The organism is Rhodoferax sp. (genome assembly GCF_013297935.1).
Lineage (GTDB): Bacteria > Pseudomonadota > Gammaproteobacteria > Burkholderiales > Burkholderiaceae_C > Allorhodoferax.
Genome location: NZ_JAAFIX010000003.1, coordinates 1 through 113,950 on the forward strand (window position 1 = coordinate 1; position 113,950 = coordinate 113,950).

Consider the following 113,950-nt stretch of genomic DNA (forward strand, 5'->3'; position numbering starts at 1 on the left):
GCGCAACACCACCAAGCAGGCCATGAAGGTGCTGGTGACTCCGCGGGCCACGCTATTAAATTTAGAGCAACAAACCATTGATATACCTGCGGGAGATGCCCGTGAGGTTGCATGGAATGTGACTGCCCCCGCACAGCTCGCCTTGAGCCGCAACGAGGCCATCCTGTGGGAGATTGAGGCCAAGGACACCATCAGCGGCGCCAAAGACGCGCTGAAGGCCCGCCAACGCATCATCCCCGCCGTGCCGCTCACGGTGCAGCAGGCCACGCTGGTACAGATTGACGGTCCGCTCACCATGGACGTGAATGCGCCTGCCGATGCCCTGCCCGGCCGTGGTGGCCTGAAGATGGCGCTGCAACCCAAGCTGGCCGAAGGACTGCCGGGCGTGAAGGACTGGTTTGCCCTCTACCCCTTTGCATGCCTGGAGCAAAAGACCAGCAAGAGCGTGGGCCTGCGCGATGGCAAGCTGTGGCAAAGCGTGGCCGCGCAAATACCGAGCTACCTGGACAGCGAAGGCTTGGCCAACTACTTCCCGCCGCGCGATGGGGAGGCCAATCGCGGCAGTGACACGCTGACCGCCTACCTGCTGGCCGCCACGCACGAGGCTTCCACCATCAACCCCGCGTTCGCACTGAGCGACGAGATTCGCGCGCCCATGGAGCGCGGACTGATCGCTTTCGTGGAGGGCCGCATCCAGCGCGAGTTCTGGAGCCCCCGAAAAGACCTGGACATGCGCAAGCTGGCCGCCATCGAAGCGCTGTCGCGCTACGGCAAGGCGCAGGGCCGCATGGTCAACAGCATCACTATCGCACCCAACCAGTGGCCTACGCATGCAGTGATTGACTGGCTCAACATCTTGAAGCGCGTGACCGATGTACCCGAGCGCGAAAAGCGCATGGCTGAGGCCAACCAGATCCTGCGCAGCCGCATCAGCTACCAAGGCACCAAGATGATCTTCAGCAGTGAAAAAGACGATTATTGGTGGTGGCTGATGCAAAACGGCGATGTAAACACCGCACGCCTGATCTTGAGTGTGCTGGACGACCCAGCTTGGAAAGACGACATGGGCCGTCTGGCCAACGGCTTCATCAGCCGCCAGCAAAACGGCGCCTGGCACACCACCACCGCCAACTTGTGGGGCGGCTTGGCCTTGGAGAAATTCAGCGCCAAGTTTGAAGCGGTACCGGTGGCAGGCACCACCAAGGCTTCGATGAGCACGGGCTCTGCGGCAGTGGACTGGAGCAAGGTGGAGCGCTTCAAGACCACCGATGCATCCGGCGCTGCGCACCAGACCACGTACTTCGGCGCACCTGCCGCACCGGGCAACCTGAAGAACAACACCATGTTCCTGCCCTGGAGCACAACAGCCGCCAAAGACACCCTGAACGTAACCCACCAGGGCGCAGGCAAACCCTGGCTCACGTTGCAGTCGGTGGCTGCCGTACAACTAAAGGCACCGTTCTTTGCGGGCTACCAAATCAAGAAAACCATCACCCCAGTGGAGCAGGCCAACAAGAGCCTGCCGGCCGGCAGCTACACACGGGGTGATGTGCTGCGCATCAGCATCGAGGTCAACGCCAGCGCCGACATGACCTGGGTCGCCATCACCGACCCCGTGCCCGGCGGTGCCACCATTCTTGGTAGTGGTTTAGGCCGTGATTCTGAGATCGCCACACAAGGGGAGAGGCGCGAGGGCGACGGTTGGCCGGCATTTGAGGAACGCAGTTTCGAATCCTTCCGCAGCTACTACGAGTACCTGCCCAAAGGCGTGGTGAAGATGGAATACACCATCCGCCTGAACAACGTGGGCGAGTTCTCGTTGCCACCCTCACGCGTGGAGGCGATGTATGCGCCGGAGATGTTTGGGGAGACGCCGAATGTGCTGGTGAAAGTGGTGGTGGCAAAGTGATGCGGCCGAACCTTGGCAAGGAACAAGCTACTTCAGCAATGCAGCGGAAGAAGACATTCAAAAAACACCCGATTGGGTGATGTTCAAGCTGGTTTTGATGCGTAAAAATCGTGAAATCAGTAGCGTGAAGTTGCAGTTAGGAACAGGGATTCAATCGCAGCTGAATCGCTCGGTAGGTTTGGTGGAAAGCGTCAGAATCTCCGCCATGAAGGTCTGTAGGCCTGCCGAATACAAGGCCTGTTAGTCGCTAAGCTAAGCGGCGTTTTAGGTTGTTCTACTTTTCGCAAACCCAAGGACAAAAAATATGATTTATGGTGTGTTCAGTCTCATTTTTCTTGTGTTGTTCCTTGCGGTCTCTGCAATTCCGTTTTATGCCGCAAGTCGCATTGGGAGAGTCTTTGATGAAAAGGTAAAGCCCATTGGTTTACGCTTCCTTTTTCCTGGGCTCATGCTGTGCGCTGTAGTAGCTTGGGCGATAGCGTCCAAAGTAGCATTTGAACGGGCTTGTCATGATCTGCCCTCACCAGCATTCTTCCAATCGCTAAACACTAAGCCCAGTGGCTTCACTTCATACGTGGATAAAACAGCCACATCGTATGGAGGAAAAAGTTGGGATCGCGCAATTGAAACTGGTGATTTTCAGTTTGTTAAATCCCAGTACGGGTCAATTTGCGCAGGAGTAACAAGGTCTGAAAGCCCGAAAATAATCGAGGTAAAACACTGTCAGAAAGTTCCTGAAACAAACTCCAGAGTAGAAGTTCACATGCTTCCATTGAAACCAGTGAGTTACTGGTGGTCCCCACCAATCTTTGAGGCAGAGATCCAAGTTCAGGAAGGTCCATCAGCGACAGTTATTGCTACTGCAAAAGATCTCATTATTGGTGGAGGGCTTGTTGGTCGATACCTCCGTTTTTTCGGGGGCGATCAAGATTACGAGTACCTTAGCTGTGGCTATGCATCTATGGATATTGGACCTTGGCGTCCGTCGCTAACAAGCAGGCCTCGATTCTCGGAGTATGAAGATGCCGATTTGGCCTTTGTCGTTCGCGCGCTGACACCAAAGTAGTCGGAGTTGCTCGAATGCCGAATACCTTGACGTTAGTACATAGGCAATGCAGCTAACAGTTTTGGAGCGCAATAGGCATTCGCAGCCAGTTCTAATCTCGCATCAGGCAGGATGGCTGTATCTGAGCGTATCCATTGACCGCTACCAGCCTGAAGCGGAAATCCTGCCACTCCTCGTTAACAGCTTCTAAGAGAGTGCGAACACCTCAGTAAACCTCAGGTGGTGCAAACACTCCCGCACGATCACCATCGCCGCATAAAACTCCGGCTCCGTAGGCAAAGCCTCCTGCCCGCTGGGCCGCCCTTGGCTCACCATGGCGATGCGGTTGAAGATGTCTTCCACCTCGTCCAGATTCCACCGCACCACTGCATCCGCTTCAGCGCCCACGGCTTGCAGAATCAACGCAGCGCCCGGCCCGCGCAACTGCAATTGATCTGCGCGCATCAGCTTGGCAGCGAGCGGCATCACCACGTCTTCGGTCTGCTCGATGGCATGTTCAATGTCCAGCGGGGTGGGCGGTGTGTGCCGCATCCATTGGCGGGCCAGAGATGCGGTGCCCAGTTGCAACTCTTGCTGCAAAACGATGTGGCCGTCTTCCACGCACAGCACCGTGCTGGTCTCCGCGCCGAGTTGAAGTGTGGTTTGAACTGTCATTGAACATCCTTGCTTCTCAGACCTTCCAGCATGGCTACCAGGCATTCCCGGGTGTCGGCCAGCGCGTCTTGCACACCCGCTTCATCGTCAGGCAATGAATCCATCCCGCCATAGAGCGCGCCCAACACAATGCGCGCCAAGCGCTCTGCATCGTGCCCCTGAAAAATGCCGTGTGCCTGAATGGCGGCAATGCTTCCGCGCATGGCGCCCAGGCCCTGCCGTTGGCGAATGTCGCCCCACACCTGCGCGCCCAGCACCGCAGGCGCGTCCACCAGCATCAGGCGGCGCATGGGTGCGTTGGTGCCCGCTTGCAGCACGGTGTCGATGGAGGCCAAGAAGGCTTCCCACGCATCGCCACCATTCGCGATCACGGATAGGCTTGCTGCTATGGCTGCTTGCACCAACTGCGCGTCCACCTGCTCCACCACAGCGGCAAACAGGCTTTTTTTGTCACCGTAGTGGTGGTACAGCGCGCCCACGGTCACGCCGGCGTCGGCGCAGATGCTGCCGACCGGTGCTTTCTCAAAGCCCTGTTCGCTGAACCAACGCAGCGCGGCCATTTGCAGCGCGGCCTGGGTGGCACTGGCGTTCTCTTTGCGGCCATCGCGTTTGGTGAAGGTTTCAGTCATAGGTAACGTGTGCGACAAGGACTCGCTTTACAAACATAACATGATTATGTATTCTCCGAACTACTTTATCAAACGGAAAGTTCCCATGCCTATCGTCGCCCAAATCCTCATCGCACTGGTCTGCCTGATCCACGTGTACATCTTTCTGCTGGAAACCGTGCTCTACAAGAGCCGGGGCGTGAAGGTGTTTGGCATTCCGCCTTCTGAGGTGGAGTCGCGCAAGGCGGCCATGTCCAACCAGGGTTGCTACAACGGGTTTTTGGCCGCAGCCCTGCTGCTGGGCTTGGTCTACCCCGACCTGGCCATTGCCAAGGCGTTTGCCACGTTTGGCCTTGCTTGTGTGGCCGTGGCGGGCGTGTGGGGTGCGGTCACGGTGATGAAACGCATTCTGTACATCCAGACCGTGCCCGCCGTTTTGGGCTTGGCAGCGCTGTACCTGCTCTGAAGAAGGCCTTAGCGTTAAGCCAGTCCCAAATCTTTCAAGCGCGCTTCCAGCTCGGCCACCGAGCTCCAAGGCAGGATAGGTGAGTTTTTACGCTCATCCGGCGGGTTCTGTTCCAGCTGATCGGACCAGCCGCCGCAACCTGTCAAAGGTAGCAAAGGCCGCTTGTGCAGCCAGGCCAGGCACACTTCAGAAATCGTACCGGCCCGCCCGCCAATAACCAGGCAGGCATCACCCGCCAAGGCCATCAACAAATTGCGCGCATCTCCTACCCCGGAGGGCACGACTACGGTGGCAGGCCAATCGGGAGGCGGCATTTCCCCCTCGGGAATGATGCTCAGCACCACACCACCAGCCGCCACGGCGCGCTCTGCCGCCACACGGGTAGCCGGGCTGCCGCAACCGCTCACGACGGTGACACCCAAGCGCGCCAGCAATTCACCGGCTTGCCCAGCCAAGTCATAGGCAGCCGAGCCGGGCTCTGCGCTTCCCAAAATACAGACTTGTTTGCGGCGGTGTGTGGTTTGCATAGGGTGTCTCCTGAACGCTGGCGTTGCTGTGGTGGAAGGGCTCAAACCAGCGTGCCGAGCGCTGCCGGCGAGAAGCTCGATAGCTCCGCCTCGCGGCCATCGCGCACTTTCAGGGCCCAATCCGGGTCGCTGATGAGTGCACGGCCCACGGCCACCAAGTCAAAGTCGCCCCGATCAAAGCGGCGCATCAACTCGTCCAGCGACGCGGGTTGAGAACTCTCCCCCCCGAACGAGGCGATGAACTCGCCACTCAGCCCCACCGAGCCGACGGTGATGGTGGGGCGACCGGTGAGCTTTTTGGCCCAACCGGCAAAGTTCAGATCAGTCCCTTCAAACTCCGGCTCCCAGAAACGGCGTTGCGAGCAGTGGAAGATGTCCGCGCCCGCGTCCGCCAATGGCTGCAGCCATGCGGCCATCTCGTCGGGCGTCTGGGCAATGCGGGCGGCGTAGTCCTGCTGTTTCCATTGCGAGAGGCGGATGATCACCGGGTAGTCCGGTCCCACCTCGGCGCGCACGGCTTTCAAAATCTCGGCGGCAAAGCGGCCACGGGCGACCAGGTCGCCGCCGTATTTGTCGGTGCGCGCGTTGGTGCCTTCCCAGAAAAACTGGTCGATCAAATAGCCGTGGGCACCGTGCAGCTCAATAGTGTCAAACCCCAGGCGCTTGGCCGCACCGGCGGCCTTGGCGAAGGCGGCAATGGTGTCGGCAATGGCCTCGTCCGTCATGGGTTCGCCAAAGGCTTTGCCGGGGCGGGACAGGCCAGAGGGCGAATCCACGGGTGGTGGGGCTGTCCAGGTGGTGCGCGGGTTGCGCGCGGCGCCCACGTGCCAGAGCTGCGGCGCCATCACGCCACCGGCCTGGTGCACGGAGTTGATGACATCTTGCCAAGCGCCCAAAGCGGCATCGCCCCAGAAGTGAGGCACATCGGGGTCATTGGACGCCGAGGGGCGCTGCACCACCGTGCCTTCAGAAACAATCAGCCCCACCGCAGCCGCCGCACGCTTGCGGTAATACTCGGTCACGGCCGGGGTGGGCACGCCACCGGGCGAAAACGAGCGCGTCATGGGTGCCATGACAATGCGGTTGGCGAGCTTCAAGCCTTTGAAGGTGAAGGGCTGGAACAAGGGTGCGGCGTTAGACATACGGGCAAAGGTGGGTGGGTTGCAGATCAACACAGTTTACGCAGACCAACCGTGGCACTCTGTGCCCAAGGTCACCAAGGCTACATAGGTGGTGAAAAGGAAATTCGCATGAGTGATGTGATCCTCTATCAAACGGAAGACGGGCTGACCCGCGTGCAACTGCGGGTGCTTGATGGCAGCGTGTGGCTGTCGCAGCTGGAGATTGCGGAGCTGTTTGCCACCAGCAAACAAAACGTCAGCCTGCACATTAAAAACATCTTGAACGAGCTGGAGCTGGAGCCTGAAGCAACTGTCAAGGAATCCTTGACAGTTCAAACCGAGGGCACGCGCCGGATTCAGCGCAAAACCCAGCTCTACAACTTACCGATGATTCTGTCCGTGGGCTACCGCGTGCGTGGCCACCGTGGCACCCAGTTCCGCCAGTGGGCCACCGCCCGCTTGAGCGACTACCTGGTTAAAGGCTTTGCCATGGACGACGAGCGGCTCAAAAACCCGCCCGGCCCCGGCCACATCGATTACTTTGACGAGCTGCTCGCCCGCATCCGCGACATCCGCAGCTCGGAGCGGCGCTTTTACCAAAAGGTGCTCGACATCTACGCCACCAGCGTGGACTACGCCCCCGATACCGCGCTGGCCCAGCAGTTCTTTGCCACAGTGCAAAACAAAATGCACTGGGCCACCCACGGCCACACCGCGGCCGAAATCATCCACCAGCGGGCCAACGCCGGCCAGCCACAAATGGGCCTGCAAACCACCCGTCCCGGCGGCATGGTGCGCAAAGAAGATGTCTCGGTCGCCAAAAACTACCTGTCTGCCGACGAGCTGCAGGTGCTTAACCGTATCGTCAACCTCTACATCGAATACGCCGAACTGCAAGCCCTGGACCGCAAACCCATGCGCATGCAAGACTGGATCACCAAGCTCGACGACTTTTTGAAAATCTCGGGCCGTGAGTTACTGGACCACGCAGGCCAAATCTCTGCCCCCAGCGCAAAAGCCAAAGCCGAGCTGGAATACGCCCGCTACCGGCAACAACAAGACGCACTGCCGCGCGCGGTCGATGCGGACTTTGAGCGGGTGGCGAAAGCGTTGAAGGCGTTGCCGCCGGTGAAGCGGAACAGGAAGCCGAGTTGAAGCGCCTGATTGCTACGCTTTTGATAGCTGCTTGCGCACACCCCACATGGGCTGCAAGCACTTTTAGCCAAGTAAAGGCTGATTTCCGCCCCTCCGATACCCTGCTGCTGGACCGCCAAGGCGAAGTGCTGCACCGCCTGCGTACCGATGCCACCGTGCGCCGCGGCCAGTGGGTGGCGCTGGCCGATGTATCGCCCGCCCTGCGCACGGCGCTGGTGCTGAGCGAGGACAAGCGCTTTTACGAGCACAGCGGGGTGGACTGGCGAGCCGTATCGGCCGCGGCCTGGGCCAACCTGTGGAACACAAAAACCCGGGGCGCCTCCACCCTGACCATGCAACTCGCCGGCTTGCTGGACGAGGACCTGAAGCGCAGCAACTCCGGCCGCAGCGTGGTGCAAAAGCTGGGCCAAACCGTGGCCGCCCAAAGCCTGGAACGCAGCTGGCGCAAAGACCAGATTCTGGAGGCCTACCTCAACCTGGTGCCCTTCCGGGGCGAGCTGGTGGGTATTGATGCACTCAGCCGCACCCTGTTTGGCAAGGCGGCGCATGGTCTGGATAACCGCGAGGCCGCGCTGGCTGCCGCCCTGATCCGCGCGCCCAACGCCAAAGAGGCGCAGGTAGCCCAGCGCGCTTGCAGTGTGTTCAACACCTTGGAGCCCACACGTGCCCAGGCAGCCCCGGGCGCCAGCACCGGTTGCGAAGCCATGGAGATGTTGGCTGCATCGGCGCTGAGGCGCCGCGACTTTGCCGCCAGCGAGGGCATGGCCCCGCATGTAGCCCGCCAGCTGGCCCGCACCCGCGAGGCCGAAAACACGGCCCCTCACTCCGCGCCCGCCACCATCCGCAGCTCCTTGAGTGCGCCCCTGCAACGCTTTGCGCAACAGGCCCTGCAAACCCAGCTGCGTGAGTTGAGCGGCCGGCATGTCGAAGACGCCGCCTTGCTGGTGCTGGACAACGCCAGTGGTGAGGTACTGGCCTGGGTCAACAGCAGCGGCCCCTTGAGCGCCGCGCCTGAGGTGGACTTTGTGACCTCGCTGCGCCAGCCCGGCTCCACGCTCAAGCCGTTTTTGTACGGGCAGGCGCTCTCCGAGCGGCGCATCACTGCCGCGTCTCTGCTCGAAGACTCTTCCACCCAGATCCAGACCACCGGCGGCCTCTACATCCCGCAGAACTACGACCGCCAGTTCAAGGGTTGGGTGTCGGCCCGCACCGCACTGGGCGCCTCGCTGAACGTGCCGGCAGTGCGCACGCTGGTCATGGTGTCGCCCGACGCTTTTCAGAAACAGCTGGCCCGCGTCGGCATGCCGCTCCCAGAGAGTGGCAACTTTTATGGCTACAGCCTGGCCCTGGGCAGTGCCGAGACCACGCTGCTCAACCTGACCAACAGCTTTCGCACCCTGGCCAACGGCGGCCGCGCCAGCCCCACCCGCCTCACCGTGGGCCGCACGCCTCCGCCCTTCAGCCCGGCGCTGGATGCACGGGCCGCCTTCATCGTGGGCGACATCCTCAGCGACCCCATGGCGCGTGCCCGCACCTTCGGCACCGACAGCGTGCTGGCCACCCGCTTCTGGGCGGCAGTCAAAACCGGCACCAGCAAAGACATGCGCGACAACTGGGCTGTGGGCTACAGCCGGCACTACACCGTGGGCGTGTGGGTGGGCAACGCCAGCGGCGCGCCTATGTGGGATGTGAGCGGCACCACCGGCGCTGCCCCGGTGTGGGCCGCGGTCATGAACCAGCTCCACCGCCAGCGAAGCAGCCGCGCGCCCCAGGCCCCGGCAGGTCTGCTGCAAAAAACGGTGACTGTAGAGGGCGAAGCGCCGCGCAGCGATTGGTTCATCAGCGGCACCGAGCAGGCCAACTTTGCTATGGAAAAAGGAGCTATCCGCGCAAAACCCACAAGGGCTAGAGGCCGATTTGATGCCAAAACCAGTGGCAGCAGCCCCTCCGGCACGGCCCGCATTACCGCGCCGACCAACGGCACCATTCTGGCGCTGGACCCCGACATTCCGCCCCAGGCCCAGCGCCTGAGCCTAGAGGCCGAGGGCAGCAACTTGCGCTGGTGGATCGACGGCAAACCCTTTGCACGGGGTAACACTGCGCTTTGGCTGCCCTGGCCCGGGCGGCACCGCATCCATATCACCGACGCACGGGGTCAGTTGCTTGACGAAGTGCGCCTGGAGGTGCGGGGCGCCGGGGTCAAGGCTTCTGCGAGTCCGGCGCCCCGGCGTTGAGTTGTCGCAACAGGGCATAGGCCACGCCCGCCAGAGCGCCAACCCCCAGCAGCAACACCGCCCACAGCATGGCGCTGCGCAAGGAAACACCAGCCGGCAACAAGGAGGCGGCCCAGAGCTGGGGAGCGCCGGGCAAATCGGCCCGCAATTGGCGCACTGCCGTCAGCGGCAAGGCTTGCAGCGGCGTGGCAGATGCGCTGGCCAGCGTGGCCGCGTCCACCGCCACCGGAGCGGTTCCCGACCGGCCGGCCGCCACCACAAACGGGCCGGAACCCGAGGCCACAAACGCCAGCTGCACCGGCGCCAGCTCCACACTCACCTGCAACTCGGCGGCCGGCAAAGGCAGGCCGCTCCCCGGCTCCAGGCGCAATTGCCCTAGGGACATGGACGCAATCTCCTGCGCAGGATTGCTGCGCCCGCCGGCTACCGAGTCCAAGCGGTAGACCACGCTGCTGGCCAGCAGGCGCCAGGGTTGCGCCGGGTCGGCACGGCCGGACATGCGCACCGGGAGCAAGGCATTGTCTTGCCGGGCCTGCACGTGCACGGCATGAACCGGGGTGGCAAAGGGCAGCGCCCAGACGTGGCCGACCGCGCCATCCGGCGTGCTGGTGCCCAGGTCCACCCGCACCCGGTCTGCGGCAGCCCGGGCCGGGGCCACCTGCCCCGTTACGCTGCGCAGGCGCACACCCGTTTGCGTGCCCCAACCCAGGCGCAGGTAGCGCCCCCGAAAGCTCTGGGGCTGCGCCAGCTCCAAAGCCGTCTGAATGGGCGCATCGGCCCCTTCAAACCGGAACACCGGGCCGCGCACCGGCACGGGCACCCAGTCCCGCAGGTTGTCGCTGCTGGCCAGCTCCAGGTGCACCAGGGTGTTGCGCGGCCACTCGCCTTGCAGCTGCAAGGCCGACAGGGTTTGGCTCTCGGTACGCAGGTCCAGCAGCACGGCGGGCCAGGCAGACGCTGCGGCGGTGGGGGTGCTGCCCTTGGGCTGGACCCAGACCACGGTGCTATCCGCGCCCTGCCCCACCTGCACTTCCACCCGGGCGGCCGCTGAAGCGGCTTGGGGGGGCGCAGTGCTGACCAGCCCCAGCGCGGGGTAGGCGCGGGTTTGCACCGGCGGTGCGGTCTGCACCAGGTCCGCTGCCGCCAACACCGCGAACGGCACCACGGTGCCGGCACTGTTGAACACGCGCACATCATCCGCCCGGGCAGACTGCAAGCGACTGAGGGCATCCGGGGGCAGCGCAACACGCACCAGGCTGGCCCCGTCTGCCGGGGTCACCGCACCCCGCCAGGCGAACTCCGAGGCCACCGGCTCGGCCGCCGCAGCCCACGAGGGCGCCAGCAGCACACCGGCCAGCGCCAGCAGGACGGGTGCCCGGAACCACGGTCGCGGCAGGCGTGGGGCGCTCATGCCGGGTCCTCCAGCGACACATCCAGAGGCGGCGGCGGTATGGGGGCAAAGTAGCCCACCACCAGCATCAACACCCCCACGGCAATAAACGCCACGATCCGCTCCGAGCCACCGCTGTTGCCCAAGTCCACCAAGAACAGCTTGGCAACCGTCAACGCCAGCAAACCTGCGCCCACCACCCAGACCTGCCGCTGGTAGCGCCGGTGGGCCCACAGCATGAGGCCCAGGGCCAACACGGTCCACAATATGGAGTAGCCCGCTTGCACCAGGAAAGAGTCCATCAGCACACCCGCATCCCAGGGCACACCGGCCCAGTGGTGTGCCACCCGCAGCCACACGGTGTTGAGTGCCACAAAGGCCAAAGCGGCCAAGGCCAAGGTCCAGCGGCGGCTGTGCACCCAGGCCGGCAACGCCAGCTCGCTGTCGCGCACCCGGCGCAGCCACAAGGTGCACGCCAGCAAAGCGAGGGCCACGGTCAGATCGGTCGGGTTGAGCAGCGGAACGTAAGGCAGGGGCCGGGCATTCCCGTCCGACGCCAGGGCCACCAGCAAGCCCCCGGCGGCCACACCCAGGGCCAGGGGCCAGGCAGCGCGCCACAAGTAGGCACCCGCAAAACGGTCCAGCGGCCAGCGTTGACGCGCTGCGCTCTCAGGGTCAAACCAGGCCGCGCGGCTGGCCAGCAGCAGCACCGCAATACCGGCGACCAAAAAGATCACTGCCGCCCACGCTGTGCCCTGCAGTTGGGCGCTGCGCACCGCCCACACCAGCAGGTTGCCGCCCAGCAGAACCAGCAGCCAGACACCCCCGCTGTGCACCTGGCTCCACCAGCGCTGAGGGGCTCCGGCATCGAGGCCCCGCAGAGTCACGAAGTGCAATAACAGGGCCAGCGGCCAGACCACCCAGCCGCCTTGCTGGAACACATGGTCCAGGGACACCAGGCCGTCAAAAGCGACCAGCAGCATCACCGGCAGAGACAACCAGGCCGGCGTTGCGGCAATGGCCCATGGCTGCGCGCGGGATGGCAACGCCAACCGGTGCGCCCACCAGGCGCTCAGCAGCCAGCCCAGCATTTCCAGCTGCGACTGCAGCATAGGCGGCAGCACGGGCGTCCAGAGTCCCTGCGCGTCGGGCACAGCGCGCTCAATCTCATGCAAGAGGGCAAACTGCCACCACAAAAAGCCCACCCAGAACAGCATCGGGGATAAGCGGCCCTCCAGCAAGGTCAGCATGTGGGACCACTTGGAGCTGCTCAGGTCGTGGCTGCTGCGGGTCCAATGCGCGATAGCAAGTGCCGAGACGGCCAGCCATGCAGCCCCCATAAACGCCGGGTTGGCCAACGGCCAGGCCGCACCCGCTGCTCCGGGCAGGCTGGCAAGGTAGCTCAGGGCCGCCAGCCCCTGCAACACCAGCCCCGCCAAACGGGGCAACCAGCGCTGCTGCCGGCGACCCAACCAGAAGACGGCAGCCCCCTCGACCGCCCAAACGGCGCTCGTCCAGCGGCCATCCAGCGCAAGAGGCACCGCCAGCGTGGCAAACCCGAGGCCCAGTGCCAGAAAACACTCTGCCAGCCAGCGGCCAACGCCGGGCGCAGCGTCCGCAGCAGAGCTCTCATTACTCGCATCCCGGCGCAGCGCCCACCAGCCCAAGCCCAGGTACAGCGCGCCCAGTGCCAGCGCCGAAAAGGCCGCCGCGTATTCCACCTCGCGCACCAGCGCCGCTTGCAAACCGAAGGCCACCAGGGGCAGGCCGAATATCAAGGTGCCGTCTACCGCCTGCTGCGGCTTCAGCCCGTGGCGGGTGGCGTAAAACAAGCTGGCCAGCAAGTACAGGGCAAAAAACGCCACCAGAAACGGCTCGGTGCTGGCCAGCCACGCAGGCTCATACTTGAGCGCCCCCCACAGCGTGGCGATGCCGAAGGTGGCAAAAAAACCCAAGAGGTTCAGCGCACGCCAGGCCCGCAGCCACGCCACTACGGCAATGCCGGTGCCCAGCAACAGGTAATAAGCAAACAAGCCCACATGACTACCTTGCCCGGTAGACACCAACAAGGGCGCTGCAAACGCGCCGGCAAAACCTATCCAGGCCATGGGCAGTGCGTTTTGCATCAGCGCAATGGCAGTCGACAAGGCACACACCAGCGCCAGCACGCCGAACGCAGCACCCGCGGGCAGCAACTGGTAGAGGCGGAATGCGGCAAACACCGTCAAATACAAAACCGCCACCCCGGCGCCCTGAAGGGTCAGTGCATAGGCTTGCTGCCCGGCCTGCCGGTCTTTGAGTCGCCAGCCGAACACCAGCATGGCAATACCGGCTGCCGCAACGGCGGCAAGCCGGAGCTCGGGCGGCAACAAAGCGTTGTCGGCCGCAAACTTGGCCAGAAATGCCAAGCCCACAAACAGCACCAACACACCGGCCCGCACGATGGTGTTGCCCCCCAGCAGCCAGGCTTTGACCGCTGCCACGCCGTCGCGGGCCCAGCCGGGCAGCACCCAGGCAGCGGGGGCTTGTATCTCCACAGTCTCCAGGGTCGCTGGCACAGGCTGCTCCGCATGAACGGGCGTCGCTTCGGCGGTTTGCACGGGCGCATCCACCGGCATGATCTGGGTGGGCAGCTCAGGCGGATGGGTGTGCTGTGCCTCGCCCGCCGAGGGAGTGACCGCCAAGCCGGCAGATTTTTGGATTTCCGTTCGGATGCTGCGGCGCAGGGTGTAGCCTGCGAGTGCCCCCAACACAGCGCCTATCCACAAGGCCTCGCCCTCGTCGTAACGCGACGTGGCAAACCCGATGATGGCTCCCCAGATTGCACCCCATAACACCATGCTGCATCTCCCTCGTTGATTTTCTCGGGGCAGTCTAGCCGACCGCAACGCAATAATTTCACACCGCCCGAGCTTGATTTCACAACCATTCAGCGGATGCCGCACTACCATGCCGCAACGATGAAGGAGACTTTGCATGCCCGTGATCACCAATATTGAAGACCTGCGCGTCCTGGCCGAAAAGCGGGTTCCCCGCATGTTTTACGACTACGCCGACTCCGGCTCCTGGACCGAAGGCACGTACCGTGCCAATGAACAAGACTTTCACAAAATCAAGCTGCGCCAGCGGGTTGCGGTGAACATGGAGAACCGCAGCACCGCCACCACCATGGTGGGCACCGCCGCCAAAATGCCGGTGGCCATTGCCCCCGTGGGCTTGACCGGCATGCAGCATGCCGATGGCGAGATCCACGCGGCGCGGGCGGCCGAAAAGTTCGGCATTCCGTTCACGCTGTCGACCATGAGCATTTGCTCGATTGAAGACATTGCCGAGAACACCAGCGCCCCCTTCTGGTTTCAGCTCTACATGATGCGGGACCGCAGAGCCATGTCCAAAATGATTGAGCGCGCGCGGGCCGCCCGTTGCAGCGCGCTGGTGCTGACGCTCGATTTGCAAGTCATCGGCCAGCGCCATAAAGACCTGAAAAACGGCCTGAGCGCCCCACCCCGCCCCACCATCGGCAACATCATCAACCTGGCCACCAAGCCGCGCTGGTGCTTAGGCATGCTGGGAACCAGGCGCCACACCTTCCGCAATCTGGTGGGGCATGTGGAGTCGGTGAGCGACATGAAGTCGCTGGCCGCTTGGACCAATGAGCAATTCGACCCCCGCCTGTCGTGGGACGACGTGAAATGGGTCAAAGACCAGTGGGGCGGCAAGCTCATCCTCAAGGGTATTCAAGATGTAGAAGACGCGGTGTTGGCCGCCCAGAGCGGTGCGGATGCCATTGTGGTCAGCAACCACGGCGGCCGCCAGCTCGACGGCGCACCCAGCAGCATCAGCGCGCTGCCCCCCATCGTGGCAGCGGTGGGCGACAAGCTCGAAGTCTGGATGGATGGCGGCATCCGCAGCGGCCAGGACGTGCTCAAGGCCTGGGCCCTGGGTGCCAAGGGCACCATGATCGGCCGGGCCATGGTCTATGGCCTGGGCGCCATGGGCGAGGCAGGGGTGACCAAGGCCCTGCAAATCATCCACAAAGAGCTGGACGTGACCATGGCTTTTTGCGGCCACACCAACATTCAGAACGTGGACCGCGGCATTCTCGTGCCCAGCACCTACTAAACCGGAGCCGATTGCCTTAAAGGTAGCCGGCGGTGGTCATGATCTCATTGACCCGCCGCACGATGTCGCCCAAGGCCACATCGGCCGGTTTCGCACCGGTCATGCCCTGGTGCACCGCCGCACCGAGCGGCCCGGTGTTGATCTCATCCCAAGGGGGGATGATGGGGCGCCAATCCGGAGCCGCGTAGCGCAGCTGTTCTTTCAGCGTAATGAACTCGGGGAAGCTGCGCACCAGCGACTTGTCTTCCAGGGTCGACACCCGCCCCGGCCCGCCGCCCAATCGGGCCAGCGCCTTGTCCTGCTCCTTGGCGGTCAGCCACTGCATGAGCAAAAACGCAGCCTCCGCTTGGGCTGAAGTGCGCGGAATCGCGAGGCCCAGACCGCCGGATTGTGAGGCGTAGTGAGCGCCCTTGGGGTGCAGCACGTAGCTGACCTTGCCATCAATTTTGGACAAGGGCGAGTTGCGCACCGCGCCGAATACTGCCGTCGAGTCAAGGTACATGGCGCTTTCGCCTTGCAGAAAACTCGCCAGCATGTCGTTGTAGGTGAAGTTGGTTACGCCCTGGGGGCCGGTGTCCGCAATGTGCTTGAGTAGCTCCAGTGCTCGCACACCCGGCGCTTTGTGAAAAAGCGGCACCCACCAGTCGTCAAACACCCGACCGCCCAAGGCGTTGAGGTGCAGCAACCAAGCGTGCACACAGTTGTGACCGGCTTGCCCGCGCGAGGTGAGTGCCGCCATGCCAGTCTTCTTGCGCAAAGGGTCCAGCAACGCCTCCAGCTCGTGGTAGGTGCGCGGAGGCGTCAGTCCCTGTTTTTCAAACACATCGCGGCGGTAAGCTAAAACGGAAGTTTCTGCGCCGTAGGGCAAGCCCACCAAACGGGCACCCGGGCCCGGCAGGTAGCCCTTGGGCCCACCGACCAAGCCAATGTTTTGCACATAGCGCGGCACCAGGTCACCAAAGTCGTAGTCCGGGTCGGCCAGGCGCGCATCGTTGAAAAAGGGTGCCAGGGGCGCGATCAGGTCTTTTTTTACGAACTCGCCCTTCCAGGTCACGATATAGGTGACGAGATCAAAACCGCTCTGGGGTTTGGCCATTTCGGCCATTTGCACATTTTTCATGCGCAAAATGTTTTCGCGGGCCACCTCGACCTTGATGCCGGTCGCCGCTGTGAATTGGGGCAACAAACGCAACATGGCGTCGTAGTGCGGGTGGTCGGGAATGCAAAAGGCAATCGTTTGTCCGCGGAACCGGGCAAACCGGTCCACGGCGGAATTCGCCGCAAGCGGGAACGCGCTACCGTAAACGGCCAGCGCACTGCCCGCCAACACCCGGCGGCGGCTCACAGCTCTGAAATTCACCAATGGACCTTTTACCGACGTCTGCTGCGCTGTTATTTATAGTTGTAGCGCATTGCATGCTCCCTGTGCGCGAATCATAGTTCAGCAACAGCGCTTGAACCATACCGTGTGGCCCTATTCGCCCTGACACTCTGAATAGATGTCATCACACGCGGACAAATTTCACCCTCTTCTCGCCTGCTTGCTATCCTCTGCGGCGCATGCCTGTACCCCACTCCGCCCCTCCAGATAACGTCACATCGCCGATACGCCGTATCGCGCATCTGGACATGGATGCGTTTTATGCCTCGGTGGAGCTGCTGCGCTACCCGCAGCTCAAGGGGCTGCCGGTGGTCATTGGCGGCGGGCGGCGCCACGCGGACGACGCGCTCCTGGTCCAACACTCCGACACGCCGCTGCACAAAATTCCGGTCGCCGATTTCCCGCTACTGGAAGGCTACACCGGGCGCGGCGTCATCACCACCGCCACGTATGCCGCCCGGCAGTTCGGCGTAGGCTCGGCCATGGGGCTCATGAAAGCGGCCAAGTTGTGCCCGCAGGCCATTTTGTTGCCGGTGGACTTTGCGCAGTACCGGCACTACTCGCAGCGCTTCAAGGCCATCATTACCGACATAGCGCCGGTTATGGAGAACCGGGGCGTGGACGAGGTGTACATCGACTTCACCCACGTGCCCGGCGGCCAGCGCCAGGGCGGCCGCACGCTGGCAAGGCTCATACAAAAAGCCATTTTTGACGACACCGGCCTCACCTGCTCGGTGGGCGTGGCGCCCAACAAGCTGCTGGCCAAAATGGCCAGCGAGTTCCACAAGCCCAACGGCATTGCCATCGTCCATGAGAGCGATCTGGAGCCCATGATCTGGCCGCTGGCCTGCCGCAAGATCAACGGCATCGGCCCCAAGGCCGACGAAAAGCTCAAGCTCCACGGCATAGAGACCATCGGCCAGCTCGCCGCCAAGGAGCTGCAGTGGCTGATGGATACCTTCGGCCCCCGCACCGGTGCCTGGCTGTTTGCAGCCGCTCACGGGCAGGACGACCGGCCGGTGGAAACCGAGAGCGAGCCGGTGAGCATGAGCCGCGAAACCACCTTTGAGCGCGACCTGCACGCTGTGCGCGACAAGGCCGAGCTGGGCGCCCTGTTCACCCGCCTGTGCGAGCAAGTGGCCGCCGACCTGCAGCGCAAGGGCTATGTGGGTAAAACCATTGGCATCAAGCTGCGCTATGACGACTTCAAGAGCGTCACCCGCGACATCACCATCCCGCAGCACACGGCCGATGCGACCGAAATACGCCGTATCGCCGGGCAGTGCCTCAAGCGCGCGCCCCTGCACAAGCGCTTGCGGCTGCTGGGGGTGCGGGTTGGTGCTCTAGCCCCCGAGGATCAGGCGGATAGCGCTATTCAAAAAGTAGCAAAAATGCCGAGAACAAGGGAATTGTTCTAGCTTGATTTCCGGTTGGCCCCGGATGCCAAAAGCATTAAAAACGATTTTTCACTGAATATTCAACTTATTCGCTGTAAGCAAACTATAGCGAATCGGTACCTAGAATTGATGTGCATCAAGCGATATCAATTGGTCTCTGAAGCGGGCGTAGTTCCGCATTGACTAAGCACCCCTGACAGGTGCCAAATGAACTGGTGTCGAGATAAAGCTAAAGCCAACCGATATACCCAGGAGGAATGATCCATGCGCGTGAATTTACCGGTGACACAGCGGGAGTTCGATTACCCATCTGACCGAATGCTGGTGTCCATGACCGACACCAAAGGGGTGATTACCCACTGCAACCACGCTTTTGTGGAAACCAGCGGCTTCACGTACGAGGAACTCATCGGCCAGAACCACAACCTGGTGCGCCACCCCGATATGCCCCCCGCCGCGTACCGCGATATGTGGAACACCATTGGCCACGGGCTACCCTGGACCGCACTCGTTAAGAACCGCCGCAAAGATGGCGACCACTACTGGGTGCAGGCCAATGTGACCCCCATTCTGGAGCGGGGCAAGCCCAAGGGGTATATGTCGGTGCGGGTGAAGCCCAGCCGCCAGGACATACAGGCCGCCGAGGCTCTGTACGCCCAAATGCGGGAGGAAGACAAATCCGGCAAGGCCACCATTTACCTGCGCAACGGGCGGGTGCGTTACCACGGCATCAGGGGTTGGGCGGGCGCACTGAGCCGGTTATCTCTCACGGCCCGGCTCGGACTCGCCTTGGCCGGCATGGTGACTGTTGGCATGCTCCCCGGTTTACTGGGAATGGAGGGCCAGGGTCTTCTTCGGGCCGAATTGGCAGCACTCACCGCCGGTGGTGTAGGCGTTATGGTCTGGTTCCAAACGCGATTTGTTGCAGCGATGAAAGCTGCCGAAGACTTTGCCAACGACCTGTCCGGCTGCAACCTGACCACCAATGTGTCGGGGGCCTACCCGCCGCCTTTAGGCGACATGATCCGGGCGCTGCGCCAGATTCAAATCAACCTGCGGGCTGTGGTGGGCGATGTGCGGGAAGAAATCGACTCCTTCAGCCGGTCTGCCGCTGAAATCGCCTCGGGCAGCATGGACTTGTCCTCGCGCACTGAGTCGCAGGCCAGCAGCCTGGAAGAAACCGCCGCTTCGATGGAAGAACTCTCAAGCACCGTGAAGCAAACTGCGGAAACTGCCGCCCGGGTTGCAGAGCAGAGTGCGCGCAGTTCACAAGTAGCGGCAGAAGGTGGAGATGCGGTGCATCAGGTCATCAAGGTCATGGACCGAATCGACCAGTCGTCGAGCAAGATGCGCGACATCATCAGCGTGATTGAGGGCATCGCCTTCCAGACCAACATTCTGGCACTGAACGCGGCGGTAGAGGCTGCCCGGGCCGGAGAACAAGGCCGCGGCTTCGCAGTGGTGGCCTCAGAGGTGCGGGCTCTGGCGCAACGCAGCGCCACGGCCGCCAAAGAAATCCGCGAACTCATTGCGCAGTCTTCCGAACAAATTTCCGAGGGCTCAGCCCAGATGAAAAACGCTGGCCGCACCATCGACGCGGTGGTAGGCAACGTCCAGGAAGTTGGCAACCTGATCCAAATGATCACCAGCGCCACCAAGGAGCAAGCCATTGGTATTTCTCAGGTCAACGAAGCGGTCACGCAGCTCGACACCGTGACCCAGCAAAACGCCGCGCTGGTGGAGGAGTCTGCGGCCTCTTCCGACGGACTCAACAACAGCGCCTCGTCGGTCGCCCGCGCAGTCCAGGTATTCCAGCTACCATGAGCCCCTGACCTCAACGCCCCGCAGGGCTCACCGCTACATGGATCACAAAAACCTGCTTCCGCTGGGTACCGGGCAGTTAATCCAACTGCTGGATGCGGTGCCTGTGCCCTTGTTCATCAAGGATTCCTCGGGGCGAGTAATTTATGTCAACCATGTGTGGCGCCAAACCATGCTGCCGGCCTTGGGCGGGGCACCGGGAACCCCGCTGGGGGAAGTGCTCAGTGATGAGCAATTGGCAGCTTTTCACCTCCGGGACTTGGAAGCCTTTCAACAGGGTGAAGCCTTAACCCATGAAGACAGTGTGCAAGGGATGGGACAGCGGCAGATTCGCCACACTCTCACCACCTTGGTTCCCTTGTTCGATGATGCAGGCCAGGCGGCCTTTATTGTGGGTTCCAGCCAGGACGTGACCGAACAGCGCCAACTGCAACAGCAAAACGCCGCCGAGCGCAGTTTGCTGGAAATGCTGGCCTCCAGCGTGCCGTTGCCGGACCTGATGGCAGAGTTCATCCTGAACTACGAGCGCATTTTCCCCGGCGTCATGGGCTCTGTGTTGCTCCTGGACGACGCCGGGCTGCACCTCCAGCATGGTGCCGCGCCGAGCTTGCCACAAGCCTATTGCGAGGCTATCAATGGTGTAGCCATCGGCCCGCAAGTGGGGTCTTGCGGCACGGCGGCGTTTACCGGCCAAGAGATTCTGGTGTCCGATATTGCGACCGACCCGCTGTGGGAAGACTACAAAGACCTGGCACTGGGCCACGGCTTGCGGGCCTGCTGGTCCATGCCGATCCGCTCCACCAAGGGCCGGGTGCTGGGTACCTTTGCCAACTACTACGGCCGCCCCATGACCCCGACCGATGCGGAGCTGCAGGCCGCGCGTCGCAGCGCCTACCTGTTGAGCCTGGCTATTGAGAATGATCACAACGCCCGCCAGATCCAGCTCGACCGCCAAGCTATCGAAGAAGCCGGGTTGTACCGCCAAGCCATTCTCGACAGCATGGTGGACGGGCTAGTAACCCTGAACTGCAGCGGCCGTATCCACACATACAACAATGCGGCCTGCCGCATGATGGGGCGCGACGCCAACGCAGAGCGCCCGCATACCCTGAGTGGTTTGCTGGGGACCACCCTGCCCATGGACGACGACGGCCGGCTGCTGCTGCTCGAAACCGTGGACGCGATTGAGGGCACCAGCACCGAGGTCCAGGGGCGCCACCAAAACGGCGCGGTGCGGCCCATCAGCGTGTCGGTCTCGCGCATTCCCCACACGGACCCGCAGACCTTTGTGGTGACGCTGCGCGACATCACCCGCCAGCGCCAGGATGAAGAAGAAATCCGCAGGCTCGCGTTTTACGACCCGCTGACCAACTTGCCCAACCGGCGCCTGTTGATGGACCGGGTGCGCCAGGCCATGGTGAACAGTGCCCGGCTGGGCCAGCATGGCGCGCTGATGTTTCTGGACCTGGACCACTTTAAGCTGCTCAACGACACCCTGGGCCATGATGTGGGCGACGAGCTGCTCCAGCAAGTGGCCTACCGCCTGCGCCATTGCGTGCGGGAAGGCGACAGCGTGGCCCGCCTGGGCGGCGACGAGTTTGTGGTGTTGCTCGAAGGGCTCAGTGGCAGCACGACCGACGCAGCTACCCAGGCCGAAGCGGTGGCCCACAAAATTCTCGATGCCCTAGCCCTGCCCTACAACTTGCGCGGCCACACCTACAACAGCACGCCGAGTATCGGGATTGTGGTGTTCCTCGAAGACCACGAGACCATGGACGACTTGCTCAAAAAAGCCGACGTCGCCATGTACCAGGCCAAATCCGCAGGCCGCAACACAGCCCGCTTTTACGACCCGGTGATGCAGGCCGAGGTCACCACCCACGCGGAGCTGGCCAAAGAAATAAAGCTAGGTCTGCAGCGCCATGAGTTCGTATTGCACTACCAGGTGCAAATGGACAAGCAGGGGCGCTGCACCGGCGCTGAAGCTTTGGTCCGCTGGAACCACCCGGTGCGCGGCCTGGTGTCGCCGGCGCACTTTATTCCGCTGGCCGAAGAAACCGGCATGATTTTGCCGCTGGGGACCTGGGTTTTAGAGTCCGCCTGCCAGCAACTCATGGAATGGCGCCGCAACCCGCTGACCGCCCATTGGACGCTGGCGGTGAACGTGAGTGCCTCCCAACTGGCGCAGCCGGAGTTTGTGCGCAGCGTGTGCGAGGCCCTGGAGCGCAGCGGAGCGCCCGCCGACAAACTCAAGCTGGAGCTCACCGAAAGCATGTTGGTGGACGATGTGGAGAGCATCATTCTCAAAATGCTCGACATCAAGGCGCTGGGCGTGAGCTTTTCGCTGGATGACTTCGGCACCGGCTACTCCTCTCTCTCGTACCTCAAGCGGCTGCCACTCTCGCAGCTCAAAATCGACCAGTCTTTTGTGCGGGACGTGTTGACCGACCCGAGCGATGCCGTGATTGCCCGCACCGTGGTGGCGCTGGGCCACAGCTTGGGCCTGACCGTGATTGCCGAAGGGGTGGAAACCGTCGAACAGCGCGACGCGTTGGCCGCCATGCAGTGCGACGCCTTCCAGGGCTACTACTTCGGCCGGCCGGTTCCGGCCGACTCGCTCACCCTGTCTTCGGGCAGCTGAACTACGGTTCTGCGTGGCAAACGTGTGAAAACGGTGGGCGCAGACGTTACGATGTGTTACCCGAACACGTTGGAGCACCCCTTGAATTTGCGCCCTTGCTTTCGCCGAGCCTTGGCTTTTGCTTTCGCAGGGTTGGCATTTCTGGCCTGCGCCACGGCCCAGACCGTGCCCGCCGCGGCCCCCATGGCCAAACTGCGGGTGGTGGGCGGCTTGGCCGCGCTCAATCAGTACGTGAGGCATGAAGAGCCCTTCTGGACCCGGGAGCTGACCCGCCTGACCGGCGGCAAATACAGTGCCGAAATTGCCCCGTTTGACCAATCAGGGGTACCCGGCGAAGAAATGCTACGCCTCATGTCACTCGGTGTGACGCCTTTAGGCACCGCGTTAATGAGTCAGTCTGCCGCGCAGTACCCGGGCCTGGGTGCCTTGGACCTCGCCGGCCTGAACCCCAACATCAGCACGCTTAAAAAGCATCTCGATGCTTTCCGACCCTACATGCAGAAAATGCTCCGCGCCCAACACGGGGTGGAGTTGCTGGCGGTGTACACCTACCCCGCGCAGGTTTTGTATTGCAAACGGCCTTTCCGCGGGCTCCAGGAGCTCAAAGGGCGGCGGGTGCGCGTGTCGTCAACCTCTCAGGCGGATTTGATGGGCGCACTGGGCGCGGTCCCGGTGCTGGTGGGCTTCAGTCAGCTCATGCTCAACATGCAGTCCGGTAACACCGAGTGCGCTATTACCGGCACTATGTCAGGCAACACCATCGGGCTGCACGAGGTCACCAGCCATATCCACACCCTCCCGATCACCTGGGGCCTGGCCCTGTTCGGGGCGAACGTGGGTGCCTGGAACGCCCTGCCCGGGGACCTGCGCGCCGTGCTCAGCCGGGAACTCCCCAAGCTGGAGGCCGCTATCTGGGCAGAAAGCGAACGCGAAACCGCCGAAGGCCTGGCCTGCAACCGGGGCGACGCCAGCTGCAAAACCGGCCGCCCGGGGCAAATGAAAGAGGTCACCGCCAGTGCTGCAGACACGCAGCTGGTGAATGACATTCTGCGCAACACGGTTCTCCCGCGCTGGAAGCAACGCTGCCACCAGCAGTGCCAGTCGGTCTGGGACCACACCATCGGGCCCCTGCACGAAGCCTCCGCCCCGCCACCTGCACGTTGATGATTCGTTACAAGTTCAAAGTTCAACATGCGGTGGCCGCCATCACTGCGGCGCTGGTGCTCTCGGTGCTGGCCGCCAGTGTGGTGCTGGTGCGGGACCTGCACCGCAACGCCATCGCCGACGGCCAGGCCCAGGCCAGCCGCTTTGTCTCCGGCGCCCAAGCCGCGGCGAACCGCAGCTTGCTGGGGGTGGATGTTTTGCTGGCCAGCCTCAGCAGCCTGCTCAACCTCGAAAACATGCAGGCGGACTGGCTCGAAGGCCCGCTGGCCGGCAAACTCATTCAGGGTGCCACCCGCCAAAACCTGCTGGTCCGCAGCGTCTGGCTGATCGATGCCCAGAGCACGGTGCTGGCGAGCTCTGCCGCGCGAAGCAGCGAGGGAACCCTGGACTTGCCCAAGGGCTTTGCCACCGAGGCCATCAGCCACCCGATTTCCACCCTCGTAATCAGCCAGCCCTTTATGAGCCCCAACAGCGCCGAAATGGTGCTGCTGTTTGCGCGGCATTTGCCCTTGGCAGACGGCACCAAGCTGCTGGCAGTGGCCGAAGTGCCGGTGAACCCGCTGACCACCATTCTGGTTCAGGGTGCGGACATCAATGCGCTGGAGGCCACCATTGAGCGCAGCAATGGCCAGCTCCTGGCCAGCGTGCCGCCCCAAGACACCTTGACAGGTAGCGTGTTGAGCCCGGCCATGACTCCGCAGTCCTTCGGCGTGGTGCAGACCATGCCCTCGCGCATTCAGCAGCGGCCGGCACTGGTGGCTTCGCGCCCCATGCTCTACAACGAACTACTCATCACCGCCAGTATTCCCATGGACACGGTGCTGGCAGAGTGGCAGTTTCAGGCGCAGCTGGTCGGCATGGTGGGCCTGGTGTTCAGCCTGTTTCTGGGGGCGGCCGGTTATGCTGCCTTGCGCTATTTGCAAAGCATGGGTCGGGCACAGCGCTCTATCAGCCATGCCAAGGCCACCACCGACCAGGCGCTGGAGTCTATGGAAAGCGGCTTTCTGCTGCTCGATGCCCAGCGGCGTGTGGTGACCTGGAACCGCCGCTACCTGGAGTTTTACCCCTGGCAGACCGCAGAAATCCGCGTGGGGCGCTCCTTCGAAGAAATGCTGATGGTGACCGCTACTGAGACGCTGGGCGATGTGCCGCAACAAGCCCGCGAGCAGTGGGTGAGCAACCGCATGGCGATCTTGAAACTCGGCATGCACAGCCATGAGCGCGAGTTTCCCAACGGTCGCATCATCGAAATCACCGAGCGGGCTACGCCCGATGGCGGTGTCGTGATCGTCTACCAGGACGTGACCCGCCTGCGGCGCGCCAGCGCCGAAATTGCGCAACTGGCCTACTTTGACCCGCTGACCAGCCTGCCCAACCGCCGGCTGCTCACCGACCGCCTGCAGCAGGCCCTGATTGCCAGCCTGCGCAGCGGGCGGCGCGGGGCTTTGCTGTTCATGGACCTCGACCATTTCAAAACCCTCAACGACACGCTGGGCCACGACGTGGGGGACCTGCTGCTGCAGCAAGTGGCGGTGCGGGTGAAAAATTGTGTGCGGGAGGCCGACACCGTGGCCCGCCTTGGCGGGGACGAATTCGTGATCATGCTGCTGGACCTCAGCCCGGACGAGGCCGAAGCTGCCCGCCAGGCGCAGTTGGTGGGCGACAACATCTTGCGGGCCATGGCGGAGCCCTTCACGCTCCACGAAAAAAGCCACCGGAGCTCGTGCAGCCTGGGCGCGACCTTGTTCGGGGAAGACACCCAGGATGCCGCCGAGCTGCTCAAGCAGGCAGATATTGCGATGTACCAGGTCAAGAGCAGCGGACGCAATGCATTCTGCTTTTTCGACCCCGGCATGTTGGCGGTGATTGAGGCCCGCGCAGCGTTGGAAATTGACCTGCGGCTGGCCCTGCAGGAGGCGCAGTTTGAGCTGTTCTACCAAGTGCAGGCCAGCAGCAGCGGCACCCCGGTGGGGGCAGAGGCCTTGATCCGCTGGCACCACCCCACCGAAGGGCTGGTGTTGCCGGCACGGTTTATCGGGGTGGCCGAAGAGACGGGGCTGATTCTGCCCATGGGCCTGTGGGTCATGGAGCAGGCCTGCACCCAGCTGGCGGCGTGGCAATCACAACCGGAGTTCCGCCATTTCCAGCTCTCGGTCAATGTCAGTGCGCGCCAGTTCCGGCAGCCTGATTTTGTGAACCAGGTGGCCCGCACCCTGCGCGCCACCGGTGCCCACGCTGAACTGCTGAAACTCGAACTCACCGAGAGCCTGGTGCTCGACAACGTGGAAGACACCATTGAGAAAATGCACGCGCTCAAATCTCTGGGCGTGCGCTTCTCGATGGACGACTTCGGCACCGGGCACTCCTCGCTGTCGTACCTGACGCGCCTGCCCCTGAATCAGCTCAAAATTGACCAGTCCTTTGTGCACAACATCGGCCTGCAGGCGACGGACTCCATCATCATCCAGACCATCATCGGCATGGGGCGTAACCTCGGGCTGGAGGTTTTGGCTGAAGGGGTGGAGACCGAGGCGCAGCACAGCTTCCTATCGGCCCACGGTTGCGATTTGCACCAAGGCTACTTACTTGGCAGGCCTCAGCCGGTCGGTGCCTTTATGGCCTCACTCACTTCAGAGGAAATAGCTGCCTAGCCCTTGTAAAGATTGCGCGAGCAGCTATATTTTTTATAGCAGAATTACTGCCGCGCCGTGCGGATGTTGCCGGGCAAGGCTTGCGGATGGCTGGTGCGCAAGGGGTTGATGTCGAGCCCGCCGCGGCGGGTGTAGCGGGCGTAGACCGTGAGCTTGACCGGTTTGCACCGGGTCCAGATGTCCATAAAGATGCGCTCCACGCATTGCTCATGGAACTCGTTGTGATTGCGAAAACTCACCAGGTACTGCAGCAAGCCTTCTTGCTGAATGGCCAGCCCGGTGTAGCTGATTTGCACACTCCCCCAGTCCGGCTGGCCGGTGACCAGGCAGTTGCTTTTGAGCAGGTTGCTCACCAGCACTTCGGTCACGATGCCCTCTTCGGCCGGCGCGGTACTGAGCAGCTCGGGGGCCGGTTGGTAGTGGGTGCAGTCCACATCGAGGCGGTCCAGGCTCAGGCCATCGAGTTCATGCACCGGCTCACGGTCAAACAGGTCGACACCCAGCACGCGCACGCCTACCGACTGCACCGGGCCACCGCGCCACGCCGCTTCTGCAATGTCGGCGCGCAAGCGCGCCAGCACCTCGGAGGCATCTGCAAAGCGGGTGTTGTTAAAGCTGTTGAGGTAGAGCTTGAAGGACTTGCTCTCGATGATGTTGGGTGTCTCGGCGGGAATGGTGAAGTGGGCCAACGCCACCTGCGGCTTGCCGCGCAGGTTGAGCCAGCTCACTTCAAACGCGGTCCACAAATCAGCGCCAAAAAACGGTGCCGCGCCGGTGATGCCGATCTCGCTGCGCTTACCGGCACGGGGTATCGGAAACAGCAGGGACGCGTCGTACTGGTCGATATAGGCCGACGATTTGCCGAGTTGGCTTTGCTCTGGGGTGTTCATTCAATGCTTTCTGTCAATGTGGGCCAAGAGCGCGGCCAGAATGCGGCGCACGGGCTCGGCCGGCAAATCGTGGCCCATGCCGTCGATGCGAAGGAGCGTAGCACCGGGAATGCGGCGCGCCGTGTCTTCGCCACAGGCCAGGGGCACCAGGGGGTCTGCACTGCCGTGCACCACCAGGGTGGGCGCGGTAATGCGCCCCAACAAGGCGGCGCGGTCCTTGTCAGACACCACCGCCACCATCTGGCGCAGGGTGCCCACGGGGTACAGCGCACGCTCCACCCCGCGGGTGATGCGGGCACGCAAGTCGGCCTCAGGAATAGGAAACGCGGGGCTGCCGATCGCACGAAACAGCGCCACCGAGTGGTCCACCATTGCGGCTTTGCTCGTGCCCATGGGTCGGCTCATCATGGCGCGCAACACCTCCGGGGCCGGGCCCGGCAGGCCTTTGGCACCACTGCTGCTCATGATGCTGGTCAGGCTCAGCACCCGCTGCGGCACCGCCAGCGCTACGCGCTGCGCAATCATGCCGCCCATGCTCACGCCCGCCACGTGGGCCTGGCGCACGCCCAGCGCATCGAGCACGCCGATGGCATCTGCCGCCATATCGCTCAGCGAGTAAGGGGCTGCGGGCGTGAAGCCCAGCTTGTACTGCAGGCTGGCCCACATCAGGTTGGGCTTGCCCATAGCGTCCATGCGGGTGCTCAGGCCCACATCGCGGTTGTCAAAACAGATCACGCGGTAGCCGGCGGCCTCCAGCCCCGCCACCATCTCCGGCGGCCAGGCGATCAGCTGCAGGCCCAGCCCCATGATGAGCAGCACCGTGGGCTTATCCGCAAAAGACGCATCCCGCGCGGCACTGTCTTCGACTTCGATCTCAATACCATTTGCTCTTATTTTCATAGCTACCTGCGCATTATTTACGGGGGCTTAAGCCTGTTTTCTTCTAAAAATCAAGCGTTCTGGCGTGGATTCTTCAGCGGCAAATGCATACCCATCCACATCAAAACCCTTGAGTTGTTCGGGCGTGCTCAGGCGGTGGGTGATGGCATAGCGGGCCATCAAACCCCGCGCTTTTTTGGCGAAGAAGCTGATGATTTTGTACTTGCCGTCTTTGTATTCCTGGAACACGCACTCCACCACCCGGCCCTTCAGGGCCTTGAGGTCCACCGCCTTGAAGTATTCGTTAGACGCCAGATTCACCACCACCGGAGTGGTGTCGGCTTTCAGGCGGGTGTTCAGGTAGTCCGAGAGCTGGCTGCCCCAGTAGTGGTAGAGGTTGTTGCCATGCGGGCCCTTCAGGCTGGTGCCCATTTCCAGGCGGTAGGGCTGCATCAGGTCCAAGGGGCGCAACACGCCATAGAGGCCGCTCAAGATGCACACATGGCTCTGCGCCCAGTCCAGATCTTCGGTGCCCAGCGTTTTGGCATCCAGCCCGTCGTACACATCGCCATTGAAAGCCAGCACGGCCTGGCGTGCATTTTTCTCGCTGGCCTTGGGGGACCAGGCGGCATAGCGCGCCACATTCAGGGCCGAGAGTTTGTCGCTCAGGTCCATCAGGCTGGCAATGTCTTGGGGCGAGTAGTCCCGCAGCAAGGCAATGAGCTCCTTGGACTGCTTCACGAACAAAGGGGCCGTGTGGGGCTGACCGTTCAGGGGGGTTTCGTAATCCAGCGATTTGGCGGGGGACAGTACAAACAACATGGCAATTCGGGGGCCGCACGCGGCGGCTGGCAATTCGTGAAAAAAACGCTGCAATCGGGGCGCCGGGCCGCCGCACCGGGCGGGCTGCGCACAGCGGGAGGCCAGTTTATCCCGAAGGCGTGTGCGCCAACCTTGGCCCACGCCAAGCCCCGCAGCCGCGTCACGGTTTCTTCATATGGGCGACTTAGTCTCGGTGCCATCTTTAACCGGGAACTTTCACCACCATGCCCTGCTTGCCCCTCACCCGCCTGGCCACCGCGCTCACACTGGCACTCAGCGTGATCGGCGCCTCCGCCCAAACCGAAGTGACCGCCGTGCTGGCCGGCCACGCCGCGCTGCCCGCCTCCACCACCGTCGAAGCCCCCAAGGCGGCCGGCCCGTTTTTTGAGACTGCCGGCAAGTTCAACGCGGCCAACCGCCAGCGCACCGAAGTGCTGGGCAGCATTGACGGCATCAGCTTCGTGGGCGACCCCAAGTACCCGCGCAAATCGGGCGGCGCACTGCCCATCAAAGGCCAGTCGGTGCAGGGATTCTCGGGCATCGTTTCCTTGGGGAACGCAGAGTTTCTGGCGCTCACCGACAACGGCTTCGGCAGCAAGCTCAACTCGCAAGACGCACTCTTGATGGTGCACCGGGTGAAGGCCGATTGGGCCAAGGGCACTGTCACCCGCCTCAAAACCACCTTTTTGCAGGACCCGGACCGCAAAGTGCCCTTTGCCATTCAGAACGAAGCCACCACCGAGCGCTTTTTGACCGGCATTGACTTCGACCCCGAGTCCATTCAAATCGTGGGCGACGAGTGGTGGATCGGCGACGAGTTCGGCCCTTATGTGCTGCGCGTAACTCCCCAGGGCAAAGTGCTGGGCGTGGTTGAAACCGTGGTGGGCGGCAAGGCCTACCGCAGCCCTGACCACTACATGAACGGCCGCCTGCCCAACTACCCGGGCGATGCTACTTTCGAGGCCCGCCGTAGCGGTGGCTTTGAGCCCATGGCCAAGTCGCTGGACGGCAAGACCCTGTACCCCATGCTGGAGTGGCCCCTGTGGGACGCCACCACCAAGACCCAGGAAATGCACAAGGGCAAGCCTTACACCCGCATTTTGGAGCTGGATGCCGCCAGCAAAACCTACAGCACCCGCCAGTGGAAATACGCGTTTGAAGAGGCGGGCAACGTGGCCGCCGACTTCCAGATGCTGAGCGCCACCACCGGCCTCGTGATCGAACGCGACGACAGCACCGAAGGCTCGGGCAAGGTCTGCAAAGACGAGCCCCGCACCGACTGCTTTACCCGCCCGGCCAAGTTCAAACGCGTCTACAAGATCGACTTCGCCCAGACCGATGCGGATGGCTTTGTGAAAAAGGTGGCCTATATTGACCTCACCAAAATCGCCAACCCGCAGCGCCTGGCCAAGGTAGGGCCTAACGAAGAAACCTTTGTGCTGCCCCACCTCGGACCTGAAGGCCTGACCGTGGTGGACGCCCACCACATCGTGCTGGTGAACGACAACAACTTCCCCTACTCCAGCGGCCGCACCCTGGGCCAGCCGGACGACAACGAGCTGACCCTGCTCAACATCCGCGCGCTGGTGGACGCGCCCTAAAACAGGGGCTTCGAAGCCTGCCGGGGCCGGTGCCGCCATGCACAATGGCGGCACCATGACGCAGCCCGCCGCAACCCCGATTTCTCTTGATTTTCAGCACCGCCCGCGCAACGGCTGGGCCTTGGCCCGCAGCCTGTTGGCGGGCCGCCCCGCGCAAGCGCCCGATGGTGCGCTAACCATCACATTCAGCGCCTCTTGGCAGGGCGCGCAAGCCCCGGCGGCCAAGCTGCAGGCCTACCGCCAGCGCTGCGGGCTACCGGCCAACCACACCCTGCCGCCCCTGTTTTTGCACGCCATGGCCATGCCGCTGCACATGGCAGTCATGAGCCACGCGCGCTTCCCCCTGCGCCTGCTGGGTCTGGTCCACCTGAGCAACCACATGCAATGCCTGCGCCCCATCGGCGACGGCGAGGTGCTCGACATGGACTGCCGAATGGACGGCCTGCTGGCCACCGACCGCGGACAGGAGTTCACCCTGCACACCCGTCTGCTGGCTGGCGGTGAAACGGTGTGGACAGAGCGCAGTACCTTTCTGGCCCCAAGCCCCCACCGGGGCCCTAAACCGGCGCCCGCCGCCCAACCCGACTGGGGGCCACCCTTGGCGCAGTGGGCTGTGGCCGGCAATGCGGGGCGGCAGTTTGCCAGCCCCTCCGGCGACTGGAACCCCATCCACATCAGCGCACTCAGCGCACGCTTGTTTGGCTACCCGCGGGCCATCGGGCACGGCATGTTCAGCGCAGCGCGTTGCGTGGCCCTGCTGCAGCGGGACCGGCCCGCCTGCGAGGCCATTGAGATTGACGTGCGCTTCAAGCGCCCCCTGTTGATTCCCGGCGAAGTGGCCTTACATAGCCGGCAAGAGGCGGACTGCACCCGCTTTGTTTTGAAGGTTTTGCCCCATGGCGAGCCGCACATTGAAGGTGCCCTGCGCAGCTTGTGAAGCCCGCGCCGACCGCCACCCCTTTCAACCCCTTGCGACTGAGGACGACACCATGAGCAACCCATCCGACAACAGCTCCGCTCTGACCCACTTCGACACCAAGGGCGATGCCCACATGGTCAACATCGCCGGCAAAGCCCTGACGCATCGCAAAGCGGTAGCAGGCGGGCGTATCCAGATGCAGCAGCACACGCTGGACCTGATCCAGAACGCGCAGGCCGCCAAGGGCGATGTGCTGGGCGTGGCCCGCGTGGCCGGCATCATGGCTGCCAAGAAAACCAGCGACCTGATTCCCCTGTGCCACCCCATCATGCTGACCCGGGTCGCTATTGAGTTTGAGGTGATCCACGCCACCGCCACCACCCTGCCCGCTATTCAGTGCCTGGCCATTGCCGAGACTACCGGCGGCACCGGCGTGGAAATGGAAGCCCTGACCGCCGTGCAAGTGACCCTACTGACGATTTACGACATGTGCAAAGCCGTCGACAAAGGCATGGTCATGACCGATGTGAAGCTGCTCGAAAAACACGGCGGCAAGTCAGGCACCTACCTGGCACCACCCAGCGCCTGAGCCTTCTCAGCCCTGCCACACTGCAAATCACCGGCCCGCGCCCTAAGGCGTTGGTCCTGCGAGTCAATCGCCGGGTTGTGCGCCCTCGTAGCCCTCGACCAACACCAGGTCATTCACCGACACCTCTTTGCGCAGGGCAATGGCGGCTTGGTAGGCCGGTGAATGCCAGCAGTCCAGCGCCGCCTGGTAGCTGGGGAACTCAATCACCACATTGCGGCTGCGGCTCTCGCCCTCCGGGTTCTCAAACTGGCCGGCGCGCACCAGAAAACGGGCGCCATATTCCTTGAACGGCGCGGCGTTCGCCGCTTGGTAGGCCTTGTAAGCCTCGGTGTCGAACACCTCCACGCGACCGATCCAATATCCTTTGGGCATCAGGGTACTCCTTGTCAAATGGAGCCCCAGTGTAGAAGAAGCCTCGCCACACCTTTTTTAGGCATCAAATCGGCCTGCAGCCCTCGCATTAATTGCGCGAGTAGCTATTCAAAGCATAGCGACCCGCACTCCCCTCACATGCACCGGTAAAATCGCCGCTCGCTCTTAGAAGAACCTCCATGTCTGACACCGCTTCCGCCCCCACTCCCGCAGCCCCCACCGCCCCTGAGCAACCGGGTCTGCAGTCCCTCTCCAAGTCGTTTGAACCCGCTGCGCTGGAAGCGCACTGGGGCCCCGAGTGGGAAAAGCGCGGCTACGGCATCGCCGGTTTCCGCGGCACCAGCGCGCCGGATGCGGCAGCGGCTGCCCAGGGTAAGAATTTCAGCATCCAGCTGCCTCCACCCAATGTGACCGGCACGCTGCACATGGGCCATGCGTTCAACCAGACCATCATGGACAGCCTGACCCGCTACCACCGCATGGCCGGTTTCAACACCGCGTGGATTCCGGGCACCGACCACGCCGGCATCGCCACTCAGATCGTGGTGGAGCGCCAGCTGCAAGAGCAAAAAGTCAGCCGCCACGACCTGGGCCGTGAGGCCTTCACCAAAAAGGTGTGGGAGTGGAAAGAAAAGTCCGGCAACACTATCACCACCCAGATGCGCCGCATGGGCGACAGCGTGGACTGGAGCCGCGAATACTTCACCATGGACCCCAAGCTGTCGCAAACGGTCACCGAGACCTTTGTGCAGCTCTATGAGCAAGGCCTGATCTACCGTGGCAAGCGGCTGGTGAACTGGGACCCGATTTTGATGAGCGCGGTGTCGGATCTGGAAGTCGAGAGCGAAGAGGAAGACGGCTCGCTTTGGCACATCCGCTACCCGCTGGCTGACGGCAGTGGCGACATCACCGTGGCCACCACCCGCCCCGAGACCATGCTGGGCGACGTGGCGGTGATGGTGCACCCCGAAGACGAGCGCTACGCCGCCTTGATCGGCAAAATGGTCAAGCTGCCTTTGTGTGACCGCGAGATTCCGGTCATTGCCGATGATTACGTGGACAAGGCCTTCGGCACCGGCGTGGTGAAGGTCACTCCTGCCCACGACCAGAACGACTACCAAGTCGGCCAACGCCACAAGTTGCCCATGATTTGCGTGCTGACCCTGGACGCCAAAATCAACGACAACGCCCCCGCTGCCTACCAAGGCCTGGACCGCTTTGTGGCCCGCAAGAAGGTCGTGGCCGACCTCGAAACCGGTGGTTTCTTGGTTGAGGTGAAAAAGCACAAGCTCATGGTGCCGCGCTGCGCCCGCACCGGCCAAGTAATTGAGCCCATGCTGACCGACCAGTGGTTTGTTGCCATGAACCAAGTGGGCAAGGGCGACGCCACCGGCAAGTCCATCGCCCAGAAAGCCATCGACGCGGTGCAGAGCGGTGAGGTGAAGTTTGTGCCCGAGAACTGGGTCAACACCTACAACCAGTGGATGAACAACATCCAGGACTGGTGCATCAGCCGCCAACTCTGGTGGGGTCACCAGATCCCCGCGTGGTACGACGAAGACGGCAACGTAATCGTGGCCCGCAACGAGGCCGAAGCGCAAGCCAAAGCCCTGGGCAAAACCCTGCGCCGCGACGAAGACGTGCTCGACACCTGGTACTCCAGCGCACTGGTGCCCTTCAGCACCATGGGCTGGGGCAACGACGGAGCTGGCGGAAGCGCTGGTGCCGGACGCAGCGATTTTGCGAGCGCAGCGAGTATGAGCAAGGCCGGTTCCGGCGCTTCCGCCAGCGGTGCCAATGCCAACGCCAACGCACTCAGCGACTACGACCTCTACCTCCCCAGCAGCACACTGGTGACCGGCTACGACATCATTTTCTTCTGGGTCGCCCGGATGATCATGATGACCACGCACTTCACCGGCCAGGTGCCGTTCAAGCACGTCTACATCCACGGCCTGGTGCGCGACGCGCAGGGCAAAAAGATGAGTAAGTCTGAAGGCAACGTGCTCGACCCGGTGGACTTGATCGACGGCATCGCGCTGGACCCGCTGCTCGACAAGCGCACCACCGGCCTGCGCAAACCCGAGACCGCGCCCCAGGTGCGCAAAAACACGCAAAAAGAGTTCCCCGAAGGCATTCCCGCCTACGGTGCGGACGCGCTGCGCTTCACCTTTGCGGCACTGGCCAGCTTGGGCCGCAGCATCAACTTCGACAGCAAGCGCTGCGAGGGCTACCGCAACTTCTGCAACAAGCTGTGGAACGCCACCCGCTTTGTGCTCATGAACTGCGAAGGCCAGGACTGCGGCTTGCAAGACCACGACGCCGCAGCGTGCGACACCGGTAGCTACCTGGAGTTCAGCCAGGCCGACCGTTGGATCGTCTCCCTGCTGCAAAAGACCGAGGCTGAAGCGGCCAAGGGCTTTGCGGAGTACCGCTTGGACAACGTGGCCAACACGATCTACGACTACGTGTGGAACGAGTTCTGCGACTGGTACTTGGAAATCGCCAAGGTGCAAATCAACACCGGCAACGACGCGCAAAAGCGCGCCACCCGCCGCACGCTGATCCGCACGCTGGAAACCATCCAGCGCTTGCTGCACCCGATTGCTCCCTTCATCACCGAAGAGCTGTGGCAAAAGGTGGCGCCGGTGGCCGGCCGCAGCGGCCCGTCAGTGTCGATTGCGGCCTACCCGCAGGCGCAGCCAGAGCGCATCGACGAGGCGTCTATCGCCCACGTTGCCAAACTCAAGCTGCTGGTGGACGCCTGCCGCAACCTGCGTGGCGAGATGAACGTGTCGCCCGCCGCCCGCCTGCCGCTGTATGTGGTGGCCCAGACCGCCGCAGAGGCCGCGTTCCTGCAGTCCTCTGCGGCCGTGCTGCAGGCCTTGGCCAAGCTGAGCGAGGTGAAGGTGTTTGCCGACGAAGCCAGCTGGCAAGCCGCTGCCCAGTCGGCGCCGGTCGCCGTGGTTGGCGAGGCCCGCGTCTGCCTGTTTGTCGAGGTGGACGTGGCGGCTGAAAAAATCCGTCTGGGCAAAGAAGTGACACGCCTGGAAGAGCAAATCAGCAAAGCCAGCGTGAAGCTCAGCAACGAGGCCTTTGTGGCCAAGGCCCCTGCTGCCGTGTTGGAGCAAGAGCGCAAGCGGGTTGCCGACTTTGCCGCCACTCTGGAGAAGGTCAAAGAGCAACTCGCTCGCTTGGCCTGACGGCGCGCTGCGGTAACCCCGCAGCCCGCAAGAAAAAGCCGGCTCACGGGCCGGCTTTTTTGTACCCGCTGCCCGGGTTTAGCGGCGGCGCAGCACGTGGATAAAGCTGGTACCCAGGGTCTGCTGCTCCACCAGCTCGTGGCCGGTCTGCTTGGTGAAAGCTTGAAAATCCCGCAGCGAGCCGGGATCTGTGGCCACTACCTTGAGCGTTTGGCCGCTTTGTAGCTCTGCCAGTGCTTTCTTGGCTTTGAGGATGGGCAGCGGACAGTTCAGTCCGCTGGTGTCAATTTCTTTGTTGAAGTTCATGCAGGCTGCTTTCTGGCGTAGTGGCTGATTTTAGTCTCCGGGCACTTCCACGTCTTTGCGCCAGACAGGGTCGATAAATTGCGGCTCATGCCCCCGGGAGCGCAAAAACTCCGCCAGCGCATAGCCGGTGCCGGCCGGCCAGCACTTCACATCGGCCAGGTTGTACAGCCGGTAGTCCACCAGCTCCGGGCTGAGCTTGACCTCACCATGGCACACCGCGTGGTAAGCGATGATGACCTGGTTCATGCGCTGAAAGTCGTAGACCCCCAGCAAATTCAGCCCGGTGGTGGTGAGGTTGGTTTCTTCGGCAATCTCGCGGGCAATACCCTCCTCGGGCGTTTCACCCGCCTCCATAAAGCCGGTAATCAGCGCATACATCTTGCCCGGCCAGGCCGCATTGCGGGCCAGCAGGATCTGGCCGTTGTACTCAATCACCGCCGCGAGCACCGGAGTTGGATTGTTCCAGTGGGTGAAGTCGCAGGACGGGCAACGCAGGCGGGTTTTGTCACCTCCGTCTTCGGCCAGGGTGATTTCGGCCAGCGGAGTCGCGCACTGGGGGCAAAACTTGAACACTGCAGACATACGTGCCTTTGCTATGATTTCAGGAGCTACTACCGCTTTACTCGTATGGTCTAGCGGCATATTTCATTGATAAATCGGCGTCAGGCAGGGAACACGCCGGTAGACAAATAACGGTCTCCGCGGTCGCACACAATGAACACGATCACAGCATCCCGCTCGCGTTTGGCAATTTCTTGCGCAACCCAGCAAGCGCCCGCCGCCGATATGCCACCAAAAATACCCTCTTCCCGCGCCATACGGCGGCACATGTCTTCCGCGTCCGCCTGACTCACGTAGACCAGCTCGTCCACATTGCGGGGGTCGTAAATTTTGGGCAGGTATTCCTGCGGCCATTTGCGGATGCCGGGAATGCGCGACCCCTCAGAAGGCTGCGCACCGATGATGCGGATGGCGGGGTTCTTTTCCTTCAAAAACTTGGAGACACCGGTAATGGTGCCGGTAGTCCCCATCGCGCTCACAAAGTGGGTGATGCGGCCGCCGGTTTGCTCCCAGATTTCCGGACCGGTGGTCTCGTAGTGCACCCGCGGGTTGTCGCCATTGGCAAACTGGTCCAGCACCCGGCCTTTGCCCTCACGCTGCATTTGCTCTGCCAAGTCACGGGCGTATTCCATGCCACCGCTCTTGGGCGTCAAGATCAGCTCCGCACCGAAGGCTTTCATAGTTTGGGCGCGCTCAATCGACAGGTCCTCCGGCATGATCAACACCATGCGGTAGCCCTTCACGGCCGCCGCCATGGCCAAGGCAATGCCTGTGTTGCCGGAAGTGGCCTCAATCAGCGTGTCGCCGGGCTGAATATCGCCGCGCTCCTGAGCGCGCTGGATCATGGACAAGGCGGGCCGGTCTTTCACGGAGCCCGCGGGATTATTGCCTTCGAGCTTGCCCAAAAGCACGTTGTTGCGCGCCTGGTTGTCGCTGGCCTGGATACGCTGCAAGGCGACCAAGGGTGTTTTTCCGATGGCTTCTTCAATAGTTGGATATTTCATGCCGTAAATGTGCCATAATTCGAGCTTCACAAATTACCTGCCCAGGTGGTGAAATTGGTAGACTCAGGGGACTCAAAATCCCCCGCCGCAAGGCGTGCCGGTTCGAGTCCGGCCCTGGGCACCAGATTGAAGCCGAATGTTCTTTGAACATTCGGCTTTTTCTTTGTGCAAACGCCGCAAAGCCCCGCCCCCGCCGAGGGCTGTAACCGGCGTGATTCACAATCCCCGTTTCACCAACAGCCCGCACCCACTCCATGCCGCCCACTGTGAACAACACTCCCGCGCTGTTTTGGCAGCTTGTTGCTGCCTCGGTTGTTGCCGCCTTGGTGCCGACCCTATGGCCAAGCCTTGATTTGCAAGCAGCAGCGCTTTTTGTGGGTGAGACGCCCGCCATTGCGTCCAAAAGCTGGTGGTGGGTGGAGTGGATCAACGCTTGGGTTCCCGCGGCATTCAGGGTCATGTTGGTGGTCTGCGCCATCGGTTGGCTGGGTGCCCACCTGGTGCAGCGCTACAAGGCATGGCGGCTGCCTTTGGCCTTTGTGGTCTGTGCAGGAATTGCCGGCCCCGGCGCAGTGGTCAATTGGGGCTTTAAAGAGCACTGGCAGCGCGCTCGCCCCTACCAGGTCGAGAACTTCGGCGGTACCCAACAATTCAGCCGGGCCACCGTCATGACAGACCAGTGCGACAACAACTGCTCATTCGTCAGCGGGCATGTGGCGTGTGGCTTCTTTTTTGGCAGCCTCATGCTGATTCATGCACGACGCCGCACCCGCTGGCTGATCGCCGGTACCGCAGCGGGTTTGGCCATCGGCTTTTCGCGCATGTCCGCGGTAGCCCACTGGTTCAGTGATGTGCTCTGGGCCGCCCCGATTACCCTGATGACCAGCTGGCTGATCTGGAAAATTTTGTGCAAGGCCTATGGCGTGCCGGATGGCGAGACTAAACCGGTCGCCACATCCGGATAACGGAGCCTCACGCCCAGCTCAGATTTCATGCGTGAGTTGTCCATTCGGCGGGACTCACTCATGAAGCTCAGCAGCATCACCGGCAATTGCTCCACCGCTGCGCCCCGGGGTACGCGGGGAGGTCTTGGCAAGCCGTACAGGTCGGCCGCGAGATCAAAGTAATCCCCCATCTTCAAGCGGGTGTCGTCACTCACGTTGTAAACCCGCTGCGGCGCGCCACGCCACAGGGCACGCCAACAGGCAGCGGCCAGGTCATCGGCGTGAATGTGGTTGGTGTAGACATCGTCTTCTGCCTGCAATACAGGCGTACCTTTCTCCAGCCGGGTTCTGGGCGTGCCGCCGGTGCGGTCGGGGGCATAAATACCCGGTATCCGCACAATAGAAGCCGGTGTGCCGGTGGCCCTTCCCCATACCCTTGCCACGAGCTCCGCATGGACACGGCGCTGCGCCCGCGGGGTCTGAGGCGCCAGCGCCCGCCCCTCGGTGACCCATTGCCCTTGGCAGTCGCCATAGACACCAGTCGTCGACGCATACACCAAAGCTTGCGGCGGCTGCCGCAAACGCAGCACGCGCGTCATGGCCGCCATGCGCGGATCGGTCCACCCCTCCGAAGGCGGTGGCGCCAGATACAGCACGCGATCTGCCAGCCCTGCGAGGCGGCGCAAGGTGGCCGGCCGGTCGAGGTTGCCTTGCAAAGGCAGAACACCAGAGTCCCGAAAGGCGGATACGCGGTCCGGACTCGATGTCAGCGCCCGCCACTGGACCCGGGCTCCCACGGTGCGCACGACCCGAAGCCCGACATCCCCGCAACCGATCACCAGAATGCGCTGGCGACGAAAGCGAGAAGGAAGCGCGCCAAGTGGGGATTGGTTTGAAGGCAAAATCGAGGGCTTTCTACACAGTACCCAGCTAGGATACCCAAGATGAGCGAGAACCTCTCTGCAGCAAGCACTTTTTCCGTCACGGTTCAGCCCAGTGGTCGCCAATTCAGCGCTCAACATGATGAGACCCTGCTGGCCGCCGGCATCCGCCAAGGGGTTGGCCTGCCCTATGGCTGTAAGGACGGCGCATGTGGGTCTTGCAAATGCAAAATGCTGTCCGGTAGCGTGCAGCACGGGGCGCATCAAGCGAAAGCTCTCAGTGCAGAAGAGGAGTCGCAAGGCATGGTGCTCACCTGCTGCGCTACACCTACCGCAGATGTAGTCCTTGAATCCCGCCAAGTGTCGGCGGAAGGCGCGCTGCCCATCAAAAAAATGCCGACCAGAGTGACCACGTTGCAGAAGGTGTCTGCCGACGTAATGGTGATTCATCTGCAGCTGCCCGCGAACGACGCCTTCCAATACAAAGCCGGCCAGTACATTGAATTTTTGCTGCGTGATGGCGCACGGCGCAGCTACTCCATGGCCAACGCGCCGCAGGGCAATAGCGTGGAACTGCATATCCGCCACATGCCGGGCGGTAAATTCACCGACCACGTGTTCGGCGCGATGAAGGAAAAAGAAATCTTGCGTGTGGAGGGCCCGCACGGCTCTTTCTACCTGCGGGAAGACTCTGACAAACCCATGCTGATGATCGCCTCAGGTACGGGCTTTGCCCCTATCAAGGCTTTGCTGGAACACATGCTTCAAACAGCTTGCACACGCCCGGTAGCCTTGTATTGGGGCGGCCGCCGTCCGGCTGATCTGTACATGGACAGCTGGGTGAAGGAATTCCAACTCCAGATGCCTTCCTTGCACTACGTTCCAGTGGTGTCGGATGCGCAGCCGGAAGACCAGTGGACCGGGCGCACAGGCTTTGTGCACCAGGCCGCGCTAGCGGACTTCAGCAACTTGCAGGGTTACCAGGTGTATGCCTGTGGTGCGCCTATCGTTGTGGAGTCGGCCCGCCGCGATTTTGTAGCGCAAGCAGGCCTAGACCCCGACGAGTTCTATGCCGATGCTTTCACTTCAGAAGCCGACAAAGCCGGCAACTGATCTCCGCCGGACAGCAATCAGCCTTTGCGATCTTTTTTGCCGTCCAGGTTGAGGTCCACCTGGCGGTCATGCTTCTGGTGGTGAATGGCTTTGCTTTCGGTGTGCTGCATCGAACGGAGATGCTTGCGCTCTCCCCGACTCACCACGCCGTCGGCGGCGGCATGGTCTTGAGCCTTGTCGATGCGGGCATCTGCGCGCTGCAGACGACGGGCCTCACGGGCGGTGAGTTGACCTGAGCCTACGCCCTGCTCCACCCGCTTGTCCAAGACGGCTTCGCGCTTGTCGATACCGGGCGTTGCCAGCGGGTCTTTGGGCACCGGCGCATTTTGTGCAAACGTCAGGCCGGAGAAAAGCACCACTGCCGTGGTGAAAATGGCGCGATAAAACATGGGCGGGCTCCAAAAGAAAAAAGGGCATGGAATATTCCATGCCCTTTCAACGGGAGCTCTCAAGAATTCACCGACATCCGGATTGCAAAGCTGCGTAACAGCTTGTGTCCGGATGCGGCCGGGGCCTTACTCGCCCAGGTATGCTGCACGCACCTTGGGGTCTGTGAGCATGTCTTTGGCATCACCGGTCATGGTCACGATGCCGGACTCCATCACATAGCCACGGTTGGCGATCGACAGGGCGCGGCTTGCGTTTTGCTCCACCAGCAAAACCGTCACGCCTTGGGCGTACACGTCTTTCACCACTTCAAAAATCTTGTCCACCATGATGGGAGACAGACCCATGGACGGCTCATCCAACAGCAATACCTTGGGGCGGCTCATCAATGCACGGCCCATGGCTAGCATTTGCTGTTCGCCACCGGACATGGTGCCGGCCAGCTGGTCTTTACGCTCGCGCAGACGCGGAAAGATGGTGAACATTTTTTCGATGTCCGCCAAAATACCGTCTTTGTCGCTGCGGATGTAAGCACCCATTTGCAGGTTTTCGGTAATGGTCATGCGGGTGAAAACACCCCGGCCTTCCGGCACCATGGCCAACCCTTGTTTCACCAGGTCCCAAGGGCCTTGGCCCTTGATGCTTTTGCCAAGATATTCGATATCGCCGGCATTGATCGGCAAGGTCCCGGTGATGGCCTTCATGGTGGTGGTCTTGCCGGCACCGTTGGAGCCGATCAGGGAGACCAATTCACCTTCGCGCACTTCGAAGTCCACGCCTTTAACGGCTTGAATGCCGCCGTAGGCCACTTTCAGGCCTTTAACTTTGAGCAGAGTCTGAGTAGTCATTTGTCAATCCTTAGTGGCCGCTCGTGCCCAGATAGGCCTCAATCACTTTTTCGTTTTTCTGCACATCCGCAGGCGTGCCTTCAGCGATTTGCTTGCCGTAGTCCAACACAGTCACGCGGTCGCAGAGGCCCATGACCAGCTTCACATCGTGCTCAATCAGCAAAATGGTGCGGTTGTCTTTACGGATACGGTCGATGAGCTCGCGCAGCATGACCTTCTCCGTGGCGTTCATACCTGCCGCTGGCTCGTCCAACGCGATCAGTTGGGGATCGGTAGCCAGCGCACGGGCGATTTCCAGACGACGCTGATCCCCGTAGCTCAAAGTACGGGCCTTGTAGTCGGCGAACTTGCCGATACCCACATACTCCAGCAGCTCCTGGGCACGCTGGGCAATCTCGGCTTCTTCTGCCTTGAAGGAGCGGGTGCGGAACATGGCGCCCAACAATCCCGAGTGGGTGCGGATGTGACGACCGACCATGACGTTTTCAAGCGCCGTCATTTCGGCGAACAAACGGATGTTCTGGAAAGTACGCGCAATACCCGCCTTGGCCACGGTGTGCACTGCAGTCGGGTGGTAGGTTTTGCCGGCCAGTTCAAAAGAACCGCTATCGGGTGTGTATAAACCGGTGAGCACGTTGAAGAACGTGGTCTTGCCGGCACCGTTCGGGCCGATCAAGCCGTAGACCTGACCCCGTTCGATTTTGATGCCCACATCACTCAAAGCCTGCAAGCCACCGAAGCGCTTGGAGACGCCGGAGACGTTCAATACTGTATCTGTCATAGGTTATCCAATCAGTTGAAGACCCCTGCTGCCCGGCAGCAGGGAGCTCGCAAATTTCAGCTCTTGGTGTTCTGCAGGGACTTGCCGTGCTCGGGCGCTGGCCACAAGCCACGGGGGCGCAGCAGCATGACGCTGATCATCGCCAAGGCGATCAACAATTGGCGAAGGATGGAGGCATCCAGGCGGCCGTCTGTCAAGGTCTGCAAAGGACCTGCCACGTAACGCAACACTTCCGGCAAGGCAGCCAGCAAGACCGCGCCCAAAATCACGCCGGGCAGATAACCCACGCCGCCCAGTACCACCATGGCCACAATCATCACCGACTCCATCAGGCTGAAGGACTCGGGAGAAATGAAACCTTGGAACGATGCAAACATGGCGCCGGACACGCCACCAAACGTCGCACCCATGCCGAATGCCAGCAACTTCATGTTGCGGGTGTTGATACCCATGGCTTTCGCAGCGATTTCGTCTTCGCGGATGGCCATCCAGGCACGACCCACGCGGGACAATTCCAAGCGGTGGGAGATGATCACGCTGACCACAACCAAGGCCAAGAACAGGTAGTAGTACAGAGTGACTGACGCGATTTCAAAGTCGCCGATCATGAGCTTTTTACCCAGGTTCAGCCCGAAGAAGTGCAAAGGGTCGATCTGGTTAATGCCTTTGGGTCCGTTGGTGATGTTGACGGGGTGGTCCAGGTTGTTCATGAACACGCGGATGATTTCACCAAAGCCCAAAGTCACGATCGCGAGGTAGTCACCGCGCAAGCGCAAAGTAGGCGCACCCAACAGGACACCAAATATGCCCGCGAGCGCCGCACCGAGCGGAATGACCAGCCAGATCGGCGTGTGCATACCGTCCGGGAACATGGCAGCAATCGCTGGGAAGGTTTCAATCAGGTGCGGGGATGACATCAAGCCATACATGTAGGCACCGATGGCGAAGAAGGCCACGTAACCCAGATCAAGCAGACCGGCATAGCCCACCACAATGTTCAGCCCCAGGGCCAACAACACGAAGAGCAAAGCCATGTCGGCGATACGCACCCAGGCGTTGCCAAATCCTTGCAGGATAAAAGGCAGGATCAACAGGCCGGCGGCAGCGGCCAGCATGGTCAAAAGACGTTTTTGGGGGTTCATGTGCGGGTTCTCCTCAAGCACGATCCGCAACGCGCTCACCCAGCAGACCGGAAGGACGCAGTGTCAGCACAATGATCAAAACAATAAAAGCAAAGATGTCAGAGTAGTGGCTGCCCAAAACTCCACCGGTCAAGGCACCAATGTAGCCGGCACCAATCGCCTCAATCAAGCCGAGCAACAAGGCGCCGACCACCGCACCGGCCAAGTTGCCGATACCGCCGAACACAGCTGCAGTGAAAGCCTTCAGACCGGGCAAAAATCCCATAGCATGTTGCGCGGTGCCGTAGTTAGAGGCATACATCACACCGGCAATGGCCGCCAACACGGCACCAATGATGAAGGTCGCTGAAATCACCACATCGGGCTTCACGCCCATCAGGGCCGCCACACGTGGGTTCTCTGCTGTGGCACGCATCGCACGACCCAGCTTGGTGTAGTTGACCAACCACATCAGAACGGCCAGAGACGCAGCGGTCACGCCCAGAATCATGACCTGGGTAGGTGTGATCACGGCGCCGGCAATATCAATAGGGTTGCCGGGCAAGAGCGTGGGGTACGACTTGTAGTTAGGCTTCCAGATGATCATGGCCAGGGTCTGCAGCAGAATGGACATGCCGATAGCGGTAATCAGCGGGGCGAGCTTAGGGCTGTTGCGCAGTGGACGGTAAGCCACTTTTTCGATCACGAAGTTCAATGCCGCGGCAACGACGCAGGCAATGATCAAGGCAATCAACAAGATCACAAAACCAGGGGTTCCGGGCATGGACTCTTGCATCAACCCGATGATGGTCCAACTGGTCAGGGCACCGACCATCACCACTTCACCGTGAGCGAAGTTGATCAAATTAATGATCCCGTAGACCATGGTGTAACCCAGTGCAATGAGCGCATACATGCTGCCCAACACCAGACCATTTATGATCTGTTGTATAAAAATATCCATAAAAAACTCCGTTGTTCTGTTGCGCGAACGGCCATGGCCGTTAACACTGGTGGCGTTAGACCATCTAAAGCAATAAGCCTGCCACGTCAGGTTCACTGGCGGTGCAGGCCAAAAGCAGTGCCGCGATTCTAGCGAGGTCGGGCAAGTGGGTCTCGGGGGCGCAGGGTGGGTTTACCCTTGAGAACTATGCCGATTCGGCAACTCGTGCCCTATTTCATGCACTATTAGATTTCCTACTGGTTACGCCGCTTCAAATCGCGTAGCTTCTCCGCAATACGGATCTCCAAGCCCCGCTCCACCGGCCGGTAGAACTCCGTATCCGGCATACCCTCCGGCAGGTAGCGCTCGCCGGCGGCAAACCCGCCCTCCTCGTCGTGGGCGTAACGGTAGCCCTTGCCGTAATCCAGCTCCTTCATCAGTTTCGTCGGAGCATTGCGTAAATGCAGAGGAACCGGGCGGGTCCCGTCTTTTTTCACAAACGCCTTGACCTCGTTGAAGGCTTTGTACACCGCGTTGCTCTTGGGCGCGATGGCAAGGTACACCACGCACTCGGCCAAAGCGAGCTCTCCCTCCGGGCTGCCCAGGCGCTCGTACACATCAGCAGCATCCAACGCCAACCTCAGTGCACGCGGGTCAGCGAGTCCGATGTCTTCTGCGGCCATCCGGATAAAGCGTCTCGCCAGGTAGCGTGGCTCGGCGCCCCCGTCCAACATCCGGGCGAACCAATAGAGCGCCGCATCGGGGTCCGACCCCCGCACGCTTTTATGCAGGGCCGAAATCGTGTCGTAAAACTGCTCACCGCCTTTGTCGTAACGGCGCATGCGCTCACCCAGGACCTTGAGCAACCACGCGTCACTGATCTCACTGATTTGCTCCTGGCGGGCTGCGACCCCCAGCGTTTCCAAGGTATTGAGAAGCCGGCGAGCATCGCCATCGGCGTAGGCGATCAAACGATCCGTTGCTATATTTTCTATAGCTGGCAGCGCATGTTGCGCCTGGGCTCGTTGGACTATTTCCTTCAAACTATCCGTATCCAGCGGCTGCAGAACATACACTGCTGCACGCGACAACAGCGCAGAGTTCACTTCAAATGAAGGGTTCTCGGTAGTCGCGCCGATGAACGTGAACAGCCCACTCTCCACGTGCGGCAAAAATGCATCCTGCTGGCTTTTGTTGAAACGGTGCACCTCGTCGACAAACACAATGGTGTGGCGCTGCTCCAGCCCGTCTCGGGCGAGCAAGGCCTGGTCGACCGCCTCGCGTATTTCTTTGATGCCACCCAGCACCGCGCTGATGGTGATGAACTGGGCATCGAAGGCGTCGGCCATGAGCCGGGCAATGGTCGTCTTGCCGACACCGGGCGGGCCCCACAAAATGCAACTGTGGGGCTGACCCGATTCGAACGCGAGCCGGAGCGCCATACCCTCACCCAGCACGTGCTGCTGGCCGATGACTTGTCCTAGCGTTTTAGGACGGAGCAGCTCCGCCAGTGGCTGGTGTTTAGGGGTAGATGTCGCCACAGAACCGCGTCGGCCCTCTCAAGGTTTACAGGTTGCGATGCGCAACAGGAGTTTCAGGCACAGGGTAGCCTGCAGCGCCAAAGGTTTGCACCACTGCTTTGTGGGTATCGAAATACACCTGCCAGTAGTGGTCCGTATGGGTGTACGGGCGCACGCACAACAAAGGGCCCTCGGGGGTGAATTGCAAAATTTCAATGTCGGGTGCAGGCGCGGTAGCCACGTTGGGAATTGCAGTCACTGCAGCGCGCAAGCGGGCGATAGCGTCTTGCACATCCACACCATTGGCCACTTTGGCGAGACAGTCCACACGGCGATGCGGCAACACGCTGAAGTTTTGAATCGAGCCGGAGAATACGGTGTTGTTACCCACAATGGTGATCACGTTGTCCGGGGTGATCAAAGTGGTTCCGAACAGGCCCAGTTCTTTCACCGTGCCGGTAATGCCACCGGCTGTGACAAAGTCACCCACCTTGTAAGGCCGCAGCACCTGCATGAACACGCCCGCCGCAAAATGCGTCAGCAATCCGCCCCATGCCGTCCCGATGGCCAGGCCCGCGCCGGCGAGCAGTGCCGCGAATGAGGTGGTCTTGACCCCGAAGATGTCGAGAATCGCCAGAATCAGCACGATGTTGAGCAACACCGAAATGATGGAGGTCAGGTAATTGGCCAGCGTCTGGTCCACTTTGCCACCACGTTGCAAACCGGCTCCGAGCAGGCGCAGCGCCATCCCGATCAACCAACGCCCGATGACCCACGCGGCAAGGGCGCCCAATAACTTGAGACCGAAGTCTGCACCCTGGGTGGTTAAAAAATTCCAAATAACTTCCGTATTCATGCCTGTACTCCCGATAGTGAAACCGCCTATTGGCGGACGACATCCGCCCCTGCGGGCGGCTTGAACTGAAACAGTTCGAGATTTATAACGGCGTTGCTCTGGAATCCGCTGAAGGTGATGACAGACTTTTGGCCGAAAGTGTCGACTATTTCAAGTTTTTCGAGTTGGTTTTGGCGGAACCCGATCCGCACCGACTGCAACTGGTTGTCTTTGGCCTTGGGCGAGCCCAGCACCCACTGCAAGCCGCCTTCGTCCGGCGCATCCGCCAGAGCGAAATCATTTTGCAAGGCCTTGATGTCGGCCGAGGACGCAATCAGCGCCGCCGGCGTAGAGCCCAGGGCTTGGGCCTGCTTGCGTGCGGTGACCTGGTTCAAATCGACATCGTAGAGCCACAGGGTCTGACCATCGGCCACGATGGTCTGCTCGAAGGGCTTTTTATATACAAACTTGAAACGGCCGGGCCGGGAAAACTCAAAGGTACCGCTGGAGCTTTTGCTGCGCGAGAGCTGGCCGTCCTTGGGAGGCGCGGTCACCACTTGGGTGAACTCCGCCTTGCCCGATTTCACAGTGCGCACGAATGATTCAAGATCATTTATGCCTGTAGCCCTCGCAGATATTGCGCAGGCAGCTATTAAAAGTATAGCGAATTGCTTCATAACCAACCTATTCTGCACGGTTCGGGACCAGAATTTCCCGTTGACCGCTACCACTCATGGCACTGACCAGACCCGCCTTCTCCATGTCTTCCACCAATCGGGCTGCGCGGTTGTAGCCGATCTTGAGGTGGCGCTGCACCAGGGAGATGCTGGCCTTGCGATTCTTAAGAACCACCTCCACGGCCTGGTCGTACATCGGATCTTTTTCTCCGCCGCCGTCTTCACCGCCAACGCCGTCTTCGCCGTCCACCGTGCCGCCCTCAAGGACTCCGTCGATGTAATCCGGCTCCCCCTGGCTCTTGAGGTAACTCACTACGCGGTGCACTTCTTCATCGCTGACAAAGGCGCCGTGCACCCGCACGGGGAAACCGGTCCCGCTGGCCATATAGAGCATGTCACCCATGCCCAGCAGGGCTTCCGCCCCCATCTGATCCAGAATGGTGCGGCTATCGATTTTGGAGCCGACGGAGAACGCAATCCGCGTCGGGATATTGGCTTTGATCAACCCGGTAATCACATCCACGCTGGGGCGCTGAGTCGCCAGAATCAAATGGATACCAGCGGCACGGGCCTTCTGGGCCAAGCGGGCGATCAGCTCTTCAATCTTCTTGCCCACCACCATCATCAGGTCGGCGAGCTCATCGATGATGACCACGATATGCGGCAAACGATTCAGCGGCTCCGGGCTCTCCGGCGTCAAACTGAAAGGGTTGTATATGAACTCGCCCCGGGCTTTGGCTTCATCAATTTTGGTATTGAAGCCCGCCAGATTGCGCACGCCCATTTTGCTCATGAGCTTGTAGCGCTTTTCCATTTCAGCCACACACCAGTTCAAGCCGTGTGCCGCTTGCTTCATGTCGGTAACCACGGGGGCCAACAAATGCGGGATACCTTCATAGACCGACATTTCCAGCATCTTGGGGTCAATCATCAGCAGGCGAACATCACGCGCCTCGGCCTTATAGAGCAGAGACAGGATCATGGCGTTGATCCCCACTGATTTCCCCGAGCCTGTGGTACCGGCTACCAGCACATGGGGCATTTTGGCCAAGTCCGCCACGATCGGGTTGCCGATGATGTCTTTGCCCAGCCCCATGGTGAGCATGGATTTGGCTTCGTTGTAAACCTGAGAGCCCAGAATTTCGGACAAGCGAATGCTTTGCCGTTTGGCATTGGGCAACTCCAGCGCCATGTAGTTTTTACCGGGGATGGTTTCCACCACCCGGATCGACACCAGACTCAAACTCCGCGCCAGATCTTTGGCCAAGCCCACAATCTGCGAGCCCTTCACGCCCGTGGCAGGTTCAATTTCATAGCGGGTAATCACCGGGCCCGGCTGCGCCAGGACCACACGCACTTCAACACCGAAGTCTTTCAACTTCTTCTCAATCATGCGGCTGGTCATCTCCAGCGTTTCGGGCGCCACGGTTTCCTGCCGCAACTGAGGATCATCCAACAAGGCAACCTGGGGAAGCTTGCTGTCCGGCATTTCGGTAAACAGCGGCTTCTGCCGCTCTTTGGCCACCCGCACGCTGGGCGGAAGCTCCACCAGAACCGGCTCAATCACCACCGGTGCCGGCGCTGGGTAGACCACTGTCTCTTCGTGCTCTTCCAGATACACCTCTTCCCGCTCCCGCACGGCGAGCTGCCCTAGCTCACGATCTTGCGCCTCTTCCTTTTTCTCACGGCGGCTTTCCACCAGCGAGTAGACAAACGCACCGATGCGCTCCGCCACCCGTGACCACGAAAAATGAAACACCCACGACACGCCCACCAAGCCCAGCACGATAGCGATCAGGCCAGAGCCGGCAAAGCCCATCCAGCGCACGCTCCAAGGCCCCGCCAACTGCCCCAATGCGCCGCCACTGGCGCCCGGCAACATCAGCTCCAGCCGGTAGAGCCGGGCCCACTCCAGGGAGGTGCTTGCCAACATCAACAACGCCAGCCCGCACCAGAACATCCAACGGGGGTGTGACGGCTCGCGCTCTGCCGTATCCAGCCCCTCTTCGCCACGCAAGCGCTTGGCCAAAAGCGACAACCAGACACGACAGCCGGCAGCCACACACCACCAGACCGAGAACCCGAAAAGGAAATAACTCAAATCCGCCCACAGCGCGCCAATGCGCCCGACGTGGTTGTGCGTGGGAGCGCCCGAGCCGGAGGTCGACCAAGCTGCGTCTTGTGCGGAATGGCTCAACAGCGCAACGAGCCACAAGACCAGCAAAACGAAGCCCGCCACCAAAGCAATCTCGTTGCCGAAGCGGCTGATGCCTGATGGAGCCTCAGGCGCTTTTTTACGATTCGGAGAGTGGAGTGTGTGAAGTGAATAAGTCATGTTCTAAGGCGCTGCACAGCGTGGCGGCGCCGACGCTATCAGCGGGGTTTGGAGCGCCGCTCCCAGACACGGATGCCGCCATCCTTGTTGGTTTGGATAAAGCCCTGATCCTCAAAATCTTTCATGACACGGCTCACCATCTCGCGGGAAGCGCCCACCATTTTGGACAGGTCAGAGCGGGACACTTTCTCGCGGATCAGCATTTCGCCTTTTTCCACCGGCTCAGCCATATCGAGCAGCACATTGGCCACACGCCCATACACACCCATCAGTGCGAGGGAGACGATTTTCTGGTCGGCAGTCCGTAAACGCTGCACCAAGCCCCGCATGACTGCAGACATGATGGCTAGGTTGGCGCTCACGGAGCGGGTGAAATCCTCGCGCCCGAGCACCAGCACATCCATTTGTGTGTCGGCTTGTACCGTGGCGGAATGGGCCTCGTTGTCGATCAGGCTCATCTCACCGATGTAGTCGCCGGCTTTCAGCGTTGCAAGGATCACCTCCTTGCCCTTGCTATCGGTTTTCACGACATGGGCTCTGCCAGACAAAATCAGATACAAGGCGTTAGAAGTCTCGCCTTGCTGGACCACGTCGTGTCCCTTTTTGATCTTGAGCTTCGTCACATTTGCCGCGAGATCCCCGACTTGCTCCGGCGTCAGGTTGGCAAAAAGAGGGACCCGACGGATTAAATCCTGGTTGCTCAACATTGCCATTGATGGGGGCTCCTGCTTACTTATGGGTGACTTCTTACAATCGGGGGCTCGGCCATCTGGGCTTGCAGATCCCGTCACAGCAACCATATAGAGTCACTGTGGTGCCGAACTGTACACGGCCCGGCCCCTGATTTCATAGTAGAAGGTTACAACATGTCCAACACCAAACATGCCAAGGTATTGATCCTCGGTTCCGGCCCTGCGGGATACACCGCTGCGGTGTACGCAGCGCGCGCCAACCTGAACCCGGTGCTGGTTACCGGAATTGCCCAAGGCGGGCAACTCATGACCACCACGGAAGTCGACAACTGGCCTGCAGACGTAAACGGAGTGCAAGGACCCGAGCTGATGCAACGCTTCCAGGAACACGCCGAGCGCTTCAAGACAGAGATCATTTTTGATCACATCAACGCCGTCGACCTGAACCAGCGCCCTTTCACCCTCAAAGGTGACACGGACTCCTACACCTGCGACTCACTCATCATTGCCACCGGGGCATCTGCCAAATACTTGGGCCTGCCGTCCGAATCGGCATTCATGGGGCGCGGCGTTTCAGGCTGCGCTACCTGTGACGGATTCTTCTACCGCAACGAAGTCTGCTGCGTGGTCGGTGGCGGCAATACGGCAGTAGAAGAAGCGCTGTACCTCTCCAACATCGCCAGCAAGGTGTATCTGGTGCACCGTCGCGACAAGTTCAAGGCTGAGCCCATCCTGGTGGACAAGCTCATGGACAAAGTGGCCGCTGGCAAAATTGAACTTAAGACCTTCCAGACCCTGGAAGAGGTTCTGGGCGACGCATCCGGCGTTACCGGCATCAGGCTCAAAAGTGTGCACGACGGCTCCACGGAAGACCTGGCCTTGAAAGGCTGCTTCATCGCGATCGGCCACGCACCGAATACCGATATTTTCCAAGGCCAGCTCACCCTGGAAAATGGCTACATCGTCACCAACGGCGGCCTCAAGGGCTTTGCCACCCAAACCAGTATCCCCGGTGTGTTCGCTGCAGGCGATGTGCAAGATCACGTTTACCGCCAAGCCATCACCAGCGCGGGCACCGGCTGCATGGCCGCGCTCGACGCACAGCGCTTTCTCGAACAGCAGGAATAAGGCTGCAAGACCGCGAAATGCGGAACCGGCTATAATCTGAGGCTTTGCTGAATTCGCCCCGTGAGGGGCCGCCCTCTACCGAGGGGTTCAGCAGTTTCCGTTGAGGTAATCGACGGGGGGTTACCGCCACCCTTTTTCTTGGCGAGGTGAGGTCTGTGCAGTCTTGTGCAGGCCGTATCAATCGGAGTGTCCACATGGCACGCGTATGTGAAGTAACGGGCAAAGGCCCAATGACTGGGAATAATGTTTCCCACGCCAACAACAAAACCAAGCGCCGGTTCCTGCCGAACCTGCAATACCGCCGTTTCTGGGTCGAGACTGAAAACCGTTGGGTTCGCCTGCGGATTTCGAATGCAGGTTTGCGCCTGATCGACAAAAAAGGTATCGATGTTGTGCTCGCAGACTTGCGCGCACGTGGCCAGGCATAAGGAGCAACACCATGGCAACCAAAGGCGGACGCGAAAAAATCAAGCTGGAATCTACAGCTGGCACCGGTCACTTCTACACGACCGACAAGAACAAGAAGACCATGCCCGAGAAAATGTTGATCAAGAAATTTGATCCCGTTGCTCGCAAGCACGTCGACTACAAGGAAATCAAGCTGAAGTGATTCATGCTTGCCTTGTAAAAAAGCCCGCCTAGTGCGGGCTTTTTTACGTCTGGCGTTTCACATGCCTCCCAGCCTGAGAAGAGGTGATGGGTACGCCGGTTTTGCGCAGGTCAAGGAGGAGCCCGAAGGGCGGGGGACACGGAGCAAGGCGGGTGTACCTATCACCGCTGCCGCCGATACGCAGAAACACTCAGGCGCAAAAAAGCCCGCACTAGGCGGGCTTTTCATTGGAGAGCGTCTTGCTTACACGCGTGCAGCGCGCAGCTTCATGGAGAAGTCACGCAAAGCAGCAATACCGCTCTCTTCAGCACGGTGGCACCACGCTTGCAAATCCTTGGTTAACTGCTCACGGGATACGCTGGTGTTCAGCCACAGCTGGCGCAACTCTTCGCGCATGGTGACCATTTTGTCCAAGACAGGAGAAGCAGCACGGGCTTGCGCCAATTGCGATGCCTCTGCGGCAGGAACCTTTTCCACATCACGGTGCATCCAACGCTTGGCTGCCCGGATCACTGCGGCATCTGCGCTGCGCGACTTCATGGTTTCGAGCTCAACGCGGGCTGCCTGGCGCACGCCGTTGGCATACGCTGCCATGATTTCATAGCGGTTGGCGATCAGCGCTTCCAGAGTCTTTTCGTCTGCCACGGGGCGCACATCACCGTAAGCCGCCTTGGGAGGCGTCTTCTTGACTTTGGCCAAGCCGAACGCGCTCATGATGCAGATGTACATCCAGCCGATATCAAACTCGTAAGGCTTCACAGAAAGCTTGGCCGATGTCGGGTAGGTGTGGTGGTTGTTGTGCAACTCTTCACCGGCAATGATGATGCCCCAAGGAGAGATATTGGTAGAGGCATCTGCCGCCTCGAAGTTGCGGTATCCCCAGTAGTGGGCCGCGCCGTTAATGATGCCGGCAGCGGTGATAGGTGTCCACGCCATTTGCAAGGCCCAGACCGCCAAACCAGCAGCGCCGAACAAGAAGAGGTCGATGATCATCATCAGGCCCACACCTTGCCAGGAGAAGCGGGTGTAGAGGTTGCGCTCGATCCAATCGTCCGGTGTGCCGTGGCCGAAACGGGCCATGGTTTCCTTGTTCTTGGACTCAGCACGGTACAACTCTGCGCCTTGCAACAGCACGGTTTTGATGCCGTACACATGGGGGCTGTGGGGGTCTTCGGCCTGCTCACATTTGGCGTGGTGCTTGCGGTGAATCGCCGCCCACTCCTTGGTGACCTGACCGGTAGTCAGCCACAACCAGAAACGGAAGAAGTGCGAGGCAATCGGGTGCAAATCCAGCGAACGGTGCGCTTGGTGACGGTGCAAAAAGACCGTCACGCTGATCATGGTGATGTGTGTCAGCGCCAAGGTGAACAAAACAATTTGCCACCAAGCCAGATCCCACGTGCCATGGGCCAGCCATTCAATGGCTGCGTTCAATACTGCCCAGTCAGGTAACAACATAGTTTGCTCAATCTCTCAACGAGGTTTGGTTAGTTATGACGAGGCGACACGACAAGTCGCCCCGTAAGCCCGCTATTTTAGACGCGGCAGCCAATTTTGAGTGATTTAAATCAACACGAAGTTAAAAAACATTAACTTTCGTCAAAACAATCACTTCTTTTGCCAAGCCGCAGCAAAAAAACCATCGGTTGCGTGGCGATGGGGCCACAAACGGAGGTAAAGCTGGCCGTCTTCGCCACCGGCGCACAAGCTTGGTGCCCCTTCAACCTTTTGGGCTGCAAGGATTTCGCCGGCCGGCAAGGGGACGAAATCCGGGTTCGCAGCCGCAAATGCTTCTGCAATGGCTTCGTTCTCTTGCGGCAATACGCTGCAGGTGGCATACACCAGGCGACCGCCGGACTTCACCATCCGAGAGGCGCTTTGCAGAATGGCGGCCTGTTTGACGGCCATCTCCTCCACACCTGTCATAGTCTGACGCCACTTCAGGTCCGGATTACGGCGCAAAGTTCCCAAGCCCGTGCAAGGCGCATCGACCAGCACGCGATCGAGCTTGCCGGTGAGTCGCTTCACGCGGTCATCCCGCTCGTGGGCAATTGCCGCGGGGTGCACATTCGAGAGCCCGCTACGCGCCATGCGCGGCTTAAGCGCATCCAGGCGGTGGGCGGAGGTGTCAAAGGCGTACAAGCGGCCGGTGCTGCGCATGGATGCGCCCAGGGCCAGGGTCTTGCCACCGGCGCCGGCGCAAAAGTCCACCACCATTTCACCGCGCTTGGCGTCAACCAGCATGGCGAGCAGCTGGGAGCCTTCGTCTTGAACCTCAAAGTCACCGCGCAAAAACGCTTCGTTCTTGTTCAAAGCGGGCTTGCCGGCGATACGCAGCCCCCACGGGGAGAACGGCGTAGGCACGGCCTTGATGCCGGCCTGCTGGAGTTCTTTTTGCACGTCAGCGCGTTTGGCTTTGATGGCATTGACCCGCAAATCCAAGCCTGCGCCGAGGTTGAGGTTTTCCACCAAAGGCCAGAAACCGTCGCCCAGCTGGTCTTTCAAGGGTTGCACCAGCCATTCGGGCAGGTTGTGGCGATGGCGCTCCATAAGGTCGTCGGGCTTGACCGCTTCGCATTGGTCGAGCCAGCGCTTCTCCTGGTCGCTCAACGCGCTGCGCAGGAAGTCGCCCGGGCCATAAAAGCCCAGGATGGCGAGCCGGCGCTCTTTGGGGCCGCTACCGGAGGGGGCCAGGTGGTCAAACAGCAGTTTTTTGCGCAAAACGGTATAAACCGTCTCTGCCAGAGTGGCGCGCTCACGCGGCCCCAGGCCACGGTTGTCGCGGAAAAAACGGGAGACGATGGCGTCTGCGGGATGGTCGAATTTGAGTGTGAGCCTGACCAATTCGGAACAGGCGTCAAGCAGAGCTTTTGGATGCATAGCCTAGTATTGTCCCATGTTCGATGAAAAACTACCCCCACTCGTCATTACCCGGCCCGGTCGTTACCGCCATTACAAGGGAGGCCTCTACCAAGTGCTGGACACCGTGCGCCACAGCGAGACCTGTGAGCCCATGACCTTGTACCGTGCGCTTTACGGCGAACAAGGGCTCTGGGTCCGCCCCGCGGCCATGTTTTTAGAAACCGTGGTGATTGAGGGAGTTCCGCAGCCGCGTTTCACCCTCATTGAAGACAAAACAACCCTCTAGCCCATAAAGGATATGCGCGAGCAGCTCCTGATTTCATAGCAAATCAGGCAAGCGGCAACTCCAGCACCGCCTCCAGCCCACCCTCGGGCCGGTTACGCAGATGCATGCTGCCCCCGTGCCGTCGCGCTGTGTCGTGGGCGGCAGCCAGGCCCAGGCCGACACCGCCGGTATGCCGGTTGCGTGAGCCCTCCACTCTGTAAAACGGCTGCAACACCTTGGCTAACTCAGCCTCAGGGATACCGGGGCCATCGTCATGCACCACCACATGCACGACAGCCCCTGCGCACACCACCTGCAAGCGCGCGCCGCCCCCGTAGCGCAAAGCGTTATCGAGCAAATTGCTGATACAGCGGCGCAGGGCCGTGGCTTGCGCGCGGACTGGAGGCACAGCAGGCATGGGCTCCGCCTGAACCGCGAGCCCGCAGTCCTGCTCGTCGTGCACCAGGCTTTGCACCAGGGAGCCCACATCCAGCATGACCCAGGGCTCCGCGTCGGCAGCGCCACACAAATAATCTAGGGTGACGCGGATCATGGTGTCCATTTCCGCAACATCTTTCGCAAAGCGCTGGCGGTCGGCAGCCGCTGACAAGGACTCCGCCCGCAGCGCAATACGCGTCAACGGGGTGCGCAAGTCATGGGAGACGGCGGCTACAAACTGGTCCCGCTCTTCCAACTGGGCGCGGATGCGCTGCTGCATCTGGTTGAACACCAGGGTCGCTTCCCGGCACTCGCGGGTGCCGGTTTCCGGCAACAGCGGGCGGTGAATGTTGTGCCCCAGGTCGCGGGCCGCCGCTGCCAGGCGCTGCACCGGGTCCGACAGCCAGCGGGCGCCGATCCACGCCGCTATCAACAGGGCCGAGAGCCGCACACCGATATCCAGCAACAAGCCCGCCGGTGGCGGCCCCCGAGGCGGCCCCCGAGGCGGTCCGCCAGGTGGTGCCATGAACGGCGGTAAACCGGGCCCGGCTCCGGGGGGCATTGCGGCCTGCATGCCCGGCGGGAACGGTGGCCGCATTTCAAACAGCAAGGTGAGCGCAAGCACATGGCTGCTGATCACCGCCACCACCAGCAACACTGGGAGACGACCGAACAAACTGTCCGGCAGGCACCTAGCGAGGACGGCCTCCACCCGCGCCCGCGCGCCCACGGGCAGGCTCAGGCCCGCCATGCCATGCGCCCTTGCACCGATTGCACGTTGAACATGTAACCCGCGCCCCGCACGGTTTTGATCATGGACGGCTCCTCCGGGTCATCGGCCAGCTTCTGGCGCAGGCGGGACACCAGCAGATCAATGCTGCGCTCAAACGCGTCCATGGCGCGGCCGCGGGCCTGCTCCATCAGCTGGTCACGGCTGAACAGGCGGCGCGGTGTTTGTAAAAAGGTGCTCAGGAGCCGGAACTCGGCGTTGGATAAGGCCACCACCAAGCCGTTGGGCGACATCAAGGTGCGCTCCTCACGGTGCAGTTCCCAGCCATCAAAGCAAACCACATCGCTGCGGGCCAGCGTCGGGGCGGCGTCCTGCGCGCCACGGGCGCGGCGCAGCACCGTGTGGATGCGTGCGGCCAGCTCCCGGGGCTCGAACGGCTTGCCCATGTAGTCGTCCGCGCCATTCTCCAGCCCCATGATGCGGTCAAACGGCGTGGTGCGTGCCGTGAGCATGATCACGGGAATACGGGAGCGCTCGCGAATCTCGCGGGACAAGGTCAAGCCGTCGGTGCCCGGCAGCATGACATCGAGCACCACCAGGTCTACCGGGTGGCGTTCGAGTTGCGCCCGCATGGTGTCGGCGTCACAGGCCGAGTGCACATCGAAGTCAAACCGCACCAGGTAGTCCCCCAGCAGTGCGGTGATTTCAGCGTCGTCGTCAACGATCAAGATGGTGGTTTTGGGAGGCATGGGCAGTCCTTACGGCCGGACCAGTGTAAAAAACCATGCGCCAGCCAAACTCTCAAAATGGCAGGCCACCCCACCGCTTTTCATGCTTTGGAGGCCGCTTGTGTACCAAGCCCGATACAAAGCCGACAAACCGGCGATACCTGCTCTCTCAAGAATCAGGTTGTCGCCCGGTGCCTCCCGTTCCAGGTGGCACATCACCCACCCACCAAGAAAGGAAATGACCATGAGCACCATCAGCGGGGTCAGCAGTTCCAGCAGCGCCTGGGCTGCCGTGAGCGCGCAACGCGCCCAGCACCAGGCGAAGATGTTCGCCAAGGTCGACACCGACAGCAGCGGCGGCGTCGACCAGACCGAACTCAGCACCATGCTGAGCGATATCAGCAGCAAGACCGGCGCCAGCCTGGGTGACGCCAAAGAGCTGTTCACCCAGATGGACGGCAACTCCGACGGCAGCCTGAGTAGCGACGAGTTGGACTCGGGCATGAAAGCCCTGATGCCGCCACCCCCCAGCACCATGGAGTTTGCCCAGTCGTGCGGCATGGGTGGCAGCAATGGCAGCCAGGACGACCTGTTTGCCAAGGTAGACACTGATGGCGATGGCTTCATCAGCAAGGACGAGCTGCAGGTGTTGACCGACAAAATCAAGTCAGATACCGGTCAGGACGTCAGCCAGGACTTCAGCAAGCTTGACACTGACGGCAGTGGCTCTCTGTCGCAAGCCGAGTTCGAGGCCGGTCGTCCCCAGCCGCCTCAAGGCGCGCAATCCAGTGGCGGCACACAGGGTGCGCAAGGTCCGGGCGGGCCTGGGGGCCCGCCGCCCGGAGGTGGGCGCGGGGGTGCCGGAAAAACTGAGTCCAGCAACACCACTTACGACCCTTTGGATACCAACCAGGACGGCACGGTGTCAGAGATGGAGCGCTTGGTGGGTGAAATCCAGAATGCGGTGTCGTCACTGTCCGACAGCAGCAGTGAGGCCGGGTCAGACAGCACATCGGCTAGTTCTGCCTCCGGCACCGACGACAACAAGGCCAGCGCCATGATTGCCAGCCTTGCCAAGCAAATCTATGCACAAGTTGCACAAGGTTTGACCAACGGAAGTAACAGCAGCCTGCTAAGTACAACTGCATAAAAAGTACTGCTAGCCCAATAAAAACAAGGGCTAGTAACTACTTTTTTGATAGCAAACCGGCAATCGCGCGAGGGTAAATCTGGTGCTCCTGGGTGAGCACCCGGGCCGCCAGGCTTGCGGCGGTGTCATCGGGCAGCACCGGCACTACAGCCTGCTGCAGGATGGGGCCGTGGTCCAGCTCCGCGGTCACCAGGTGCACGGTGGCGCCGGCAAACTTGCAGCCGGCATCCAGCGCCCGCTGGTGGGTGTGCAAACCGCCGAACGCGGGCAGCAGCGAAGGATGGATGTTGACCAAGCGCCCGGCATAGTGCTCCACAAAGTCCGGCGTCAGAATCCGCATGAAACCGGCCAGCACCACCAGCACAGGCTCCTGCGGGGTGTGGTAGCGGTCAATCACAGCGGCCAGCGCTGCGTCAAACGCCTCGCGGTCGGCATAGGTTTTGTGGTCCAGCACATGGGTGTCCAGGCCCTGCTCTTTGGCAAACACCAGGCCGCCAGCCGTGCCTTTGTTGCTGACGACAGCGGCCACACGCGCCCCGAAACGGCGGGACCAATCTTCTTTTTGCGATGCGCGGACGATGGCAGCCATGTTGGAGCCGCCGCCTGAGATCAAAATCACGATGTTTTTCATAACTGGCTGAATTATGACCACCCCCCTTTTGCTCTCTGCTGTTGAAGCCCGCGTATTGGCCACCTTGATGGAAAAAGCCCGCACCGTGCCCGACAGCTACCCGCTCACCCTCAACAGCCTGCTGCTCGGCTGCAACCAGAAAACCAGCCGCGAGCCGCTGATGGAGCTGAGCGAGTCCGAAGTCAGCAGCGCGGTCGATACCCTGCGCGAGGCCGGCCTGGTGCACGAAACCACCGGCGGGCGCACCACCAAGTTCACCCACAACGCGCAGCGCGGTATCGGCGTGCCCGAGCAAAGCGCCGTGCTGCTGGGCCTCTTGATGTTGCGCGGCCCGCAGACTGCGGCAGAGCTGCGCCTGAACGCTGAGCGCTGGTACCGTTTTGCCGACACCTCGTCGGTGGAGGCGTTTCTGGACGAGCTGCAGGAGCGCAGCGAAGAAAAAGGCGGTCCGCTGGTCATCAAGCTCGACCGCGCACCCGGCGCGCGCGAACAGCGCTGGGCCCATTTGCTGTGCGGGCCGGTGGACGCCAGCGCCGCTGTAGCCGGCCGCATGGCCGCCCCGGCCAGCGCAGACCTGCAGGCCCGCGTAGTGCAGCTGGAAACCGAAGTCGCCGAGCTGCGCACCACGGTGCAAAGACTGTGCGCGGAACTCGGAATGTCGCAGCCTGGACAAGAATAAAAGAACGGTCGTGCTAAAAAGCACTGTTTGCGCGGCCCTCCACAGGCCGTGCCCACGACCCGAGATATAGACCGAGGAGAACACCATGGATCTGGCATTCACGCCTGAAGAACAAGCCTTCCGCGAGGAGGTGCGCAGCTGGGTGCACACCCATTTGCCACCGGACATCGCCCACAAAGTGCACAACGCGCTGGAACTCACCCGCGAAGACCACCAGCGCTGGGCCAAAATTTTGGGCGCCAAAGGCTGGCTGGGCTTCGGCTGGCCCAAGGAGTTCGGCGGCCCCGGTTGGACGGCCATTCAGAAACATTTGTTTGAAGAAGAGTGCGCCCTCGCCTGTGCGCCCCGCGTGATTCCGTTCGGCCCGGTGATGGTGGCACCGGTCATCATGGCGTTTGGTACGCCCGAGCAGCAGCAGCGCTTTTTGCCCGGCATTGCCAGCGGCGAGGTGTGGTGGAGCCAGGGCTACAGCGAGCCGGGCTCGGGCTCGGACCTGGCCTCGGTCAAAACCCGCGCCGAACTCGTGACATCGGGCCAGGGCGACAAATACATCGTCAACGGCCAAAAGACTTGGACCACGATGGGCCAGTACGGCGAGTGGATTTTTTGCCTGGTGCGAACCAGCAATGAAGGCAAGCCGCAAACCGGTATCAGCTTCTTGCTGATCGACATGAAGAGCCCGGGCGTGACCGTGCGCCCCATCATCATGTTGGACGGCGGCCACGAGGTGAACGAGGTGTTTTTCGACAACGTCGAGGTGCCTGCCGAGAACCTCATCGGCGAAGAAAACAAGGGCTGGACCTACGCCAAGCACCTGCTGAGCCACGAGCGCACCAACATTGCCGACGTGAACCGCAGCAAGCGCGAGCTCGAACGCCTGAAGCAGATTGCCAAGCGCGAAGGCGTGTGGGAAGACAACCGCTTCCGCGACGAGATTGCCAAACTCGAAGTGGACGTGGTGGCGCTGGAGATGATGGTGCTGCGCGTGCTCTCGGCCGAGAAGAGCGGCAAGAACTCGCTCGACATTGCTGGCCTGTTGAAGATTCGCGGCAGCGAGATCCAGCAGCGCTACAGCGAACTCATGATGCTGGCCGCCGGCCCCTTTGCCCTGCCCCTGATCCGCGAGGCCATGGAGGCCGGCTGGCAAGGCGACGCCGCTGCCGGAGCCCTAGGCGGTTTCCCCGGTGGCGAAGTGGGCAACGCGCCTTTGGCCTCTCAGTACTTCAACCTGCGCAAAACCACCATTTACGGCGGCAGCAACGAAGTGCAACGCAACATCGTCTCCCAGGTTGTCCTGGGCTAAGTGGAGAAGAACATGGACTTTGATTTTTCTGACGACCAGGAACAACTTCGCGACGCGGTGCGCAAATACGTCGACAAGGCGTACACCTTCGATCGCCGCCGCTCGGCTGAAAAAGCCGGTGGCTTTGATGCTGCCGCCTACACCGAGCTGGCCGAGCTAGGCCTGACCGGCCTGTATGTGTCCGAAGACGATGGCGGCATGGGCATGGGCCCCATTGAGGGCATGGTGGTCATGGAGGAGCTGGGCCGCGGCATGGTGATGGAGCCGCTGGCCCAGAGCCTGATTGCAGGTGCCGTGCTCGCCGCTTACGCGGACGCGGCCACCCGCGCCGCCTGGCTACCGGGTGTGAGCAGTGGCGAGAAGCTGGTGGTGCTCGCCTACCAGGAGCGCGGCAGCCGCTACGCACTCGACGGAATTGCAGGAAAAGCCCACCAAGCCCCCGGCGGCTACGTGCTGAACGCTACCAAAAGCATAGTAGCCGCCGGCGACAAGGCCGATGCCTACATCGTCTCCGCCAAGGTCAACAGCGTGATGGGCCTGTTTCTGGTGGAGCGTGAATCCGCTGGCGTGAGCGCCCGGGGCTACAACACCCAGGGTGGTGGCCGCGCGGCAGAGCTTGCCTTCAAAAACGCACCTGCCACGCTGATTACCACCCAAGGCTTGGCCGCCTTGGAGCATGCGGTGGACATCGGCATTGCCGCCACCTGCGCCGAGGCCGTGGGTGTGATGGACAAGACGCTGGACATCACCGCCGACTACCTCAATACCCGCAAGCAATTCGGCGTGGCGATCTCCAGCTTTCAGGCCCTGCGCCATCGCATGGCAGACATGAAAATGCAGCTGGAACTGGCCCGCTCCATGAGCTTTTATGCCAGCCTCAAACTCAATAGCCCTGCACCGGAGCGACGCGCGGCCATGGCCCGGGCCAAGTTTCAACTGGGCCAGAGCATGCGCTTTGTGGGCCAACAGGCGGTGCAATTGCATGGTGGTATCGGGGTGACGGACGAATACATCGTCAGCCACTATTTCCGCAAGCTCACAGAGCTCGAAATGACCTTCGGTGACAGCCTGCACCACCTGGCCGAAGTGTCGGCCCGCATGCAGGACACGGCCGGCGTGTTCGCCTGATCGCCTGCTGCAGGTAGCGCAACCGAGTACGCAAGCACCGGCCATTTCCGCTGCTTGCGCCCGGGTTTTGTGTGTAGGATGTTCGGCACCCATGACACACGTTTTTTCACTCCGCTGAGCGACCGAAGACCCGGCACCATGCGCAGGCAAGTTCCCTCCTCTGTGACCGGCATCCGGGCCAACCTGAAAAGCCTGTACTCGGCCCCTACCCCGCAGGCCGCCAGGCTGCGAGCCAGCCACTTGAGCACGGTGGTCCGGCTGACCCCGGAGATGATGCTGGCCAACATCGGTGCCGCTGGCCTGGTGCTCTGGATCTATGCCCCCGAGGTGCCCTGGCATTTGCTGCTGTGGTTCGCCACCTTGTTGGGGGTGTGCTTTTTTGCACTGCGCAGCTGGCGGGCCACCTTGGGCCGTCGTATTACCTCGGCCCCACCATCTGCCGCACACCGCTCGACCTTGCACGCCTCAGTACTGAGTGCGGTGTGGTCTTACATCACGGTTGTCTGCTTCCCGCAGGCCACCAGCGACCAGCAATTGGTCATGGCCGTGCTGCTGACCGGCATGATTGGTGTCGGTGGCTTTGTGCTCTACCCCATGCCTCTGGCGAGCTTGGCCTATGTCGCCATATTCAGCGGGAGTGCCCTCTACGCTCTTTGGCAAGGTGGAGAACCGGCCTTCGCCGGTGTGGCCGGCTTGTTGCTGGTGTATTCGCCCTTGGTCGTGCTGGGCTCCTTAACCGCCTGGCACCAGTCCACGGCACTGTTTGATGCCCAATCCCGCTCCTTGCAGCAGGAGCAAATGGTGTCTGTGCTGCTCTCAGATTTCGAACAAAACGCAGGCGACGCGCTGTGGGAGAGCAACCAGTTGGGGCAACTGGTTCACCTTTCGCCCAAGTTACATGCCTTGTTCAATTTGCCGCAAGACGCGCATGAGTCCCACATCCTGACCGTTTTGCAGGAACAGGGCACCATAGGCGCCCAACACCTCGCCAGAGCTTTGGCCCAGGTCCAGCCCTTCAAGGACTTGCGCCTGACCTTGTTAGCAGGCACCGGAGAGCGGCATTTAACGATCAACGGCAAGCCGCTCCTGGATGAAAACGGCGGGTTTTCCGGCTGGCGTGGCGTGGTGTCCGACGTCACGAACGAGGTCAACACCTCCCAGCAACTTGAAAAGCAGGCGCACACCGACTCTCTGACGGGGCTGACCAACCGCTTCTGGCTGCGTGCCTCGCTGGAGCAGATGCTGGCCCGCCAGCAAGCCCTGGCCCTGATGGCCATAGACCTGGACCGCTTTAAGGCGGTGAACGACCAGCATGGCCACAGCACCGGCGACGAAGTGTTGCAGCAAATTGCGCAGCGCCTCTCCGGCTACCTGGCCGTGCAAGGCATGGTGGCGCGGCTGGGAGGGGACGAATTCGCAGTGGTTTTATCAACGCCTGAGGGAATCGAAGACGCGCTGTCCATCGCGCGCCGGATCGTACACCTGCTGCACGAGCCCTTGCACTTGCAGGGGCGCCGGCTCAGCGTAGGGGGCAGTGTGGGCCTGACTATCAGCACCGGCAACGCCCACACCCTGGACGAGCTGATGGTGCAAGCCGACATCGCGCTGTACGCGGCCAAGGACGCCGGTCGCGGGCAATGTGTGGCGTACACCCCGGAGTTAGGCGCCATGAATCAGCGCCGCGCCCAGATTGAAGAGGGTCTGCGCCACGCCATGCACCGCAAGGAGCTGCAGCTCTACTGGCAGCCCAAAGTGGACCTCCAGAGCTGGAAAATTGTGGGCGCGGAAACACTGATGCGCTGGCAACACCCTACGCTGGGTTGGATCAGCCCCGGTGAGTTCATCCCGATCGCCGAGCAAAGCGGCATGATCACCGCCTTGGGCAGCTGGGCGCTGCTGGAAGCCTGCCGGCTGCATGCCAGTGCGCTGGCGGGGCTCAAAGTGTCGGTGAACGTGTCTTCCATGCAATTACGGGACGAGGGCTTTGTCACCCTTTTGCAGGAGGCACTGGCAGAGTTTCAAGTGCAACCCGGCCAAATGGAGCTGGAGTTGACCGAATCTATCTTTCTGGACCACGCTGACTCGGCCATCGCCATGTTGCACCGGATTAAAAACACCGGGGTCAGGCTGGCTATGGACGACTTCGGTACCGGCTACTCGTCCCTCTCTTACCTGCGCAGCTTTCCCTTTGACACACTGAAAATCGACCGTGGGTTTGTGATCGAGCTGGTTGAAAAAAAAGACGCGGAAGCCGTGGTCCGTATGATCGTCGGTTTGGCACAGACCTTGGGCATGCGCACGGTGTGCGAAGGCGTGGAGACCGAGGCGCAACTCAGCGCCATACGCCGCGCCGGTTGCGATGAGGTGCAGGGCTATCTGGTAGCCAAGCCCATGCCGCTGCCGGAGTTTCTGGTGTTCCGGGAGCAGTGGAACCGGAGCCCGGCTAGACCCAACCTGCCTCCAGCAGTTCCCGCTTGATATAGGCGTACAGCAGGGGGGCGGCCACCAGCCCGGCCACCCCGAAGATGGCCTCGCCCACAAACATCACGGTCAGCAGCTCCCAAGCGGTAGTTCCGGTGCGCTTGCCCACCACTTTGGCGTTGATCACATACTCGAACTTGTGGATGGCGATGAGGAACATCAGGCAGGCCAGGCCCACCATGGGCGCCACCGACATGCCGGCGAGCGTGAGCACGCCGTTGCACAGCAGGTTTCCCACGATGGGGATGAGGCCAGCAAAGAAGGTGAGAGCCACCAGCATGCCCGAGTACGGCACCACCACGTCAAACAAGGGCAAGGCGCCGAACAGGAACAAGGCAGTGCAGACGGCGTTGAAGGTGGCGATCCAGAACTGCGCCACCACAATCTGGCGAAACGCTCCGATGAAATGCCGCGCCCGGGTGCGCGCCGCCGCCCGCAGCGGTGCCGGGTTGGCAACGCCCGGGGTTCCCACGATCAAGGCACCGATGACCAGCCCCACATAGGCCAGCAGCAAACCCTGCAGACCGGCCGAGCCGAAGCCGGTTATCGCCCGGGCCTGGCTTTGCAGGTAGGCCGCCAACCATGCCTGTGCGGCGACGAGGCCGTCCGGCAAATGGGCCGCCAGGTCGGGCGGGAGTTTTTGCCGTATTTCCAGCACGGTGCCGGCCAGGTGGTGCAGCAGCGCTGCATATTGGCCACTCGCACCGATCACCATGCCTTTGGCGTTGGAAAGCACGACTGCGAACAGCAGCAAGGGCACCACAATCACCCACGCCGCCGCGGCAAACGGGCCGGGCCGCCAACGCCCCAAACGGCGGCTGGTGCTCAGCGCATGGGCCACCATGAAACCGAGGCAGACTGCCAACAGCCCGGGCAACATGCCATAGACCAGCACAGTCAAACAAATCAGGCCGACCAGCACATAGGAGCTGGCAGCCACGTAGCGGAACGGTGCGGCCACGGGGCCGGAAGGAGAGGGTTTGGAGCTCATGAGTGCCGCGATGGTATCAACAGCGCCGCGCTCCCCGCGAATCCCCAAGGTCTGCGGGGATGTCCCCGGCCACCACCGCCTATTGCGCCACGTCAAGACTGGTGTCAGCTTCAGTGCCTAGACTGTGGAAAAACCAAACCGCAGGAGACACCATGCTGCCCGCCTATATTTCCCACCCGGACTGCGCCCGCCATGAAATGGGGCCGGACCACCCCGAATGCCCCGAGCGTCTGGGCGCGATCCAGGACATGTTGCTGCTGCGCGGCCTGCTCGACTACATGAACACCTACGACGCGCCGCTGGCCACCACCGCCCAGCTGGGTCGGGCCCACGCCTCGAACTATGTGAGTGAGCTGATGGACGCCTCCCCCGCCGCGGGCTACCGCAAGGTGGACCCCGACACCGACATGAACCCTTTCACTGTGCGCGCTGCGCTGCGCGCGGCAGGCGCCGCCGTGCAAGCGACCGACCTGGTGCTCGGTGGGAAGGTACCGAGCGCTTTTTGCAATGTGCGCCCGCCGGGGCACCACGCAGAGCGCTCTGCCGCCATGGGGTTTTGCTTCTTCAACAACGTGGCGGTCGGCATCCGCCACGCCTTGGATGTGCATGGCCTGACGCGGGTGGCGCTGATTGACTTTGATGTTCACCACGGCAACGGGAGCGAAGACATCTTCCGGGGCGACGAACGGGTATTGATGTGCTCCATCTTCGAGCAAGGCCTCTACCCCTTCAATGGCGACAAGGCCACGGGGCCGAATATGTGCAATGTCGGCTTGCCCGCACGATCGGGCAGCGATGCGTTCCGGAACGCGGTGTCCACCCGCTGGATCCCTGCGCTCGATGCGTTTGCGCCCCAGCTCATCTATATCTCGGCCGGATTTGATGCCCACCGCGAAGACGACATGGGCAACCTGGGCCTGGTGGATGCCGACTACGCCTGGGTGACCAAACAGCTGATGGACGTGGCGCAGCGGCATTGCCAGGGGCGCATCATCTCGTGCCTAGAGGGCGGCTATGTGCTCAACCCCCTGGCCCGCAGCGTGGCCGAACACGTCAAAGTGTTGATTGGCGCAGACTGAATCCACCGGAAACTCTCATGGAAAAGCACTACCTCACCCCCCTTTTTGCTCCGCAATCGATCATCGTGTTTGCAGGGTGTAGCGAGTCGCCGGACACCATGACCCACCAGGCCCGCACGCTGGTGGCTTCGCTCAAGAGTCAGGAATTTGCCGGCACCCTGCGTTTCCTCGATATCCATGCCACCGGCACCCTGGCCGACCTCGCGCAGGCCCGGGCCGATCTGGCCATCATCGCCCTGCCACCGCACGACGTGAGCGCCGCCCTGGAGATTGCAGGCCGCATCGCCTGCCGGGCCGCTCTGGTGGTGTCGAGCGGTATCAGCGCCGAGCAAGCCGCGGCACTGGCCAAAATTGCCCAACGCGAAGGCGTGTTGCTGCTGGGCCCGAACTGCCTGGGCGTGCAGCGCCCGGCTTTGCAGCTCAATGCCAGCGCTGCCGGCCCGCTGGCCCAACGCGGCCCCCTAGCGCTGGTGTCCCAGTCCGGGGCACTCACGGCCTCCATGCTCGACTGGGCCGCCAACAATGCGGTGGGCTTCTCCAGCGTGGTGTCTTTGGGGCCGCACACCAGCATAGACATTGCCCATGTGCTCGACTTTCTGGCCAACGACGCGCAGACCCAGAGCATCGTGGTGTACCTGGAGGGCATTTCCGATGCCCGCCGCTTCATGAGCGCCCTGCGCATGGCGGCCAACGCCAAGCCTGTGGTGGTGCTCAAGGCGGGCCGCCGCCCGGCCGGCAACGAAGCCGCCCAAACCCACAGCGGCGCCATTGTGGGCAGCGACGAGGTGTTCGACGCCGCCCTGCGCCGTGCCGGCGCGGTGCGGGTGCGCTCATTTGTAGAGCTTTTTTCTGCCGCCAAGTGCCTGGCCTCGCGCTACCGGCCGGTGGGCAAACGGCTGGCCATTGTGACCAACGGTGGCGGACCCGGGGTCCTGGCTGCCGACTGGATCAACGAGCTGCAGCTGCAACTCGGCCGCTTGTCTACCGAGAGCGCCGCCGCACTCAAGCCCCGCTTGCCCGAGCTGGCCTCGCTCACCGACTTGCTGGACCTGTCGGAAGAAGCCGATGCCAGCCACTTCACCGCGGCACTCGAAGCAGCCGGCAAAGACCGTGGGGTCGATGGCGTGCTGGCCATTTACTCGCCCAAAGCCGGGCACGACTCCTCAGCGGTGGCCCAAGCGCTCGCCGAGGTCAAGAAAACCATCGGCAAGCCCCTGCTCTCGTGCTGGATGGGCGACAGCACCGTCAACGCTGCGCGCGGCATTCTGAAGGCGGCCGAAATTCCGAGTTTTCGCACTCCCGAGGCCGCCGTGGGCGCTTTCGGCAACATCGCGTCCTTCTACCAAAACCAGCTGCTTTTGCAGCAGACTCCACCACCGCTGTCTACGCTGGCCAAACCCGACATCGAGGGCGCGCGGCTGGTAATAGAGAGTGTGCTGGCCGAGCGGCGCAAGGTGCTCACCGAGATGGAGTCCAAGACCCTGCTCTCGGCCTTTCATATTCCGGTCACCCGCACCATCTTGGCCCGCAGCGCCAATGAGGCCATGATGATTGCCACGCAGCTGGGCTTTCCGGCTGTGCTCAAAATCGACTCGCCCGACATCAGCCACAAGTCAGACGTGGGCGGCGTGGCGCTCAACATCATGAACGCCACCGGCGTGCGCGACACCTACAACGACATGGTGCAGACCGTAAAGCGCCTGCGGCCCGATGCGCGCATCAACGGTGTCACGGTGCAAAGCATGGTGCGCTCGCGCCATGGCCGCGAGATCTATATCGGGCTGGTCACCGACGACCCGTTCGGCCCGGTGATTGCCTTCGGCGCGGGCGGCACCATGATCGAGCTGATCAACGACCGCGCCATGGAGCTGCCCCCGCTCAACCAGTTTCTGGCCCGCCGCCTCATTGAGCGCTCCCGCGTGGCAGAAACCCTGGGCGAATGGCGCGGCAGTGCCCCGGCCAATATCGACCTGCTGGAGCAGATATTGCTGCGCATCTCGGAAATGGTGTGCGAGCTACCCCAGCTGCGCGAGATGGACATCAACCCCATCATCGTGGACGAACACGGCGCGTTGGCAGTCGATGCCCGCATCGTCATCGACCATGCGCCGCAAGGCGTGAGCAGCCGGGTGCACAACTACAACCACCTCTCCATCCTGCCTTACCCCGCCCAATACGAGCAGCTCTGGCCCATGCGCGGCGGTGGCGAATACACCGTACGCCCCGTGCAACCCGACGACGCGCAGATGCTGCAGGACCTGGTGCAGGGCCTTTCCAAAGAGAGCCGCTATTTCCGCTTTGTGTCGAGCATGCACGAGCTGCCGCCCTCCATGCTGGCCCGCTTCACGCTGATTGATTACGACCGCGAGATGGCGCTGGTCGCCGTCCACAAAACCCGCACCGCGGGAGAGGACGGTGAGATGCTGGAGACCGAACGCATCATCGGCGTGTCGCGCTACGTGACCAACCCCGACAAGTCGAGCTGCGAGTTCTCGCTGGTGGTGGCGGACGACTTTGCCGGCAAGGGCTTAGGTTCACGGCTCATGCTGTCCATCATGGATGTGGCGCGCGACAAAGGTCTGAGCGAGATTGAAGGCCTGGTGCTCACCCACAACCCCGGCATGCTCAAGCTCATGCGCAGCTTAGGGTTCAAAGTCAAAACCTTTGAGGAAGACGCCGACTTCAAACTCGTGAGCCACCCGCTGTAGCCACCGCTATTTTTAAGCCTTTTAGGCCTCCCGCCCTTGCCCCAATTGCGCGAGTAGCTACACTTTTAGTAGCAACTGAGCCAGCAGCAAGCGGGCGCTGGACAGGTTGGTGGCGCACGGCACATCGTGCACATCGCAGGCCCGCACCAGCGCGTTGATGTCGGGCTCGTGCGGCTGGGGTGTCATGGGGTCGCGCAGGAAGATGACCGCATCCACCTCGCCCACGGCTAAGCGGGCACCTATTTGCAGGTCGCCGCCCCACGGGCCGCTGAGCATGCGCTCCACGGTCAGTCCGACTTCATCGACCAAGCGGCCGCCGGTGGTGCCGGTCGCCATCAGGGTGCAAGTTTTCAGGTAAGGGGCGAACTCTTGGGCGAGTGCCACCATGGTGTCCTTTTTACGGTCGTGCGCAATCAGGGCGATGCGCGGGCGCTCAGAAGGAGTGCGGGTGGCGGGTCGTTGGGCTGGGCTGGTACTCATGCCCGCATGCTAAAGCACCAGGCGGGACGATGCCGGCACATGCGCCATCAAAAACTCCATCTGGTCCGCCAAAATCCGGCGGTTGCGCAAAATAAAGTCTTCCCACAGGCTGGGCACATAAGGGGTGTAGAGCAGCGGCATGTGGGCCTGCTCGGGGGTGCGGTGGCTCTTGCGGTGGTTGCAGGGCTTGCAGGCTGTGACCACGTTCATCCAGGTGTCAATCCCGTGCTGGGCAAAGGGAATGATGTGCTCGCGGGTTAGGTCGGCTTCATGAAAATGCCCGCCGCAGTAGGCGCACACGTTGCGGTCGCGGATAAACAGCTTGGCATTGGTCAGGCCGGGGCGCTGGTTAAAGGGGTTGATGCGGGGTACCCCACGGGTGCCGATGATGCTGTTCACCCGGATGATGGACTGTTGCCCGGTAGCGGCGTTGTGGCCGCCACGAAACACAGCCACCTCGCCGCCGGACTCCCAGCGCACCTCGCCAGCCGCGTAATGAATCACCGCTTGCTCCAGCGATATCCAGGATTGGGGCAGCCCTTGGGCCGACAACTTCAAGACTTTCACGCAACGCCTCCATCAACGGTTCAAACAACCACCAACACAAGTCTGCAAAGGTCTGCAAGTGCGCGCCAAACCGGAGGTCCGGGCCCTGCTCGGTCACAATATACCGTGTTTCCATGACAAATTGGCTTCAGGCGCCGATGCGATGTGCGCAGCCTGCTATCAAAAAGATAACAACTCCATGAAGGTTTTTCGCGGTTTCAAGCACCCCGGCGTGGCCGAGGCGTGCGCAGTAACGATTGGCAACTTCGATGGCGTCCACCGGGGCCATCAGGCCATGTTGGCCTTGCTGCGGGGCGAGGCCCAGCAGCGCGGCGTGCCCAGCTGCGTGCTGACCTTCGAGCCCCACCCGCGCGACTATTTCGCCAAACTCCACCAAAAACCCGAGCTGGCTCCCGCCCGTGTGGGCACCTTGCGCGACAAACTCGACGACCTGGCCAAGGCCGGGGTCGACCAGACTATCGTGCTGCCGTTTGATGCCCGGCTGGCCAACCAGAGCCCGCAAGACTTCATTCAGCAGGTGCTGCAAGATGGCTTGGGTGCCCGCTACGTGCTGGTGGGCGACGATTTCCGCTTCGGCAAAGCCCGCGCTGGCGACTACGCCCTGCTCGACGCCGAAGGACAAACCGGAGGGTTTGATGTCGCCCGCATGAACTCTTATGAGGTGCATGGCCTGCGCGTCTCCAGCTCAGCTGTGCGCGAGGCGCTGGGGCAAGGCCGCATGCAGGACGCAGCCCGTCTGCTGGGGCGCCCGTATTGCATCAGTGGCCACGTGGTACACGGGCGCAAGCTGGGCCGCACTCTAGGCTTCAAGACCCTGAATCTGCGATTTACCCACTGGAAACCCGCCGCCAGCGGCATTTTTGTGGTGCTGGTGCACGGCCTGGCCGCCAAGCCCCTGCAAGGTGTGGCCAACCTCGGCGTGCGCCCCTCGCTGGACCCCAACGATGTGAACCGCGGCCGGGTGCTCTTGGAAACCCATTGCCTAGACTGGCCCGAAGAACTGGGGCCTGAGGGGGCCTACGGTAAAATCATCCGCGTGGAACTACTGCACAAATTGCACGACGAGCTGAAATACGACGGTCTGGACGCCCTGACACAGGGCATACAGAAAGACCGCGACGACGCTCGCGCCTGGCTTGCCGCACACGCAAGCGCCTCCGGCGGCACCCGAATTTGACGGGGCCGGCCCCCGCGGCCACCCGACGCACGTTGCCCCGCGTCACCCGCTCCCTACGGACTGCGCCGGCGCCTGTGCCGGCCATCCGCCCCCCGAATTGCTTGACCCAAGCGCACGAACCGAGAGTTGGCCATGACTGAACCCGTTGATTACCGTAGCACCCTGAACCTGCCCGATAGCGCATTCCCCATGCGCGGCGACCTGCCCAAGCGTGAGCCGGCCTGGGTAAAAACCTGGAACGAAGAAGGCTTGTACAAAAAGCTGCGCGACGCCCGCGCCGGCCAGCCCCTGTTCGTGTTGCACGATGGCCCGCCCTATGCCAACGGCAAGCTGCACATCGGTCACGCGCTGAACAAAATCTTGAAAGACATGATCGTCAAGAGCAAGCAGCTGGGCGGTTTTGATGCCCAGTACATCCCCGGTTGGGACTGCCACGGCCTGCCTATTGAGAACGCCATCGAAAAGCTGCACGGCCGCAACCTGAGCCGTGACGACATGCAGGCCAAGAGCCGCGCGTTTGCCACCGAGCAAATCGACCAGCAGCGCGAAGACTTCAAGCGCTTAGGGGTCTTGGGTGACTGGGAGCGCCCCTACAAAACCATGAACCCCGCCAATGAGGCCGGCCAGATCCGCGCCTTCAAGCGCGTGATCGAACGTGGCTTTGTGTACCGCGGCTTGAAGCCCGTGTACTGGTGCTTCGACTGCGGCTCCAGCTTGGCTGAGTTTGAAATCGAATACGCGGATAAAAAGAGCGACACCTTGGATGTGGCCTTTGAGTCCAACGACGGGGCCGGCCTGGCCACGGCCTTTGGTCTGAGCGCCCTGCCCGCCGGCAAACAGGCTTTCGCCGTCATCTGGACCACTACCGCCTGGACCATCCCCGCCAACCAGGCGCTCAATGCCCACCCCGAATTGGAATACGCACTGGTAGACACCCCCAAGGGCGTGCTTCTGCTGGGTGCTAGCCTGGTGGAGAAGTGCCTGGAGCGCTTCGGCCTGACCGGCACCGTGCTGGCCACCGCCAAGGGTGAAGCCCTGCGCGGCCAGGTGTTCCGCCACCCGCTCTATGACCTGCCCGCAGATGTGAACGTGGCTGGCAATGAATACAGCTACAAGCGCCTCTCGCCGCTGTACCTGGCCGACTACGTAAGCGACGGTGACGGCACCGGCATCGTGCACTCCTCGCCCGCCTACGGGGTGGACGACTTCAACAGCTGCATCGCCAACGGCCTGAAATACGACCAGATTTTGAACCCGGTGCTGGGCAACGGTGTGTACGACGCCGAGCTGCCCCTGTTCGGCGGCCAGCACATCTGGAAGGCCTGCGCGAACGTGATCGACACCCTGCGCGAACATGGCCGCCTGATGGCCACCGTGGGCATCACCCATAGCTACCCGCACTGCTGGCGCCACAAAACGCCGGTGATCTACCGCGCCGCCGCCCAGTGGTTCATCCGCATGGACGAAGGCGCGGGCGTGTTCACTAAAGACAAAGCACCCAAGACCCTGCGCCAACTGGCACTGGACGCCATCGAACAAACCAACTTCTACCCCGAAAACGGCCGCAGCCGTTTGCGCGACATGATCGCCAACCGGCCTGACTGGTGCATCAGCCGCCAACGCAGCTGGGGTGTGCCAGTGCCCTTCTTTTTGCACAAAGACAGCGGCGAGTTGCACCCCCGCACCATGGAGATCCTGGACCAGGCGGCCGACATCGTGGAGCAAGGTGGCATTGAAGCCTGGAGCCGTGTGAGTGTGGAGGACATTTTGGGCGCGGCCGACGCACCCAGCTACACCAAGAGCACCGATATCTTGGAAGTCTGGTTTGACTCCGGCTCCACCTTCCAGCACGTGCTGCGCGGCAGCCACAAAGATGCCTACGCGGTGCCCCCCTTCCATGCAGAGGGCCCCGAGGCCGACCTGTACCTCGAAGGCCACGACCAGCACCGTGGTTGGTTCCACAGCTCGCTCTTGCTGGGCTGCGCGCTCTACGACCGCGCGCCGTATCGCGGCCTGCTGACCCATGGCTTTGCCACCGACGGCCAGGGCCGCAAAATGAGCAAGAGCTTGGGTAACACGGTGGAGCCGCAAACCATCACCAGCAAAATGGGCGCAGAAATCGTGCGTCTGTGGGTGGCCAGCACCGATTACTCCGGCGACCTGAACATCGACGAAAAAATCCTGGCCCGCGTGGTGGACACCTACCGCCGCGTGCGCAACACGCTCAAGTTCCTGCTGGCCAACGTGAGCGACTTTGACCCCGCCAAAGACGCGGTCCCGCTGGAGCAAATGCTGGAGATCGACCGCTACGCCCTGAGCCGGGCTGCGCAGTTGCAGGCCGACATCCTGGCCCACTTCAAGGTGTATGAGTTCCACCCCGTGGTCAGCAAGCTGCAGGTGTATTGCAGCGAAGACCTGGGCGCGTTTTACCTGGACGTGCTCAAAGACCGCCTCTACACCACGGCTGCGGACTCGGTGGCCCGCCGCTCCGCGCAAACCGCGCTGTGGCAAATCACCCAGGCCATGCTGCGCTGGATGGCACCATTCCTCAGTTTCACCGCGGAAGAAGCCTGGGCCGTGTTGGGCGCAGAAGGCAAAACGCCCGAAGCCACCCAGCTCTCTATCTTCCTGGACGGCTACGCCACCTTTGCCGCGCCCGATGAGGCCCTGCTGGCCAAGTGGGCACGTATCCGCGCGGTGCGCGAAGCGGTGAACAAAGACATCGAAACCCTGCGCGCTGCAGGCCAGGTGGGCGCCTCGCTGCAAGCCGAGGTCACGCTCACTGTGCCGGCCGAAGAGTTCGCCATTTTGAGCAGCCTGGGCGAAGACCTGAAGTTTGTGTTCATCACCAGCGCTATCACTTTAGTAGCTGGTAGCGCACAATCCATAAGCGTTGCGGCCTCCAATGCCGTGAAATGCGAGCGCTGCTGGCACTACCGTGCAGACGTCGGCAGCGACGCTACCCACCCCACCATCTGCGGTCGCTGCACCAGCAACCTGTATGGCGCCGGTGAAAGCCGGTTGTTCGCGTAATGGCCCGCGGCAAGCAAACCTTCGGCAAGAGCAGCAAAGGCGGCTGGGTCCAGTGGCTGGGCCTGGCCCTCATCTTGCTACTCATTGACCAGTTCACCAAAGTTCTGATCGTAGGCAACTACCGTTTGGGCGATAGCACCTTTGTCACCAGCTTCTTCAACGTCGTGCGGGTCCACAACACCGGCGCAGCGTTTTCGTTTCTGGCGGATGCGGGCGGCTGGCAACGCTGGTTTTTCACAGGGCTGGGCGTCGTGGCGGCGGTCGTCATCATTTGGATGCTGCGGGCCCACCCGGGACAAAAGTTGTTCAGTTTTGCGATGGCCTGTATTCTGGGCGGCGCCATCGGCAATGTGATCGACCGCCTGATGTACGGCTATGTGGTGGACTTTTTGGACTTCCACTGGAATGGCATGCATTTTCCGGCCTTCAATGTCGCCGACTGCGCGATTTCAGTGGGTGCGATTTGCCTGATACTGGACGAACTACTGCGGGTCAGAAGAACCTGATTCTGAGGCGGCTGCGGGGCGCCCAATGGGCGCTAGCCTAAAATAGGCGAAACAGCGTGCGCCACTCTGCGACTCGCACACACACTCCCCCACCATGCAAACACCCTCTTTCCGACGCGGCCTGTTGGCTGCTCTCCTGACTTTTGGCACCTGCCAAGCCAGCTTGGCACAAAGCGTCCTGATGGCGCAATCAGCCACTCCGGCAGCAGATGCCACACCCGCCGCCAACGCGGTATCCAGCAAGTTTGACAAAGCCATCAACCAGGACGAGAACTGGTATTTCTCCTGGGGCTACAGCCGCCAGCAATACGCGCCCTCCGACATCCATGTGTCTCAGCCTGAGCTGGGCAACAACTTCACGGTGCGCAAAGCGCGGGCCAGCGACTTCCCCTCCAGCGTGCCGGACACCTTCAAGTCCCTACTGAGCCTGGACTTCACCGATCCGCAGGAAAACATCCGTATCGGCAAGTTCCTCAACGACGAGAAAACATTTGCGGTTGAGCTGAACATCGACCACAGCAAGTACAACGTCGACTACGGCCAGACCGTAGGAGTCGATGGCACTGTCACCACCCCGGGCGCAACTTCTTCCATGGTGGTGACGCCCCAGAATTTCAACTACGCCTTGCACAACGGCTTGAACCACATCATGGTCAATGCCGTCTGGTTGCACCGCTTGCGCGGCGCGGCCCAAAAAGCCGGCGACCTGCAACTCATCAGCCGGGTCGGCGCAGGTATTTTGCTGCCCCACGCCGACAACGTGATTTTTGGCAATGCCAACCAAGTGGGCCCGAAGAACGAGAACATCTGCTGCTTCAAAAGCAACGACTGGTGGCAGATCAACGGCTGGACCGCCGGTGTGGAAGTGGGCCTGCGCTACCGCGTCTACAAATCGATTTATGTCGAGCTGACCAACAAAATCGCCTATGGCCGCCTGTCTGGCGTGCCGGTCTACAAGGGCACGGCCGACCAGGAAATCTGGATGAACGAACAAGTGCTGTCGGCAGGCTTTTTGTTTTAAGCCGGCCGCTACACACCGTAAAAAAGGGCACCTCCAGGGGTGCCCTTTTTTCTTGCAACGTCCGCGCCTACAGGGTCAGGATGGTGCAACCCGTGGTCTGCCGGGCTTCGAGGTCTTTGTGGGCTTGTTGCACGTCTTCCAGGGGGTAGCGCTGAGCGATATGGATCTTCACCTTACCGCTCAGCACCACGTCAAACAAATCATCCGCCATGGCCTGGGTGCTTTCGCGGGTAGCGATGTGGGTGAACAGGGTTTGGCGCGTGACATAAATCGAACCCTTGGGCCCTAGGATGCCGGGCGAGAACGGCGCCACCGGGCCCGAGGCGTTGCCAAAGCTGGCCATCAGCCCGAAGGGCGCGATGCAGTCCAGCGACTGGTCCCAGGTGTCTTTGCCCACCGAGTCGTACACCACCTTCACCCCCTTGCCGCCCGTGATCTCTTTCACTTTAGGGGCAAAGTCACCCGCTCTGTAATTGATAGCAAACTCCGCACCATTGGCGAGGGCTAGAGCACACTTTTCTTCAGAACCAGCGGTGCCGATCAAGCGCAGGCCCAAGGCTTTGGCCCACTGGCAGGCAATCAACCCCACCCCACCGGCCGCCGCATGAAACAGCACAAAGTCCCCAGCCTGCAGGCCGCCCTGCGGCAGCGTGCGCTTGAGCAGGTACTGGGCGGTCAGGCCCTTGAGCATCATGGCAGCGCCCGTCTCAAAGCTGATGCCGTCCGGCAGCTTGCACACGCATTTGGCAGGCATGACCCGCACCTCGCAATAGCTGCCGGGTGGCTGGCTGGCATAGGCCACGCGGTCACCCACCTGGAGGTGGCTCACGCCCTCGCCCACCGCCTCAATCACCCCCGCCGCTTCCATGCCCAGTTGTACCGGCAGGCTCATGGGATACAAGCCGGAGCGCTGGTACACGTCAATGAAGTTCAGCCCCACCGCATGGTGGCGGATGCGCACCTCACCGGGGCCGGGCTCGCCGACCGTGACCTGCACCAACTGCAGTTGATCGGGGCCGCCGTGCTGGGCGATGTGGATCGCGCGGGATGTCGCTGAACTCATGGGTTTGTCTCCATCGATAGGGGTTGTTTTGAATGCTCAGCATCGTGCCAGAAATCAGCCACGTCCGCAGCGCTGCGCGGGGCATCGCTTCCTTGTTACAGTCGATCGGATGACCCAACGCCTGACGCCGACAGCCGCCCTTCTTCTCGTGATTCCTCCCCTCATGTGGTCCGGCAACGCAGTCGTGGGCAGGCTGGTGGCGCCGCTCATCTCCCCCATGACGCTCAACCTGCTGCGCTGGGCCATTGCTTTTTTGATTTTGCTGCCCCTGGCCCGCCGGGTGCTTTGGCGCGATAGCGGTCTGTGGCCGCAATGGAAGCGGTTTACCCTGCTCAGCCTCTTCAGCATCGGGGGCTACAACGCCCTGCTGTACCTGGCGCTCAACACGTCTACCGCTATCAACGTCACCTTGGTCGGTGCGAGTACACCGGTCTGGATGCTGCTCATCGGGCGCTTGTTCTTCAAGGTGCCGGTGAGCCGGCGGCAGATTCTGGGCGCGGCCTTGTCGATTGCCGGCGTGGTGCTGGTGCTGGGGCGTGGCGACTGGGAGGTGATGACCCAGTTGCGCCTGGTGCCGGGCGATCTGTATGTGCTGCTGGCCTCCATCGCCTGGGCGACCTACAGCTGGCTGCTGGCCCACCCCACGCCGGAGTCAGCAGAAATCCGGTCGGATTGGTCTACCTTTTTAATGGGGCAGATCGTCTTCGGGCTGGGCTGGTCACTGGCATTCACCAGCGGTGAGTGGCTGCTGACCCCCGCGCACATCAACTGGACGCCCGGCCTGGCCGCGGCCCTGGCTTTTATTGCACTCGGCCCGGCGGTGATTGCCTATGGCACTTGGGGCGCAGGCGTCTCCCGAGCCGGGCCTGCCATTGCGGGGTTTTTCATCAACCTCACGCCGCTGTTCACCGCCGTGCTCTCGTCCATTTTTATCGGCGAAGCGCCGCGCGCCTACCATGCGGCAGCGTTTGTGCTGATCGTGTCGGGCATTGTGATTTCTTCACGCAAATAGGCGAGCTGGCGTTCCCTGCCACAGGGGCCCTGCGTCATCCTCACGCCGCCTTTTCCGGCACAAACCGCGCGCTGAGGGCCAGAATGGTGGCGGCCACCACCACCACGCCCATGGCGGCGGTCAGCGACGCGTGTTGCGCAATAAAGCCGATCAGCGGCGGCCCGACCATGAAGCCGGCATAGCCGATGGACGACACCGCGGCAATGGCCGCCGCCGGCGTGGTGCCCGGCACGCGGCTGGCAGCGCCATACAAAATCGGCACGATCATGGCCAAGCCCGCGCCCACCAAGCCACAGCCCACAATGGCCACCACCGGGTGGCCTACCAACAGCACTCCCGCCATGGACACGGCTGTCACCGTGCCACTCACCTGCAGCAGGCGCTGCTCGCTGTAGTGGGCCCGCAGCCGGTCGGCGGCAAAGCGCATGACCGCCATGGCCCCGGCGCACGCTGCGTAGCCCAGCGCCGCTTGCTCGTGGGGCATGCGCACCTCTTGCTGGAGGTAGAGCACACACCAGTCAAACATCACACCTTCAGCACTCATGCCGGCAAAGGTCAGCAGGCCCATGATGAGCAAGGCCCCGCGCGGCCAGGTGAAGTGCACCTTGGTCTGCGCAGCCGGCGGCGGGGTGGGCAGCATCCAGCGCGCACCGACCCAGATACACACCGCCACCGCCATGCCCACACCCGCCAGTTGCCAGGCTGCCGGCACCCCCGCACTCAACATGCCACCGGCCAAGGCCGCGCCGCCCATGGCTCCCAGGCTGAACATGCCATGCAAGCTGCCCATGATGGGGCGCCCGCCTGCCGTCTCCAGTACCGAGCCTTCGGTGTTGATGGCTACGTCGTACACACTGAGCGACGCCCCGAAGAACAGCATGGCCAGCAAGAGCGACGGCAAGCCCGGCCAGTGCAACACCATGCCCAGCATGCCGGCCATGACCACTGAGCAAGCCATGGCAGTCTGGCGGGCGCCCAGCCGCCCGATCACCCGGCCTGCGAACATCACCGCCGACACCGCCCCCACAGCCAAGGCCACCAGCACCAGCGACAGTACGGCCTCGCCCAAGGCATAGCGCTCTTTCACGGAGGGAATATGCACCCCCCACACCGCGCTAAAGACACCCAGCACGGCAAACAGGCCGCGTGTGGCACCGATCGCCCGGCGGACTTGGCTGGGAGTGCCGTGTTCAAACCCTGTATTCACGGCGGGCTCCAGCACGGGTAGTATTAAAAGGCTTAGGTTGCTTGAGTAGCCCCGCAAAAAGGAAAGCAGCCACAATAGTTCGATTCATGCCCTTAGCGTAACCAGCCTTTACACGCACCTTCCCGGCGATCAGTATCAATACGATGTCAAAAGTAGTAAAAATCCTGGATTCGGTGCATGGCACCGGCCCGTGTGTCGCCGCCATCGCCAGCGACCACCCTGCCGCCCCCGCCCATGCCCGCCAACTGCGCGAAGCACTGGCCCGCTTTATCCGGGAGGCCGCGCAAGGCAGCTTGCAGCTGCAGAACCCGCCGCCCCAAGCCACCGGCCCGGCGCGGGGCGCCGGCCACCTGCACCTGCATGCCGAAGTGTTTCTGCAAATGAGCGGCTGGACGCGCTTTACCTTCCCGCACGGGCAGCTTGCACTGGAGCCGGGGCAGGTGCTGGTGGTGCCGCCCAAACTGTTGCACGACGAATGGGTGAGCGGGCGCGATGGCGACGCTTTTTGCAACTTGGTGATCTCGGCCGACAGCCAGCGCATGTCGTGCCACCTGGCCCATGAAGGGCGGCCCGGCGTGCCCGCTAGCCTTTACCTGGAAACCTGCCAGCACCCCGATGCCATGCGCATCGAAGGCTGGCTGCGCGATGCCGCCACCCCGCCCGCTGACGACAGCGCCGGGCTGTGGCCCCTCCAGCAACGGGCCTTGCTGCTGAGTGCGCTCACTGGCGTGGCCCGCCTGCTGGACGCCCCGCACACCACCGCCTCCACCGAGCCGGCCCTGCTCGGCAAGCTGCGCATGCTGGTCCAGAACCGCATGGGCGAGGTCGACCTGACCGTGGCCGCCCTGGCCCTCGACCTAGGCTGCACCGCCGACTATTTGTCACACCTCTACAGCAGCCACACGGGCGAACACCTGTGGCAAGTGATCTTGCAGCAGCGCCTGACCCGCGCTGCACGGCTGCTGACGGAGAGCCAGGCTGCGGTCAAAGAGGTGGCCTGGTGCAGCGGCTTTGCCAGTGCGAGCTATTTCATACGCTGCTTCAAGCAGCGCTTTGGTGCCACCCCCAAAGCCTACCGCCAGCAGGCGGCGGGCAGCCAGGCTGTGGCTTAAAACGTGCCGGTGAACGCGCCGCCGTCAAGCAGCACGTTCTGGCCGGTCATATAGGCCGCCTGCTGGCTGCACAAAAACGCACACACCTGCCCGAATTCCACCGGGGTGCCGTAGCGGCCCATGGGAATTTGCGCTTGCTGAGCAGCGCGCACTTCGTCGACCGACTTGCCAGATTTGTCAGCCGCCGCCTTGACGGTGGTGGCAATCCGGTCGGTGTCAAACTTGCCGGGCAACAGGTTGTTGATGGTGACCCCTTTGGCGGCCAGGCTACTGCGGGCCACACCCGCCACAAAGCCGGTGAGGCCACTGCGCGCGCCGTTAGACAGGCCCAAAATATCAATAGGCGACTTCACCGAGCTGGAGGTAATGTTCACAATGCGCCCGAAGCCGCGTGCGGCCATGCCATCCACCGTGGCCTTGATGAGCTCGATGGGGGTGAGCATGTTGGCGTCTACCGCCTTGATCCAGGCCTCGCGGTCCCAGTCGCGAAAGTCGCCAGGTGGCGGGCCACCGGCGTTGGTAACCACAATGTCAAAGTCGGAGCGCATGGCAAACACGGCGGCACGCCCGGCCACCGTGGTGATGTCTTGAGCACAAAAAAGCACCTCAGCCCCCGACTTGTCTGCGTAAGCAGCTCTCAAATTCATAGCAGACGCTTCCAGCGCCTCGGCACCGCGCGCCACGATCAGCAGGTTGACGCCCTCAGCGGCCAGCGCTTGCGCGCAGCCCAGACCCAAACCCTTGCTGGCACCACACACCAGCGCCCATTTGCCTTTGATTCCCAAGTCCATACCGTGTCCTTTTTCGTTGTTGAGTGCCGGTGCGCACCTTCAGCGCCGGCTTGTCACCACATACACCCCGAGCAGCACCAACATGGTGCCACCTATGACCCACAGGTTCATGGGCTCACCCAGCAGCAACACGCCCATGAGGATGGTGGACATGGGCCCCACCATTCCCACTTGCGCGGCCAGCCCCGAGCCAATGCGTTCAATCGCCATCATGACCAGCATCACCGGCACCACGGTGCACGCAATGGCATTGAGCAAGGAAAGCCACAGCACCTGCGGCGCCACGGCAAACGCCGTATCCAGCGGCCGCAGCACCCCGAACTGCGCAATGCACAGCACACAGGCCACGCTGGTAGCCAAGCCCACCAGGCGCAGCGAGCCCAGGCGCTGCACCATTTCACCGCTGTAACTCAAATACAGCGCGTAGCTGATCGCGCTACCCAGCACCAAGGCCGCGCCCAAGGCCGCGTCCCCTCCGGCAAAACTTGCCTCATGGCCGAACACCAGCAGCACGCCGCCATAGCTGATAGCCATGCCCAAGCCTTGGGGCAGAGTCACTTTTTTGCCGTACAAGACCACGCCCAGCAAGACCACCAGTGTGGGGTTGAGGTACAGAATCAGCCGCTCCAGTGAGGCCGAGATGTAGGCCAGCCCCGCAAAATCCAGATAGCTGGCCAGGTAGTAGCCAGTAAAGCCCAAGCCCAGAATCCCCAGCTTGTCGCGGCCCGACAGTGGCTCCACCGCGCGGCCCGCCTTGCGAGTGCGGTACCCCGACCACCACACCAAGCCCAGAAAGAACGGCAGGGCCATCAGCATGCGCAGCATGATGAGGCTCACCGCGTCCACCCCGGGGTAGCGGTAGGCCAGTTTGACGATGATGGCCTTGCCGCTGAAAGCAATAGAACCCGCCACCGCCAGCGTCACCCCGGTTGCTATGGATTTAGGAGCTACTTGCTCAGTATCCACAAGGGCCACAGCCTACTTTACCTTAAAACTACCGCGCACGCGCTGCACCAGCGTCACGCCCGCCAGCACCAAGGCACCCGCCACTACGCCGATCAGGCCGTCCCACACAAAGCTCAGTGGCAGGCCCTCGGTGAGGTGGTGCAAAAACGGCAGGCCGTGCACCAGAATGCCGCCACCCACCAGAAACATGGCGGCGGTACCGGCCACCGACAGTACCTTCATCAGCACCGGCGCTGCCCATAACAGGCCGCGACCGAGGGCCTGCACCCAGCCGCCTTGCGGGCTGGCCGAGGGGCGGCGGGTGAGGTAGAGGCCGGCGTCGTCAATTTTCACAATGCCAGCCACCAAGCCGTACACCCCCACGGTCATGATGAAGGCCACACCCGCCAGCACCATCAGCTGGGTGGTCCACGGGCTGGCTTGCACGGTGCCGAGGGTGATGGCGATGATTTCGGCGGAGAGAATGAAATCGGTGCGAATGGCACCCTTGATCTTGTCTTTCTCCAGCGCCACCAGATCCACGGCCGGGTCTTGCAGGGCCTGCATCAGCTCGGCCTCGTGGGCCTGGTCGTCTTCGGCGCGGTGCAAAAATTTGTGGGCCAGTTTCTCAAAGCCCTCAAAGCACAGAAACGCGCCGCCAATCATCAGCAGCGGTGTGACCAGCCACGGCGCCACGATGCTGATGGCCAGTGCCGCCGGCACCAGAATCAGCTTGTTGAGCAAAGAGCCCTTGCACACCGCCCACACCACCGGCAGCTCGCGCTCGGCAGACACCCCGGTGACCTGCTGGGCGTTCAGGGCGAGGTCATCGCCCAGCACTCCGGCCGTTTTCTTGGCGGCCACTTTGCTGAGTACAGCCACGTCGTCGAGGATGGTGGCAATATCGTCTAAAAGGGCTAGAAGGCTGCTGGCCATGGCATGTGAAGCTAGAGTTGCGTAAGCGTTGATTGTCACCCGTTTGGCGTATGCGTCTCAGGGCAAGCCCTTAGCAAGTTGGCGCAAAGCTTGCTGGAGAATGGGCTAACACATCCCTCACCTATGTCCTCTACCTTGACCCTCGACCGCCAGCCCCACCTCAGTTCGCCCACGGTGCTGGACATTGAGGCGTCGGGCCTGGGCCGAAGCAGCTACCCCATCGAAATCGGCTATGTGCTTCCGGATGGTCACGCCTACTGCACGCTGGTACAACCCGAACTCGAGTGGACACACTGGGACCCCGAAGCCGCCAGCCTGCACCGCATCACCCGCGAGCTGCTGCAAGAGCGGGGGCTGAGCGCCCGCGACGTCGCCAAGCTCCTCAACGCCCAACTGGCCGGCACCACGGTCTACACCGATGGTTGGGCCAACGACTTCACCTGGCTCAATGTCTTGTTTGAAGCGGCGGACATGAGCCCGCGCTTCAAGCTTGAAAACCTGCGCAGCCTGCTGAGCGACGAAGAGGCCGACCAGTGGCACACCGTCAAGGCCCAAATCGCCAGCGAGCGCGGCACCCAGCGCCACCGCGCCAGCTCGGATGCCAGGCTGATCCAGCTCACCCTGCAGCGCATCAAGGCGGGTTAATCCCTGTGTTTTTTGGGGCACCGCCCCCATCGAGGGCATGGGCTTAGGCAGTAACATGCGGCGATAACGCCCCAACCACTAGGAGACAACCGCCATGGCAGTGACCGTAGAAATCAACCTGGGATACGAATTTGACGTCAAGGCCAAGGCCAGCGAGGTGTTCGCGGTGCTGTCCGACGTGCCCACCTCGGCCAGCCATTTCCCCAAAGTCGACCAGCTGGTGGACTTGGGCGACGGCACCTACCGCTGGGAGATGGAGAAAATCGGCATCGCCTCCATCACACTGCAAACGGTGTATGCCTCCAAATACACCAGCAACAAAGCCAAGGGCACCGTGAGCTGGACACCCGTCAAAGGCGAAGGCAACGCGCTGGTCGCCGGCAGCTGGAAGATCACCGACAACAAAAAGTCCACCAACGTGGTGCTGGAAATCCAGGGCGAGCTCACCCTGCCCCTGCCCGGCCTGATGAAGATGGTGGCCGCCCCCATTGCCGAAGCTGAGTTTGAAAAAATGGTCGAGCAATACATCGACAACTTGACCAAGCACTTCGGCGGGGAAGCGTAGGGGGTTGGTTTTTGCCAGCTGGCGCGACAGGCAACCGCATAAACATTCAAACCATTGAGATGTTCGTATTCAGCTTTTTGACTGTCCAAAAAGTCAAATCGAACTACAGATAGCAACGCTGCAACTCGTCCTTGGGCGGGCCTCGACTATCCTGCCTAGCCTGCAGCGAGGATTAATTCGGCTTTCACAATGAATAAACCACCTACTGAACGCGAGGTCCTCAGGCGCATCTACGAGATGTACGAGTCGACTTACCCCGGAGTTCATAACGAAAGAAGCAGAGGTGAGAATGACCCATATCTATCAATCGACGTTGAGGCTGTGGCGAAAAAACTCAATTGCAAACCGGAACTATTGTTCGGATATCTTTACTACCACCTCGATGCAAAGCACAGATATCAGCAAAGCGACGGAACAAAAGTTCATCTTTTCGCGATAAAGGTTGGTAACAAGCGCCATGGCGTGAACTTTCCGTACCTGTCTGCTATCTTGGCAAATCACGACCTTGAGCACAGGCGCCAGCTCTGGTCGATCGGCTTATCCATGCTGGCACTGGTTCTGTCTGCTGCGGCAATCGTTGCTCAAATTGTCACAGCGATGTGATCTACGCATTGACGCGTCACTTTTCAATCAACTAGGCTCCCTCGAAACAAGCCTGACCACATTGGCTGCTTCAAACGTGGAGCACCACAGGAGCCAATCCTTGAACCCATCCCGCAAGTCCCGTCTCGCGCAATCGTTGATCCTCGCCGCTGCACTTTTGTGCCTCGCCGTGTCGATGGCTTGTTGGTTCGTCTATTTCACGGTGTATTGGCCCTACCGCAATTTGTTTGACGAGACGGGGCGCTATTTCGACGTGCAGAGCTCCGTCGTCTACCAAGAGCAGAGTGGCTTATTGATGTGGCCAGCCTTGGCTTTATCTGTTTTGACGATCCTGCTTGGCGTTGCCTGGCTGGCACTCCGCAGCGCTAGTGCTCCGCCCATTTAGTAGTCAAAAAACCCTCTAGCCCACGTATTATTTGTGCCTACAGCTATCAAATCAATAGCATACTTTCAGTCCACCCGCTCACCATAGCGCTGCGCCAGCACCGCGCAGACCATGAGCTGAATCTGGTGGAAGATCATCAGCGGCAGCAGCATCATGCCCACCTGCGGGGCGGCGAACAGCACCTTGGCCATGGGCACACCGCTGGCCAGACTCTTCTTGGAGCCGCAAAACACAATGGTGACCTCGTCCTCTTTAGAGAAACCGAGTTTCCGGCTGGTCATGGTGGTGATGTAGAGCACCAAGGCCAGCAGCACGCAGCAGGCCACTGTGAGGACCAGCAACATCGGCAAAGGCACGCGGGTCCACAGCCCCTCGATCACTGCGGCACTGAAGGCGGTGTAGACCACCAACAAAATGGAGCTCTGGTCCACCATGCGCAAAGTGGCGGCGTGCCGTTTGACGAAGTTGCCAATCAAGGGCTGCATGAGCTGACCCAGGGCGAACGGCAGCATCAACTGCTGCATGATGTGCCACACCGCATCCCACGTGCCGGTGCCGGCTACTTCCCCGGGCACTATCAACCAGCTCACGAGCAAGGGCGTCAAAAACACCCCGATCAAACTGGAGGCCGACGCGCTGCAAACGGCAGCCGCCACATTGCCCCGCCCCATGCCGGTAAACGCAATAGCTGATTGCACCGTGGCCGGCAATACGCACAAAAACAGCATGCCAAGCGCCAACTCAGGATTCAAAAACCAGCCAAATACCGGTTTGAGCAGCACCCCCAAGAGTGGGAATAGCGCAAAGGTGAATGCCAGCACCAACAGGTGCAGCCGCCAATGGCTCAGGCCCGCCACCACATTGGCCCGCGAGAGCTTGGCGCCGTGCATAAAAAACAGCAAGGCGATGGCGGCGGTGGTGAGCCACTCAAAGCCCTGTGCCACTGCGCCGCGAGCGGGCAGCAGGCTGGCCAGAGTGACCACTGCGATCAGGATGAGGGTGAAGTTATCGGGGAGGAAGCTGGGACGTTGCATGGGGGCAGAGCATACCTGTGCGGGGCTTATTTGAAATCAGCGTCCAGCACCACCCGGTAGCGGGCGTTGCCGCTGCGCAGGTGGGCCACCGCGTCGTTCACCCGCGACATGGGGAAATGCTCGACCTGCGGCGCAATGCCGTGGCGGGCGCAAAACTCCATCATTTTCATCAACGTAACCGGCGACGGCGTGGGCGATGCCGAGATGCTGCGCTGCCATGTCAGCAAGCTGCTTGTGCGGACCTTCATGGCCTCGGTCACCATGCCCACCAGGTGCAGGCGGCCTTTGGGCGCCAGGGTGCCGATCAGGGCGTCCCACTCCAGGCTGGCCCCCACGGTGACCAACAAGAAGTCGAGCTTGCCGGCATGGGCCTTGAGCTCTTTCACATCGACGCTGGACACGGTGCGGTGCGCGCCGAGTGCCAATGCCTCCTCGCGTTTAGAAGGGCTGGAGGTAAACGCTGTCACGTCACACCCCCAAGCCTTGGCAAACTTCACGGCCAAGTGCCCCAGCCCGCCGATACCGACCACGCCTACACGGTCGGTAGGCTTGATGTCATGAATCACAAAAGGTAAAAACGCCGTGCCGCCCCCGCACATCAGCGGTCCGGCGGCGGCCGGGTCCAGCCCTGCAGGCAGGGGCAGAGCCCAACTCCAGTGGGCGCGTACTTTGTCGGCAAAGCCTCCGTGGCGGCCGATGATGGTGGGTTGGCGCGTGGCGCACAGGTTTTGCTCACCCCCCTGGCAAAACTGGCAATGCTGGCAACTGTTGCTGTGCCAGCCCAGGCCCACCCGCAGCCCCACGGTGCGCCCCTTGACCTGTGGCCCTACTGCCACGATGGTGCCCACGACCTCGTGGCCGGGCACCACCGGGTAGTTGGCGGGGAACCACTCGCTGTCCACCATGGCCAGGTCCGAGTGACAAATGCCGCAGTACTCCACCGCGATCTCGACCTCCTCGCCCCCCATCGGGCCGGGGTCAAAGTCCAAACGCTCCAGCTCTGCGCCCTTGCCGGGGGCTGCCCAGCCGTGGAATACGGTCATATCGATCTCCTGTTGAGGGGGGTCTCGCGCGTGCGAATGCGCAGGGTACATCGAAGGCAGCGTTGCTGACAGCGGGTTTGTAACCCGTGCGACTGCAGCACTTCGGCGGATAATCCGGCCGGCGCCGGCAGCCCGCTAAAGCGCCTACCCGTCTAAGAAGCCTTCTATGCATCGCGTTGCCATCAGCAGCACCGGCCTGTTCACACCGCCGGACGTCATTACCAACGCGGAGTTGGTCGCCAGTTACAACGCCTATGCCGCCCTGCAAAACGAGCGCTTTGCGGAAGACATTGCTGCCGGTCGCCGCACTGCCCTCACGGACTCCAGCGTGGAGTTCATCGAAAAAGCCTCAGGCATCCAGCGCCGCTACGTGATGGAAAAAACCGGGGTGCTGGACCCCGAGCGCATGCGCCCGCACTTCACGCCACGCCCGGATAACGAGTTGTCGCTGATGGCCGAGATTGCCGTCAAGGCCTGCCAGGACGCGCTCACGGCGGCCGGCAAAACGGCCGCTGATGTGGATGGCGTCATTTGCGCCAGCGCCAATATGCAGCGCCCTTACCCCGCCATGGCCATCGAAATCCAGACCGCGCTGGGCGTGCAGGGCTACGGTTTTGACATGAATGTGGCCTGCTCTTCCGCTACCTTTGCGCTGGAGCAAGCGGTGAACGCCGTGCGCTGCGGCAGTGCCCGCGCGGTGCTGGTGGTGAACCCCGAGATCACCTCAGCCCACCAGGCCTGGATTGACCGGGACTGCCACTTCATCTTCGGCGATGTGTGCACGGCTCTTCTGGTGGAGCGGCTGGACTTGGCGCCTGCGGGCGCGTTTGAAGTGCTGGGCACCAAGTTGCTGAGCACTTTCAGCAACAACATCCGCAACAACAATGGTTTTATGTCCCGCTCGGAGGACCGCAACCCGGACGACCGCGATCAGCTCTTCCGGCAGGAGGGGCGCAAAGTGTTCAAAGAGGTGTGCCCCATGGCCGCGGAGCATATGGAGCAACACCTGCAATCGCTGGGTTACACACCGGGGCAGGTGCGTCGCTTTTGGTTGCACCAGGCCAACCTGGGCATGAATCAGCTGATTGCTAAAAAACTGCTGGGGCGGGAAGCCACCCTGGATGATGCGCCGGTGATTCTGGACGAATTCGCCAACACGGCGTCGGCGGGTTCCATCATCTCTTTCCACCGCCACCACGCTGACATTGCAGCGGGTGAGGTGGGAGTGATCTGCTCGTTCGGAGCGGGCTACTCGATCGGTAGCGTGGTGGTCAAACGCCTGTAGGAAGTGCGCCTGACCAGGCGCCCTTAGTTCAGGGGGCGCTTGAGGCGCATTTCTTCGATTTTCACGGCACCGATTTGCACGGTTTTGGCGGTGTTCATTTCACGCTTGAAACCGGCGAGCTCGTGGAAACGCATGGCGCGCTCGTTGGCAATCGGTAGCCACACGCTCACATTGGCGCAACCTTCTTCGAGCAGGCCTTCGCGAGCTGCATCCCACAAGGCCAGGCCCACGCCTTTGTCCCAGTGGCTGGAGGCCACGTAAATCGCCCAGATTTCGCCCATGGTGGGGGGAGTGCCCTTGTCACGGGAACGGTCAAAACCAACGAATCCGACGATCTTGTCGTCATCCATAGCCACCTGAACCTGGGGTTCGGCGTACTCAATAGCTTCGCGCCAGTAAGCCTGGCGCTTGTCGATGGGGGTTACCGGTACCGGTGTATCGGCCAGCATGCTTTTGAAGGCTTCGCGAACAGAAGAGTTGTGGAGCTCAGCGATGGCTTTGGCATCACGTAGTGTGGCGGGGCGAACCTTGAAAGTAGTCGTACTGGACATGTCTAACGCAAACTCACGCAAAATTGAAAAAAAGAGCGTGATTGTCGCAGCATTCAAGAATCGACTTGCAAGGGCTCTTTTTTCACCCTTGACCCGCGATGAAAGTCACCCGATGCCCGCCACTTCAGCCCCTGTTTTGTCCGCCCCGGAGCACCGGGTCGTGGTGCTGCCGCAGCAATTGACTTTCGGCGCACACGGCAGCGCCAGCCTTCTGGAGTCGGGGTTGGTGCAAGGGGTGGAGTTGCCGAGCTCCTGCCGCAACGGCACCTGCCGGGCTTGCATCTGCAAGGTGGTATTGGGGCAGGTGCGTTACCGCATTGAGTGGCCGGGCCTGAGTGCGGATGAGAAAGCGGAAGGCTGGTGCCTGCCCTGCGTGGCCGTAGCCTGCTCGGATCTCGTGCTGGAACAACCCGCTGCACGCGCAATTTGAATCGGTAGAAACACCGAGCTGGCGGATGCAGGTTACCTAGGGTCATCACCATTGCTGCACCTGGGTGCGCCCCCAACAATGCCCTGAAACAACCCAGGGAACGCCATGTCACCGATCACCGTGCAACCTGCCGACCTGCCGCTAGCCTGCCTCTACCGGTGGGAGCGGGAGCGGCCCGAGGCGGTGTACCTCTCGCAGCCCATGCGTGGCGGCCAAGTGCTCGACTTCACCTGGGCCCAAGCGGCCAGCCAAGTGCGGCGCATGGCCCAGTGGTTGCAGGCCCAAGGATGGCCGGCCGGAAGCCGGGTCGCCATCATCGGCAAGAACAGCGCCCATTGGATTCTGGCTGACCTCGCCATTGGTATGGCGGGCTATGTGTCGGTGCCGATCTACCCCACCTTCAATGGGGAGTCCCTGAGCTACATCCTGCTGCACAGCGATAGCAAAGCGCTGTTCGTCGGCAAACTCGATGGCACGGTGAACCTGCAAACCGGCGTGCCGCCGGGTCTGCCCCTGATTGCCCTGCCCCTGGCACCGACCATGCACGCCCACCAGTGGACCGAGTTGGTCAACGCCACCAGCCCCTTGAGCGCCAGCCCCGAGCCGGCGGGCGAGAGCATCAGCACCATCATCTACACCTCGGGCACCACCGGGCAGCCCAAGGGTGTGGTGCACAGCTTCAACAGCATGGCATGGGGCGTGACCTGTGCCACCCGGCGCTTCCCCATGGACAGCAGTGACCGCTACATCTCCTACCTGCCCCTGGCCCATGTGGCCGAGCGCATGTTGATCGAACAAGCCTCTTTGCGCTACGGCGGCCATATTTTTTTCGCCGAGTCGCTGGACACGTTTTTGCAAGACCTCCAGCGCGCCCGGCCGACGGTTTTTTTCTCGGTCCCCCGGCTCTGGGTTAAGTTCCAACAGGGGGTGCACAGCAAATTGCCGGCACCCAAGCTGCGCTTGCTACTGCGGCTGCCCTTGATCGGTCACCTAGTGCGCCGCAAGATTCTCAAGGGGCTGGGCTTGGACCAATGCCGTATTGCCGCCGGAGGCGCAGCCCCCATGCCCGCCGATGTGCTGAAGTGGTACCGGCAGTTGGGCCTGGACCTGGTCGAGGTCTATGGCATGACCGAGAACAGCGGGGTTTCGCACTCCACGCTCCCGGGATCGCAGCAGACCGGCTCCGTGGGCCTGGCGTATGACGGTGTGGAAACCCGCATGGACCCCGCGAACGGTGAAATTCAGATGCGTTGCCCTGCCCTGATGAAGGCCTACTACCGCGAACCCGAGCTCACTGCGGCGGCCCTGACGGCGGACGGCTGGCTGCGCACCGGAGACAAAGGCGTGTTGGACGCCAACGGCTTTTTGAGCATTACCGGTCGGGTGAAGGACCTGTTCAAAACCAGCAAGGGCAAATACATCGCACCCGCCCCGATCGAAGACAAGCTAGTCACCCATGCGGCGGTCGAGGCCTGCGCAGTTACCGGCGCTCACTGTGCCCAACCCTTTGCTTTGGTCATGTTGTCGCCTGACGCCGTCACACAAAGCCAAACCCCCGAGGGCCGTACCCTACTGGAGACATCGCTGGAGCAGCACCTGCAGCGCGTCAACACCGAGCTGGAGCCCCACGAAAAACTGGATTTTCTGGCGGCAGTCACACAAACCTGGACACCCGAGAACGGCATGGTCACCCCTACCATGAAGGTCAAACGCGCCAGCGTCGAAGCGCTCTATGCCCCTGCCTACGAGCGCTGGTCGCATGCGCAAAAAAAGGTGGTGTGGGCAGACAGCTCGCGGTAAAGCCGCTGCGGTAAGCTTGCTCCATGCAAGCAAGTCTCCGCTCCCGCAAGCGCAATACTCTCATTGCGCTTTTTTCTTGGTGCTTCGCCCTGTGGGGTTGGCCTGCCGCAAGTCTCGCGTTCGAGAACACTATGGCCGAGCGCACCCGGGCCTGCACTGCCTGCCATGGCGAGCAGGGCCGGGCCGGGCCAGACGGTTACTACCCCCGCCTCGCAGGTAAGCCGGCAGGCTATCTGTACAACCAGCTCCAAAATTTTCAGCAAGGCCGGCGGCAATATGGGCTCATGCAAGGCCTGATTGACCCGCTCAGCCCGGAGTACCTGCGGGCCATGGCGGTGCATTTTTCAGAGTTGCAATTGCCCTACCCCGCCCCGGCTCCAGCCTCCGTGTCAGCTGCAGTGCTGGCCACTGGCAAGACACTGGTCCTGGAAGGCGACGCACGCCGCGGCCTGCCCGCTTGCGTGAGCTGCCATGGCAACGCCTTGACCGGCGTACAGCCCTTTACCCCGGGCCTGCTGGGCCTGCCGCGCGACTACCTGAATGCCCAACTGGGCGGCTGGCAAACCGGCCAACGCAAGGCCCATGTCCCTGACTGCATGGCCGCCATTGCCAAGCGCTTGAGCGATGCCGATGTCAACGCGATCTCGCAGTGGCTGGCCTCCCAGCCCGTGCCGGCCCGCGGCAGCGCGGTGGCAATGCGCCCTCTGCGGCCCCCGGGCGCCGCACCATTGCCCGAATGCGGGAGCGCACCATGAGCCCGGCACCTGAACGCCGCCCCCTGGCAACTTATCGCTGGCGCTGGGTAGCCCTCGTTGGCCTGCTGGCACTGCTAGGGTGGGTAGTGACCGCCGAATGGGTTGCACCTGCAGTGCGCAAAGTAGCGCCCATGCCCAAAACACCCGGCGCCAACCACGACGCCGCCCTGGTGGCGCGTGGCGCCTACCTGGCCCGCATAGGCAACTGCGCCCAATGCCACACCGCCCGTGGCGGCCCGGCCTATGCGGGGGGCGATGCCCTGCTCACGCCCTTTGGCCGTGTGTACCCCGGCAACCTCACGCCCCACCCCGCCACAGGTTTAGGCGCTTGGAGCGCAGACGACTTCCGCCGTGCCATGCACCAGGGCATCCGGCCCGATGGCCGGGTACTTAACCCGGCGTTTCCCTACACCAGTTACACCCGCATCACCCGGAGCGAAAGCGACGCCCTGTTTGCGTTCCTACAGAGCCTGCCTGCCATAGACACACCCGGCCGGACACACGAACTTACCTGGCCGCTCGGCACGCAATCCGCGCTCGCTGCATGGCGATTGCTGCATTTTTCGGAGGCGCCTGCCGATGCGGGCACCAGCACGGCAGACTCTGCCCCCTCCGCACGGCGTGGCGCAGCCTTGGTACAGGGTCTGGGCCACTGTGCCGAATGCCACACCCCGCGCAATCGACTCGGTGGCCTCAAGCAGTCACAAGCATGGAGCGGCGCCCTGATGCCCGATGGCCAGTGGTACGCCCCCGCTTTGAACGACGCTACCGAAGCCGGTCTGGCCACCTGGGAGGCTGCCGACATTGCCACCCTGCTGACCCACGGCCAACATCGCGAAGCCTTTGTGGCCGGCCCCATGGCGGATGTGGTGCGTAACAGCACCCAGTATCTGGAAGCGAGCGATGCGCAATCTATCGCGCTGTACCTGCAGACCTTGCCGCAATCCCCGAACCTTGCTGCGCTAGCAGCCACTAAGGACGGTGCCAGCCTCTCCCCCTTAGGCGCCAAGGTCTATGACAATGAGTGCGCACAGTGCCACGGCAAACAAGGCGAAGGGGTGGCCGATGCCTACCCGCCCCTGGCGGGCAACCGGGCGGTGTTGATGCGCAACAGCAACAACCTGGCACTGATCGTGCTGCGGGGCGCTTATGGCCCGGCGACCGCCGGTAAACCCCAGCCCTTCGGCATGCCGCCCTATCAGCTCACCCTGAGCGATGCCGAGGTAGCCGCGGTGCTAACTTTCATCCGCAAAAGCTGGGGCAACGCAGCCGCGCCGGTGACTGAGTTTGATATAAACAAGATTCGTAACTCCCCCACCCAATAGGCTCTTCATGACGCTCTTTCTCCGACTCCTTCCCCTGACTGCAGCCCTGGCCCTAGCTGGGTGCGCGGGCCTCCCGTCCGGTGGCCCTCAAGCCGATGTGGAATACGCCATCACCATCCTGCACACGAACGACCACCACGGTCGCTTCTGGAAGAACCGGGACGGCGAATACGGCATGGCGGCGCGTAAAACCGTGGTCGATCAAATTCGCAAAGAAGTAGCGGCCTCCGGGGGCTACAGCCTGCTGCTCGACGGTGGCGATGTGAACACCGGAGTGCCCGAGTCGGATCTGCAGGACGCGGTGCCGGACTTCCGCGGCATGAACCTCTTGGGTTACGACGCTATGGCGGTGGGCAACCATGAATTCGACAAGCCGCCCGTCGTGCTGCAAATGCAGCGCGACCTGGCGACCTTTCCCATGCTGTCTGCCAACATTTACCGTGATGGCAAGCGCATGTTCGAGCCCTACAAAATTTTTAACCTCGGGGGTGTGCGGGTCGCCGTGATGGGCTTGACCACCGAAGACACCCAGAAAATGGTGCACCCGGACAACATCCGCAATGTGGAGTTCCGCAATGTCCAGAGCGAAGCGGCCAAAGTAGTGCCGGAGCTCCGCTCCAAGGTCGATGTCGTGATCGCAGCCACCCACATGGGGCACTATGAAAACGGCATGCACGGCACCCAGGCCCCCGGCGATGTAGAGCTGGCCCGCGCCGTGAAGGGGCTGGACATGGTCGTGGGCGGCCACACCCAGAACCCCGCCTGCATGAAGGCGGAAAACGTGCTCGACCGCGCCTATGTGCCCGGCAGCGCCTGCCGCCCCGACCGGCAGAATGGCACGTGGATCGTGCAGGCCCACGAATGGGGCAAATATGTGGGCCGCGCCGACTTCACCTTTAAAAACGGCGAGTTCAAGCTGGTGAAATACACCCTGGTACCGATCAACTTGAAAAAGCCGGTCAAGGCAGCCGACGGAAAAACCACGCTGGTGAATTACGGCCCCGACATTGCCGAGGCACCGGAAATGCTGCAACTGCTCAAGCCCTTTCAAGAGTTCGGTCAGCAAAAACTGATGGTCGAAGTCGGCAGCAGTGACGCCAAACTGGAAGGCGACCGCACCGTGGTGCGCAGTCAGCCCGCCGCATTGGGCGTGATGATCGGGCGCTCCATGATGGAGAAAACCAAAGCGGACTTTGCCATTGTTAACGCGGGCGGCGTGCGCGACTCCTTGCCGGCCGGCAAAATCACCTACAAAGATGTGCTGACCGTGCACCCCTTCGGTAACACCATTGCCGTGGTGGACTTCAGCGGGAAAGAAGTACTCGACTACCTGGGAGCCGTGGCCAAAATGACCGCCGGCTCAGGCGCATTCCCGCAGTTTGCAGGTATTCGACTCGTCATAGAAAAAGGCGCAGTGGTCTCCGCCAGTGTGGGCGGCAAGGCTATCGATCCGGCCGGCAAATACCGCGTGGCGATCAACAACTTCGTAGGCGCGGGTGGCGATGGCTACCCCAAAGTGAGCAACCACCCGAGCTATACCGACACCGGGTTCGTAGACGCTGATGTTCTGCGCGCCTTCATTGCGGCCAAGAGCCCTCTCCAAGCGGCCGACTACGCACCGGGTGACCAGGTCGTGCGTCGCTGATGGGCGCACTGTCTCGCAGGCACCGGCCGCAGTTCAATGTCCGCCGGATTTCCGGCCCGCTGGCGGAGGGGACAAATGCCCAGCACATGATCGTTGATGGCTACGCGCCATCGCAAATGATTGAGGATCTGCGCAAGTACCAGGCCGAACTCGAAATCCAGAACAAGGCACTGCGCTACTCGCAGCAGGAGGCAGAAGGCGCCTCCGAGCGCTTTGCCACCCTGTTTTCCAGTGTGCCGCTGGCCTTGATGGTGGTGGACGAAGGTGGGCTGGTGCTCGCCAGCAATGCCATGGCCTTGCGCCTGTTCCAGCCCCTGGAAAGCGATCCGCCGCTGAACTTCTTGTTGCCCTTTGTGGGGCCGGAGCACACCGATGAGGTAGCCGTCGCTTTTTCCAGCGCGCGGCAGGAGGGCACCGCCGAGGTCAACGAAGTCCAGTTTTTTGCGGGCACCAAAGGCACCTTCACCGGGGACCTGCACATCGCGCGCATTGAAAACCCCAGCGATGACCTGGCCCACTTCAGCTGCGCCATCATTGACCAAGGCCCCCTGTTGACCCAGCGTCACGCGCTCCTGGAGAGCGCTGCGGTTCTGCGCCAACGCAATGAAGACCTGCTGCTCAGTGAGAACCGGATGGCGGCCATCATCAACTCATCGCTCGATGCCATTTTGTGCATTGACGACAAGCAGCTGATCACCGTGTTCAACCCGGCGGCCACCGCCCTGTTCGAGTGCCCGGTGGAGCAGGCATTCGGCACCAGCTTGGGCCGCTTTTTGCCCGACGTAGAAAAAGCCCTAGGCGGCGGCAATGTGCCGGCGCAGGCCATGTTGGGCGAGTTCACCGCCACCACCTTGTCGGGCAAGCAGATTTACGTTGAAATCAGCGTGTCGCTGGAGCGCCGCCTGCGCACCCGCACCCCGTTCCGGGCGGACGACCCGCTGGCCATTGCCTTGCGCGGACAGCCGGGCGGTCAAGGCTCCATCACTACCATTTTTGCGCGGGATTTGACCGCCAAGAAATTGGCCGAGGCGCAGCGCATTGCGCTGGAGACCCAGTTGCGGGAGTCGCAAAAAATGCAGGCCATGGGCACCATGGCAGGTGGCATTGCGCACGACTTCAACAACATCTTGAGCGCGATTCTGGGCAACGTTGGCCTTGCCAAGCAAGACACGCCGACAGGCTCGCACGCCTTGGTGAGCCTGGAAGAAATCGAAAAAGCCGGCCGCCGCGCCCGCGACCTGGTGCGCCAGATCCTGACCTTCAGCCGGAACGAGCCGCCCAAGCGGGTGCCTATCCAGCTGACGGAAGTGATTCAAGAAACCCAGCGTCTGGTGCGGGTTGCAATTCCGCCGGGGGTGGACTTCCGGATGATCGTGACCGAAGGCTGCCCACTGGTGCTGGCCGACGCCACCCAGGTGGAGCAAGCGCTGCTGAACCTGTGCACCAACGCGATTCTTGCCCTGGGTCACCACAAAGGCTCCGTCACGATTGAGTTGGGCACCACCACCTTGTCGCTGCCCTTTAACGACCGTATCGGGGTGCCGCCTGGTCGCTATGTGACCCTCCGGGTCCGCGACACCGGCAGCGGCATGAGCCAGGAAACCATAGAGCGCATTTTCGAACCCTTCTTCACGACCCGCCAAGTCGGCCAGGGCACCGGTTTGGGCCTGGCGGTAGTGCACGGCATCATGCAAACCCATCAGGGCGGCATTGATGTGCAGAGTGCCCCGGGGCAGGGAAGCGTGTTCACGCTGTACTTTCCTGCGACCGGCGCGCAACCGCTGCCGGCGCAGGAACCTGAACCTGTGTCAATCGTGGAGGGGCGCGGCAAACACGTGATGTATGTGGACGATGACCAGGCCCTAGTGTTCCTCGTGAACCGGGTACTCACCCGCAAGGGTTTCAAAGTCACGGTGTTCACCGACCCGCTTGAAGCCGAAGCTGCATTGCGCAGCCAACCGGAAGTGTTTGACCTGCTGGTCACCGACTACAACATGCCCGGCTACAGTGGCCTAGACTTGCTGCGGGACGCAAAGGCCATCCGCGCCGACCTGCCGGTGGCTCTGGCCTCAGGCTATGTCACCCCTGAAATTGAACAGAAAGCACTCGAAGAGGGCGCCAGCGCCCTGATCTACAAACCCAACGATGTGAATGAGCTCTGCGAAACCGTGCAGCGCCTGATCAGCCAGCACGATGCATAGCCCAGAAGATATTTACAACCCGCCTCCCGCCGGTCCGCTGCCTGTCATTTATGTGGATGACGCCATGGTGGTGCTCCATAAGCCTGCCGGTTTGCTTACCGTGCCGGGACGCGGCGAAGCCAAACAGGACTGCCTGAGCAAGCGCACCCAGGACGAGTACCCCGAGGCCCTGGTGGTGCACCGGCTGGACCGCGATACCTCGGGCTTGGTGGTCATGGCGCGCGGAATTGTGGCGCAGCGGGCCCTCAACCTCGCGTTCGAAAAGCGCCAGGTCGACAAGTGCTACGAGGCCGTCGTGGCCGGGCTGCTGCCTGTGGATGAGAGCTGGCAGGAAATCAACCTGCCTTTGCTGGTGGACTGGCCTAACCGCCCCAAGCGCACCGTGAACCATGCCGAGGGGCAACATGCCCTGACCCGGTGGCGCTGCATGGCCGTGGACACCCTGCGCAACTGCTCCCGCGTGGAGCTGGAGCCGGTCACCGGGCGCACCCACCAATTGCGGGTGCATATGCAAGCCCTGGGGCACCCGATGCTCGGCGACACCCTTTATGCCACTCCCGAGGCTCTGGCCCAATCGGACCGGCTGCAATTGCACGCCCGCACCCTCTCTATTCCCCACCCCACCAGCGGCGAGCGGCGGGAATTCCACGCACCGGTCCCCTTTTAGGCCCCGGCGGCGGCGCTTAGCCGGGGTCAGCGCCTAAAATGACCCGGTGACCCAACTACTCAACGCCGACCTCCATTGCCACTCCGTAGTGTCCGATGGCACCCTCACCCCCGAAGCCCTGGCCGAACGCGCCAAAGGCAACGGGGTCGAACTCTGGGCCCTGACCGACCACGACGAAATCGGTGGCCTGCAGCGCGCCCGCGATGCCGCCAAAGCGCAAGGCATGGGCTACCTCACCGGTGCCGAAATTTCCGTCACCTTTTTGCACCAGACGGTGCACATCGTTGGCCTGGGTTTCGACGCCGCGAACAGCGACCTGCGCGAGGGCTTGCGCCGCACCCGTGGCGGGCGGCAGGAGCGCGCCATGGAAATGGCCGATGGCCTGGCCAAGGTCGGCATCAAAGACGCCTATGAAGGCGCCTTGAAGTTCGTCGGCAACCCCGAACTGATTTCGCGCACCCACTTTGCCCGCTTTCTGGTGGAGAGCGGTGTGTGCAAAGAAACCAACGAGGTGTTCCGCAAATACCTGACCGAGGGCAAGCCGGGCTATGTGCCGCACCGCTGGGCGCTGCTCAAAGATGCGGTCCAGTGGATTACCGGCGCCGGTGGCATGGCCATCATTGCCCACCCCGCGCGCTACAAATTCACCCCTAACGAAGAGTTTGCGCTCTTCACCGAGTTCAAGGGCCATGGCGGCCAGGGCGTGGAGGTGGTGACCGGCAGCCACTCGGTGGCCGAGTTCGGCATCTACGCCAGCACGGCCAAAGAGTTCGGTCTGGCAGCCTCACGCGGCAGTGACTTTCACAGCCCCGACGAGAGCCACACTGAGCTCGGCACCCTGCCCGCGCTGCCCGCTGGCCTCACGCCGGTGTGGGAGCTGCTGAGCGCCCGTATCCAATAACCTGTTCACGACACACCCTGAGGACCGGCGCTCCAGCGCCACCATGCCATGGCGCAGTATTTCGAGCTACACCCCGACAACCCGCAGCCCCGTCTGCTCAAACAAGCGATTGCACTGCTGGAAAAAGGCGGCATTCTGGCCGTGCCCACCGACTCCAGCTATGCCCTGGTCTGCCACCTCGATGACAAGGCCGCTGCCGACAAACTACGCAGCATCCGCGGGGTGGACGACAAACACCACCTGACCCTGCTGTGCCGCGACTTGAGTGAACTGGCCAGCTACGCCCGGGTCGACAACACACAATACCGCCTGCTCAAAGCCGCCACGCCGGGCGCTTACACCTTCATTCTGGAAGCCAGCAAAGAAGTGCCGCGCCGCGTGAGCCACCCCTCGCGCAAGACCATCGGGCTGCGCGTGCCTGAGCACCATGTGCTCCAGGAGCTTCTAGCCCTCTACGGATCTGCGCTGCTAGCTACTACTTTGATAGCAAAAGGCGAGTCTGAACCGCTGAACGACGCCCACGACATCCGCGAGCGCTATGAGCACCAGATTGCCGGCGTGCTCGATGCCGGCGCCTGTGCCCAGGAACCCACCACCGTGGTGGACCTGACCGGCGATGAACCCGAGCTGATCCGCCAGGGCGGTGGAGACCCTGCCCTGCTAGGGCTCTAAGCCGCACGGCGTATCCTTTTTTCACACCCAACCGAGACATTGCCCCTGTGGACTTTGCCAACCTGATCCAAACCGTCGCGATCTACGCACTGCCCGTGCTGTTCGCCATCACCGTCCACGAGGCTGCGCACGGCTATGCCGCGCTGCACTTCGGGGACAACACAGCGGCCACCCTGGGCCGCATTACCCTGAACCCGGCCAAACACATTGACCCGGTGGGCACCATCCTGATGCCCCTGCTGCTGTACTTCGCGACCTCCGGCGCCTTTTTGTTCGGGTATGCCAAGCCGGTGCCCGTGCGCTTCGGCAACTTGCGCAACCCCAAGCGCGACATGGTGTGGGTGGCACTGGCAGGCCCGGCGGCTAACCTGGCCATGGCGCTGGCCTGGGGCGCGGGCTTGTACCTGCTGTCCGGCGCAGGGGTCACCGAGCCCTTTTTCCTCAAAATGTGCCAGGGCGGCGTTTTGGTCAATGTGGTGATGTTTGCGTTCAACCTGTTTCCGCTCCCGCCGCTGGATGGCGGGCGCATTCTGGTCGGCCTGCTGCCCATCCGCCAGGCCATGGCGGTGTCGCGCATCGAGCCTTGGGGCTTTTTCATTGTGATGGGCCTGGTGATTGCCGGCGTGCTCAGCACCGTGTGGATGCAACCGGTCATGGGTTTGACCTTTGACCTGATTGACCTGCTCCTGACCCCTTTTTCGTGGCTAACGCGCTAAACCGCGCGCCGCATTTGTTTGTCTGATTGATTTGCACCCATGAGCACTGTTCGTTTTCTCACCGGCATTACCACCTCCGGCACCCCGCACCTGGGCAACTATGTGGGCTCCATCCGCCCCGCAGTGCGCGCCAGCAAAACGCCCGGGGTCGAGAGTTTTTACTTTCTGGCCGACTACCACGCGCTGATCAAGATCGATGAGCCGGCCCGCATCCAGCGCTCCACCCTGGAGATTGCCGCCAGCTGGTTGGCCGCAGGCCTGGACCCCGCGCAGGTGACCTTTTATCGCCAGTCCGACATTCCTGAGATCCCTGAGCTGTGCTGGTTCCTGACCTGCGTGACCGGCAAAGGCGTGCTCAACCGCGCCCACGCCTACAAGGCCTCGGTGGACAAAAATACCGCTGCCGGTGTGGACGCGGATGCCGATGTCACCGCCGGCCTCTTCATGTACCCGGTGCTCATGGGCGCCGACATTCTGATGTTCAACGCCCACAAGGTTCCCGTGGGGCGCGACCAGATTCAGCACATCGAAATGGCGCGCGACATGGCGGCCAGCTTCAACCACCGCTATGGCGAACACTTTGTACCGCCCGAAGCGGAGATTGAGGCCTCGGTAGCCACCCTGCCTGGCCTGGACGGCCGCAAGATGAGCAAGAGCTATGACAACACCATCCCATTGTTCAGCAGCCGCGAGCAGCTCAAGAAGCTGATCGCCGGTATCAAAACCGACTCACGCGCGCCGGGCGAGCCCAAAGACACCGAAGGCTCTGCGCTGTTTCAAATCTACCAGGCCTTCGCCAGCGAAGAAGAAACCGCCACCCTGCGCCAAGCCTATGCCGACGGCATTGCCTGGGGTGACGCCAAAGCCTTGCTGCTCGACCGCATCGACCAGGAAATCGCGCCCATGCGCTCCGCCTACGAAGACTACATGGCCCACCCTGAAAAGGTCGAGGCCCTGCTGCTCGCCGGTGCCGCCAAGGCCCGCGCCATCGCCACGCCATTCATGTCCCAACTGCGCGCTGCGGTGGGACTGCGCCCCTTGAGCACCACGGTGCAGGCCGGTGCGGCCAAGGCCGACAAAGTAGCCCTCGCCAGCTTCAAGCAGTACCGCGAGAAAGACGGGCTGTTTTACTTCAAGCTCGCCGCCGCCGACGGCAGCCTGCTGCTGCAAAGCAAGGCCCTGGAGTCCGGCAGAGCCGCAGGCCAAGCCATTGCCCTGCTCCAGCGGGACGGTGCAGCGGCCCTGGCGGCACTGAGCGACGTGTTGGAACCCGTGGACACCGGCGCTACCCAGGCTGCGGCCGCCGCACTCACTGCACTGGCGGCTGCAGCAGCGCAAGCCGCGCAAGAAAAAGCGGCCCGAGGCTGATATTTGCTATTGTTTTAGGAGCTACCTGCGCAATATCTACGAGGGCTAGAGGCCTATTTGGCTTAAAAATAGCCCGCTGCGCCCTATTGAAGCCGCAAGCGCTTCAGGGCGCCAACACCCGCACTTGCAGCAAGCGCCGGGCCTCGGTGCTGCCCTTGCTGCTGTAGCTCCCCTGCCGGGCCGGTGCTGCGCCGCTGGCGGCAATCGTCACCCACTGCCCTAAGGGTGCGGTGACCGTGGTACTGAGCTGCTGGCGGGTCTGGGTGGGCATATCGGCGTTGTGGCGCACGGCCATGTCGGCCTGCTGCAGCTCGATGTCGACCGTGGCATCCCGCTGGCCACCGGCCCAGCGCGGGGTGACCGACATGCTCTGCCCCACCTCGAACCACTGCACGGACTGGCTCACCCCGCCCCCGCTGCTACTGACCGACGTGCCGCCCGAGCTGATGCTGTTGCTTTGGCTGTTGGCAGACTGCACCCACTGCAGGGGCACCGCCTGGCTCATGCGCAGGCTGCCTTTTTCGCCGTTGCGCACCTGGATTTTTTGCGGCGTCATGAGAGGGGCATCGGGCTGGGTGCCGATGCGCACAGCGCCGTCCTCCCGGCCTTCTTCCACCTGGCGCAACTCCACCGTCAAATCCCGCTGCGGCAGCTTCTCTTTGGCAGCAACCTGCGCCGCACCAGACGCCCCCGCCCACCACACCGCTGACAGCACTACCGTTCGCAAGACAAGGGGAAAAACACGCGACATAGCAGCTCCTCACAGTGGCGGTGGCAAGCCGCGGCAAGCCTGAATCGACAGGCTCTCAAGCCACAAGGCGTGGCCGTCGAACATGCGGTAGGGCATGAAAAAGTGCATCAAGCGGGCACCCCAGCCGTATTGGGTTTCCTCCGTGAGCACGCGGCAGCCTCCGGCCTGCGGAATGATGAGCCAGGCGTGGTAAACCTCGGCCCCGAGGCCTACGCCATTCCACGCGATGCGCTCGAAAGGCACAAACTCCTGCACACAGGACCGGATTCCGACGCCGAAGGTCTTCCACTCAAACTCCATGCTCAAGGCCAGATCACGGCTGCGACCCGGCTCCCACGCCATTTTGGAATTGGTATACCAGGTCGGCCACAAGGGCGCGCGCACCAGCCAAGCCCAAATGTGCTCGGCAGGGGCCGGAATAAACAAGTCATTGACCACATGAACCGGTGCGCGATCGGGGTGAAAGTGCTCGGGCCATTGGATGGCAGGAGCCGGTGTGGGTTGTGGCATCAGTAATCTCTTTCTCTACCTGAGGGCTTTGCCACGGTGTGGTTACGCGTTACAGCCCATTGTTCAAATTCCGTACTCGGCATGGCTTTGGCAAACCACCACCCTTGCCCTAGGTCACAACCTGCATCCCGCAGGACCTGACACGTGGCTTCGTCTTCAATGCCCTCTGCCAGCACCTTCAAGCCCAGATCGTGGCCCAGCTCAATCGAGGAGAGCACGATAGCGCGATCTTTACTGCCCTCTGCCAGGTTCTCCATGAAAGACTTGTCGATTTTCATCTCTTGGGCCGGTAGCTGCTTCAGGTAGGTGAGTGAAGAGAAACCGGCTCCATAGTCGTCAATCGACAGCTGCACCCCCAGCGCCACAAAGCGGGCCATGGCCTCCAGCGCTGCCTCGGGCGATGTCAGCAACACACTCTCGGTCAGCTCCATCACCACGAGGGCGGGGGCCATTCCACTAGCCAACAATTGCCGCTCCACGGTCTGCAACACCTCCGGGTCATGCAGGGCATCCGCCGAAAGATTGACCGATACGCTAACGCCCGGCAACCGGCTTTGCCAGGTAGCACAGTCGCGCAAAGCCCGTGATACGGTCCAGACGGAGAACCGGTGCAGGAGCCCGGTGGATTCGATGATGGGAATGAATTTGTCCGGCGGGATCATGCCTTCCTGCGGGTCGTTCCAGCGGGCCAGAGCCTCGGCCCCGACGACCCGCCCGGTCTTAAGGTCCACCTGTGGCTGGTAGTGCAGCATCAGGGTGTCTTGCAAAATCGCCTCGCGCAACTTCTCGTAGCGGCGGTTGCGGTCCACAAAATGCTTGTGCAGCAAGTTATCAAAAAACTGGTATTCCTGCCGGTGGTCTATGGCAAACAACAGCGCCTGCTCGGCATTGCGCATCAGCTCCTCTGCGTCGGCGGCCTCATCCAGCCTTTGCGCGACAACCCCGAAGGCCATTTCGACATGCACTGCAAATTCGCTGAGTCGGGTCACATCCCGCAGGTGCGCAATCGCCCGCAACGGTTCGATGGCAGCGGCATCGGCGGTATCGCTTTGCATCGCGATACCCAGCGTGTCCTGCCCGACGCGGGCTAAGCCCACCAAACCGGCCAGATGCTGCTGAAGCACACGCCCCAACTGCCCCAGCGACTGATCCACCTTAGCGGTGCCCACAATGCTGGCGAGCTCCGGCACCCGGAAAAAACGGACATGGGCTACCAATAGGTAGCCGCTCACGCCGATTGCGGGCGAAAGACTGGACTCGAGGCGCTCGGTCAACCCTTGCCGGTTCAGAAGACCTGTAGAAAGGTCGTGCAAGGCGTTGTATTGAAGGGTTCCCATGTGCTTGTGCACTTCACCGGTGTGGTACTCCACCTGGTCAGCCAAGTGGGCTTGAAACCGGCTGCGCAACAGGTTGAAATAGGCGGCCGTCACCACATTGAATAAATAGGCTAGCCCGTAGTAGAGGCAGTGGCCTTCCCCGTAATTCCAGAAGTTCCAATGGCGTGAGCTGTACAGCATGAGGCCGGGCACCAGCAAAGCAAAGGCCACACCCACCAACCAACCCGTCTTTTGCCCCCGTAAAAAAAACACCAGATAGGGAAAGACAAAGGTCCAATAGGGCGAGTCTCCGGTTTGCCCGCCAAACACTACGTTGGAGGCAAATATGGCAAAGCCCGCCAGGACCAACATGTTCTCCGAGAGCACCGGCGGCGCCCGACGGCTTATCAGGATGATGGCGGGCACCAGCAGAAAAGCGACTTCGAGTAGCTGCACCACGCCCATGACCATCAGCCGCTGATCCTGCCCGGCCCGCACATTGGCAAGCCCGAACATGAGCAAAGTCAGCGTGCCCAGCACCGTAAATATCAAGGTATTGCTTCGGCGGCGGGCATCCGGCACCAACTCCTGTTCGCCCACGCCCAGAAGCTGCTTGAGCGTGGCCGGCAAAGCCTGCCGCGGCGGCGGACTGGGCCCTGCGGGCACTTGATAAGCATTCGGATCCATAGTGCCACTCCCAGAACGACATTGCTGTTGTGGTGCGGGCGGTAATTGCTCGATGTTCAAAAACCGACCGCTGTGCTAAGTTACCCCGGCCGCGGCCGCATGTCCACCATGTTCGCGGGATTACAGGGGGAATTCATGACACAAAAACGATTTCTGGAAGCCATTATTGTGGGCAGCGGTTTCGGCGGGGCCGTCATGTGCTGCCGGCTGGCCATGCGCTGGCCCGGCGAGGTGCTGTTACTGGAGAGGGGCAAACGCTACCCCAAGGGGAGTTTTGCGCGCAGCCCGCATGACTTTGCCGCCAACTTCTGGGCGCCGGCCGAAGACGGCCAGGCGCGCAAGCTCAATGGGTTGTTTGACATTCGCAACTACCGCCGCATGGACTCGGTGGTCAGCGCAGGCTTGGGTGGGGGCTCGCTGATTTACGCCAATGTGTTCATGCCAGCGCCTGCGTGGGTGTTCGGCCCGCGATGGCCCGCACAAATCAGCGCCACAACCCTTGCCCCCTATTACCGGGTCGCCCAAAGCGTGCTGGCTGCCCGCCCCGTGCCGCCTGCCGAAGGCGATGCCCGCCGAACCATTCAGCGCACCTCGCTGTACGCTGACTTCGCCCGGGCTGATGGCCGCACCAGCCGGGCGGCAGACATTGCGGTATTTTTCGGCAAGGGCTACGCCAGCCGCCAGAGTGGCCCACTCCCCCTGGGTGAGCAGGAACGCAACCGCTATGGGGCCACGCAAACCTCGTGCACCTACTGCGGGGAATGCGACGTAGGTTGCAACGTGCACGCCAAGAACACCCTCGACCTGAACTACCTGTTCGCCGCCGAAAAGCAGCATGGTGCCCTCGTGGAAACCGGTAGCGAGGTCACTCGCATTACCCCGCTCAGCGAGGCGGGCGAGCCCGACAGCACCGCAGACGGGCGCTATGGCTACCGGGTGGATTACCGGGACGATGCCGGCACACCACTGCACGCGCTGGCACGCCGCGTCGTTGTGGCAGCGGGCACCCTGGGCACCAATGAGCTGCTGCTGCGCTGCCGGGACACGCTGGGCACGCTGCCGCGCCTGAGCCAGCGGCTGGGCCACGGGTTTTCGGGCAACGGGGACTTTCTGTCTTTTGTGTCAGGCGGCACCCGCGCTGCCGACCCGACTTACGGCCCCGTGATTACCCAGTTCATTGACTATGGTTTGCAGCAACCCACACCGGGGCAGCCGTCCTTCATGCTGGAAGATGCGGCCTACCCTGCTTTTGCAGCCTGGTATGTCGAAGGGCTGCGACCGGCTGCCGGCTTGAGCTACTTGTTCAACCGCATCGCGCGAACCTTCAAGGTCTTCAAGCAGCGCTGGGTTGACCAACTGTTCTCCGGCAAGTGGAGCGGCTCCATGAGCGCCTACGCCCATACGGCACTCCAAGGCGACCTGTCGTACCGCAGCAGCGTGTTGCTGTTTATGGGCCAAGACGCGGCGGACGGCACCTTGCACCTGCACCGCGGGCGCTTGGCGCTGGACTGGCCCCAGTCCAGCAGCCGCCCGCTTTACGACGCCATCGTGGCCTGTGGAAAGCGGTTCCAGCAGTTCGCCGGCGCAAGCACCTATTTCCCCCAACCTACCTGGGCCTGGCCGGTGCGCAACAACATCACCGTCCACCCCCTGGGAGGCTGTGCCCTGGCGGAGGAGCCTGCGCACGGCGTGGTGAGCAGCCTCCCCGGAGCCCGGGGCCAGGTCTTTGGCTACCAGCGCCTGTATGTGGCCGATGGCTCCTTGCTTCCCACCGGCGTGGGGGCCAACCCCAGTGCCACTATTGCGGCACTGGCGGAGTGGATTGCAGAAGACATCACCGGAATGACCCCGGACGACACCCTTGGAGTACCCCATGCCTGATTCCGCGCGCTCACCGGTCGCCTTCCAGTTCACGGAGGAAATGAGGGGCTACGTCAGCCCCGGGCAACATACCTGCCAACAGGGCCACGATGAGGGCGAAGCCGCGGGCTTGGACCTGATGTTTCACCTCACCATCCGCATGGAGGACCTCGATGCCTTCATTAGCGACCCTGCCCATGCGGCCCAAGCCATAGGCTACCTGGAGGGCCGCAGTATCGGGGGCCGACAGCCCGTGCTGGCGGGCGAGTTCAACCTGTTTGCAGACAGTGGCGATGCAAATCGCAAAACCATGCTTTACCGGCTGAAGTTTGAAGACCACCAAGGGCAGCCCCTCACCTTGAGCGGCCGCAAGGACATTCGCAACGACTTCGGGTTTGACGCCTGGTCGGACACCACCACCCTCATGGTCAACATCTACCCCGGGCACCTGAGTGCTGCGGAAGAAGGGGCGGCCTCGCTGGTGGCCAGTGGCGTATTGCACATCCGGGTGCGCGACTTCCTGCAGCAGCTCACGACGTTTCAGGCCGACGCCCCCACCCCGCTCGACCGGCTGGACGCCATACAGCGCTTCGGCCGCTTGTTTTTGGGCAAACTGTGGGAAACCCATGGCCTGCCGCGCCGCCACGGACGCGAACCCCGCATTCGCACCATCCCGCTGCACAGCCTGGAGGGCGTGAAAGGCGCGGAGGTCAGTACCCACTACGCCAGCACAGCGGATGGCCTGGGGATCAGCCTACTGCGCTTTCAGCGCGCGCCCTGCAAAGACGTAGTGTTGCTGGTGCCGGGGCTCACTGCGTCGAGTGACATGTTCATCATGCCCGAGCACCGCAACCTGACCCAGGTGCTGCTGGACGAGGGCTTTACCGATGTCTGGACACTGGACGGACGCATCAGCAAGCGCCAGCCCTACAACCACACCCGCCACCGCTTTACCGTGGACGACGTAGCACTCTACGACAACCCTGCCGCACTGGCCGCAGTCCGCACAGCGGTGGGGCCGGAGGCGCGCATTCACATCATCAGCCATTGTCTGGGCGCGATGTCGGTGGCCATGAGCCTGTTTGGCAAAAAGCTGCCGGGGGTTAGCAGCGTGATCGTGAACGGGGTAGCCCTCACCCCCAAGGTGGGCGCATTTGCAAAGGCCAAGCTGGCGCTCGGGCCGTTTTTGGCGGAATCCATACTCGGGGTCGACTACCTCAACCCCGAGTGGGGCACGCAGGCCGGCATGTCACCGGGGAAACTGCTGGCCAAAGGGGTGAGCCTCATGCACCGCGAGTGCGATGTGCCCGAGTGCCACATGACCAGCTTCATGTGGGGCTACGGCTATCCGGTGCTATTCCGCCATGAGAACCTGCACGAAGTGACCCACCGCCGTACTGGCGACTTGTTCGGTGGCAGCGGCGTGCACTACTACCGCCACATCCGCAAAATGGTGGGGGCCGACAACACTGCCGTGAAGTTCGATCCCAAAGATGTGCGCTACCGTGACCTGCCCGACAACTACCTGCACAACGCCGCCGACATCAGCACGCCCGTCCTGCTGGTAGCCGGGCAGGAAAACGCTTTGTTTTTAGACTCGAATGTGCTGTGCCATGAGCGACTGGAGCAAATTTCGCCCGGCCGCCACCAGCTGGAAGTGATTCCGGGCTACGGCCATGCGGACGTGATCATCGGAAAAAACGCGGCACACGATGTGTTTCCGCGCTTTATCAAATTTTTACGGCAACACGCCCGCTAAACCGGGCGGGTGCGCGCAGGTTTATTCGATCTTCAGGTTCTGGCTGCGCACTACGTCGCGCCAGGCCTGGTAGTCCGCCTCGATAAAGCGAGTTTGCCCAGCCGGCGTGCCCGGCATGGCGTCGACCGCATCGACCTTGAAGCGGGCCTGCACTTCGGGCAGGGCCACCACCTTGTTCAAGGCGGCATTGAGTTTGTCGATCACGGCCGCTGGCGTGCCGGCCGGAGCCGCCAGTGCAAAGAAGTTCTGCACATCAAACCCCTTAAAACCCGCCTCGGCCATGCTCGGCACGTCGGGCATGGCACTGGAGCGCTTGGCACTGGTCACCGCCAAGGGCTTCACGCGGCCGTCTTTAATCAGGGGCAACAGCGCGGGAATCGTGCCGGTGACCAACTGCACCTGGCCCGACACCATGTCCATGGTGGCAGGCGCGACACCGCGGTAGGGAATATGGGTAATAAAAGTGCCGGTGCGCGCTTTGAGCAACTCCAGCACCAAGTGATTCACCCCACCGGCGCCGGCGGAACCGTAATTGAGAGCACCCGGCTGGCTGCGGGCTTTCACCACCAAGTCCTGCATGGACTGGATGCCGGTTTGAGGAGTGGTCGCCCACACCAAAGGACCGCTGGCAATCATGCCGACCGGGCTAAAGCTTTTGAGCGGGTCATAGCCTGCAGTGGGCAAGGACGCGGCCACCGTGGTGAACGGGGAAGCCACCAACAACAAGGTATAGCCGTCGGCCGGCTGCTGCGCCACATACTGCGTACCAATGGCCCCAGACGCACCCGTGCGGTTTTCCACCACAAAGCTGCCCCCCATCACTTCACCCAACTTCTGGGCCATCAAGCGACCCATGGCGTCTGTCCCGGCACCAGGGGCAAAGGGCACCACGATCTTGACGGGCTTGTCGGGAAAACCGGTGCTACCGCTTTGGGCCCAGGCCACTGGCCCCCAAAACGCGGTTGCCAATGTAGAAGCTACCGCCACCCGGCGGGAGATTGTGCGAATCTTCACCATGAAAACACCTTTAACGCTGGTTACAGCCCGCCACTATGCGACACAGAAATTGCAGCCGCATGACAAACGGATTGCATCTGCAGCCCAACAAAAAAGCCTGCATCCTATGAGGGATGCAGGCTTGGTATTTGGAGGAGAAGGAGTCCATAGAACAACCTTCTTAAGTCGTTGATTCGTATGGATTTAATTTTCGATGTCCAAAAAAGTACCAACAGAAATACCAACAAAAATAAAAGTGTCTCAATTCGGCACCGTCAACACAGACCCCCGAACCAAAGCAGCATAAAAAATTACATGGCTATAAGAAACTGAATCTATATAACTATTTAGTATAGTTATTTTTCAAAATATAGGGAAAACCCCTATTTACATAGCAAATAAATCGTTATAGTTCCGCTTAATCCAGCGATGGGTTATGCACCATAAACACAAACACCCCGAAGCCCTGCAAGGCGACGAGGTAAAGGTGGTTGAGGCTAGCGGTAAAAAACCGAGTTACTCCGATAAGTTGACGCCGTCAGTGTAGCACAATTTTTTTCAATAGCCCCAACTGGTATTTTTTACGGTTGAAAGGCTATGTATGGATGATCGTTTTTTGAGACTGCCCGAGGTTCTGGCACTCTTTCCAGTATCGAAAAGTTCCCTTTGGCGGTTTGTAAGTGAGGGCCGGTTTCCAAAGCCGCACAAATTAAGCCAAAAATGCACGGCATGGCGGCTTTCTGAGGTGCAAGCTCACTTGCAAAAGATCGGCGGTGCGCAATGACCGCCGCCCTGACCCAATGGGCACCATTGGCCGCGCAGTTGGCATGGGGTTTCGCATGCTGACCGCCGATACCTTAACCATGTGGCACGAAGCCCTAGGCGACCAAAGCCCATACGAAGCCCTACGCCGTGCGCGTGGCAGCTCTTGGCTGGTAGATGGCGTTATCCCCCGTGGCCACAGCTGGCTGATCGGAGCGCCCGCTAGTTACAAAAGCTTCGTTGCCTTATCCGTGGCGCACGCTATCGTATGTGGCCGCCCTTGGGTGGGTCGAGACACCCGAAAGGCGACAGTGATATATGTCGCCGCCGAAGGTGGCGGAGGCCTTCACGTTCGGAGGGCAGCACTGGACGAATTCCACGAGCAAAGCGGGCCATTATTCATCGTGAGTTGCCGCCCTCAGCTGGACACGCCCGAGGGGCTGGCGGAGTTGCTGGGGATTGTCGGTGAGCTGGCACCCGACCGAGTGACAAGCCGTGCCGAATGGGCCGCAGCAGTGTCTGGACTGGACGACCTGACGGACTTGTCAGACGAAGCGCACCAGCCCCGAGACACCAGCATAAACCGAGCCTATACCCGTGGGCTGTACGCATGGAGGGGGGGCCCACCATGGGGACACGTCGCAAGCGCAACACGCGCCCAGCGTGAACCCGACCGCCTACGGTATCGCACCATGACACCGCAGCAGGTTGAAGCCATGACGGAGGCGGAGCAAGCCGAGCGCGTAGCAGTTTTAGACGGCAACTTTCCCGAGTTGGCAGGCTTCACACCAGACGAGCGCGCCCGATTGGTTGTGATCGTGGACACCTACGCACAGACCGCCGCCGATGACGAGAAAGGCGCGGTGTCCGCATTCAATAAAAACATTCGTAGGCTGATCGAGGCCACAGGCGCGGACGTGGTTGTTTTAGACCATTTACAGAAAAGCGGGGGCGAATTCATGGGCAGCTTGGCAAAGCTTGGTGATGCTGACGGCATGGTGAAACTAACCCGCAAGGGCGACCGCCATGCATTACTGACGTGCGAAAAACTGAAAGATGCACCAGAGTTTGAGCCGATTGCATTGGAGTTGTTGCCGGTCGAGCTGGAAGGCGTCGCAGACCATGCGGGACGACCCTACGGCACGCTGATTGCGACTGAAGGCAGTCAGACCTACCGACAAGCGAAAGCCGTCACCAAGGGGGCAAAAACCACGGCAGCGGGAGTGCTCCTTAACCTTATCCATGAGCCAGTGACCAAGGCCACATTGCGCGAGCTGTTCACTAACCATGAAAGCCAAACGGGCGAATTGAAGTCCAGACAAAAGGCATTCAATCGCGCGCTGGAAATTTTGGTTAATTCTGGCTTAGTTACTTTGAATGGCGAGCTAGTGGACAAGGCGACAGCGTGAGCCAGGGAGACATGGCGACACTGCCCCCCTTTCTAAAAAAGGGGGGGTGTCTGTCTCCTAGTGTTTGTCTGTCTTTTGTATGTCTCCTCGAATGTCTCCTGATTAAACAGAGAAATATCACATTATGAAAAACACAAAATTTCAAAAAGGCACAAGCGGAAACCCACAGGGCAGACCCCGTGGCATTGGCCGCATTGGTGAGCTTCGTAAACGTATTGCCGACGACATGGATTCGATCGTTAGTAGTCTGGTGGCAGCTGCAAAGGCTGGTGATACACAGGCCGCAAAGTTGTTGCTTGATCGTGTAATCCCGACACTGCGACCAATGGAGCAGGCAGAGCCAATGGCACTGACTGGCGACAACCTTACCGCCAAGGGCGAGAGCGTTTTGCAGGGGCTGGTCGAGGGCAACCTATCCAGCGAACAGGCAGCGCGTCTGGTGGCCGTTCTGGCGGGGCTGGCACGGGTCGAGGAGTTCACGACACTGGAGCAACGCATTGCCCAGCTGGAGGCCCGCACATGACCCGCACCATGCAAAACCGTTTAGCGGTGCTGGAGGCCGCCGCACCAAGGGGCCGGATTGTGGGGCGGACGTTTATGCCGCCACTAATGGGAAAGGCCGCACCTGATGGCGTGAGCTTCATTGGGTACGGTATTGGAGGCGCTAAGGAATTCCGATACAGCACAGAGGCCGCATTGCGCGATTGGCTGGAATTGAACCCAGCCCCAGCCGGTGAGATTGACCAGATTTACAGCGTGAAGCAATGCGCCGAAGTTCTGGCAAAGCTGCAATCCGAAATTTAAAAAATCAACGTGGTGCAGGAGAAATTTCTGTAACTTTTAAGGAAAAACTATGAAACCGAGTTCACAAACGATTGCCGAAGTCCAAAGCGATTTTGAAGCCTTAGACCGAGCAGGCGAGCGCGCCCGCAAGCAAGTATTGGAGCAGCGGGCGGCCTTTTGGCGAGGCGAAGGCCCAGCCCCACGAATGGCACCGGCGGCAATGAATGTGCAGTTCACGCAGCATTCGATTCAAGAGCAGCGCCAATGGGGCGAGTCGGAAAAGTTCGGCCGCTATGTCGCAAAGATCGACCCAGGGGCAGCGACCCGCGACTTGATGCCAAGGGGCGTAAACGCCTACACGGCAGGCCGGTGATGCTGGAGCAGATTGGCGCTAACAAGCGACAAAGCAGGCGGGCAAGGGCAACACCAGCCCCAGCCCTCAAAAGCCGCCCACAGGCCCGAAAAATGGCCCAGCCGAGTGACCTCTTGAACCAATTATTGAAAGTACAAAAATGAACAATCTTGAAAAATCCATGCAGGAACTGCGCGCAGCGATTGCAGGCCATAGCGACGCGCTGGACACGTTGCAGAGCCGCTATCGAGTTGCCCTTGCATCCAATGCACCAATGGCAAAAATTGAGGCAATCGAAGCCGAGCAAGTGAAAGTGCAGCGTGCAGCAACACGGGCACAAACTACTTTTGATGGATTGATCGAGCAGGCCGCCAAGCAAGCGCAGGAAGCCAAGGCCGCCCAGCTGGTGCAGGCCCGTGAGGACTTCGGCGCGGTTGATCGGCTTCTACGTGATGAACTTCACCAGCTGGACACAGCCGCCGGTGAGTTTGTTGCCGCCTTCAAAAAGTTTCAGGGGCTGGGGCTGATCGACGGATGGCGGGGGCAGCGTTACGCACTGCGACAACTCGGAGGCCGTGGCGAGGCTGATTCGTTCGGAGTGATGCAACACGACATTGCAGGCACAGGACGACAGGCCGCCCAGTTGGTGGCGAATCTGCAAACGATGCACGCCCAGCAGTAGCAACCTACACACCGAGGAAAGAACCCAGCCCCTGAGCTGGGTTTTTTTATGGGGCTGGGGTTTCAGTCAGGCGGAGATTGTCGAGATAGTCTGCCCACTCTTGCGCCATGGTGACGCGCTTACTAATGAAGGCCGCACGGTCATACGCACCACCATGGGAAATTTGCCCGGTATGAGCTAGGGCCGCTTCGATTACGTCAG

General features: G+C 61.7%; 104 protein-coding genes, 1 tRNA gene and 2 pseudogenes (1 of these 107 cut by a window edge). 61 read left to right on the forward strand and 46 right to left on the reverse strand.

What is annotated here, in order from left to right; translation table 11 throughout:
- Together QZW03_RS05510 and QZW03_RS05515 are read left to right on the forward strand one after the other, a co-directional pair.
- Positions 1-1,909: pseudogene (locus QZW03_RS05510) on the forward strand (alpha-2-macroglobulin); the annotation flags it as partial.
- Between the two features lie 304 nt (positions 1,910-2,213).
- A complete protein-coding gene (locus QZW03_RS05515; protein ID WP_296508980.1) occupies positions 2,214-2,975 on the forward strand; it encodes a hypothetical protein in 762 nt (253 codons plus the stop codon).
- Between the two features lie 186 nt (positions 2,976-3,161).
- Here QZW03_RS05515 and QZW03_RS05520 read toward each other — a convergent pair whose 3' ends face one another.
- Positions 3,162-3,629, reverse strand: coding sequence for a hypothetical protein (locus QZW03_RS05520; protein ID WP_296508981.1), 468 nt, complete (start codon positions 3,627-3,629; stop codon positions 3,162-3,164).
- Positions 3,626-4,258, reverse strand: a complete 633-nt coding sequence (locus tag QZW03_RS05525; RefSeq protein ID WP_296508982.1) for a TetR/AcrR family transcriptional regulator — start codon at positions 4,256-4,258, stop codon at positions 3,626-3,628. The genes QZW03_RS05520 and QZW03_RS05525 overlap by 4 nt, the downstream gene beginning before the upstream one ends.
- Before the next feature lie 85 nt (positions 4,259-4,343).
- Here QZW03_RS05525 and QZW03_RS05530 point away from each other — a divergent pair, with 85 nt between their 5' ends.
- Positions 4,344-4,703, forward strand: a complete 360-nt coding sequence (locus QZW03_RS05530; protein WP_296508983.1) for a DUF1304 domain-containing protein — start codon at positions 4,344-4,346, stop codon at positions 4,701-4,703.
- A 14-nt stretch (positions 4,704-4,717) separates the two neighbouring features.
- Here QZW03_RS05530 and QZW03_RS05535 read toward each other — a convergent pair whose 3' ends face one another.
- Positions 4,718-5,230: a Rossmann fold nucleotide-binding protein gene (locus tag QZW03_RS05535; RefSeq protein ID WP_296508984.1), complete on the reverse strand. Its 513-nt coding sequence runs from the start codon at positions 5,228-5,230 to the stop codon at positions 4,718-4,720.
- A gap of 41 nt (positions 5,231-5,271) precedes the next feature.
- On the reverse strand, positions 5,272-6,372 hold the full coding sequence (locus QZW03_RS05540) for an NADH:flavin oxidoreductase (protein WP_296508985.1): 1,101 nt from the start codon (positions 6,370-6,372) through the stop codon (positions 5,272-5,274).
- A gap of 108 nt (positions 6,373-6,480) precedes the next feature.
- Here QZW03_RS05540 and QZW03_RS05545 point away from each other — a divergent pair, with 108 nt between their 5' ends.
- The gene (locus QZW03_RS05545) at positions 6,481-7,506 is read left to right on the forward strand and encodes a virulence RhuM family protein (protein ID WP_296508986.1); all 1,026 of its coding nucleotides are present in this window, start codon (positions 6,481-6,483) and stop codon (positions 7,504-7,506) included.
- Positions 7,503-9,740 carry a penicillin-binding protein 1C gene (pbpC, locus tag QZW03_RS05550; RefSeq protein WP_296508987.1) on the forward strand — a complete coding sequence of 746 codons (2,238 nt, stop codon included), beginning with the start codon at positions 7,503-7,505 and terminating at the stop codon, positions 9,738-9,740. Before QZW03_RS05545 ends, pbpC begins: the two co-directional genes overlap by 4 nt.
- On the opposite strand, the gene QZW03_RS05555 is transcribed toward pbpC, so the two are convergent.
- The gene (locus tag QZW03_RS05555; protein WP_296508988.1) at positions 9,706-11,151 is read right to left on the reverse strand and encodes a DUF3999 family protein; all 1,446 of its coding nucleotides are present in this window, start codon (positions 11,149-11,151) and stop codon (positions 9,706-9,708) included. The genes pbpC and QZW03_RS05555 overlap by 35 nt on opposite strands.
- Entirely contained in the window at positions 11,148-13,970 is a 2,823-nt protein-coding gene (locus QZW03_RS05560; RefSeq protein ID WP_296508989.1) for a DUF2339 domain-containing protein, read from the reverse strand. The genes QZW03_RS05555 and QZW03_RS05560 overlap by 4 nt, the downstream gene beginning before the upstream one ends.
- 136 nt (positions 13,971-14,106) lie before the next feature.
- Here QZW03_RS05560 and QZW03_RS05565 point away from each other — a divergent pair, with 136 nt between their 5' ends.
- Positions 14,107-15,252: an alpha-hydroxy acid oxidase gene (locus QZW03_RS05565; RefSeq protein WP_296508990.1), complete on the forward strand. Its 1,146-nt coding sequence runs from the start codon at positions 14,107-14,109 to the stop codon at positions 15,250-15,252.
- A 16-nt stretch (positions 15,253-15,268) separates the two neighbouring features.
- On the opposite strand, the gene QZW03_RS05570 is transcribed toward QZW03_RS05565, so the two are convergent.
- Positions 15,269-16,612, reverse strand: a complete 1,344-nt coding sequence (locus tag QZW03_RS05570; RefSeq protein WP_296508991.1) for an extracellular solute-binding protein — start codon at positions 16,610-16,612, stop codon at positions 15,269-15,271.
- A gap of 200 nt (positions 16,613-16,812) precedes the next feature.
- Here QZW03_RS05570 and dinB point away from each other — a divergent pair, with 200 nt between their 5' ends.
- The 5 genes from dinB to QZW03_RS05595 all read left to right on the forward strand — a co-directional run bounded on the left by dinB (position 16,813) and on the right by QZW03_RS05595 (position 26,307).
- Positions 16,813-18,051, forward strand: coding sequence for a DNA polymerase IV (gene dinB, locus QZW03_RS05575; RefSeq protein WP_296508992.1), 1,239 nt, complete (start codon positions 16,813-16,815; stop codon positions 18,049-18,051).
- Positions 18,052-18,294: 243 nt separating this feature from the next.
- A complete protein-coding gene (locus QZW03_RS05580) occupies positions 18,295-19,854 on the forward strand; it encodes a PAS domain-containing methyl-accepting chemotaxis protein (RefSeq protein ID WP_296508993.1) in 1,560 nt (519 codons plus the stop codon).
- Positions 19,855-19,891: 37 nt separating this feature from the next.
- The gene (locus QZW03_RS05585) at positions 19,892-22,492 is read left to right on the forward strand and encodes an EAL domain-containing protein (RefSeq protein WP_296508994.1); all 2,601 of its coding nucleotides are present in this window, start codon (positions 19,892-19,894) and stop codon (positions 22,490-22,492) included.
- A gap of 81 nt (positions 22,493-22,573) precedes the next feature.
- The gene (locus tag QZW03_RS05590; RefSeq protein WP_296508995.1) at positions 22,574-23,656 is read left to right on the forward strand and encodes a TRAP transporter substrate-binding protein; all 1,083 of its coding nucleotides are present in this window, start codon (positions 22,574-22,576) and stop codon (positions 23,654-23,656) included.
- On the forward strand, positions 23,656-26,307 hold the full coding sequence (locus QZW03_RS05595) for an EAL domain-containing protein (RefSeq protein ID WP_296508996.1): 2,652 nt from the start codon (positions 23,656-23,658) through the stop codon (positions 26,305-26,307). The genes QZW03_RS05590 and QZW03_RS05595 overlap by 1 nt, the downstream gene beginning before the upstream one ends.
- 44 nt (positions 26,308-26,351) lie before the next feature.
- Here the strand turns inward: QZW03_RS05595 and queF are convergent, their stop codons facing one another.
- From queF to yaaA, 3 genes are read right to left on the reverse strand one after another with little or no spacing between them, the layout of a single operon-like run.
- A complete protein-coding gene (gene queF / locus QZW03_RS05600; protein ID WP_296508997.1) occupies positions 26,352-27,197 on the reverse strand; it encodes an NADPH-dependent 7-cyano-7-deazaguanine reductase QueF in 846 nt (281 codons plus the stop codon).
- Positions 27,198-28,097, reverse strand: a complete 900-nt coding sequence (locus tag QZW03_RS05605) for an alpha/beta hydrolase (RefSeq protein ID WP_296508998.1) — start codon at positions 28,095-28,097, stop codon at positions 27,198-27,200.
- Positions 28,098-28,124: 27 nt separating this feature from the next.
- Entirely contained in the window at positions 28,125-28,898 is a 774-nt protein-coding gene (gene yaaA, locus QZW03_RS05610; RefSeq protein ID WP_296508999.1) for a peroxide stress protein YaaA, read from the reverse strand.
- Positions 28,899-29,122: 224 nt separating this feature from the next.
- Here yaaA and QZW03_RS05615 point away from each other — a divergent pair, with 224 nt between their 5' ends.
- From QZW03_RS05615 to moaC, 3 genes are read left to right on the forward strand one after another with little or no spacing between them, the layout of a single operon-like run.
- Entirely contained in the window at positions 29,123-30,499 is a 1,377-nt protein-coding gene (locus QZW03_RS05615) for an esterase-like activity of phytase family protein (protein WP_296509000.1), read from the forward strand.
- 55 nt (positions 30,500-30,554) lie between these two features.
- Entirely contained in the window at positions 30,555-31,436 is an 882-nt protein-coding gene (locus tag QZW03_RS05620) for a MaoC/PaaZ C-terminal domain-containing protein (protein WP_296509001.1), read from the forward strand.
- A 52-nt stretch (positions 31,437-31,488) separates the two neighbouring features.
- Positions 31,489-32,007 carry a cyclic pyranopterin monophosphate synthase MoaC gene (gene moaC / locus QZW03_RS05625; protein ID WP_296509002.1) on the forward strand — a complete coding sequence of 173 codons (519 nt, stop codon included), beginning with the start codon at positions 31,489-31,491 and terminating at the stop codon, positions 32,005-32,007.
- Positions 32,008-32,070: 63 nt separating this feature from the next.
- On the opposite strand, the gene QZW03_RS05630 is transcribed toward moaC, so the two are convergent.
- On the reverse strand, positions 32,071-32,379 hold the full coding sequence (locus tag QZW03_RS05630; protein WP_296509003.1) for a DUF1330 domain-containing protein: 309 nt from the start codon (positions 32,377-32,379) through the stop codon (positions 32,071-32,073).
- 179 nt (positions 32,380-32,558) lie between these two features.
- On the opposite strand from QZW03_RS05630, the gene QZW03_RS05635 reads away from it, so the two are divergent.
- Positions 32,559-35,582, forward strand: a complete 3,024-nt coding sequence (locus tag QZW03_RS05635; RefSeq protein WP_296509004.1) for a valine--tRNA ligase — start codon at positions 32,559-32,561, stop codon at positions 35,580-35,582.
- 78 nt (positions 35,583-35,660) lie between these two features.
- On the opposite strand, the gene QZW03_RS05640 is transcribed toward QZW03_RS05635, so the two are convergent.
- The 3 genes from QZW03_RS05640 to cysM form a co-directional block, all read right to left on the reverse strand.
- Positions 35,661-35,888: a sulfurtransferase TusA family protein gene (locus QZW03_RS05640; protein WP_296509005.1), complete on the reverse strand. Its 228-nt coding sequence runs from the start codon at positions 35,886-35,888 to the stop codon at positions 35,661-35,663.
- Positions 35,889-35,918: 30 nt separating this feature from the next.
- Entirely contained in the window at positions 35,919-36,470 is a 552-nt protein-coding gene (locus tag QZW03_RS05645; protein ID WP_296509006.1) for an NUDIX hydrolase, read from the reverse strand.
- Positions 36,471-36,550: 80 nt separating this feature from the next.
- On the reverse strand, positions 36,551-37,453 hold the full coding sequence (cysM, locus tag QZW03_RS05650; RefSeq protein ID WP_296509007.1) for a cysteine synthase CysM: 903 nt from the start codon (positions 37,451-37,453) through the stop codon (positions 36,551-36,553).
- A 39-nt stretch (positions 37,454-37,492) separates the two neighbouring features.
- On the opposite strand from cysM, the gene QZW03_RS05655 reads away from it, so the two are divergent.
- Both QZW03_RS05655 and QZW03_RS05660 read left to right on the forward strand, forming a co-directional pair.
- Positions 37,493-37,577, forward strand: a tRNA-Leu gene (locus QZW03_RS05655).
- 130 nt (positions 37,578-37,707) lie between these two features.
- Positions 37,708-38,418 carry a phosphatase PAP2 family protein gene (locus QZW03_RS05660; RefSeq protein WP_296509008.1) on the forward strand — a complete coding sequence of 237 codons (711 nt, stop codon included), beginning with the start codon at positions 37,708-37,710 and terminating at the stop codon, positions 38,416-38,418.
- Here QZW03_RS05660 and QZW03_RS05665 read toward each other — a convergent pair.
- Positions 38,370-39,299 (reverse strand): SDR family oxidoreductase, encoded by a 930-nt coding sequence (locus QZW03_RS05665; RefSeq protein WP_296509009.1) that lies wholly within the window; start codon positions 39,297-39,299, stop codon positions 38,370-38,372. The genes QZW03_RS05660 and QZW03_RS05665 overlap by 49 nt on opposite strands.
- A gap of 42 nt (positions 39,300-39,341) precedes the next feature.
- On the opposite strand from QZW03_RS05665, the gene QZW03_RS05670 reads away from it, so the two are divergent.
- The gene (locus QZW03_RS05670; RefSeq protein ID WP_296509010.1) at positions 39,342-40,391 is read left to right on the forward strand and encodes a CDP-6-deoxy-delta-3,4-glucoseen reductase; all 1,050 of its coding nucleotides are present in this window, start codon (positions 39,342-39,344) and stop codon (positions 40,389-40,391) included.
- A gap of 17 nt (positions 40,392-40,408) precedes the next feature.
- Here the strand turns inward: QZW03_RS05670 and QZW03_RS05675 are convergent, their stop codons facing one another.
- From QZW03_RS05675 to QZW03_RS05720, 10 genes are all read right to left on the reverse strand, one after another.
- A complete protein-coding gene (locus QZW03_RS05675; protein ID WP_296509011.1) occupies positions 40,409-40,780 on the reverse strand; it encodes a hypothetical protein in 372 nt (123 codons plus the stop codon).
- A 126-nt stretch (positions 40,781-40,906) separates the two neighbouring features.
- On the reverse strand, positions 40,907-41,626 hold the full coding sequence (locus tag QZW03_RS05680; protein ID WP_296509012.1) for an ABC transporter ATP-binding protein: 720 nt from the start codon (positions 41,624-41,626) through the stop codon (positions 40,907-40,909).
- A gap of 10 nt (positions 41,627-41,636) precedes the next feature.
- Positions 41,637-42,407, reverse strand: coding sequence for an ABC transporter ATP-binding protein (locus tag QZW03_RS05685; protein WP_296509013.1), 771 nt, complete (start codon positions 42,405-42,407; stop codon positions 41,637-41,639).
- Positions 42,408-42,463: 56 nt separating this feature from the next.
- Positions 42,464-43,549, reverse strand: a complete 1,086-nt coding sequence (locus tag QZW03_RS05690) for an ABC transporter ATP-binding protein (protein WP_296509014.1) — start codon at positions 43,547-43,549, stop codon at positions 42,464-42,466.
- Between the two features lie 13 nt (positions 43,550-43,562).
- Positions 43,563-44,492: a branched-chain amino acid ABC transporter permease gene (locus QZW03_RS05695; RefSeq protein ID WP_296509015.1), complete on the reverse strand. Its 930-nt coding sequence runs from the start codon at positions 44,490-44,492 to the stop codon at positions 43,563-43,565.
- A gap of 233 nt (positions 44,493-44,725) precedes the next feature.
- The gene (locus QZW03_RS05700; protein ID WP_296509016.1) at positions 44,726-46,012 is read right to left on the reverse strand and encodes a replication-associated recombination protein A; all 1,287 of its coding nucleotides are present in this window, start codon (positions 46,010-46,012) and stop codon (positions 44,726-44,728) included.
- Positions 46,013-46,037: 25 nt separating this feature from the next.
- Positions 46,038-46,847 (reverse strand): mechanosensitive ion channel family protein, encoded by an 810-nt coding sequence (locus QZW03_RS05705; protein WP_296509017.1) that lies wholly within the window; start codon positions 46,845-46,847, stop codon positions 46,038-46,040.
- A gap of 26 nt (positions 46,848-46,873) precedes the next feature.
- On the reverse strand, positions 46,874-47,503 hold the full coding sequence (gene lolA / locus QZW03_RS05710; RefSeq protein ID WP_296509018.1) for an outer membrane lipoprotein chaperone LolA: 630 nt from the start codon (positions 47,501-47,503) through the stop codon (positions 46,874-46,876).
- Positions 47,504-47,510: 7 nt separating this feature from the next.
- Positions 47,511-49,838 carry a DNA translocase FtsK gene (locus tag QZW03_RS05715; protein ID WP_296509019.1) on the reverse strand — a complete coding sequence of 776 codons (2,328 nt, stop codon included), beginning with the start codon at positions 49,836-49,838 and terminating at the stop codon, positions 47,511-47,513.
- Positions 49,839-49,876: 38 nt separating this feature from the next.
- Positions 49,877-50,551, reverse strand: coding sequence for a Crp/Fnr family transcriptional regulator (locus QZW03_RS05720; RefSeq protein ID WP_296509020.1), 675 nt, complete (start codon positions 50,549-50,551; stop codon positions 49,877-49,879).
- Positions 50,552-50,704: 153 nt separating this feature from the next.
- Between QZW03_RS05720 and trxB the strand changes: the two genes are divergently transcribed.
- From trxB to rpmG, 3 genes are all read left to right on the forward strand, one after another.
- Positions 50,705-51,658, forward strand: a complete 954-nt coding sequence (trxB, locus tag QZW03_RS05725; RefSeq protein ID WP_296509021.1) for a thioredoxin-disulfide reductase — start codon at positions 50,705-50,707, stop codon at positions 51,656-51,658.
- A 194-nt stretch (positions 51,659-51,852) separates the two neighbouring features.
- Entirely contained in the window at positions 51,853-52,086 is a 234-nt protein-coding gene (rpmB, locus tag QZW03_RS05730) for a 50S ribosomal protein L28 (RefSeq protein WP_296509022.1), read from the forward strand.
- An 11-nt stretch (positions 52,087-52,097) separates the two neighbouring features.
- Entirely contained in the window at positions 52,098-52,268 is a 171-nt protein-coding gene (rpmG, locus tag QZW03_RS05735) for a 50S ribosomal protein L33 (protein ID WP_087496788.1), read from the forward strand.
- Between the two features lie 243 nt (positions 52,269-52,511).
- Here the strand turns inward: rpmG and QZW03_RS05740 are convergent, their stop codons facing one another.
- A complete protein-coding gene (locus QZW03_RS05740; protein WP_296509023.1) occupies positions 52,512-53,726 on the reverse strand; it encodes a fatty acid desaturase in 1,215 nt (404 codons plus the stop codon).
- 150 nt (positions 53,727-53,876) lie between these two features.
- Complete coding sequence (locus tag QZW03_RS05745; protein ID WP_296509024.1) at positions 53,877-55,148, reverse strand: RsmB/NOP family class I SAM-dependent RNA methyltransferase; 1,272 nt, start codon at positions 55,146-55,148, stop codon at positions 53,877-53,879.
- 16 nt (positions 55,149-55,164) lie between these two features.
- Here QZW03_RS05745 and QZW03_RS05750 point away from each other — a divergent pair, with 16 nt between their 5' ends.
- Positions 55,165-55,416, forward strand: coding sequence for a DUF1653 domain-containing protein (locus QZW03_RS05750; RefSeq protein WP_296509025.1), 252 nt, complete (start codon positions 55,165-55,167; stop codon positions 55,414-55,416).
- Positions 55,417-55,459: 43 nt separating this feature from the next.
- On the opposite strand, the gene QZW03_RS05755 is transcribed toward QZW03_RS05750, so the two are convergent.
- Positions 55,460-56,584 carry an ATP-binding protein gene (locus QZW03_RS05755; protein WP_296509026.1) on the reverse strand — a complete coding sequence of 375 codons (1,125 nt, stop codon included), beginning with the start codon at positions 56,582-56,584 and terminating at the stop codon, positions 55,460-55,462.
- The gene (locus QZW03_RS05760) at positions 56,572-57,312 is read right to left on the reverse strand and encodes a response regulator transcription factor (protein ID WP_296509027.1); all 741 of its coding nucleotides are present in this window, start codon (positions 57,310-57,312) and stop codon (positions 56,572-56,574) included. Before QZW03_RS05760 ends, QZW03_RS05755 begins: the two co-directional genes overlap by 13 nt.
- A 223-nt stretch (positions 57,313-57,535) precedes the next feature.
- Between QZW03_RS05760 and QZW03_RS05765 the strand changes: the two genes are divergently transcribed.
- A complete protein-coding gene (locus QZW03_RS05765; protein ID WP_296509028.1) occupies positions 57,536-58,441 on the forward strand; it encodes an EF-hand domain-containing protein in 906 nt (301 codons plus the stop codon).
- Between the two features lie 37 nt (positions 58,442-58,478).
- On the opposite strand, the gene purN is transcribed toward QZW03_RS05765, so the two are convergent.
- Positions 58,479-59,072 (reverse strand): phosphoribosylglycinamide formyltransferase, encoded by a 594-nt coding sequence (gene purN, locus QZW03_RS05770; RefSeq protein ID WP_296509029.1) that lies wholly within the window; start codon positions 59,070-59,072, stop codon positions 58,479-58,481.
- A gap of 13 nt (positions 59,073-59,085) precedes the next feature.
- Between purN and QZW03_RS05775 the strand changes: the two genes are divergently transcribed.
- The 4 genes from QZW03_RS05775 (at position 59,086) to QZW03_RS05790 (ending at position 64,660) form a co-directional block, all read left to right on the forward strand.
- Positions 59,086-59,751 (forward strand): YceH family protein, encoded by a 666-nt coding sequence (locus QZW03_RS05775; protein ID WP_296509030.1) that lies wholly within the window; start codon positions 59,086-59,088, stop codon positions 59,749-59,751.
- A gap of 85 nt (positions 59,752-59,836) precedes the next feature.
- Positions 59,837-61,054, forward strand: a complete 1,218-nt coding sequence (locus QZW03_RS05780; RefSeq protein ID WP_296509031.1) for an acyl-CoA dehydrogenase family protein — start codon at positions 59,837-59,839, stop codon at positions 61,052-61,054.
- Between the two features lie 12 nt (positions 61,055-61,066).
- A complete protein-coding gene (locus QZW03_RS05785; RefSeq protein WP_296509032.1) occupies positions 61,067-62,182 on the forward strand; it encodes an acyl-CoA dehydrogenase family protein in 1,116 nt (371 codons plus the stop codon).
- A gap of 138 nt (positions 62,183-62,320) precedes the next feature.
- Complete coding sequence (locus tag QZW03_RS05790) at positions 62,321-64,660, forward strand: EAL domain-containing protein (RefSeq protein WP_296509033.1); 2,340 nt, start codon at positions 62,321-62,323, stop codon at positions 64,658-64,660.
- Here the strand turns inward: QZW03_RS05790 and QZW03_RS05795 are convergent.
- On the reverse strand, positions 64,626-65,654 hold the full coding sequence (locus QZW03_RS05795) for a permease (protein ID WP_296509034.1): 1,029 nt from the start codon (positions 65,652-65,654) through the stop codon (positions 64,626-64,628). The genes QZW03_RS05790 and QZW03_RS05795 overlap by 35 nt on opposite strands.
- Positions 65,655-65,806: 152 nt before the next feature.
- Between QZW03_RS05795 and QZW03_RS05800 the strand changes: the two genes are divergently transcribed.
- Together QZW03_RS05800 and QZW03_RS05805 are read left to right on the forward strand one after the other, a co-directional pair.
- Positions 65,807-66,733 (forward strand): histone deacetylase family protein, encoded by a 927-nt coding sequence (locus QZW03_RS05800; protein WP_296509035.1) that lies wholly within the window; start codon positions 65,807-65,809, stop codon positions 66,731-66,733.
- Between the two features lie 17 nt (positions 66,734-66,750).
- Positions 66,751-69,441: a bifunctional acetate--CoA ligase family protein/GNAT family N-acetyltransferase gene (locus QZW03_RS05805; protein WP_296509036.1), complete on the forward strand. Its 2,691-nt coding sequence runs from the start codon at positions 66,751-66,753 to the stop codon at positions 69,439-69,441.
- A gap of 57 nt (positions 69,442-69,498) precedes the next feature.
- Here the strand turns inward: QZW03_RS05805 and QZW03_RS05810 are convergent, their stop codons facing one another.
- On the reverse strand, positions 69,499-69,921 hold the full coding sequence (locus QZW03_RS05810) for a methylglyoxal synthase (RefSeq protein ID WP_296509037.1): 423 nt from the start codon (positions 69,919-69,921) through the stop codon (positions 69,499-69,501).
- 9 nt (positions 69,922-69,930) lie between these two features.
- Complete coding sequence (locus tag QZW03_RS05815; RefSeq protein WP_296509038.1) at positions 69,931-70,488, reverse strand: HNH endonuclease; 558 nt, start codon at positions 70,486-70,488, stop codon at positions 69,931-69,933.
- Positions 70,489-70,666: 178 nt separating this feature from the next.
- Here QZW03_RS05815 and QZW03_RS05820 point away from each other — a divergent pair, with 178 nt between their 5' ends.
- From QZW03_RS05820 to QZW03_RS05835, 4 genes are all read left to right on the forward strand, one after another.
- Positions 70,667-71,665 (forward strand): bifunctional riboflavin kinase/FAD synthetase, encoded by a 999-nt coding sequence (locus tag QZW03_RS05820; protein ID WP_296509039.1) that lies wholly within the window; start codon positions 70,667-70,669, stop codon positions 71,663-71,665.
- A gap of 132 nt (positions 71,666-71,797) precedes the next feature.
- Positions 71,798-74,698, forward strand: a complete 2,901-nt coding sequence (ileS, locus tag QZW03_RS05825; RefSeq protein ID WP_296509040.1) for an isoleucine--tRNA ligase — start codon at positions 71,798-71,800, stop codon at positions 74,696-74,698.
- Positions 74,698-75,204 carry a signal peptidase II gene (gene lspA / locus QZW03_RS05830; protein ID WP_296509041.1) on the forward strand — a complete coding sequence of 169 codons (507 nt, stop codon included), beginning with the start codon at positions 74,698-74,700 and terminating at the stop codon, positions 75,202-75,204. Before ileS ends, lspA begins: the two co-directional genes overlap by 1 nt.
- Positions 75,205-75,298: 94 nt before the next feature.
- Positions 75,299-76,225, forward strand: a complete 927-nt coding sequence (locus tag QZW03_RS05835) for a hypothetical protein (protein ID WP_296509042.1) — start codon at positions 75,299-75,301, stop codon at positions 76,223-76,225.
- Between the two features lie 67 nt (positions 76,226-76,292).
- Here QZW03_RS05835 and QZW03_RS05840 read toward each other — a convergent pair whose 3' ends face one another.
- Entirely contained in the window at positions 76,293-77,288 is a 996-nt protein-coding gene (locus tag QZW03_RS05840; protein ID WP_296509043.1) for a quinone oxidoreductase, read from the reverse strand.
- A gap of 109 nt (positions 77,289-77,397) precedes the next feature.
- Here QZW03_RS05840 and QZW03_RS05845 point away from each other — a divergent pair, with 109 nt between their 5' ends.
- Positions 77,398-78,300 (forward strand): DMT family transporter, encoded by a 903-nt coding sequence (locus QZW03_RS05845; protein WP_296509044.1) that lies wholly within the window; start codon positions 77,398-77,400, stop codon positions 78,298-78,300.
- A 40-nt stretch (positions 78,301-78,340) separates the two neighbouring features.
- Here QZW03_RS05845 and QZW03_RS05850 read toward each other — a convergent pair whose 3' ends face one another.
- Positions 78,341-79,507: an MFS transporter gene (locus QZW03_RS05850; RefSeq protein ID WP_296509045.1), complete on the reverse strand. Its 1,167-nt coding sequence runs from the start codon at positions 79,505-79,507 to the stop codon at positions 78,341-78,343.
- Between the two features lie 143 nt (positions 79,508-79,650).
- On the opposite strand from QZW03_RS05850, the gene QZW03_RS05855 reads away from it, so the two are divergent.
- Positions 79,651-80,619 carry a helix-turn-helix transcriptional regulator gene (locus tag QZW03_RS05855; RefSeq protein WP_296509046.1) on the forward strand — a complete coding sequence of 323 codons (969 nt, stop codon included), beginning with the start codon at positions 79,651-79,653 and terminating at the stop codon, positions 80,617-80,619.
- Here QZW03_RS05855 and QZW03_RS05860 read toward each other — a convergent pair.
- From QZW03_RS05860 to QZW03_RS05870, 3 genes are read right to left on the reverse strand one after another with little or no spacing between them, the layout of a single operon-like run.
- Positions 80,616-81,410 carry an SDR family oxidoreductase gene (locus QZW03_RS05860; RefSeq protein ID WP_296509047.1) on the reverse strand — a complete coding sequence of 265 codons (795 nt, stop codon included), beginning with the start codon at positions 81,408-81,410 and terminating at the stop codon, positions 80,616-80,618. The two genes, QZW03_RS05855 and QZW03_RS05860, sit on opposite strands and share 4 nt — an antisense overlap.
- Before the next feature lie 39 nt (positions 81,411-81,449).
- Positions 81,450-82,385 (reverse strand): DMT family transporter, encoded by a 936-nt coding sequence (locus QZW03_RS05865; protein ID WP_296509048.1) that lies wholly within the window; start codon positions 82,383-82,385, stop codon positions 81,450-81,452.
- A gap of 3 nt (positions 82,386-82,388) precedes the next feature.
- Entirely contained in the window at positions 82,389-83,291 is a 903-nt protein-coding gene (locus tag QZW03_RS05870; protein WP_296509049.1) for a DUF808 domain-containing protein, read from the reverse strand.
- 123 nt (positions 83,292-83,414) lie between these two features.
- Between QZW03_RS05870 and QZW03_RS05875 the strand changes: the two genes are divergently transcribed.
- From QZW03_RS05875 to QZW03_RS05890, 4 genes are all read left to right on the forward strand, one after another.
- The gene (locus tag QZW03_RS05875; protein WP_296509050.1) at positions 83,415-83,936 is read left to right on the forward strand and encodes a hypothetical protein; all 522 of its coding nucleotides are present in this window, start codon (positions 83,415-83,417) and stop codon (positions 83,934-83,936) included.
- A 94-nt stretch (positions 83,937-84,030) separates the two neighbouring features.
- Complete coding sequence (locus QZW03_RS05880; RefSeq protein WP_296509051.1) at positions 84,031-84,501, forward strand: SRPBCC family protein; 471 nt, start codon at positions 84,031-84,033, stop codon at positions 84,499-84,501.
- Between the two features lie 189 nt (positions 84,502-84,690).
- A complete protein-coding gene (locus QZW03_RS05885; RefSeq protein WP_296509052.1) occupies positions 84,691-85,104 on the forward strand; it encodes a hypothetical protein in 414 nt (137 codons plus the stop codon).
- A gap of 100 nt (positions 85,105-85,204) precedes the next feature.
- Positions 85,205-85,489, forward strand: a complete 285-nt coding sequence (locus tag QZW03_RS05890) for a hypothetical protein (RefSeq protein ID WP_296509053.1) — start codon at positions 85,205-85,207, stop codon at positions 85,487-85,489.
- Between the two features lie 65 nt (positions 85,490-85,554).
- On the opposite strand, the gene QZW03_RS05895 is transcribed toward QZW03_RS05890, so the two are convergent.
- Both QZW03_RS05895 and QZW03_RS05900 read right to left on the reverse strand, forming a co-directional pair.
- Complete coding sequence (locus QZW03_RS05895; protein ID WP_296509054.1) at positions 85,555-86,523, reverse strand: bile acid:sodium symporter family protein; 969 nt, start codon at positions 86,521-86,523, stop codon at positions 85,555-85,557.
- Positions 86,524-86,549: 26 nt separating this feature from the next.
- Positions 86,550-87,566 (reverse strand): NAD(P)-dependent alcohol dehydrogenase, encoded by a 1,017-nt coding sequence (locus QZW03_RS05900; protein ID WP_296509055.1) that lies wholly within the window; start codon positions 87,564-87,566, stop codon positions 86,550-86,552.
- 166 nt (positions 87,567-87,732) lie between these two features.
- On the opposite strand from QZW03_RS05900, the gene QZW03_RS05905 reads away from it, so the two are divergent.
- Positions 87,733-88,851 (forward strand): beta-ketoacyl-ACP synthase III, encoded by a 1,119-nt coding sequence (locus QZW03_RS05905; protein ID WP_296509056.1) that lies wholly within the window; start codon positions 87,733-87,735, stop codon positions 88,849-88,851.
- Between the two features lie 23 nt (positions 88,852-88,874).
- Here QZW03_RS05905 and QZW03_RS05910 read toward each other — a convergent pair whose 3' ends face one another.
- Positions 88,875-89,402 (reverse strand): GNAT family N-acetyltransferase, encoded by a 528-nt coding sequence (locus tag QZW03_RS05910; RefSeq protein ID WP_296509057.1) that lies wholly within the window; start codon positions 89,400-89,402, stop codon positions 88,875-88,877.
- A 112-nt stretch (positions 89,403-89,514) separates the two neighbouring features.
- On the opposite strand from QZW03_RS05910, the gene QZW03_RS05915 reads away from it, so the two are divergent.
- The 11 genes from QZW03_RS05915 to QZW03_RS05965 all read left to right on the forward strand — a co-directional run bounded on the left by QZW03_RS05915 (position 89,515) and on the right by QZW03_RS05965 (position 101,882).
- Positions 89,515-89,832, forward strand: a complete 318-nt coding sequence (locus QZW03_RS05915) for a 2Fe-2S iron-sulfur cluster-binding protein (protein WP_296509058.1) — start codon at positions 89,515-89,517, stop codon at positions 89,830-89,832.
- 105 nt (positions 89,833-89,937) lie between these two features.
- On the forward strand, positions 89,938-91,632 hold the full coding sequence (locus tag QZW03_RS05920) for an AMP-binding protein (RefSeq protein WP_296509059.1): 1,695 nt from the start codon (positions 89,938-89,940) through the stop codon (positions 91,630-91,632).
- Between the two features lie 131 nt (positions 91,633-91,763).
- Complete coding sequence (locus QZW03_RS05925; RefSeq protein WP_296509060.1) at positions 91,764-92,387, forward strand: c-type cytochrome; 624 nt, start codon at positions 91,764-91,766, stop codon at positions 92,385-92,387.
- Positions 92,384-93,712 carry a cytochrome c gene (locus tag QZW03_RS05930; protein ID WP_296509061.1) on the forward strand — a complete coding sequence of 443 codons (1,329 nt, stop codon included), beginning with the start codon at positions 92,384-92,386 and terminating at the stop codon, positions 93,710-93,712. Before QZW03_RS05925 ends, QZW03_RS05930 begins: the two co-directional genes overlap by 4 nt.
- 7 nt (positions 93,713-93,719) lie before the next feature.
- The gene (ushA, locus tag QZW03_RS05935) at positions 93,720-95,357 is read left to right on the forward strand and encodes a bifunctional UDP-sugar hydrolase/5'-nucleotidase UshA (RefSeq protein ID WP_296509062.1); all 1,638 of its coding nucleotides are present in this window, start codon (positions 93,720-93,722) and stop codon (positions 95,355-95,357) included.
- 86 nt (positions 95,358-95,443) lie between these two features.
- A complete protein-coding gene (locus QZW03_RS05940) occupies positions 95,444-97,558 on the forward strand; it encodes an ATP-binding protein (RefSeq protein ID WP_296509301.1) in 2,115 nt (704 codons plus the stop codon).
- Positions 97,551-98,225 (forward strand): RluA family pseudouridine synthase, encoded by a 675-nt coding sequence (locus tag QZW03_RS05945; protein WP_296509063.1) that lies wholly within the window; start codon positions 97,551-97,553, stop codon positions 98,223-98,225. The genes QZW03_RS05940 and QZW03_RS05945 overlap by 8 nt, the downstream gene beginning before the upstream one ends.
- A 46-nt stretch (positions 98,226-98,271) precedes the next feature.
- Positions 98,272-99,126: a 3',5'-nucleoside bisphosphate phosphatase gene (locus tag QZW03_RS05950; RefSeq protein ID WP_296509064.1), complete on the forward strand. Its 855-nt coding sequence runs from the start codon at positions 98,272-98,274 to the stop codon at positions 99,124-99,126.
- A 48-nt stretch (positions 99,127-99,174) separates the two neighbouring features.
- Entirely contained in the window at positions 99,175-99,798 is a 624-nt protein-coding gene (locus QZW03_RS05955; RefSeq protein ID WP_296509065.1) for an L-threonylcarbamoyladenylate synthase, read from the forward strand.
- 47 nt (positions 99,799-99,845) lie between these two features.
- Positions 99,846-100,514, forward strand: coding sequence for a site-2 protease family protein (locus QZW03_RS05960; RefSeq protein ID WP_296509066.1), 669 nt, complete (start codon positions 99,846-99,848; stop codon positions 100,512-100,514).
- 39 nt (positions 100,515-100,553) lie between these two features.
- Positions 100,554-101,882, forward strand: coding sequence for a tryptophan--tRNA ligase (locus tag QZW03_RS05965; protein ID WP_296509067.1), 1,329 nt, complete (start codon positions 100,554-100,556; stop codon positions 101,880-101,882).
- Positions 101,883-101,985: 103 nt separating this feature from the next.
- Here the strand turns inward: QZW03_RS05965 and QZW03_RS05970 are convergent, their stop codons facing one another.
- From QZW03_RS05970 to QZW03_RS05980, 3 genes are read right to left on the reverse strand one after another with little or no spacing between them, the layout of a single operon-like run.
- Positions 101,986-102,633: a hypothetical protein gene (locus tag QZW03_RS05970; RefSeq protein WP_296509068.1), complete on the reverse strand. Its 648-nt coding sequence runs from the start codon at positions 102,631-102,633 to the stop codon at positions 101,986-101,988.
- A gap of 9 nt (positions 102,634-102,642) precedes the next feature.
- Positions 102,643-103,143, reverse strand: coding sequence for an SRPBCC family protein (locus tag QZW03_RS05975; protein ID WP_296509069.1), 501 nt, complete (start codon positions 103,141-103,143; stop codon positions 102,643-102,645).
- Positions 103,143-105,146: a bifunctional diguanylate cyclase/phosphodiesterase gene (locus QZW03_RS05980; protein WP_296509070.1), complete on the reverse strand. Its 2,004-nt coding sequence runs from the start codon at positions 105,144-105,146 to the stop codon at positions 103,143-103,145. The genes QZW03_RS05975 and QZW03_RS05980 overlap by 1 nt, the downstream gene beginning before the upstream one ends.
- Positions 105,147-105,281: 135 nt before the next feature.
- Between QZW03_RS05980 and QZW03_RS05985 the strand changes: the two genes are divergently transcribed.
- Positions 105,282-107,027 (forward strand): GMC oxidoreductase, encoded by a 1,746-nt coding sequence (locus QZW03_RS05985; RefSeq protein ID WP_296509071.1) that lies wholly within the window; start codon positions 105,282-105,284, stop codon positions 107,025-107,027.
- Positions 107,020-108,765 (forward strand): alpha/beta fold hydrolase, encoded by a 1,746-nt coding sequence (locus tag QZW03_RS05990; protein ID WP_296509072.1) that lies wholly within the window; start codon positions 107,020-107,022, stop codon positions 108,763-108,765. The genes QZW03_RS05985 and QZW03_RS05990 overlap by 8 nt, the downstream gene beginning before the upstream one ends.
- Before the next feature lie 21 nt (positions 108,766-108,786).
- On the opposite strand, the gene QZW03_RS05995 is transcribed toward QZW03_RS05990, so the two are convergent.
- Positions 108,787-109,782, reverse strand: a complete 996-nt coding sequence (locus QZW03_RS05995; protein WP_296509073.1) for a tripartite tricarboxylate transporter substrate binding protein — start codon at positions 109,780-109,782, stop codon at positions 108,787-108,789.
- Between QZW03_RS05995 and QZW03_RS06000 the strand changes: the two genes are divergently transcribed.
- The 8 genes and pseudogenes from QZW03_RS06000 to QZW03_RS06025 all read left to right on the forward strand — a co-directional run bounded on the left by QZW03_RS06000 (position 109,781) and on the right by QZW03_RS06025 (position 113,749).
- The gene (locus tag QZW03_RS06000; protein WP_296509074.1) at positions 109,781-109,954 is read left to right on the forward strand and encodes a hypothetical protein; all 174 of its coding nucleotides are present in this window, start codon (positions 109,781-109,783) and stop codon (positions 109,952-109,954) included. The two genes, QZW03_RS05995 and QZW03_RS06000, sit on opposite strands and share 2 nt — an antisense overlap.
- A gap of 408 nt (positions 109,955-110,362) precedes the next feature.
- Positions 110,363-110,545 (forward strand): AlpA family phage regulatory protein, encoded by a 183-nt coding sequence (locus tag QZW03_RS17430; RefSeq protein WP_366481407.1) that lies wholly within the window; start codon positions 110,363-110,365, stop codon positions 110,543-110,545.
- A 79-nt stretch (positions 110,546-110,624) separates the two neighbouring features.
- A pseudogene (locus tag QZW03_RS17435) lies at positions 110,625-110,927 on the forward strand (AAA family ATPase); the annotation flags it as partial.
- 288 nt (positions 110,928-111,215) lie between these two features.
- The gene (locus tag QZW03_RS06005; protein ID WP_296509075.1) at positions 111,216-111,932 is read left to right on the forward strand and encodes a hypothetical protein; all 717 of its coding nucleotides are present in this window, start codon (positions 111,216-111,218) and stop codon (positions 111,930-111,932) included.
- A 124-nt stretch (positions 111,933-112,056) separates the two neighbouring features.
- Positions 112,057-112,455 (forward strand): DUF5681 domain-containing protein, encoded by a 399-nt coding sequence (locus QZW03_RS06010; protein ID WP_296509076.1) that lies wholly within the window; start codon positions 112,057-112,059, stop codon positions 112,453-112,455.
- Positions 112,452-112,736 carry a hypothetical protein gene (locus QZW03_RS06015; protein ID WP_296509077.1) on the forward strand — a complete coding sequence of 95 codons (285 nt, stop codon included), beginning with the start codon at positions 112,452-112,454 and terminating at the stop codon, positions 112,734-112,736. Before QZW03_RS06010 ends, QZW03_RS06015 begins: the two co-directional genes overlap by 4 nt.
- A gap of 49 nt (positions 112,737-112,785) precedes the next feature.
- The gene (locus QZW03_RS06020; RefSeq protein ID WP_296509078.1) at positions 112,786-113,088 is read left to right on the forward strand and encodes a hypothetical protein; all 303 of its coding nucleotides are present in this window, start codon (positions 112,786-112,788) and stop codon (positions 113,086-113,088) included.
- 139 nt (positions 113,089-113,227) lie between these two features.
- Entirely contained in the window at positions 113,228-113,749 is a 522-nt protein-coding gene (locus tag QZW03_RS06025; protein WP_296509079.1) for a hypothetical protein, read from the forward strand.
- A 46-nt stretch (positions 113,750-113,795) separates the two neighbouring features.
- Here QZW03_RS06025 and QZW03_RS06030 read toward each other — a convergent pair whose 3' ends face one another.
- On the reverse strand, positions 113,796-113,950 hold the final stretch of the coding sequence (locus QZW03_RS06030; protein ID WP_296509080.1) for an integrase arm-type DNA-binding domain-containing protein. The gene runs 1,069 nt beyond the window's last position; only the last 155 of its 1,224 coding nucleotides appear in the window; its start codon lies beyond the right edge, outside the window — the gene reads right to left on this strand; the stop codon is at positions 113,796-113,798.

Excerpts from the sequence above, each read along its gene's own strand:
- QZW03_RS05515 (WP_296508980.1), top strand. The coding sequence starts at position 2,214 with ATGATTTATGGTGTGTTCAGTCTCATTTTTCTTGTGTTGTTCCTTGCG.
- QZW03_RS05520 (WP_296508981.1), bottom strand. The coding sequence starts at position 3,629 with ATGACAGTTCAAACCACACTTCAACTCGGCGCGGAGACCAGCACGGTG.
- QZW03_RS05525 (WP_296508982.1), bottom strand. The coding sequence starts at position 4,258 with ATGACTGAAACCTTCACCAAACGCGATGGCCGCAAAGAGAACGCCAGT.
- QZW03_RS05530 (WP_296508983.1), top strand. The coding sequence starts at position 4,344 with ATGCCTATCGTCGCCCAAATCCTCATCGCACTGGTCTGCCTGATCCAC.
- QZW03_RS05535 (WP_296508984.1), bottom strand. The coding sequence starts at position 5,230 with ATGCAAACCACACACCGCCGCAAACAAGTCTGTATTTTGGGAAGCGCA.
- QZW03_RS05540 (WP_296508985.1), bottom strand. The coding sequence starts at position 6,372 with ATGTCTAACGCCGCACCCTTGTTCCAGCCCTTCACCTTCAAAGGCTTG.
- QZW03_RS05545 (WP_296508986.1), top strand. The coding sequence starts at position 6,481 with ATGAGTGATGTGATCCTCTATCAAACGGAAGACGGGCTGACCCGCGTG.
- QZW03_RS05555 (WP_296508988.1), bottom strand. The coding sequence starts at position 11,151 with ATGAGCGCCCCACGCCTGCCGCGACCGTGGTTCCGGGCACCCGTCCTG.
- QZW03_RS05560 (WP_296508989.1), bottom strand. The coding sequence starts at position 13,970 with ATGGTGTTATGGGGTGCAATCTGGGGAGCCATCATCGGGTTTGCCACG.
- QZW03_RS05565 (WP_296508990.1), top strand. The coding sequence starts at position 14,107 with ATGCCCGTGATCACCAATATTGAAGACCTGCGCGTCCTGGCCGAAAAG.
- dinB (WP_296508992.1), top strand. The coding sequence starts at position 16,813 with ATGCCTGTACCCCACTCCGCCCCTCCAGATAACGTCACATCGCCGATA.
- QZW03_RS05580 (WP_296508993.1), top strand. The coding sequence starts at position 18,295 with ATGCGCGTGAATTTACCGGTGACACAGCGGGAGTTCGATTACCCATCT.
- QZW03_RS05585 (WP_296508994.1), top strand. The coding sequence starts at position 19,892 with ATGGATCACAAAAACCTGCTTCCGCTGGGTACCGGGCAGTTAATCCAA.
- QZW03_RS05595 (WP_296508996.1), top strand. The coding sequence starts at position 23,656 with ATGATTCGTTACAAGTTCAAAGTTCAACATGCGGTGGCCGCCATCACT.
- queF (WP_296508997.1), bottom strand. The coding sequence starts at position 27,197 with ATGAACACCCCAGAGCAAAGCCAACTCGGCAAATCGTCGGCCTATATC.
- QZW03_RS05605 (WP_296508998.1), bottom strand. The coding sequence starts at position 28,097 with ATGAAAATAAGAGCAAATGGTATTGAGATCGAAGTCGAAGACAGTGCC.
- yaaA (WP_296508999.1), bottom strand. The coding sequence starts at position 28,898 with ATGTTGTTTGTACTGTCCCCCGCCAAATCGCTGGATTACGAAACCCCC.
- QZW03_RS05615 (WP_296509000.1), top strand. The coding sequence starts at position 29,123 with ATGCCCTGCTTGCCCCTCACCCGCCTGGCCACCGCGCTCACACTGGCA.
- QZW03_RS05620 (WP_296509001.1), top strand. The coding sequence starts at position 30,555 with ATGACGCAGCCCGCCGCAACCCCGATTTCTCTTGATTTTCAGCACCGC.
- moaC (WP_296509002.1), top strand. The coding sequence starts at position 31,489 with ATGAGCAACCCATCCGACAACAGCTCCGCTCTGACCCACTTCGACACC.
- QZW03_RS05630 (WP_296509003.1), bottom strand. The coding sequence starts at position 32,379 with ATGCCCAAAGGATATTGGATCGGTCGCGTGGAGGTGTTCGACACCGAG.
- QZW03_RS05635 (WP_296509004.1), top strand. The coding sequence starts at position 32,559 with ATGTCTGACACCGCTTCCGCCCCCACTCCCGCAGCCCCCACCGCCCCT.
- QZW03_RS05640 (WP_296509005.1), bottom strand. The coding sequence starts at position 35,888 with ATGAACTTCAACAAAGAAATTGACACCAGCGGACTGAACTGTCCGCTG.
- QZW03_RS05645 (WP_296509006.1), bottom strand. The coding sequence starts at position 36,470 with ATGTCTGCAGTGTTCAAGTTTTGCCCCCAGTGCGCGACTCCGCTGGCC.
- cysM (WP_296509007.1), bottom strand. The coding sequence starts at position 37,453 with ATGAAATATCCAACTATTGAAGAAGCCATCGGAAAAACACCCTTGGTC.
- QZW03_RS05660 (WP_296509008.1), top strand. The coding sequence starts at position 37,708 with ATGCCGCCCACTGTGAACAACACTCCCGCGCTGTTTTGGCAGCTTGTT.
- QZW03_RS05670 (WP_296509010.1), top strand. The coding sequence starts at position 39,342 with ATGAGCGAGAACCTCTCTGCAGCAAGCACTTTTTCCGTCACGGTTCAG.
- QZW03_RS05675 (WP_296509011.1), bottom strand. The coding sequence starts at position 40,780 with ATGTTTTATCGCGCCATTTTCACCACGGCAGTGGTGCTTTTCTCCGGC.
- QZW03_RS05680 (WP_296509012.1), bottom strand. The coding sequence starts at position 41,626 with ATGACTACTCAGACTCTGCTCAAAGTTAAAGGCCTGAAAGTGGCCTAC.
- QZW03_RS05685 (WP_296509013.1), bottom strand. The coding sequence starts at position 42,407 with ATGACAGATACAGTATTGAACGTCTCCGGCGTCTCCAAGCGCTTCGGT.
- QZW03_RS05690 (WP_296509014.1), bottom strand. The coding sequence starts at position 43,549 with ATGAACCCCCAAAAACGTCTTTTGACCATGCTGGCCGCTGCCGCCGGC.
- QZW03_RS05695 (WP_296509015.1), bottom strand. The coding sequence starts at position 44,492 with ATGGATATTTTTATACAACAGATCATAAATGGTCTGGTGTTGGGCAGC.
- QZW03_RS05705 (WP_296509017.1), bottom strand. The coding sequence starts at position 46,847 with ATGAATACGGAAGTTATTTGGAATTTTTTAACCACCCAGGGTGCAGAC.
- lolA (WP_296509018.1), bottom strand. The coding sequence starts at position 47,503 with ATGAAGCAATTCGCTATACTTTTAATAGCTGCCTGCGCAATATCTGCG.
- QZW03_RS05715 (WP_296509019.1), bottom strand. The coding sequence starts at position 49,838 with ATGACTTATTCACTTCACACACTCCACTCTCCGAATCGTAAAAAAGCG.
- QZW03_RS05720 (WP_296509020.1), bottom strand. The coding sequence starts at position 50,551 with ATGGCAATGTTGAGCAACCAGGATTTAATCCGTCGGGTCCCTCTTTTT.
- trxB (WP_296509021.1), top strand. The coding sequence starts at position 50,705 with ATGTCCAACACCAAACATGCCAAGGTATTGATCCTCGGTTCCGGCCCT.
- rpmB (WP_296509022.1), top strand. The coding sequence starts at position 51,853 with ATGGCACGCGTATGTGAAGTAACGGGCAAAGGCCCAATGACTGGGAAT.
- rpmG (WP_087496788.1), top strand. The coding sequence starts at position 52,098 with ATGGCAACCAAAGGCGGACGCGAAAAAATCAAGCTGGAATCTACAGCT.
- QZW03_RS05740 (WP_296509023.1), bottom strand. The coding sequence starts at position 53,726 with ATGTTGTTACCTGACTGGGCAGTATTGAACGCAGCCATTGAATGGCTG.
- QZW03_RS05745 (WP_296509024.1), bottom strand. The coding sequence starts at position 55,148 with ATGCATCCAAAAGCTCTGCTTGACGCCTGTTCCGAATTGGTCAGGCTC.
- QZW03_RS05750 (WP_296509025.1), top strand. The coding sequence starts at position 55,165 with ATGTTCGATGAAAAACTACCCCCACTCGTCATTACCCGGCCCGGTCGT.
- QZW03_RS05755 (WP_296509026.1), bottom strand. The coding sequence starts at position 56,584 with ATGGCGGGCCTGAGCCTGCCCGTGGGCGCGCGGGCGCGGGTGGAGGCC.
- QZW03_RS05760 (WP_296509027.1), bottom strand. The coding sequence starts at position 57,312 with ATGCCTCCCAAAACCACCATCTTGATCGTTGACGACGACGCTGAAATC.
- QZW03_RS05765 (WP_296509028.1), top strand. The coding sequence starts at position 57,536 with ATGAGCACCATCAGCGGGGTCAGCAGTTCCAGCAGCGCCTGGGCTGCC.
- purN (WP_296509029.1), bottom strand. The coding sequence starts at position 59,072 with ATGAAAAACATCGTGATTTTGATCTCAGGCGGCGGCTCCAACATGGCT.
- QZW03_RS05775 (WP_296509030.1), top strand. The coding sequence starts at position 59,086 with ATGACCACCCCCCTTTTGCTCTCTGCTGTTGAAGCCCGCGTATTGGCC.
- QZW03_RS05780 (WP_296509031.1), top strand. The coding sequence starts at position 59,837 with ATGGATCTGGCATTCACGCCTGAAGAACAAGCCTTCCGCGAGGAGGTG.
- QZW03_RS05785 (WP_296509032.1), top strand. The coding sequence starts at position 61,067 with ATGGACTTTGATTTTTCTGACGACCAGGAACAACTTCGCGACGCGGTG.
- QZW03_RS05790 (WP_296509033.1), top strand. The coding sequence starts at position 62,321 with ATGCGCAGGCAAGTTCCCTCCTCTGTGACCGGCATCCGGGCCAACCTG.
- QZW03_RS05795 (WP_296509034.1), bottom strand. The coding sequence starts at position 65,654 with ATGAGCTCCAAACCCTCTCCTTCCGGCCCCGTGGCCGCACCGTTCCGC.
- QZW03_RS05800 (WP_296509035.1), top strand. The coding sequence starts at position 65,807 with ATGCTGCCCGCCTATATTTCCCACCCGGACTGCGCCCGCCATGAAATG.
- QZW03_RS05805 (WP_296509036.1), top strand. The coding sequence starts at position 66,751 with ATGGAAAAGCACTACCTCACCCCCCTTTTTGCTCCGCAATCGATCATC.
- QZW03_RS05810 (WP_296509037.1), bottom strand. The coding sequence starts at position 69,921 with ATGAGTACCAGCCCAGCCCAACGACCCGCCACCCGCACTCCTTCTGAG.
- QZW03_RS05820 (WP_296509039.1), top strand. The coding sequence starts at position 70,667 with ATGAAGGTTTTTCGCGGTTTCAAGCACCCCGGCGTGGCCGAGGCGTGC.
- ileS (WP_296509040.1), top strand. The coding sequence starts at position 71,798 with ATGACTGAACCCGTTGATTACCGTAGCACCCTGAACCTGCCCGATAGC.
- lspA (WP_296509041.1), top strand. The coding sequence starts at position 74,698 with ATGGCCCGCGGCAAGCAAACCTTCGGCAAGAGCAGCAAAGGCGGCTGG.
- QZW03_RS05835 (WP_296509042.1), top strand. The coding sequence starts at position 75,299 with ATGCAAACACCCTCTTTCCGACGCGGCCTGTTGGCTGCTCTCCTGACT.
- QZW03_RS05840 (WP_296509043.1), bottom strand. The coding sequence starts at position 77,288 with ATGAGTTCAGCGACATCCCGCGCGATCCACATCGCCCAGCACGGCGGC.
- QZW03_RS05845 (WP_296509044.1), top strand. The coding sequence starts at position 77,398 with ATGACCCAACGCCTGACGCCGACAGCCGCCCTTCTTCTCGTGATTCCT.
- QZW03_RS05855 (WP_296509046.1), top strand. The coding sequence starts at position 79,651 with ATGTCAAAAGTAGTAAAAATCCTGGATTCGGTGCATGGCACCGGCCCG.
- QZW03_RS05860 (WP_296509047.1), bottom strand. The coding sequence starts at position 81,410 with ATGGACTTGGGAATCAAAGGCAAATGGGCGCTGGTGTGTGGTGCCAGC.
- QZW03_RS05870 (WP_296509049.1), bottom strand. The coding sequence starts at position 83,291 with ATGGCCAGCAGCCTTCTAGCCCTTTTAGACGATATTGCCACCATCCTC.
- QZW03_RS05875 (WP_296509050.1), top strand. The coding sequence starts at position 83,415 with ATGTCCTCTACCTTGACCCTCGACCGCCAGCCCCACCTCAGTTCGCCC.
- QZW03_RS05880 (WP_296509051.1), top strand. The coding sequence starts at position 84,031 with ATGGCAGTGACCGTAGAAATCAACCTGGGATACGAATTTGACGTCAAG.
- QZW03_RS05885 (WP_296509052.1), top strand. The coding sequence starts at position 84,691 with ATGAATAAACCACCTACTGAACGCGAGGTCCTCAGGCGCATCTACGAG.
- QZW03_RS05895 (WP_296509054.1), bottom strand. The coding sequence starts at position 86,523 with ATGCAACGTCCCAGCTTCCTCCCCGATAACTTCACCCTCATCCTGATC.
- QZW03_RS05900 (WP_296509055.1), bottom strand. The coding sequence starts at position 87,566 with ATGACCGTATTCCACGGCTGGGCAGCCCCCGGCAAGGGCGCAGAGCTG.
- QZW03_RS05905 (WP_296509056.1), top strand. The coding sequence starts at position 87,733 with ATGCATCGCGTTGCCATCAGCAGCACCGGCCTGTTCACACCGCCGGAC.
- QZW03_RS05910 (WP_296509057.1), bottom strand. The coding sequence starts at position 89,402 with ATGTCCAGTACGACTACTTTCAAGGTTCGCCCCGCCACACTACGTGAT.
- QZW03_RS05915 (WP_296509058.1), top strand. The coding sequence starts at position 89,515 with ATGCCCGCCACTTCAGCCCCTGTTTTGTCCGCCCCGGAGCACCGGGTC.
- QZW03_RS05920 (WP_296509059.1), top strand. The coding sequence starts at position 89,938 with ATGTCACCGATCACCGTGCAACCTGCCGACCTGCCGCTAGCCTGCCTC.
- QZW03_RS05925 (WP_296509060.1), top strand. The coding sequence starts at position 91,764 with ATGGCCGAGCGCACCCGGGCCTGCACTGCCTGCCATGGCGAGCAGGGC.
- QZW03_RS05930 (WP_296509061.1), top strand. The coding sequence starts at position 92,384 with ATGAGCCCGGCACCTGAACGCCGCCCCCTGGCAACTTATCGCTGGCGC.
- ushA (WP_296509062.1), top strand. The coding sequence starts at position 93,720 with ATGACGCTCTTTCTCCGACTCCTTCCCCTGACTGCAGCCCTGGCCCTA.
- QZW03_RS05940 (WP_296509301.1), top strand. The coding sequence starts at position 95,444 with ATGATCGTTGATGGCTACGCGCCATCGCAAATGATTGAGGATCTGCGC.
- QZW03_RS05945 (WP_296509063.1), top strand. The coding sequence starts at position 97,551 with ATGCATAGCCCAGAAGATATTTACAACCCGCCTCCCGCCGGTCCGCTG.
- QZW03_RS05955 (WP_296509065.1), top strand. The coding sequence starts at position 99,175 with ATGGCGCAGTATTTCGAGCTACACCCCGACAACCCGCAGCCCCGTCTG.
- QZW03_RS05965 (WP_296509067.1), top strand. The coding sequence starts at position 100,554 with ATGAGCACTGTTCGTTTTCTCACCGGCATTACCACCTCCGGCACCCCG.
- QZW03_RS05970 (WP_296509068.1), bottom strand. The coding sequence starts at position 102,633 with ATGTCGCGTGTTTTTCCCCTTGTCTTGCGAACGGTAGTGCTGTCAGCG.
- QZW03_RS05975 (WP_296509069.1), bottom strand. The coding sequence starts at position 103,143 with ATGCCACAACCCACACCGGCTCCTGCCATCCAATGGCCCGAGCACTTT.
- QZW03_RS05980 (WP_296509070.1), bottom strand. The coding sequence starts at position 105,146 with ATGGATCCGAATGCTTATCAAGTGCCCGCAGGGCCCAGTCCGCCGCCG.
- QZW03_RS05985 (WP_296509071.1), top strand. The coding sequence starts at position 105,282 with ATGACACAAAAACGATTTCTGGAAGCCATTATTGTGGGCAGCGGTTTC.
- QZW03_RS05990 (WP_296509072.1), top strand. The coding sequence starts at position 107,020 with ATGCCTGATTCCGCGCGCTCACCGGTCGCCTTCCAGTTCACGGAGGAA.
- QZW03_RS06000 (WP_296509074.1), top strand. The coding sequence starts at position 109,781 with ATGAAAACACCTTTAACGCTGGTTACAGCCCGCCACTATGCGACACAG.
- QZW03_RS05995 (WP_296509073.1), bottom strand. The coding sequence starts at position 109,782 with ATGGTGAAGATTCGCACAATCTCCCGCCGGGTGGCGGTAGCTTCTACA.
- QZW03_RS17430 (WP_366481407.1), top strand. The coding sequence starts at position 110,363 with ATGGATGATCGTTTTTTGAGACTGCCCGAGGTTCTGGCACTCTTTCCA.
- QZW03_RS06005 (WP_296509075.1), top strand. The coding sequence starts at position 111,216 with ATGACACCGCAGCAGGTTGAAGCCATGACGGAGGCGGAGCAAGCCGAG.
- QZW03_RS06010 (WP_296509076.1), top strand. The coding sequence starts at position 112,057 with ATGAAAAACACAAAATTTCAAAAAGGCACAAGCGGAAACCCACAGGGC.
- QZW03_RS06015 (WP_296509077.1), top strand. The coding sequence starts at position 112,452 with ATGACCCGCACCATGCAAAACCGTTTAGCGGTGCTGGAGGCCGCCGCA.
- QZW03_RS06020 (WP_296509078.1), top strand. The coding sequence starts at position 112,786 with ATGAAACCGAGTTCACAAACGATTGCCGAAGTCCAAAGCGATTTTGAA.
- QZW03_RS06025 (WP_296509079.1), top strand. The coding sequence starts at position 113,228 with ATGAACAATCTTGAAAAATCCATGCAGGAACTGCGCGCAGCGATTGCA.